The 115,343-nt window shown below is 59.5% G+C and carries 110 protein-coding genes, 1 tRNA gene and 1 pseudogene (2 of these 112 running past the window's edge); 53 read left to right on the forward strand and 59 right to left on the reverse strand.

The features are described 5' to 3' along the window. Nucleotides 1-1,373, forward strand: the 3' portion of a protein-coding gene (locus tag L901_RS14370) for an ABC-F family ATP-binding cassette domain-containing protein (protein ID WP_003519640.1). Its footprint begins 250 nt before the window's first position; the window shows 1,373 of its 1,623 coding nt (coding positions 251-1,623); its start codon lies off the left edge, out of view; it ends in the stop codon at nt 1,371-1,373. Nucleotides 1,374-1,433: 60 nt separating this feature from the next. Continuing rightward, nucleotides 1,434-2,441 (forward strand): 2-hydroxyacid dehydrogenase, encoded by a 1,008-nt coding sequence (locus tag L901_RS14375; protein ID WP_059757875.1) that lies wholly within the window; start codon nt 1,434-1,436, stop codon nt 2,439-2,441. Nucleotides 2,442-2,468: 27 nt separating this feature from the next. Here the strand turns inward: L901_RS14375 and pyk are convergent, their stop codons facing one another. Genes pyk through L901_RS14395 form a run of 4 tightly spaced genes read right to left on the reverse strand, consistent with a single transcriptional unit; the run spans nt 2,469 to nt 7,594 of the window. Continuing rightward, nucleotides 2,469-3,878 carry a pyruvate kinase gene (gene pyk / locus L901_RS14380; protein ID WP_031233357.1) on the reverse strand — a complete coding sequence of 470 codons (1,410 nt, stop codon included), beginning with the start codon at nt 3,876-3,878 and terminating at the stop codon, nt 2,469-2,471. A gap of 27 nt (nt 3,879-3,905) precedes the next feature. After that, entirely contained in the window at nt 3,906-5,174 is a 1,269-nt protein-coding gene (locus L901_RS14385) for a glycerate kinase (protein ID WP_059757878.1), read from the reverse strand. 11 nt (nt 5,175-5,185) lie between these two features. Continuing rightward, nucleotides 5,186-6,259, reverse strand: coding sequence for a tartrate dehydrogenase (locus L901_RS14390; protein WP_020808594.1), 1,074 nt, complete (start codon nt 6,257-6,259; stop codon nt 5,186-5,188). A gap of 27 nt (nt 6,260-6,286) precedes the next feature. Then, nucleotides 6,287-7,594, reverse strand: coding sequence for an MFS transporter (locus L901_RS14395; protein WP_031233358.1), 1,308 nt, complete (start codon nt 7,592-7,594; stop codon nt 6,287-6,289). Between the two features lie 128 nt (nt 7,595-7,722). Between L901_RS14395 and L901_RS14400 the strand changes: the two genes are divergently transcribed. Together L901_RS14400 and L901_RS14405 are read left to right on the forward strand one after the other, a co-directional pair. Beyond that, nucleotides 7,723-8,637 carry a LysR family transcriptional regulator gene (locus L901_RS14400; RefSeq protein WP_020808596.1) on the forward strand — a complete coding sequence of 305 codons (915 nt, stop codon included), beginning with the start codon at nt 7,723-7,725 and terminating at the stop codon, nt 8,635-8,637. 88 nt (nt 8,638-8,725) lie between these two features. Continuing rightward, nucleotides 8,726-9,478 (forward strand): FadR/GntR family transcriptional regulator, encoded by a 753-nt coding sequence (locus tag L901_RS14405; RefSeq protein ID WP_020808597.1) that lies wholly within the window; start codon nt 8,726-8,728, stop codon nt 9,476-9,478. Nucleotides 9,479-9,533: 55 nt separating this feature from the next. Here L901_RS14405 and L901_RS14410 read toward each other — a convergent pair whose 3' ends face one another. Both L901_RS14410 and L901_RS14415 read right to left on the reverse strand, forming a co-directional pair. Next, a complete protein-coding gene (locus L901_RS14410) occupies nt 9,534-10,331 on the reverse strand; it encodes a hypothetical protein (RefSeq protein WP_059757881.1) in 798 nt (265 codons plus the stop codon). Nucleotides 10,332-10,341: 10 nt separating this feature from the next. Next, nucleotides 10,342-12,129 carry a heparinase II/III family protein gene (locus tag L901_RS14415; RefSeq protein WP_059757884.1) on the reverse strand — a complete coding sequence of 596 codons (1,788 nt, stop codon included), beginning with the start codon at nt 12,127-12,129 and terminating at the stop codon, nt 10,342-10,344. Nucleotides 12,130-12,370: 241 nt separating this feature from the next. On the opposite strand from L901_RS14415, the gene L901_RS14420 reads away from it, so the two are divergent. The 9 genes and pseudogenes from L901_RS14420 to L901_RS14460 all read left to right on the forward strand — a co-directional run bounded on the left by L901_RS14420 (nt 12,371) and on the right by L901_RS14460 (nt 23,295). After that, nucleotides 12,371-13,300 (forward strand): carbohydrate ABC transporter permease, encoded by a 930-nt coding sequence (locus L901_RS14420; protein ID WP_059758130.1) that lies wholly within the window; start codon nt 12,371-12,373, stop codon nt 13,298-13,300. A 3-nt stretch (nt 13,301-13,303) separates the two neighbouring features. Continuing rightward, nucleotides 13,304-14,140: a carbohydrate ABC transporter permease gene (locus tag L901_RS14425; protein WP_003519646.1), complete on the forward strand. Its 837-nt coding sequence runs from the start codon at nt 13,304-13,306 to the stop codon at nt 14,138-14,140. Nucleotides 14,141-14,144: 4 nt separating this feature from the next. Next, entirely contained in the window at nt 14,145-15,317 is a 1,173-nt protein-coding gene (locus L901_RS14430; protein WP_059757886.1) for a glycoside hydrolase family 88 protein, read from the forward strand. 13 nt (nt 15,318-15,330) lie between these two features. Beyond that, nucleotides 15,331-16,439: pseudogene (locus tag L901_RS14435) on the forward strand (ABC transporter ATP-binding protein). Between the two features lie 19 nt (nt 16,440-16,458). After that, nucleotides 16,459-17,163 (forward strand): DUF624 domain-containing protein, encoded by a 705-nt coding sequence (locus tag L901_RS14440; protein ID WP_059757890.1) that lies wholly within the window; start codon nt 16,459-16,461, stop codon nt 17,161-17,163. 47 nt (nt 17,164-17,210) lie between these two features. Then, entirely contained in the window at nt 17,211-18,491 is a 1,281-nt protein-coding gene (locus L901_RS14445; RefSeq protein ID WP_059757893.1) for an ABC transporter substrate-binding protein, read from the forward strand. A 69-nt stretch (nt 18,492-18,560) separates the two neighbouring features. Next, on the forward strand, nt 18,561-20,426 hold the full coding sequence (locus tag L901_RS14450; protein ID WP_059757895.1) for a DUF2264 domain-containing protein: 1,866 nt from the start codon (nt 18,561-18,563) through the stop codon (nt 20,424-20,426). Nucleotides 20,427-20,431: 5 nt separating this feature from the next. Continuing rightward, nucleotides 20,432-22,099, forward strand: a complete 1,668-nt coding sequence (locus L901_RS14455) for an acyltransferase (protein ID WP_059757897.1) — start codon at nt 20,432-20,434, stop codon at nt 22,097-22,099. Between the two features lie 50 nt (nt 22,100-22,149). Continuing rightward, nucleotides 22,150-23,295, forward strand: a complete 1,146-nt coding sequence (locus L901_RS14460) for an alpha-hydroxy acid oxidase (protein ID WP_003519654.1) — start codon at nt 22,150-22,152, stop codon at nt 23,293-23,295. A gap of 40 nt (nt 23,296-23,335) precedes the next feature. On the opposite strand, the gene L901_RS14465 is transcribed toward L901_RS14460, so the two are convergent. After that, nucleotides 23,336-23,680 carry a hypothetical protein gene (locus tag L901_RS14465; protein WP_059757900.1) on the reverse strand — a complete coding sequence of 115 codons (345 nt, stop codon included), beginning with the start codon at nt 23,678-23,680 and terminating at the stop codon, nt 23,336-23,338. Nucleotides 23,681-23,915: 235 nt separating this feature from the next. On the opposite strand from L901_RS14465, the gene L901_RS14470 reads away from it, so the two are divergent. Beyond that, on the forward strand, nt 23,916-24,857 hold the full coding sequence (locus tag L901_RS14470; RefSeq protein WP_183044097.1) for a bifunctional helix-turn-helix transcriptional regulator/GNAT family N-acetyltransferase: 942 nt from the start codon (nt 23,916-23,918) through the stop codon (nt 24,855-24,857). Between the two features lie 73 nt (nt 24,858-24,930). On the opposite strand, the gene L901_RS14475 is transcribed toward L901_RS14470, so the two are convergent. The 15 genes from L901_RS14475 to L901_RS14545 all read right to left on the reverse strand — a co-directional run bounded on the left by L901_RS14475 (nt 24,931) and on the right by L901_RS14545 (nt 38,315). After that, the gene (locus L901_RS14475; protein ID WP_059757905.1) at nt 24,931-25,962 is read right to left on the reverse strand and encodes an L-idonate 5-dehydrogenase; all 1,032 of its coding nucleotides are present in this window, start codon (nt 25,960-25,962) and stop codon (nt 24,931-24,933) included. 65 nt (nt 25,963-26,027) lie between these two features. Then, on the reverse strand, nt 26,028-26,702 hold the full coding sequence (locus tag L901_RS14480) for a 4-carboxy-4-hydroxy-2-oxoadipate aldolase/oxaloacetate decarboxylase (RefSeq protein WP_003519667.1): 675 nt from the start codon (nt 26,700-26,702) through the stop codon (nt 26,028-26,030). A 90-nt stretch (nt 26,703-26,792) separates the two neighbouring features. Then, a complete protein-coding gene (locus tag L901_RS14485) occupies nt 26,793-27,629 on the reverse strand; it encodes an ABC transporter substrate-binding protein (RefSeq protein WP_026363393.1) in 837 nt (278 codons plus the stop codon). Nucleotides 27,630-27,660: 31 nt separating this feature from the next. Further along, a complete protein-coding gene (locus L901_RS14490; protein WP_059757907.1) occupies nt 27,661-28,425 on the reverse strand; it encodes an amino acid ABC transporter ATP-binding protein in 765 nt (254 codons plus the stop codon). Beyond that, complete coding sequence (locus L901_RS14495; RefSeq protein WP_059757910.1) at nt 28,422-29,183, reverse strand: amino acid ABC transporter permease; 762 nt, start codon at nt 29,181-29,183, stop codon at nt 28,422-28,424. Before L901_RS14495 ends, L901_RS14490 begins: the two co-directional genes overlap by 4 nt. After that, nucleotides 29,180-29,887 carry an amino acid ABC transporter permease gene (locus tag L901_RS14500; RefSeq protein WP_059757913.1) on the reverse strand — a complete coding sequence of 236 codons (708 nt, stop codon included), beginning with the start codon at nt 29,885-29,887 and terminating at the stop codon, nt 29,180-29,182. Before L901_RS14500 ends, L901_RS14495 begins: the two co-directional genes overlap by 4 nt. Further along, nucleotides 29,884-30,684, reverse strand: a complete 801-nt coding sequence (locus L901_RS14505; RefSeq protein ID WP_059757916.1) for an SDR family oxidoreductase — start codon at nt 30,682-30,684, stop codon at nt 29,884-29,886. The genes L901_RS14500 and L901_RS14505 overlap by 4 nt, the downstream gene beginning before the upstream one ends. A 169-nt stretch (nt 30,685-30,853) precedes the next feature. Continuing rightward, complete coding sequence (locus tag L901_RS14510) at nt 30,854-31,789, reverse strand: 2-hydroxyacid dehydrogenase (protein WP_059757919.1); 936 nt, start codon at nt 31,787-31,789, stop codon at nt 30,854-30,856. Nucleotides 31,790-31,798: 9 nt separating this feature from the next. Beyond that, nucleotides 31,799-32,554 carry an SDR family oxidoreductase gene (locus L901_RS14515; protein WP_059757922.1) on the reverse strand — a complete coding sequence of 252 codons (756 nt, stop codon included), beginning with the start codon at nt 32,552-32,554 and terminating at the stop codon, nt 31,799-31,801. Beyond that, nucleotides 32,551-33,537 carry a D-erythronate dehydrogenase gene (denD, locus tag L901_RS14520; RefSeq protein ID WP_059757925.1) on the reverse strand — a complete coding sequence of 329 codons (987 nt, stop codon included), beginning with the start codon at nt 33,535-33,537 and terminating at the stop codon, nt 32,551-32,553. Before denD ends, L901_RS14515 begins: the two co-directional genes overlap by 4 nt. 42 nt (nt 33,538-33,579) lie before the next feature. Beyond that, nucleotides 33,580-35,091: a tripartite tricarboxylate transporter permease gene (locus L901_RS14525; protein ID WP_059757928.1), complete on the reverse strand. Its 1,512-nt coding sequence runs from the start codon at nt 35,089-35,091 to the stop codon at nt 33,580-33,582. Next, a complete protein-coding gene (locus L901_RS14530; protein WP_003519679.1) occupies nt 35,088-35,540 on the reverse strand; it encodes a tripartite tricarboxylate transporter TctB family protein in 453 nt (150 codons plus the stop codon). Before L901_RS14530 ends, L901_RS14525 begins: the two co-directional genes overlap by 4 nt. A 73-nt stretch (nt 35,541-35,613) precedes the next feature. After that, a complete protein-coding gene (locus L901_RS14535) occupies nt 35,614-36,282 on the reverse strand; it encodes a 4-carboxy-4-hydroxy-2-oxoadipate aldolase/oxaloacetate decarboxylase (RefSeq protein ID WP_059757931.1) in 669 nt (222 codons plus the stop codon). 97 nt (nt 36,283-36,379) lie between these two features. Continuing rightward, on the reverse strand, nt 36,380-37,333 hold the full coding sequence (locus L901_RS14540; protein ID WP_059757942.1) for a tripartite tricarboxylate transporter substrate binding protein: 954 nt from the start codon (nt 37,331-37,333) through the stop codon (nt 36,380-36,382). Nucleotides 37,334-37,427: 94 nt separating this feature from the next. Continuing rightward, nucleotides 37,428-38,315, reverse strand: a complete 888-nt coding sequence (locus L901_RS14545) for a LysR family transcriptional regulator (protein ID WP_059757945.1) — start codon at nt 38,313-38,315, stop codon at nt 37,428-37,430. 198 nt (nt 38,316-38,513) lie between these two features. Here L901_RS14545 and L901_RS14550 point away from each other — a divergent pair, with 198 nt between their 5' ends. Further along, on the forward strand, nt 38,514-39,443 hold the full coding sequence (locus L901_RS14550) for a DMT family transporter (protein ID WP_059757948.1): 930 nt from the start codon (nt 38,514-38,516) through the stop codon (nt 39,441-39,443). On the opposite strand, the gene L901_RS14555 is transcribed toward L901_RS14550, so the two are convergent. Then, nucleotides 39,412-40,338, reverse strand: a complete 927-nt coding sequence (locus L901_RS14555) for a DMT family transporter (RefSeq protein ID WP_059757951.1) — start codon at nt 40,336-40,338, stop codon at nt 39,412-39,414. The two genes, L901_RS14550 and L901_RS14555, sit on opposite strands and share 32 nt — an antisense overlap. Nucleotides 40,339-40,531: 193 nt before the next feature. Here L901_RS14555 and accB point away from each other — a divergent pair, with 193 nt between their 5' ends. From accB to L901_RS14585, 6 genes are read left to right on the forward strand one after another with little or no spacing between them, the layout of a single operon-like run. After that, nucleotides 40,532-40,996, forward strand: a complete 465-nt coding sequence (gene accB / locus L901_RS14560; RefSeq protein ID WP_059757953.1) for an acetyl-CoA carboxylase biotin carboxyl carrier protein — start codon at nt 40,532-40,534, stop codon at nt 40,994-40,996. Beyond that, nucleotides 40,993-42,384, forward strand: coding sequence for an acetyl-CoA carboxylase biotin carboxylase subunit (gene accC / locus L901_RS14565; protein ID WP_059757954.1), 1,392 nt, complete (start codon nt 40,993-40,995; stop codon nt 42,382-42,384). The genes accB and accC overlap by 4 nt, the downstream gene beginning before the upstream one ends. After that, a complete protein-coding gene (locus tag L901_RS14570; RefSeq protein ID WP_059757956.1) occupies nt 42,381-42,821 on the forward strand; it encodes a biotin/lipoyl-containing protein in 441 nt (146 codons plus the stop codon). The genes accC and L901_RS14570 overlap by 4 nt, the downstream gene beginning before the upstream one ends. Further along, nucleotides 42,818-43,531, forward strand: a complete 714-nt coding sequence (gene pxpB, locus L901_RS14575) for a 5-oxoprolinase subunit PxpB (RefSeq protein ID WP_035264918.1) — start codon at nt 42,818-42,820, stop codon at nt 43,529-43,531. Before L901_RS14570 ends, pxpB begins: the two co-directional genes overlap by 4 nt. Then, on the forward strand, nt 43,528-44,526 hold the full coding sequence (locus L901_RS14580; protein ID WP_059757959.1) for a biotin-dependent carboxyltransferase family protein: 999 nt from the start codon (nt 43,528-43,530) through the stop codon (nt 44,524-44,526). Before pxpB ends, L901_RS14580 begins: the two co-directional genes overlap by 4 nt. 25 nt (nt 44,527-44,551) lie before the next feature. Beyond that, a complete protein-coding gene (locus L901_RS14585; protein ID WP_059757962.1) occupies nt 44,552-45,319 on the forward strand; it encodes a 5-oxoprolinase subunit PxpA in 768 nt (255 codons plus the stop codon). Nucleotides 45,320-45,471: 152 nt separating this feature from the next. Here L901_RS14585 and L901_RS14590 read toward each other — a convergent pair whose 3' ends face one another. From L901_RS14590 to L901_RS14605, 4 genes are read right to left on the reverse strand one after another with little or no spacing between them, the layout of a single operon-like run. Further along, the gene (locus L901_RS14590) at nt 45,472-46,575 is read right to left on the reverse strand and encodes an ABC transporter ATP-binding protein (RefSeq protein WP_035225084.1); all 1,104 of its coding nucleotides are present in this window, start codon (nt 46,573-46,575) and stop codon (nt 45,472-45,474) included. Between the two features lie 9 nt (nt 46,576-46,584). Continuing rightward, nucleotides 46,585-47,661, reverse strand: coding sequence for an ABC transporter substrate-binding protein (locus L901_RS14595; RefSeq protein ID WP_059757965.1), 1,077 nt, complete (start codon nt 47,659-47,661; stop codon nt 46,585-46,587). A 25-nt stretch (nt 47,662-47,686) separates the two neighbouring features. Next, on the reverse strand, nt 47,687-48,433 hold the full coding sequence (locus tag L901_RS14600) for an ABC transporter permease (protein WP_245289650.1): 747 nt from the start codon (nt 48,431-48,433) through the stop codon (nt 47,687-47,689). Nucleotides 48,434-48,485: 52 nt separating this feature from the next. Then, nucleotides 48,486-49,400, reverse strand: a complete 915-nt coding sequence (locus L901_RS14605; protein ID WP_245289651.1) for an ABC transporter permease — start codon at nt 49,398-49,400, stop codon at nt 48,486-48,488. A 448-nt stretch (nt 49,401-49,848) separates the two neighbouring features. Here L901_RS14605 and L901_RS14610 point away from each other — a divergent pair, with 448 nt between their 5' ends. Next, complete coding sequence (locus L901_RS14610) at nt 49,849-51,051, forward strand: pyridoxal phosphate-dependent aminotransferase (protein ID WP_035225097.1); 1,203 nt, start codon at nt 49,849-49,851, stop codon at nt 51,049-51,051. A gap of 10 nt (nt 51,052-51,061) precedes the next feature. After that, nucleotides 51,062-51,754: an SDR family NAD(P)-dependent oxidoreductase gene (locus L901_RS14615; protein WP_059757970.1), complete on the forward strand. Its 693-nt coding sequence runs from the start codon at nt 51,062-51,064 to the stop codon at nt 51,752-51,754. A gap of 63 nt (nt 51,755-51,817) precedes the next feature. On the opposite strand, the gene L901_RS14620 is transcribed toward L901_RS14615, so the two are convergent. From L901_RS14620 to L901_RS14675, 12 genes are all read right to left on the reverse strand, one after another. After that, a complete protein-coding gene (locus L901_RS14620; protein WP_059757973.1) occupies nt 51,818-52,723 on the reverse strand; it encodes a LysR substrate-binding domain-containing protein in 906 nt (301 codons plus the stop codon). 125 nt (nt 52,724-52,848) lie between these two features. Continuing rightward, nucleotides 52,849-55,053 carry a methyl-accepting chemotaxis protein gene (locus L901_RS14625; protein ID WP_059757975.1) on the reverse strand — a complete coding sequence of 735 codons (2,205 nt, stop codon included), beginning with the start codon at nt 55,051-55,053 and terminating at the stop codon, nt 52,849-52,851. A gap of 284 nt (nt 55,054-55,337) precedes the next feature. Continuing rightward, on the reverse strand, nt 55,338-56,837 hold the full coding sequence (locus tag L901_RS14630) for an FGGY-family carbohydrate kinase (RefSeq protein ID WP_059757980.1): 1,500 nt from the start codon (nt 56,835-56,837) through the stop codon (nt 55,338-55,340). Beyond that, nucleotides 56,830-57,672 (reverse strand): class I fructose-bisphosphate aldolase, encoded by an 843-nt coding sequence (locus L901_RS14635; protein WP_059758132.1) that lies wholly within the window; start codon nt 57,670-57,672, stop codon nt 56,830-56,832. The genes L901_RS14630 and L901_RS14635 overlap by 8 nt, the downstream gene beginning before the upstream one ends. A gap of 2 nt (nt 57,673-57,674) precedes the next feature. Then, nucleotides 57,675-59,399: a glycerol-3-phosphate dehydrogenase/oxidase gene (locus tag L901_RS14640; protein WP_059757983.1), complete on the reverse strand. Its 1,725-nt coding sequence runs from the start codon at nt 59,397-59,399 to the stop codon at nt 57,675-57,677. 120 nt (nt 59,400-59,519) lie between these two features. Beyond that, nucleotides 59,520-60,518 (reverse strand): aldo/keto reductase, encoded by a 999-nt coding sequence (locus L901_RS14645; protein ID WP_059757985.1) that lies wholly within the window; start codon nt 60,516-60,518, stop codon nt 59,520-59,522. Next, a complete protein-coding gene (locus L901_RS14650; protein ID WP_059757988.1) occupies nt 60,515-61,489 on the reverse strand; it encodes a sugar-binding transcriptional regulator in 975 nt (324 codons plus the stop codon). The genes L901_RS14645 and L901_RS14650 overlap by 4 nt, the downstream gene beginning before the upstream one ends. 41 nt (nt 61,490-61,530) lie before the next feature. Further along, a complete protein-coding gene (locus L901_RS14655; protein WP_059757991.1) occupies nt 61,531-62,532 on the reverse strand; it encodes an ABC transporter permease in 1,002 nt (333 codons plus the stop codon). Nucleotides 62,533-62,544: 12 nt separating this feature from the next. After that, nucleotides 62,545-64,065: a sugar ABC transporter ATP-binding protein gene (locus L901_RS14660; protein WP_059757994.1), complete on the reverse strand. Its 1,521-nt coding sequence runs from the start codon at nt 64,063-64,065 to the stop codon at nt 62,545-62,547. A 70-nt stretch (nt 64,066-64,135) separates the two neighbouring features. Then, nucleotides 64,136-65,152, reverse strand: a complete 1,017-nt coding sequence (locus tag L901_RS14665; RefSeq protein ID WP_035264955.1) for a substrate-binding domain-containing protein — start codon at nt 65,150-65,152, stop codon at nt 64,136-64,138. A 349-nt stretch (nt 65,153-65,501) separates the two neighbouring features. Continuing rightward, nucleotides 65,502-65,738, reverse strand: a complete 237-nt coding sequence (locus L901_RS14670; protein WP_059758134.1) for an acyl carrier protein — start codon at nt 65,736-65,738, stop codon at nt 65,502-65,504. 451 nt (nt 65,739-66,189) lie between these two features. Beyond that, on the reverse strand, nt 66,190-67,101 hold the full coding sequence (locus L901_RS14675; protein WP_059757996.1) for an HNH endonuclease: 912 nt from the start codon (nt 67,099-67,101) through the stop codon (nt 66,190-66,192). A gap of 359 nt (nt 67,102-67,460) precedes the next feature. Between L901_RS14675 and L901_RS14680 the strand changes: the two genes are divergently transcribed. From L901_RS14680 to L901_RS27425, 7 genes are all read left to right on the forward strand, one after another. Then, nucleotides 67,461-68,504, forward strand: coding sequence for a LacI family DNA-binding transcriptional regulator (locus tag L901_RS14680; protein ID WP_059757998.1), 1,044 nt, complete (start codon nt 67,461-67,463; stop codon nt 68,502-68,504). 16 nt (nt 68,505-68,520) lie between these two features. Beyond that, on the forward strand, nt 68,521-70,131 hold the full coding sequence (locus tag L901_RS14685) for an FAD-dependent oxidoreductase (protein WP_059758001.1): 1,611 nt from the start codon (nt 68,521-68,523) through the stop codon (nt 70,129-70,131). A 28-nt stretch (nt 70,132-70,159) separates the two neighbouring features. Next, complete coding sequence (locus L901_RS14690) at nt 70,160-71,419, forward strand: ABC transporter substrate-binding protein (RefSeq protein WP_059758003.1); 1,260 nt, start codon at nt 70,160-70,162, stop codon at nt 71,417-71,419. Between the two features lie 55 nt (nt 71,420-71,474). Next, nucleotides 71,475-72,401, forward strand: a complete 927-nt coding sequence (locus tag L901_RS14695) for a carbohydrate ABC transporter permease (protein WP_059758007.1) — start codon at nt 71,475-71,477, stop codon at nt 72,399-72,401. Then, nucleotides 72,391-73,233 carry a carbohydrate ABC transporter permease gene (locus L901_RS14700; protein ID WP_059758010.1) on the forward strand — a complete coding sequence of 281 codons (843 nt, stop codon included), beginning with the start codon at nt 72,391-72,393 and terminating at the stop codon, nt 73,231-73,233. The genes L901_RS14695 and L901_RS14700 overlap by 11 nt, the downstream gene beginning before the upstream one ends. A gap of 15 nt (nt 73,234-73,248) precedes the next feature. After that, a complete protein-coding gene (locus L901_RS14705) occupies nt 73,249-74,292 on the forward strand; it encodes an ABC transporter ATP-binding protein (protein WP_059758012.1) in 1,044 nt (347 codons plus the stop codon). A gap of 169 nt (nt 74,293-74,461) precedes the next feature. After that, nucleotides 74,462-75,964: a hypothetical protein gene (locus tag L901_RS27425; protein WP_059758015.1), complete on the forward strand. Its 1,503-nt coding sequence runs from the start codon at nt 74,462-74,464 to the stop codon at nt 75,962-75,964. Between the two features lie 81 nt (nt 75,965-76,045). Here L901_RS27425 and L901_RS14715 read toward each other — a convergent pair whose 3' ends face one another. Beyond that, nucleotides 76,046-76,966, reverse strand: coding sequence for a LysR family transcriptional regulator (locus tag L901_RS14715; RefSeq protein WP_059758137.1), 921 nt, complete (start codon nt 76,964-76,966; stop codon nt 76,046-76,048). A gap of 129 nt (nt 76,967-77,095) precedes the next feature. On the opposite strand from L901_RS14715, the gene L901_RS14720 reads away from it, so the two are divergent. From L901_RS14720 to L901_RS14755, 9 genes are read left to right on the forward strand one after another with little or no spacing between them, the layout of a single operon-like run. Beyond that, complete coding sequence (locus L901_RS14720) at nt 77,096-78,646, forward strand: ABC transporter substrate-binding protein (RefSeq protein WP_059758017.1); 1,551 nt, start codon at nt 77,096-77,098, stop codon at nt 78,644-78,646. A gap of 23 nt (nt 78,647-78,669) precedes the next feature. Further along, nucleotides 78,670-79,551, forward strand: coding sequence for a dihydrodipicolinate synthase family protein (locus tag L901_RS14725; protein WP_059758020.1), 882 nt, complete (start codon nt 78,670-78,672; stop codon nt 79,549-79,551). A gap of 33 nt (nt 79,552-79,584) precedes the next feature. Beyond that, nucleotides 79,585-80,544 (forward strand): nucleoside hydrolase, encoded by a 960-nt coding sequence (locus L901_RS14730; protein ID WP_059758023.1) that lies wholly within the window; start codon nt 79,585-79,587, stop codon nt 80,542-80,544. Next, complete coding sequence (locus L901_RS14735; protein ID WP_371259716.1) at nt 80,541-81,290, forward strand: nucleoside hydrolase; 750 nt, start codon at nt 80,541-80,543, stop codon at nt 81,288-81,290. Before L901_RS14730 ends, L901_RS14735 begins: the two co-directional genes overlap by 4 nt. Beyond that, nucleotides 81,260-81,520 (forward strand): nucleoside hydrolase, encoded by a 261-nt coding sequence (locus L901_RS27940; protein WP_371259719.1) that lies wholly within the window; start codon nt 81,260-81,262, stop codon nt 81,518-81,520. Before L901_RS14735 ends, L901_RS27940 begins: the two co-directional genes overlap by 31 nt. Next, a complete protein-coding gene (locus L901_RS14740; RefSeq protein ID WP_003519720.1) occupies nt 81,517-82,491 on the forward strand; it encodes an ABC transporter permease in 975 nt (324 codons plus the stop codon). The genes L901_RS27940 and L901_RS14740 overlap by 4 nt, the downstream gene beginning before the upstream one ends. Then, nucleotides 82,491-83,429: an ABC transporter permease gene (locus L901_RS14745; RefSeq protein ID WP_059758025.1), complete on the forward strand. Its 939-nt coding sequence runs from the start codon at nt 82,491-82,493 to the stop codon at nt 83,427-83,429. Before L901_RS14740 ends, L901_RS14745 begins: the two co-directional genes overlap by 1 nt. Nucleotides 83,430-83,433: 4 nt before the next feature. After that, nucleotides 83,434-85,239: an ABC transporter ATP-binding protein gene (locus L901_RS14750; protein ID WP_059758028.1), complete on the forward strand. Its 1,806-nt coding sequence runs from the start codon at nt 83,434-83,436 to the stop codon at nt 85,237-85,239. A gap of 12 nt (nt 85,240-85,251) precedes the next feature. After that, nucleotides 85,252-86,139 (forward strand): ribokinase, encoded by an 888-nt coding sequence (locus L901_RS14755; protein WP_059758030.1) that lies wholly within the window; start codon nt 85,252-85,254, stop codon nt 86,137-86,139. A 75-nt stretch (nt 86,140-86,214) separates the two neighbouring features. Here the strand turns inward: L901_RS14755 and L901_RS14760 are convergent, their stop codons facing one another. Genes L901_RS14760 through L901_RS14775 form a run of 4 tightly spaced genes read right to left on the reverse strand, consistent with a single transcriptional unit; the run spans nt 86,215 to nt 91,523 of the window. Further along, nucleotides 86,215-87,825, reverse strand: a complete 1,611-nt coding sequence (locus L901_RS14760; RefSeq protein WP_059758033.1) for an ABC transporter ATP-binding protein — start codon at nt 87,823-87,825, stop codon at nt 86,215-86,217. A gap of 1 nt (nt 87,826) precedes the next feature. Then, the gene (locus L901_RS14765) at nt 87,827-88,957 is read right to left on the reverse strand and encodes an ABC transporter permease (RefSeq protein ID WP_059758035.1); all 1,131 of its coding nucleotides are present in this window, start codon (nt 88,955-88,957) and stop codon (nt 87,827-87,829) included. Next, on the reverse strand, nt 88,950-89,873 hold the full coding sequence (gene oppB / locus L901_RS14770; protein ID WP_035265000.1) for an oligopeptide ABC transporter permease OppB: 924 nt from the start codon (nt 89,871-89,873) through the stop codon (nt 88,950-88,952). Before oppB ends, L901_RS14765 begins: the two co-directional genes overlap by 8 nt. Before the next feature lie 54 nt (nt 89,874-89,927). Continuing rightward, the gene (locus tag L901_RS14775) at nt 89,928-91,523 is read right to left on the reverse strand and encodes a peptide ABC transporter substrate-binding protein (protein ID WP_059758037.1); all 1,596 of its coding nucleotides are present in this window, start codon (nt 91,521-91,523) and stop codon (nt 89,928-89,930) included. Nucleotides 91,524-92,244: 721 nt separating this feature from the next. Between L901_RS14775 and L901_RS14780 the strand changes: the two genes are divergently transcribed. The 3 genes from L901_RS14780 (at nt 92,245) to L901_RS14790 (ending at nt 94,936) form a co-directional block, all read left to right on the forward strand. Beyond that, nucleotides 92,245-92,754, forward strand: coding sequence for a hypothetical protein (locus L901_RS14780; RefSeq protein ID WP_147401513.1), 510 nt, complete (start codon nt 92,245-92,247; stop codon nt 92,752-92,754). A gap of 512 nt (nt 92,755-93,266) precedes the next feature. Next, nucleotides 93,267-93,824 (forward strand): DUF488 family protein, encoded by a 558-nt coding sequence (locus L901_RS26325; RefSeq protein ID WP_082710643.1) that lies wholly within the window; start codon nt 93,267-93,269, stop codon nt 93,822-93,824. Then, nucleotides 93,821-94,936 carry a site-specific integrase gene (locus L901_RS14790; RefSeq protein WP_245289652.1) on the forward strand — a complete coding sequence of 372 codons (1,116 nt, stop codon included), beginning with the start codon at nt 93,821-93,823 and terminating at the stop codon, nt 94,934-94,936. The genes L901_RS26325 and L901_RS14790 overlap by 4 nt, the downstream gene beginning before the upstream one ends. Nucleotides 94,937-94,941: 5 nt before the next feature. Here L901_RS14790 and L901_RS14795 read toward each other — a convergent pair whose 3' ends face one another. Next, nucleotides 94,942-95,277: a helix-turn-helix domain-containing protein gene (locus tag L901_RS14795; protein ID WP_059758043.1), complete on the reverse strand. Its 336-nt coding sequence runs from the start codon at nt 95,275-95,277 to the stop codon at nt 94,942-94,944. Nucleotides 95,278-95,400: 123 nt separating this feature from the next. Between L901_RS14795 and L901_RS14800 the strand changes: the two genes are divergently transcribed. Then, nucleotides 95,401-96,069, forward strand: a complete 669-nt coding sequence (locus L901_RS14800; protein WP_147401511.1) for a hypothetical protein — start codon at nt 95,401-95,403, stop codon at nt 96,067-96,069. Nucleotides 96,070-96,272: 203 nt separating this feature from the next. Here the strand turns inward: L901_RS14800 and L901_RS14805 are convergent, their stop codons facing one another. Genes L901_RS14805 through L901_RS14815 form a run of 3 tightly spaced genes read right to left on the reverse strand, consistent with a single transcriptional unit; the run spans nt 96,273 to nt 100,999 of the window. Next, on the reverse strand, nt 96,273-96,872 hold the full coding sequence (locus L901_RS14805) for a hypothetical protein (RefSeq protein WP_059758048.1): 600 nt from the start codon (nt 96,870-96,872) through the stop codon (nt 96,273-96,275). Between the two features lie 21 nt (nt 96,873-96,893). Next, complete coding sequence (locus L901_RS14810) at nt 96,894-99,533, reverse strand: DEAD/DEAH box helicase (RefSeq protein WP_059758051.1); 2,640 nt, start codon at nt 99,531-99,533, stop codon at nt 96,894-96,896. Beyond that, nucleotides 99,533-100,999, reverse strand: coding sequence for a site-specific DNA-methyltransferase (locus tag L901_RS14815; RefSeq protein WP_245289653.1), 1,467 nt, complete (start codon nt 100,997-100,999; stop codon nt 99,533-99,535). Before L901_RS14815 ends, L901_RS14810 begins: the two co-directional genes overlap by 1 nt. A gap of 364 nt (nt 101,000-101,363) precedes the next feature. Here L901_RS14815 and L901_RS14820 point away from each other — a divergent pair, with 364 nt between their 5' ends. Continuing rightward, entirely contained in the window at nt 101,364-102,107 is a 744-nt protein-coding gene (locus tag L901_RS14820; RefSeq protein WP_059758056.1) for a hypothetical protein, read from the forward strand. Further along, entirely contained in the window at nt 102,104-102,661 is a 558-nt protein-coding gene (locus L901_RS14825) for a PIN domain-containing protein (RefSeq protein ID WP_059758058.1), read from the forward strand. Before L901_RS14820 ends, L901_RS14825 begins: the two co-directional genes overlap by 4 nt. 184 nt (nt 102,662-102,845) lie before the next feature. Here L901_RS14825 and L901_RS14830 read toward each other — a convergent pair whose 3' ends face one another. From L901_RS14830 to L901_RS14845, 4 genes are all read right to left on the reverse strand, one after another. Beyond that, nucleotides 102,846-103,058, reverse strand: a complete 213-nt coding sequence (locus L901_RS14830; protein WP_059758061.1) for a hypothetical protein — start codon at nt 103,056-103,058, stop codon at nt 102,846-102,848. A 188-nt stretch (nt 103,059-103,246) separates the two neighbouring features. Then, nucleotides 103,247-103,555 carry a hypothetical protein gene (locus L901_RS14835; protein WP_059758063.1) on the reverse strand — a complete coding sequence of 103 codons (309 nt, stop codon included), beginning with the start codon at nt 103,553-103,555 and terminating at the stop codon, nt 103,247-103,249. A gap of 58 nt (nt 103,556-103,613) precedes the next feature. Next, entirely contained in the window at nt 103,614-104,390 is a 777-nt protein-coding gene (locus L901_RS14840; protein WP_059758065.1) for a hypothetical protein, read from the reverse strand. 7 nt (nt 104,391-104,397) lie between these two features. Then, the gene (locus L901_RS14845) at nt 104,398-104,640 is read right to left on the reverse strand and encodes an Arc family DNA-binding protein (RefSeq protein WP_059758067.1); all 243 of its coding nucleotides are present in this window, start codon (nt 104,638-104,640) and stop codon (nt 104,398-104,400) included. A 100-nt stretch (nt 104,641-104,740) separates the two neighbouring features. Between L901_RS14845 and L901_RS26330 the strand changes: the two genes are divergently transcribed. From L901_RS26330 to L901_RS27945, 3 genes are all read left to right on the forward strand, one after another. Further along, nucleotides 104,741-104,965: an Arc family DNA-binding protein gene (locus tag L901_RS26330; protein ID WP_120356918.1), complete on the forward strand. Its 225-nt coding sequence runs from the start codon at nt 104,741-104,743 to the stop codon at nt 104,963-104,965. Next, nucleotides 104,958-105,374 carry a helix-turn-helix domain-containing protein gene (locus tag L901_RS14850; protein WP_059758069.1) on the forward strand — a complete coding sequence of 139 codons (417 nt, stop codon included), beginning with the start codon at nt 104,958-104,960 and terminating at the stop codon, nt 105,372-105,374. The genes L901_RS26330 and L901_RS14850 overlap by 8 nt, the downstream gene beginning before the upstream one ends. 334 nt (nt 105,375-105,708) lie before the next feature. Beyond that, a complete protein-coding gene (locus tag L901_RS27945; RefSeq protein ID WP_371259720.1) occupies nt 105,709-106,425 on the forward strand; it encodes a site-specific integrase in 717 nt (238 codons plus the stop codon). Here L901_RS27945 and L901_RS14855 read toward each other — a convergent pair. After that, a tRNA-Val gene (locus L901_RS14855) sits at nt 106,376-106,450 on the reverse strand. The genes L901_RS27945 and L901_RS14855 overlap by 50 nt on opposite strands. A gap of 81 nt (nt 106,451-106,531) precedes the next feature. After that, nucleotides 106,532-106,894 carry a cell cycle two-component system response regulator CpdR gene (cpdR, locus tag L901_RS14860; RefSeq protein WP_003497910.1) on the reverse strand — a complete coding sequence of 121 codons (363 nt, stop codon included), beginning with the start codon at nt 106,892-106,894 and terminating at the stop codon, nt 106,532-106,534. 182 nt (nt 106,895-107,076) lie between these two features. Here cpdR and L901_RS14865 point away from each other — a divergent pair, with 182 nt between their 5' ends. Both L901_RS14865 and hisN read left to right on the forward strand, forming a co-directional pair. Further along, on the forward strand, nt 107,077-107,961 hold the full coding sequence (locus L901_RS14865) for an N-formylglutamate amidohydrolase (protein WP_003519728.1): 885 nt from the start codon (nt 107,077-107,079) through the stop codon (nt 107,959-107,961). 318 nt (nt 107,962-108,279) lie between these two features. Next, nucleotides 108,280-109,056 carry a histidinol-phosphatase gene (gene hisN / locus L901_RS14870; protein WP_035265005.1) on the forward strand — a complete coding sequence of 259 codons (777 nt, stop codon included), beginning with the start codon at nt 108,280-108,282 and terminating at the stop codon, nt 109,054-109,056. 21 nt (nt 109,057-109,077) lie between these two features. Here the strand turns inward: hisN and L901_RS14875 are convergent, their stop codons facing one another. Next, nucleotides 109,078-110,019 carry an alpha/beta fold hydrolase gene (locus L901_RS14875; protein ID WP_059758071.1) on the reverse strand — a complete coding sequence of 314 codons (942 nt, stop codon included), beginning with the start codon at nt 110,017-110,019 and terminating at the stop codon, nt 109,078-109,080. Nucleotides 110,020-110,399: 380 nt separating this feature from the next. Between L901_RS14875 and hspL the strand changes: the two genes are divergently transcribed. Continuing rightward, nucleotides 110,400-110,882, forward strand: a complete 483-nt coding sequence (gene hspL / locus L901_RS14880; protein ID WP_003519731.1) for a heat shock protein HspL — start codon at nt 110,400-110,402, stop codon at nt 110,880-110,882. Between the two features lie 72 nt (nt 110,883-110,954). Here hspL and L901_RS14885 read toward each other — a convergent pair whose 3' ends face one another. Genes L901_RS14885 through L901_RS27725 form a run of 4 tightly spaced genes read right to left on the reverse strand, consistent with a single transcriptional unit; the run spans nt 110,955 to nt 114,140 of the window. Beyond that, nucleotides 110,955-111,797: a TIGR01459 family HAD-type hydrolase gene (locus L901_RS14885; protein WP_059758073.1), complete on the reverse strand. Its 843-nt coding sequence runs from the start codon at nt 111,795-111,797 to the stop codon at nt 110,955-110,957. Beyond that, nucleotides 111,794-113,056, reverse strand: coding sequence for an FGGY-family carbohydrate kinase (locus L901_RS14890; protein WP_371259717.1), 1,263 nt, complete (start codon nt 113,054-113,056; stop codon nt 111,794-111,796). Before L901_RS14890 ends, L901_RS14885 begins: the two co-directional genes overlap by 4 nt. Before the next feature lie 11 nt (nt 113,057-113,067). Next, nucleotides 113,068-113,964, reverse strand: a complete 897-nt coding sequence (locus L901_RS14895) for a class II aldolase/adducin family protein (protein ID WP_245289654.1) — start codon at nt 113,962-113,964, stop codon at nt 113,068-113,070. Then, a complete protein-coding gene (locus L901_RS27725) occupies nt 113,952-114,140 on the reverse strand; it encodes a hypothetical protein (protein WP_245289655.1) in 189 nt (62 codons plus the stop codon). Before L901_RS27725 ends, L901_RS14895 begins: the two co-directional genes overlap by 13 nt. Nucleotides 114,141-114,326: 186 nt before the next feature. Between L901_RS27725 and L901_RS14900 the strand changes: the two genes are divergently transcribed. Next, nucleotides 114,327-115,106: a DeoR/GlpR family DNA-binding transcription regulator gene (locus tag L901_RS14900; RefSeq protein ID WP_059758077.1), complete on the forward strand. Its 780-nt coding sequence runs from the start codon at nt 114,327-114,329 to the stop codon at nt 115,104-115,106. Then, nucleotides 115,103-115,343, forward strand: the start of a protein-coding gene (locus tag L901_RS14905; protein WP_059758079.1) for an FGGY-family carbohydrate kinase. Its footprint extends 1,169 nt past the window's final position; the window shows 241 of its 1,410 coding nt (coding positions 1-241); its start codon is at nt 115,103-115,105; its stop codon lies off the right edge, out of view. Before L901_RS14900 ends, L901_RS14905 begins: the two co-directional genes overlap by 4 nt.

Below are 115,343 nucleotides of genomic sequence, written 5' to 3' on the forward strand. Positions count from 1 at the left end.
AAGTCATGGAAGGGGCAGGCCCCGTCAGCGAAGTGGCAGCCGAACTTCGGGAACTGGAAGCCGCCATGTCCGATCCCGACCGGATGGACGAGATGGACACCATCATCGAACGTTACGGCGAAGTGCAGGCGCGTTATGAGGAACTGGACGGCTACGCGCTTGAAGGCCGTGCGCGCGAAGTGCTGGACGGGTTGAGCTTCAGCCAGGAGATGATGGACGGCGATGTTTCCAAGCTTTCCGGCGGCTGGAAGATGCGCGTGGCGCTTGCGCGCATCCTCTTGATGCGCCCGGACGTGATGCTCCTCGACGAACCGTCGAACCATCTCGATCTCGAAAGCTTGATCTGGCTCGAAGATTTCTTGAAGAATTATGACGGCGCTTTGCTGATGACGTCGCATGACCGCGAATTCATGAACCGCATCGTCACCAAGATCATCGAAATCGATGCCGGCAATCTCACCACCTATTCCGGTGACTACGGCTTTTACGAACAGCAGCGCGCGCAGAACGAAAAGCAGCAGCAGGCACAGTTCGAACGCCAGCAGGCCATGCTCGCCAAGGAAATCAAGTTCATCGAACGCTTCAAGGCCCGCGCTTCGCACGCCTCGCAGGTGCAGAGCCGCGTGAAGAAACTCGAGAAGATCGACCGCGTCGAGCCGCCAAAACGGCGTCAGACGGTGGCTTTTGAATTCGCGCCGGCGCCCCGGTCGGGCGAGGATGTCGTGGCGCTGAAGAAGGTCAATAAGGCCTATGGCAGCCGCACGATCTATGGCGAGCTCGATTTCATGGTGCGGCGCAAGGAACGCTGGTGCATCATGGGCGTCAACGGCGCTGGAAAATCGACGCTGCTGAAGCTGGTGACCGGCACGGCGGAACCGGATTCCGGCAATGTCACCCTCGGCGCCAGCGTCAAGCTCGGCTATTTCGCCCAGCACGCCATGGATGTTCTGGATGGCGACAGCACCATTCTCGAATGGCTGGAGGAGCGTTTTCCGAAAGCGGGGCAGGCGCCGTTGCGCGCCCTTGCCGGCTGTTTCGGCTTTTCCGGCGACGACGTGGAAAAACGCTGCCGTGTTCTTTCCGGCGGCGAAAAGGCCCGTCTCGTCATGGCGGCCATGCTGTTCGATCCGCCGAACTTCCTCGTGCTGGACGAGCCGACCAACCATCTCGATCTCGACACCAAGGAAATGCTGATCAAGGCCCTGTCGGATTATGAAGGCACGATGCTGTTCGTTTCGCACGACCGCCATTTCCTGGCCGCGCTTTCGAACCGGGTGCTGGAACTGACACCTGATGGTATCCACCAATATGGCGGCGGCTATACCGAATATGTCGAAAGCACGGGACAGGAAGCACCGGGTCTTCGCAGCTAAGCCACCTGCCGGACGCGTCGCCCTGTAACGGCAGCTTTCGTTTGGAGACTGGAGAAACAGATGCGGATCGTGGTCTACAGCGCCAAACCCTATGACAGGCAGTTCCTTGACGCTGCCGCCCACGCTGGCATGCGGATGCAATATTGCGAAGCACGCCTGTCTCTCGAGACAGTGGCGCTGGCGAAAGGAGCGGCGGCGATCTGCGCCTTCGTTAATGACGACCTGTCGCGGCCAGTACTCGAAAAGCTTGCGGAAATGGGTATCCGGCTCATCGCCCTGCGCTGCGCCGGTTTCAATCAGGTCGATCTCGCCGGTGCCGAAAAGCTCGGCCTGACCGTTGCGCGCGTGCCGGCCTATTCGCCCTATGCGGTCGCCGAACACACCATGGCGCTCATCCTGTCGCTCAACCGCAAGATCCATCGCGCCTATAACCGTGTCCGCGAAGGAAACTTCGCCCTCGATGGCCTTCTCGGCTTCGACCTTCACGGCAAGACGGTCGGCATTGTCGGCACGGGCAAGATCGGGGCGATTTTCGCGCGCATTGCGGCCGGCTTCGGCTGCCGTCTCGTCGGCCATGACGTCCGGCCAAATCCGGATTGCGAGGCACTGGGCATGGTCTACGTCACGCGCGAGGAACTGTTTCGAACATCGGACATTCTGGCGCTGATGTGCCCGCTCACACCGGAGACGCGTCACCTCATTCGCCGGGAGACGCTGCCGCTTCTGAAAAAGGGCGTGATGCTCGTCAATACCAGCCGCGGCGCCATCATCGACACGCAGGCGGCAATTGCGGGTCTGAAAGACGGCACCATCGGCAGTCTCGGCATCGATGTCTATGAAGAAGAGGCCGATCTCTTTTTTGAGGATCTTTCCAACGATGTGCTGCGCGACGATGTTTTCGCGCGACTGCTGACCTTCCCCAATGTTCTGGTCACCGGCCACCAGGGCTTCTTCACGCAGGAGGCCCTCAGGAACATCGCGGACACCACGATCGGCAATATCGAAAGCTTTTTCAGGACCGGCAGGGCGCTACATGCCGTTTCCACGGAGCAGCTAGCAGGCCCCTAAAAGTCGCGAACAATAAGGTCCGATATGTCACAACCGGGCCACGCGCAGATTGTTCGTCGTACCGGACTGACCGAACGGAATACCGCTGACGATGACGAGATTGTCACCGGAACGGGCCAGATCGACATGTTTCGCAAGCCGTGCCGCCTGTTCGAACCTGTCGTCAATGCCAAGGTCTTCGTCATAGAGGCTGATTGCACCCCACAAAAGGCAAAGCCTGCGGGCCACCGCCATATCCGCCGTGATCGCCACGATTGGCAAAGACGGGCGCTCCCGTGCTATGCGAGCCGCCGTCACGCCGCTCGATGTGAAGGCTACAATCGCCGGCGCACCGATCGCGGTGGCGACATCGGCCGCCGCGCCGGCCACCGCATGGGCGGGTGTTGGCTCCAGCGCCGGTTCCGTCGCCCGCAGGATCGAATTATAGAGCTTGTGGCCTTCGGTACTGCGAATGATACGGTCCATCATCTCAACGGTTTCGACGGGATATCTGCCGGTCGCGGTTTCAGCGGAGAGCATCACCGCATCGACGCCGTCATAGATCGCCATGGCAACATCCGACGCTTCGGCGCGTGTGGGTGATGCGGACGAAACCATCGAATCCAGCATCTGGGTGGCGACAATGACTGGCTTCACCGCCTGACGACAGGCGCGCACAAGCTCTTTCTGACGCCCCGGAACCTCCTCGGCAGGAATTTCGACGCCGAGATCGCCGCGCGCCACCATCAGGGCATCGGACAGGCTGATGATATCGTCGATCTTCTCGAGAGCGGACGGCTTCTCGATTTTTGCCACCAGCCCCGCACGTTCGACGATCAGGCCGCGCGCCTCGATGAGATCGCCGGGTTTCTGCACGAAAGAAAGCGCGACCCAGTCGACACCGAGATCGAGACCGAAGGCGAGATCGCTGCGGTCCTTCGTCGTGAGCGGCGAGATGTCCAGCACCGTTCCCGGAATATTGACGCCCTTGCGGTCGGAAATCGCACCGCCGAAGATCACCTCAGCCTCCAGCTCATCCGCCCCCACGCGCAAAAGACGGACACGTATGCGACCGTCATCGATCAGAAGATCGTCGCCGGGCTTTACGGCGGCGAATATTTCGGGGTGAGGCAGGGGAATCGCCGACGTTTCCCCACTCTCTGAACGGAGAACGAAACGAACGACATCCCCCGCCGACACGCTGGCCGACCCGCCCGCGATCCGTCCGAGCCTTATCTTGGGACCCTGCAAATCCTGCAAGATGCCGATGGGCATCGCCATTTCCCGCTCGATCGTCCGGATCGCGTGGAAAACCCGGGCATGATCCTCATGCGAGCCATGGCTGAAATTCAGGCGAAACGTATCGACGCCCGCCAGGAACAGGGCTTTCAGCATTTCAGGCGATGCGCTGGCAGGCCCGACCGTCGCAACAATTTTTGCTTGGCGTTTACGATGCATGATCAATCAATCGGCTTTCGCCGCCCTTTAAAATACGAGAATTGCGCGGAAATCATTCACATTGGTCAGGGTGGGACCTGTTTTCACCAGGTCACCGAGGTGCTCGAAAAAACGATAGCTGTCGTGAGAGGCGAGATAGGCCTTCGCGTCGAGGTTCAGGGCCGCCGCTCTTACAAGCGTGTCCGGCGCAACGATCGCACCCGCCGCATCTTCCGTCCCGTCGATACCGTCCGTATCGCAGGCGATGGCCCATAGTCCCGTCCGACCATTCAAGGTGGCCGCAAGGGCGAGAAGAAACTCCGTGTTGCGCCCGCCGCGACCGGCACCGCCCGAACCGATGGTGACAGTCGCCTCACCGCCGGAGAGGATAACCGCGGGGCCTTTCAGCGGATGCCCCCTGGTAACGGCGGAAAGCGCGATGCCGCCCAATACCGTGCCGAGTTCCCGCGCCTCACCCTCCAGCGCATCGCCCAGTATCAGCGTTCGCAGTCCGGCCGCCGCCGCCACCTCCGCCGCCGCCTCAAGAGCAAGCGAGGGTGTCGCGATCATCCGCACATCGCTTGCCATGTCGTGAGATTTGGGCGTCTCATGGCCGCTTTCGAGGACGGCTAGTGCCGATGGCGGCAAGGCTATGCCGCGCCGGCGAACGATTTCCCGGACCTCCGCGATGGTGCTGTCGTCGGCAACGGTCGGACCCGACGCAATGTCGGAAGGATCATCGCCCGGCACGTCGGAAATCACCATGGTCACAAGGCGGGCGGGCTCGGCCGCCTTGGCGAGCTGTCCACCCTTGATCATGGACAGATGCTTGCGGATCGCGTTCATCTCCCGGATGGTCGCCCCGCTTGCCAGCAGCGCCCTGTTCACCGCCTGCTTGTCCGCAAGCGACATATCGCCAGCGGGCGCAACGAGGAGGGCGGAACCGCCGCCGGAGATCATGGCTATGACCAGATCGCGTTCCGACAGTCCGGAAACCGCATCCAGCACGGCGCGCCCGGCCTCCAGGCTGCTCTCGTCGGGAACCGGATGAGACGCCTCGATGATGCGGATGCGGCCAGCCGGGACGGCGTGGCCGTATCGCGTGACGACAACGCCGGAAACGTCGACGTCGGGCCATGCCGCCTCGAGTGCCGCCGCCATCGCCGCCGAGGCTTTTCCGGCGCCGACCACGATACACCGCCCTTGCGGTTTCGGCGGCAGGTGCCGCATCACCGCTTCCTGCGGATTGGCGCTTGCCACGGCCGCGTCGAACATCCGGCGCAGCAGGTCTCTCGCGGTCTCATCCGTCCAGCGCATGGTCGATCCGGTCACACGTTGGAGGAATAAATGGCATCGACAACGGCGTCGGTCACGTCGTTTGTCGTTGCCGTGCCGCCGACATCCGGGGTCAGGATGCCCGAGCCCGTCACCCGTTCCACCGCCCGCATCAGCCGGGCGGATGCGTCGGCTTCGCCGAGATGATCCAGCATCTGCGCCGCCGTCCAGAACGTGGCGACCGGATTGGCGATGCCCTTGCCGGTAATATCGAAGGCGGAACCGTGGATCGGTTCGAACATCGACGGGAAACGCCGCTCGGGATCGATATTGCCGGTTGGCGCCACGCCAAGGCTGCCGGCCAGCGCGCCCGCAAGGTCAGACAGGATATCGGCATGAAGATTGGTGGCGACGATGGTGTCGAGGCTCTTCGGATTGAGCGTCATGCGAACCGTCATGGCGTCCACCAGCATCTTGTCCCAGGTCACATCTGGAAACTCTTCGGCGACTTCCGCCGCGATCTCGTCCCACATGACCATGCCGTGACGCTGCGCATTGGATTTGGTCACGACCGTCAGCAGCTTGCGCGGCCGCGACTGCGCCAGTTTGAACGCGTAACGCATGATGCGGGTGACGCCGACACGGGTAAAGATCGCGACCTCGGTGCCGACCTCTTCGGGCAGGCCGCGATGCGCGCGACCGCCATGTCCGGAATATTCACCTTCCGAATTTTCACGGACGATGACCCAGTCAAGGTCGCCGGGACCGCAATTGCGCAGCGGCGGCGTAATGCCCGGCAGAATCTTCGTGGGCCGGACATTGGCATATTGGTCAAAACCCTGGCAGATGGGCAGGCGAAGGCCCCACAGCGTGATGTGATCCGGCACATCCGGCGCGCCGACGGCGCCGAAATAGATCGCGTCGAACTTCTTCAGCTTCGACAGGCCGTCGGACGGCATCATCACACCGTTCTTCTTGTAATAGTCGGAACCCCAATCGAAATTCTCTAAATTGAACTTGATGCCGCCGTCCCGCTTTTCGATGGCCGCAAGCACCCGGGTGCCGGCGGCGATGACTTCAGGGCCGATGCCGTCGGCCGGGATGGTGGCTATGGAATATTCGCGCATGTCTGGTCTCCGTTACGATATTGCTGGTTAAGGGCGCTGGCTTGCCGCATTGGCGGCTTCGGCGCTTTTTTGGCTTGTCTTCGACAGGATGAGGGTAAGAACGGCCGACAGAAGCAGAAGGCCGGCGACGAAATAGAGGCCGCCGCTGAAACCTCCGGTCTGGTCCTTGACCCAGCCGATGACGGAGGGGCCGACGAAACCGCCGAGATTACCGATGGAATTGATGGTGGCGATGCCGGCGGCCGCAGCCGGCCCGGACAGGAACAGCGTGGGCATGCTCCAGAGAGGCGGCTTCGAGCAGCTGATGCCGATATTGACCAGCGTCAGCGCGATGAGGACGGCAAAGACCGAGGCGGCGCCGGTTGCAAAAGCAAGACCCACCGCCGCCAACAGGCATGCACCGACGACATGCCATGTGCGTTCGCCTGTCCTGTCGGAATGGCGTGCCCAGAGAACCATCGCCACTACGGCGAAAATGGCGGGAATGGCATTGATGAAGCCGACCTGAAGTGACGAAAGGCCGAATTGCTTGATGATCTGAGGCGCCCAGATGCCAAGCGTATAAAGCCCGGCGGACGTGCCGAAATAGACGAGCGAAAGCGCAAGGACACGCATGTCCGCAAGACCTGCCCAGATGCTATAGCTCGACTTGGCGGCCTTCGATGCCTGTTCCTCGTTCATGGTCTTGACGAGCCAGTCCCGCTCCTCCGTCGTCAGCCAATTGGCTTTTTCCGGGCGGTCCGTCAGATAAAACAGGACGACAACGCCGAGAATGACGGCGGGTGCGGCTTCGATCAGGAACATCCACTGCCAGCCGGCAAGACCCAGCAACCCGTGCATTTCCATCAGCGCACCGGAAATCGGCGAACCGAGCACCGTCGATAGCGGCGCGGCCGCCATGAAGATCGCGGTCACGGCGGCGCGGCGGCGGGCAGGAAACCAGAAGCTCAGATACAGAATGATGCCGGGGAAAAAGCCGGCTTCGGCAATTCCGAGCAGGAACCGCAGCGTATAGAAACTCGGAATGCCCTGGACGAAGGCCATGCCCCCCGAAATGAACCCCCAGGTGATCATTACCCGCGCGATCCAGATACGGGCGCCGACCTTGTTCAGGATCAGGTTGGAGGGAACCTCGAACAGAAAATAGCCGAGGAAAAAAATGCCGGCGCCGATGCCGAACACGGTGGATGAGAAACCAAGATCCTGATTCATGGTCAAGGCCGCAAAACCGATGTTCACGCGGTCCAGGAACGCGATGAAGTAGAGCAGCATGATGAAGGGTACGATGCGGAATGTAATTTTGCGCAAGACGCGCGTTTCCAGCTCGCTGGCCACGGCATTTTCCTCCCAGTTTGAAATCGATGAGCGCACCTCCTGCGCTGATCAACCCTTTTCCTCCTGGACGCCGTTGACCTCAATCGACAGAAAATTATATAATTTTTTGATATAATAAGGAGAACGCCATGGAACTCGGCCAGTTGCGATGCTTCGTCTGCGTTGCGGAAGAATTGCATTTCGGACGGGCCGCACAAAAGCTAGATATGTTGCCGGCCTCTCTCGGCCGGCACATCAGGCTGCTTGAGGACGCGCTCGGCACCAAGCTCGTCCTGCGAACCACGCGCAATGTTGGCTTGACCACGGATGGCGCGATGCTTTTGCCGGAAGCGCGGCAGCTCGTGGAAAAGGCCGATGCACTGGTGGCGCGCTTTCGCGCCTCCGGCGGCGAGGGTGAAAAAGTCGTCCGGATCGGAGCCATCGACAGCGCTGCCGCCGGGCTTCTGCCCATGCTGCTGCACGATCTGCGCGTTCTCCATCCCTCAATCGCCACCCAGCTGATCGAGGACAAGACGATACGCCTCATTCCGCGCCTGCTTTCCGGCAGGATAGACCTAGCCTTCATCCGTCCGCCTGATATCATCGACCGCCATATCAAGACGCAGAGGCTGTTTCACGAAACGGCGGTTGTCGCCGTCTCCGTCAATCATCGGCTGGCGAAACGGGAAAGCCTGTGCATCAGGGAACTTGCGGACGAACCGCTGATTGTCCCGGAACGCCGGTCGAGGCCGCACAGCCATGATCTGACGATCAAGCTTTTCACCGAAGCGGGGCTTCAGGCGCGTATCGCCCAGCTGGCGGATGAGAAACAGACCATCGTCAATCTGGTGGCGGCGGAAATAGGCATCGCGATCGTTCCCCAATGGACCTCGCGGCTGGCAGTCAGCGGCGTCTGCTTCATTCCCCTGACGGTCGAACCCGGAACCATGATCAGCAAATTGCCGCTTTCGGTCGCCTGGTTGAAGAATGCGCGCGATCCGGCACGAGACGCCATCATGGAGGTGCTCAACGCCAATCTTGCAAGATATGAAACATTTGCATGAAAGTGGGTAAAATTGGTATGATCATTGAGTTTTATTGAAATTCATCATACATATTTGACAGGCTTCACGCCTGCCTCGATTTCAATGCATGGTGACCGACGTGCCTGAACAGCAAAAACAGCGCAGCAAATCCTCCGGTTCTCTGGTCAGCAGAGTTAGCCTCAGCCTGAGAAATGCGATTGCCTCCGGGCAATATGGACCCGGTGACCGCCTGCCCAGCGAAATCGAGATGACGGAAACCCATGGCGTCAGCCGCACCGTGGTGCGCGAGGCGGTGACGGCGCTACGCTGCGACGGGCTGGTGGAGGTGCGTCAGGGGGCGGGCATTTTCGTGCTGAAGCGTGAAAAGGACGCGTCGCCCACACCCGGTATCGACCGCGCCCGGCTCTCTTCCGATCTGGAGGTGCTGGAAATCAGAACGCCGCTCGAAATCGAAGCGGCGGGGCTCGCCGCCCTTCGTCGTTCGCCATCGCAGGAGGAAGCGATTTTCGACTGTCACGCCCGGCTTCTGCAATGTATCGAGGAGAACCGCTCCATTCGCGAGGCGGATCTGGCGCTGCATCTGGCCATTGCGGCCGCCACCAACAATCCGCTTTTCACCCAGTTCCTCGAGCTGCACGGTCAGGCCGTGATTCCACAATCGCGCGTGGTTTCCGAAACCGGCGAGAACGACCAGACAGCTTACCGGCGATTGATCCACAAGGAACATGAAGCCATCGTCATCGCCATATCGGACCGGAACGAACAGGCCGCGAAGCTGGCGATGCAGGCGCATCTGCGCGGCAGCCAGCACCGCTACCGCGACATGATGCGCGATCTGCGCGGCATCGCGCACAGCTAAAGGGTTTTCAGTAAAACCGGGTCGTAGCTCTGTGCCCGAAAGGGGCGATCAGGAGCTACGGCGCTTCCCGCAGATCCGCTCCCCAGACCTCGATCTGCGTCAGCGCGGGAAAAGGCGAAGGATCGTCGGCTTTTTTTAGATCATGCAGACGAATCCATTCCACCTGGCGCGGTGCGACCGGGAAACTCTGGGCAGCTCCGGTTTTTTGCAGGGAAAAGCTTGCGCTTTCGCCGTCGGAAAAAGTGACGCTCGCTTTTTCCCACCAGGCATCATGGGGAAAGTCCGCCCGCAGGTAAAAAGTCAGCTGGTCGATGAGGACTGCGCGGCCGAATACGAGGGTCAGCGAAGCTTCGGGATCGCGGTTGATGCCCCAGCTTGTATAGGGCCAGAAGCCGTGGCCCGCGCTCGCCTTTTCACCATCGATGACATTGCGGGCTGCGAAAGCCGCCTCCCCGCGCGTTTCCGTGCTCGCATAAACGTGCGGAAACAGCGAGGTGTTTTCATGATCGTCAAACGGGTTGAGGGCCAGATTCCTGCGAACTCCGATTTCACCGGCAAGTGTGCGGCGCGCGGCGATCCGGTGAAGGTTACCGCTGAAAGCCTGCGGCGGATAGGATTTGCGTTTCGCCGCGGAAGGAATGGGCAGGATGAATTCGTTTCCGTGCAGGAAAACCAGCGTCGGCGGCATGCCGGCGTCGAGCGCAAGCCAGATATGACCGGGCTGCGAAACCTCAACGACAAGCCTGTCGCCCTCGCAATATTCCGCGCGATAGACGAGCAAAGCTTCGTCCTCCGCTCCGGCTTTCGCCAGAACATCACCCACCGCATTGACGACCTTGAGTATAAGTTTCATCGGCACTTCCTTAACTGATCGTCAGGCACAGACGCTGGGCTGCGATGGGGATGAGAATGCGATAGATCACCGGTGGCCAAGACTGGCGAAGGCGGGCATCATCGATTGTTATGGCTTCGATGGTTGGTTCTCCTGCACCTTCGCAGGCTATCTCTCCCAGCCCCGCAAAAATCAGGCCGCCCGGCGTGACGACGGGCTTTTCCGCAGCCATCAGCGACAGAACCGCCTCCTGCCCGCCCTGATAGTCGTCAAGGACTTCCACATGGCTGCCACGCAGCAGTCGGACGCGGCGGCGATAGTGCTCAACACGCGCCACGGCGGGATAGGCCCCGGCTATATCGAAAGAGACTTCCGCCTGATCTTCAGAAAATTCGGTCACAAAATCTCTTGCAGCAAACTCTGCCCCGGCGGCCTGCATGTCGCCGCCGAAAGTCGGCAGATTGTGAAAGGCCGATTGCATCGTCCAGATGTCGTAGCGCTGCGGCGAGAAGGTTTTTGCGGTGTAGGTTTCCACCCCGACATCGATGATGAACGGCCGGCCGTTCTTATAAAGCGTGAAACTGCCGACATCGTTGTGGTTATGGCTCTCGCCATTATTGCCCGCCTTCACGGCAAGATCGAAAACCCCATCGCGGGCAATCGCCAGACCGATGCCGGGATAGGCGATGTCGGTCTTTGCCGGTTCTGCAGGAACAGACGCGGATAATTCCGGGATGGCAAGCACCGCCTGGACCCGATACCAGAGGTTCCACTCCTTGCACATCAGCCGGTCCGGTGAGCGGTTCCAGCAGGTAGCAGCGAAAGCCTGGAGCGGCGGCGAAGAAACGGCCTTGCCGAAGAGATATTCCCGCACGCCGGATGTCTCGACCTTCGCCGGCGCATCGGCGAAGTTGAAAAACCGGTCTTCCGCCACGTGCATGTTGAGAATGAATTCGGCCATGCTGCGCAGCTTCGGCGCATGAAAGTGCGGCGCCATGAAACCGGGCGCGGAGACTTCGAGAATGCTCATCGCCCCGAACAGGCAAAGTGCCGCATGGCCATAATAAAGAACGCCCTCTTCGCAGGCGCCGTCTTCCGCATAATCCTTCTGAAACGCATCGAGACTCTTGAGCGCCTTTTCCACGACCGTACGCCTCGTCGACTGGTCGGTGGGCAATAGCAGGGTCGAGAGAAGGATGTTCTGGGTGATCCAGGCCGTCCAGTTGTTCATCCGCTCGCCGCCATTCCCCATCCACCAGAAATGCCGGGCGAGATAGGGCTTCGTAATGCGCCGGTCGATCTCGGCGCGGACGCGGGAAACGAGGTTTGCATTTGCCCTTTCCAGTTCCGGTGCCAACAAATGCAGGCACAAAGCGAGATTGGCGCCCGTTTCGGCGGCGAACAGGTCGATCACCGGGTTTCGCGGATCGGGCAGAGGATCTCGTGGGCCGCCGCGAATATGGGAATTATGGGCGGGCAATTGCCAGCCGCTCTCCTCGCATATCAACCAAAGACCATCAATGATGGCATCGAGAAAGCGGCCCTGCCCCTCGGCGCATTCCCCAAGAACCAGCGCGTTCAGCTTCAGCCGTCGGGAAAAATAAAGCGCCTCGAAACGATCGCGATTGCCGGTGCGGCTATATTCCTGGTAGTCGCCCGCCAGAATTGTGGGCCAAGGCTCGTCAAGCGTCTGTTCCGCCGCCTCGATGAGACTACGGGAAACCGCGCCCGGTGCTGAAGACCGTATTTTCTGCGCCGTCAGTTCCGCGCCGAAATCGGCGAACCGTTCGGGCAGAAGCCGCATCATTTCGACAAACACGCCCTCAAACCTCCCGCGCGTTCCGCAATCCGATATGGGCCTCCTATCATACGTATTTTTGAAAAACCAGAAAATTTGTCTGACTTTATGCAAAGTTGTTTGACCAATATCGATATTGTGTTATCCAGAGCGCGGGAGGCGGCAGGGCGAAGACCCGGACCGCAATGGAAAATGCAGGCAGCCGGCACCGATGAAACAGTGAAACGGCGGCAATGGGAGATATGCTGTGGCAACCGCGACCATGTCCGACAAGCAGGCGACTCCGTATCGCAGGAAAAAACTCCGCATCGTCTCCAAACGGCGGCGCGGAATAGAAAATGCGCTCGTCGCCTATTCCTTCATTGCGCCCAATTTTCTCGGCTTTGCGATTTTCACGCTCGGACCGATCCTCTTTGCCTTTGCGCTGGCCTTCATGCATTGGGACGGCTCCAATGCCATGCGTTTTGCCGGTCTCGATAATTTCTGGCGGCTTTTCGAGGACAGGGCCTTCATCGCGGCCTTCTGGAACACGGTCATCTACACCGTCGCGTCGGTGCCGGCCACGCTCGCCTGCGCACTCGGGCTTGCGATCCTCCTCAACCAGAAAATCCTCGGCCGCAACTTCTTCCGCACGGCCATGTTCTTTCCTTATGTCGCATCGCTGGTCGCCGTGGCCGTCGTCTGGAACATGATTTTCAATCCGGAGATGGGTCCGGTCAACATGCTGCTCTATACGCTCGGCCTCGATCCCGCCAACATGCCGGGATGGGCGGCGGACCGTCACTGGGCCATGGTCACGGTCATTCTCTTCGGCGTGTGGAAGAGCATGGGTTATTACATGGTCATCTATCTCGCCGGGCTGCAGGGCATCAATTCGGAGCTTTATGAAGCCGCGGGGCTGGATGGCGCCAATGCCTGGCAGAAATTCATCCACGTCACCCTGCCACAGCTTGCTCCAACGACCTTTTTCGTCACCGTAATGCTGACGATCCAGTCCTTCAAGGTTTTCGATCAGGTCTATATGATCACGCAGGGCGGTCCCGGCACTTCGACGCTGGTTCTCGTCTATCACATCTACAATGAGGCCTTCATCTCCTGGGATCTCGGCTATTCCAGCATGATCGCCCTTGTCCTGTTCTTCCTCGTCCTGATGGTCACCATCGTCCAGTTCAAACGGCAGCGGGAGGATTGATCCATGCGCATCATGGGCCGCAAAATCCCCGCCGCCACGATTGGCATCTATCTGACGGTGATCGTCGTCACCATCGTCATGCTTCTGCCCTTCGCATGGATGCTGTCGGCGTCGCTGAAACTCAGCCGCGATGTCTTCGCGTTTCCGATCGAATGGATCCCCTCGCAGCCGCGCTGGGAAAACTACGTGGAAATCTGGACTAAAATCCCGCTGGCGCTATTCATCTACAACACGTCGAAGCTGACGATCATCGTCACACTGCTGCAATTGCTGACCTCAAGCTTTGCGGCCTACGCCTTCGCCAAGCTGCATTTTCCCTACAAGAACACGCTGTTTCTCGGCTATATCGCCACCATCGCCATGCCCTGGCAGGTCTATATGGTGCCGCAGTTTCTGTTGATGCGCGAATTCGGGCTCAACAATACCCATCTCGCCCTGATTTTCCTGCAGGCCTTCACCGCCTTCGGCGTTTTCCTGATGCGGCAGTTTTACATGTCTATCCCGAACGAGCTTTGCGAGGCGGCGCGCATCGACGGTATGAACGAATACCAGATCTGGGCGAAGATCATGCTGCCGCTTTCCAAACCTGCGCTTTCCACCTTGACGATTTTCACCTTCGTCACGACCTGGAACGACTTCATGGGTCCGATGATCTATCTCACCAAGACCGAGCTGAAAACCATCCAGATCGGCCTGCGCATGTTCATTTCGCAATATTCGGCGGAATACGGATTGATCATGGCCGCCTCGGTCGTGGCGCTTGTCCCGGTTCTCGTCGTTTTCCTGGCGTTGCAGCGCTTCTTCGTCGAAGGCGTCGCCTCCACCGGCCTCAAGGGTTGATTTCATGCTCGATTTGACCACGTCCCTCCCAACCCCGATCACAGACACCGAAATCGATGCGGCGCTGGCCGTGGCCGTCGCACAGGTCAGGCGCAACCTGCCGCAATTTACCTATGCGGCGCAGAACCATTCGAGCGTGAAGAATTTTTACCCCGCAGTCGCCAACGACCAATGGACCGCCGGTTTCTGGCCGGGCCAGATATGGCTCGCCTTCGAACATACCGGCGATAAGACCTTTCAGCATGCGGCGCAAATTCAGGTGCAGAGCTTCCTATACCGTATCGAAAACCGCATCGAGACCGACCATCACGATATGGGCTTTCTCTATTCGCCCTCCTGCATCGCCGCATGGAAACTGGTGGGCGATGAGGATGGAAGACGCGCGGCGCTGATGGCGGCGGACCAGTTGATGGAGCGGTTCCAGCCGGTCGGGCAATTCATCCAGGCCTGGGGCCGCAGGAACAATCCCAACGAATATCGCTATATCATCGACTGCCTTTTGAACCTGCCGCTGCTCTATTGGGCAAGCCGCGAAACGGGCCGGGAAGACTACCGCACCGTGGCGCTTGCCCATGCCCGCACCACGCTTGCCCATTCCGTCCGGCCGGACGATTCCACCTATCATACATTTTACATGGACCCGGAGACCGGCGCGCCGGTGCGCGGCGTCACAAAACAGGGTTACAGCGATGAGAGCTACTGGGCCCGCGGACAGGCCTGGGGCATTGCCGGCATGGCCATTTCCTATCGATATGAGCGCCTGCCCGCCTATCGCGACACCTTCGAGCGGCTTCTCGCCTTCTATCTCAAACGCCTGCCCGACGATCTCGTACCCTATTGGGACCTGATTTTTGCGGATGGCGATGGCGAACCGCGCGACAGCTCGGCGGCGGCCATCGTCGCCTGTGGCCTCCTGGAAATGGCGGAGCTGGAGACGCCGGAAAAGGCCGCGGAATATCGCGATCTGGCAAGGCGCATGGTGAAAAGCCTCGCCGACATCTATTCGGTTCGCGATCCCGCGATCTCCAACGGGCAGCTTCTGCACGGCACCTATTCCAAGAAGACCCCCCATAATACCTGCCGGGGCGAAGGCGTCGACGAGTGCGTCTCCTGGGGCGATTATTATTATCTGGAAGCGCTGATCCGGCTTTCGCGCAACTGGTCTTCCTATTGGTGAGCGCGAGGAACAGATGGCTAGCATTTCCCTGAAAAAACTCAACAAGACCTTCGGCGCGCTCAAGGTCGTTCACGATATCGATCTGGATATTGCCGACAAGGAATTCATCATTCTGGTCGGCCCTTCCGGATGCGGAAAATCCACGACGCTCAGGATGATCGCCGGGCTGGAGGAAATCTCCGGCGGCGAATTGCGCATCGGCGAGGACGTGATGAACGATGTGCCCTCCAAGGATCGCGACATCGCCATGGTGTTCCAGAACTATGCGCTATACCCGCACATGACGGTTTACAAGAACATGGCCTTCGGTCTGGAACTCAGAAAGGCGCCGCGCGATCTCATCGACACCAAGGTCAAGGATGCGGCGAAAATTCTCGCATCACCCATCTCTTGAACCGCAAGCCGAAAGCGCTCTCCGGCGGCCAGCGCCAGCGTGTCGCGCTCGGCCGGGCCATGGTGCGCAACCCGGAAGTCTTCCTGCTCGATGAGCCGCTTTCCAATCTCGACGCCAAGCTGCGCGGCACGATGCGTTCGGAAATCTCCAAGCTCCACAAGCGGCTGGACGCCACCTTCATTTATGTCACCCACGATCAGGTGGAAGCCATGACCATGGCGGACCGCATCGTGGTGATGAAGGACGGGCATATCCAGCAGGTGGATACGCCGCAAAATCTTTACGACCGGCCGATCAACATGTTCGTCGCGGGTTTCATCGGCGCGCCGCAGATGAACATGCTGCCAGTCACGCTGCGCCGCGACGGCGACCGCTTCATCGCCCTGTTCGACGGCAATCCGCTGCCTCTGCCGGCAGGCATCGCTACCGCACGCCTGCTCCCCCATGAAGGAAAGGACATCGTTCTCGGCATCCGGCCGGAAAATTTCCACGAATTCGCCCCGGCGGATATCGATGCCACCAATGTCGCACCCTTCCGGGCGACGGTGGAACTGGCGGAGCCGATGGGATCGGAAGTGCATCTCAACCTCGTCTCCGGCGGCAGAAACCTCGTCGCACGCGTCTCACCGCGTTTCAGGGCGAAGATCGGCGATCCCGTCGAACTGGTGGCCGATCTGACGAATGCACAGCTTTTCGATCCCGCCACCGAGCGATCGATCCTTTATTGAGGCGACGGGGAGAAACGCGATGCAATGGCTGCAAGGGTTATGGACGAAGGAAGGGGCCGGGATCGACAAGAACGCCCCGCCGCTGACCGGTCTTGCCCTGTTCCTCGATATCATCAAGCGCGAATGGTGGGAGATGGTGAAGCTCAACCTCCTCTTCATCATCGCCAGCCTGCCGGTGGTGACGATGCCGGCGGCGATGCTGGCCATGGCCCGTGTCTCTATTTCCTTCGCAAATGACGAGAATACCTATCTGCTGCGCGACTTTCTCGAGGCCTTGCGAAAATTCGCCCTGCGCGGCACCGCGCTTGTGGTTTTAAGCGCCCTGCTGGTGAGCGCCGGTGTTTACGCGACTGTCAGCTATGCCGGGGCCACCCGGCTTCAACTCGCCTATAGCCTGCCTTTTGCGATCAGCCTTGCAGTAACAATATTCCTCATCCTCCTCAGTGCCTATGCCAGCGTTGTTCTGGCCAAGCGGGACCTGCCGCTTTCGGAAACCCTGCGGCAGGCGGCGTTTCTGGCGCTCACCAGGCCATTGCCGATGCTTGCTGCGCTCGGCTTCGTCGCAGCGCTCTGGCTCGCGCATATCCTATTTTATCCGGTGTCGGTGTTCATGCCGGCCACCATCAATTTTTCGCTCGGCATGTTCGCCCTCTGTTTCGCAGCGAGAAACGCCGCCGCAAAAACACGCGCGCGGATGCCTGAACCGGCGGGGAGCGGCGCCTAAGACAGACTAAAATCAAACGACATCAGTCAGGGAAGGAGAAACGGGCTATGGAGTTTAAGACAACCAGACGTGCATTCGCTCTCGCAACCGCCGGTCTCGGCATTGCCGTGGGCATGGGAGGAACGGCGTTCGCTGCGGGCGATGCGCCCGTCACGCTGAAATGGGCGCTGTGGGATCTGGACAAGGGCGCTTATTTCAAGCCCTTGATGGAGGCCTACAAGCAGAAGCATCCGAATGTGACGTTCGAGGTGGTCGACCTCGGCTCGCAGGATTATACGCAGATGATATCCACGCAGCTCACCGGCGGCTCCAAGGATATCGATGTCGTCACCATCAAGGATGTGCCCGGCTACGCCAATCTGGTACGCGCCGGCAACATCACCGATCTCAGCGGCTTCATCAAGGACCAGAAGATCGAGACGGCCCCCTATGGCGGCCTGATCGAGGAGCTGACCATCGACGGCAAGATTTACGCCCTGCCGTTCCGCTCGGATTTCTGGGTGGTCTATTACAACAAGGATATTTTCGACAAGGCCGGCGTGCCTTACCCCACCAACGACATGAGCTGGGCGCAGTTCGATGAGATCGCCGGCAAGCTGAAGGGCGGCATGGGCGCCAACCGCACCTATGGCGCGCTGCTGCACACCTGGCGTTCGACGGTGCAGCTGCCCGGTATTCAGGATGGCAAGCACACGCTGGTGGACGGCAATTATGAATTCCTGAAACCCTGGTATGAGCGTGCGCTTGCCCTGCAGAAGAGCGGCGCGATACCGTCCTACGCCTCGCTGAAAACCTCGAACACCCATTATTCCGCTCTGTTCTTCAACGGAACGATCGGCATGTTGCCCATGGGCACATGGTTTGTCGGCACCCAGATCGCCAAGGTGAAATCCGGCGAGTCGAAAAGCGTCAATTGGGGCATCGTGAAATTCCCCCATCCGGATGGTGTGGCGGCAGGCGCGACGGCCGCGCAGATTGCCGGATTGTCGGTCAACGCCAATTCCGGCCACAAGGAAGCGGCGCTGGACTTCATCCACTTCGTTACCGGACCTGAGGGTGCGGCGATCATCGCCTCCACCGGCACTTTCCCTGCACTCAGAACCGATGATGTGGCCGAGAAGATCGCAGCGCTGCCGGGCTTCCCGCAGGACCAGAACAGCAAGGACGCGCTGCAGGCGGGCAAGGCCTATCTGGAAATGGCGGTCAACCCGAATGCGGCCAAGATCGAAGTCGTCCTGAACCGCGTGCATGACGCGCTGATGACCGACAATATCTCCATCGATGACGGCATCAAGGACATGAATGACGGCGTCAAGGCCATCAAATAATTGCCACAGGGCCGCTGGCGATGAGCCTGCGGCCCTTTCCTAGATCATGAATTCCGGACATTCGTAACCGTGCCTCACGAGACCGCCACAGCCAATCCGCTCTTTCACAATCCGCTTCTCGGCAGGGACGATCTCGCAAAGGCGGTGATCGATCTCTTCAACCCGCTGCTTGCCTGTTTTTCACCGGGCGGCGCGCGGGTGCGGCTCGGAGCAACGGGGGCGATTTTCGATTTTCCTGCGGCGGAACTGGAAGGTTTTGCCCGGCCATTATGGGGCATCGTTCCACTTGCCGCCGGCGGTTATAACTTTCCCCACTGGGATCTCTACAGACGTGGACTGGCCAATGGCGCCAACCCCGCCCACCCCGAATATTGGGGCGACACGGCTGATCGGCACCAGCGGCTGGTCGAACTGGCGGCGATAGGATTTGCGCTCGCCATGGTTCCCGAACATATCTGGGAGCCGCTTGCCGAAACGGACAGGCAGGCTGTCGCCGCCTATCTTCTGGCTGCCCGCGAGCGGGAATTCGTCGACAATAACTGGAAATTCTTCCGCGTTCTGATCGATCTTGGGCTGGAGCGGGTCGGCTTGGAATTCGACCGGACCAAGACCCAAACCTATCTCGATGAACTCGAGGCTTTCGATATCGGCAACGGCTGGTATAGGGACGGGCCGGTGCGCCGGGTCGATCACTACATTCCCTTCGCCATGCATTTTTACGGCCTGATCTATACGGTGCTGGCGAAAGGTGATGACACGCGAAAAACACGCTTGCTCGAACGCTCCCGCATTTTCACCCGTGACATACGCCACTGGTTCGGGCCCGATGGGGCATCGCTCGCCTTCGGACGCAGCCAGACCTACCGTTTTGCGGCGGGCGGTTTCTGGGGCGCTCTTGCCTTTTCCGGTCTGGAAGCGCTGCCGTGGCCGGAGATCAAGGGCTATTACATGCGCCATATCCGCTGGTGGTCGAAGCAGCCGATCGCGGACCGCGACGGCGTCCTGTCGGTCGGATACGCCTATCCAAACCTTCTGATGAGCGAGAGCTACAATTCTCCCTGCTCGCCCTATTGGGCGCTCAAATTTTTCCTGCCGCTGGCGCTGCCCGCCGATCACCCGTTCTGGACTGCGGAGGAGGCCGAACCGCAGGACTTTACCCAACCGGTTCCCTTGGCGGAGCCTGGCATGGTGGCCTTTCATACGCCGGGCAATATCGTGGTCCTGTCCTCCGGTCAGCAGCACGACAGGATGCGCGGCGCGCAGGAAAAATATTCGAAATTCGTCTATTCCACCCGTTATGCCTTCAATGTCGAGGCGGATGACCGGCATTTCGCCGCCGCGAGTTTCGATGGCATGCTCGGCCTTTCCGACGACGGCGTGCACTTCCGCACCCGCGAGACGATGGGAGAGGCGTTGATCGCCAAAGACTGCCTCTATTCCCGCTGGCGACCATGGGCGGATGTCGAGATCGAGACCTGGCTCGTGCCGCAAAACCCTTGGCACATAAGGCTGCACCGCATCCGCGCCCCGCGCCCGCTGCAAACGTCGGAAGGCGGATTCGCCATAGAACGCGCCGATTTCAACCGCGACCGCACCGAGGCAGTAGAAGGTCGCGCCGTCTGTTACGGACAGACTGACACCAGCCTCATCGCCGATCTTTCGGCTGGCATTCAGCGCGAAGGCGTGTGCCATCAGGCAATCGCCAATACCAACCTCATTCACGCCAGAACCCTTGTTCCGCAATTGCGCGGCACCATCGCCTCCGGCGAAACGCTGCTGGTGACGGCGGCCATGGCACTGCCAACCGGCAAAGAAGCAGAGGCAGCATTGGCTGCCCTCCCCGAGAGTCCCGATCTCCCGAGGCTGGAAGAGATGTTCAAACGGGAGGGGCGGCGCGTTCCCGCCTATGCTCTCGATGAAAACCGCGCAGGCTGACGGAGATGACCGACGACGCACCGGGTGTTTCCCAGAGACCGGATCGGCTGAACATCCTGACCTGGGAGCGGAAGCAGGAGGATATCGACAGCCCCGACCATCAGGCGCGGTTACGCGGCCTTGAGCGCTCTGCCAACACCGTTTTCGGGCAGGGCGTCTACATCGCCGCCAGGGCCGAGGTGCATACGGATAGACTCCTTATGGGTGCGCAGTCCTGGATCGCCGGTTACGCAATCGTGCGCGGCGATATCGAACTCGGCGAAAATGTCTCGATCAACCCCTATGCCTGTCTGTCCGGCAGGGTGAAGATCGGCAATGGCGTTCGCATTGCCTCACATGTCAGCATCGTCGGCTTCAACCATGGCTTCGACGACATTGAAACTCCGATCTATCGCCAACCGCTGACCTCGCTCGGGATAGAGATCGGCGACGACGTCTGGATCGGCGCCAATGCGGTTGTGCTGGATGGCGTGAAGATAGGGTGCGGCGCAATTATTGCCGCAGGCGCGGTGGTGGCGAAGGACATTCCCGCCATGGCCATTGCAGGCGGCGTTCCCGCCCGGGTTCTGCGATATCGCGGAGAAAAAGCGGCCGCGCCGAAGCTGATGGAACCCGATGGCCTGCTGCAAGAACTCGGCAAGGAGATTGCCGACGACTGGCTTGCCGCCATCCGCTCCTATGGCGAGGATGGCATCTATCGTTCCGCCGATGCATCCGGACGTGAGGTCGAAAGCGTCAGGCATCTGTGCGATGCCATCGAGATCGCAGCAGCCTTCGGACAGGAAAAGATCGCTTTCGATGCCGGAAAAACCGTGGCCAACCTTCAGGCCCTGCAGGATCGGGAAACGGGGCTGTTTCTTAACCGTCACCACCGCCCCTCGACGCCTCTCGAGAAGGACCCTGCCGTCCTCTATAATATTCTGGCTGTCGGATATGGACTTGAATGTTTCGGTGCTACGCCGAAACAGCCGATCGCTTTCGTTGAGCGTCTGCGCACCGACGAACTCATCCTCCTGCTGGAAGAATTGCCATGGCAAAGCCGGGCATGGCATTGCGGCGCCACCATAGACGCCATTGCCACCGCGCTTTATTTCAACAGGCGCTATTTCACATCCGGCGACAACCTCACCGTTCTCTTCGGCTGGCTGGCGATGAATGTGGATAAAACCACCGGGCTTTGGGGTGAACCGACTTCCGCACAGGGCCTGCTGCAACCGGTCAACGGCTTTTACCGGCTTACCCGCGGCTCTTACGCACAGTTCGGCCTGCCCGTTCCCTATCCGGAAGCAGCAATAGACTCCGTTATCGCCAACTATCGTGCCTATGGCGGTTTCCATGGCGAGGATTTTAATGCCTGCAACCTGCTCGATACGATCCATCCGCTTCTTCTGTGCCTGAAACAGACGGATCACCGGCAGGACGAGGCGAAGGAAATCGCCCGCGAAATTCTGCGCCGAAATGAGGGACGCTGGCAAAGGAACAGGGGATTTGCCTTTGCCGAGGGGCATCCGGCCGGGCTGCAGGGCACGGAAATGTGGATGTCGGTTCTCTGGCTTTCAGCGAAGCTTCTCGGTGCGGAACATCTCCTGCCGTTCCGACCTCGCGGCATCCATCGCTTCGAGCCTGCGGAAATCGTCCGTGGCCTGATTGCCCGCTATAAATCTCCGGTATAGGTTTCCGACACTCTTTTGAAAGCTTTCAAACCGGACCGGTCGAGTAAAAGATGCAACTCAAAGACTGCTATAATTTCCACGATTTTCGCCGCATGGCCAAACAGCGTCTGCCCGGACCGATCTTCAATTATATAGATGGCGCTGCCGATGACGAGGTGACGTATCGGCGAAACACGGCCGCCTTCGAAAAATGCGATCTCGTTCCCGATGTGCTGCGGGGCGTGGCCGATGTGGATATGTCGGTCACCGTCATGGGGCAGAAGCTGTCCATGCCGGTCTATTGTTCGCCGACGGCGCTGCAACGCCTCTTCCACCATCAGGGGGAACGGGCGGTTGCGGCAGCGGCGGGGAAATACGGCACGATGTTCGGCGTCTCCTCGCTCGGCACCACGAGCCTTGAAGAAGCCCGCCGGATCAGCGGCGGCCCGCAGGTCTATCAGTTCTATTTCCATAAGGACCGCGGCCTCAACCGCGATATGATGGCGCGCGCCAAGAGCGCCGGCGTCGAGACGATGATGCTGACGGTGGACAGTATTACCGGCGGCAACCGCGAGCGCGACAAGCGCACCGGCTTTGCCATTCCGTTCAAGCTCAATCTTTCCGGCATCGCGCAATTCGCCATCAAGCCGGCCTGGGGCATCAATTACCTGACGCATGAGCGCTTCAGCCTGCCGCAGCTCGACGACCACATTAAAATGGACGGCGGCGCTCTTTCCATCAGCCGCTATTTCACCGACATGCTCGACCCTTCGATGAACTGGGACGACGTGGCGCAGATGGTGCGCGAATGGGGCGGGCCGTTCTGCCTAAAAGGCATCATGTCGGTGGACGACGCCAGACGCGCCGTGGAGATCGGCTGCAGCGGCATCGTGCTTTCCAATCACGGCGGGCGCCAGCTCGATGGCTCCCGCAGCGCCTTCGATCAGCTGGCCGAGATCGTCGATGCGGTCGGCGACCGGATCGATGTGATGATGGATGGCGGCGTGCAGCGCGGCACCCATGTTCTGAAAGCACTGTCCCTCGGTGCAAAAGCCGTGGGGCTCGGCCGCTATTACCTTTTCCCCCTGGCTGCTGCCGGGCAACCGGGCGTCGAACGGGCGCTTGAGCTGATGCGCATCGAAATCGAGCGCGGAATGAAGCTGATGGGCTGCACCTCCGTCGATCAGCTCACACGCCGGAACCTTCGGTTCCGTTGAACAAGCGGGACGATTGCGGAAGAACTAGGGCGGAGCGCGGTCACAACCGACTACTGAAACCGCACGCCATTTCAGCCGCGTTTCGCCGCTGCTCCTGAAGCGCCATGCCAATGTTCCAGACGAGCGCCAGGCAAACAAGTCCACAAAAGCAGGCTGAAATCAGCGAGCGATGGCGCTTGGCTCCGGAGAGAAACATCCAGCCGATAATTGCATAGGCCGCAAGCGCCGGCACGGCGGCAATCAGAACGGATATGGGGCCATCGCAATCGACGGCCTCGACGCCGATGGCGCGATATTCGTTCGGGGTTGCCACCAGGCCGAGGACGGCCACGGGAAACATGGCCGCTAAAACCGCGTAACGGAAAAATCGGGGCGTGTCGGGCATGCCTGCTCCATAGCCGGATAATCAACTGCCGCAAACGGCGCAGGTAAAGTCCCGCCGCGCGATCTCAGCGAATATCCATCTTGCCGATAATATCGGTTTAGCCGCCATTGTCGGCGACCGGAAGAGCAGATTGCCCGCTTTTGCTGAGAAAGCCAGCCTTTTACGTCGGGGGCGATCTTGGCAAGTCAGGCTGAATATGATTATGGTTGCACGATGCAACCATAATGGATTGAACGTGCCCCAACAGCCCTTCCCCATAAACGATATCCGTTCCACCTCCCGCCGGCTCGTCCGCGAACTCGGCTTCATGGGGGGAGACTTTGCCGGCACCGATCTGCCGCCCTCCGCCGTGCATGCCCTGATCGAGATTGAGGCGCGCCCCGACATCACGGCGCGGGATCTGGGAAAACTTCTGCGGCTTGAAAAATCGAGTGTCAGCCGCATGCTACGCAAGCTCGTCCTGTCGGGCGATGTTCGCGAAGAAACGGATGAAGGGGACAGCCGCATCAAGCGGCTGCGTCTTACGGGTCAGGGACAAGAACAGGTGGGCGCCATTCATGGCTTCGCGAACCGGCAGGTCTCCGACGCCCTGACGCAGCTTACGTCAGCGGATGCCCACACGATCCTCCAGGGGCTTCGTCTTTACGCCGATGCGCTGGGAGACAGGACCGATGCCGTTGCTCCCTCCATAGAGATCCTGGAGGGATATAGGCCGGGCATCATTGCCCGGATCACGCAGATGCATGCGCTCTATTACGCCCGGACATCCGGCTTCGGCCAGCGTTTCGAATCCGTCGTGGCCGAAGGCCTCGCGGCTTTTTGCAACCGGCTCGAAAGCCCGAAGAATGCGATCTGGGTCGCAATGCGCGGACAGGAGATCATCGGCTCCGTCGCTATCGATGGCGAAGATCTCGGCGCGGATATTGCGCATCTGCGCTGGTTCATCGTTGATGACGGCGTGCGCGGTGGCGGTGTCGGACGCAGGCTGCTGGAAACCGCACTGGCCTTCGTCGATGAAAAAGGCTTTGCCGAAACCCATCTCTGGACATTCAACGGCCTCTTGGCCGCACGGCACCTTTACGAAGCCCATGGCTTCAAATGCGTCGAGGAACATCCGGGCAGCCAGTGGGGAAGCGAGGTTCTGGAACAGCGCTTTGTCCGCTCACGGCCCGAATGATCTTTCAACCACATATAAACGGCCGCAATCGGAATCTTCCTGCGGCCGTTTCGAAATCAGGCACCGGCACCCGTTAAAAGGCGAGTTGAACCTTCATCGACCTGCTTCGGTCGCCGGCGGCTTCGAATGCCGCAACCGCCTCTTCCAGCGGAAAGGTTCCAGTCAGCAGGGGCTTCAGGTCGACACGGCGCTGGTTGATGAAATCGACGGCAAGTCCGAATTCCTCATGGAACCGGAAGGTGCCCTTCATCTCGATTTCCTTGGCAACCACCATATTCTGCGGAATGGACACATCGCCGCCCAGACCAAGCTGCACCACCGTGGAGCGCGGTTTCAGCGCTTCAAGACCCGAACGGACCGCTCTTTCATTGCCAGACGCCTCGAATTGCACATCGAAATAGCCCTTGTTTGCCGAATAGGCGGAGAGCGCATCCGGATCGCTGGCGACATTGATGACACGGTCGGCGCCGATGGCGAGCGCCTTTTGCAGAACCGCATCCATGACATCGGTTGCGACGATTTCCCGGGCGCCATGGGCGCGGGCGGCGATGATAGCAAGCGCACCGATCGGCCCACAGCCGGTGACCAGAACGCGCTTGTCGGTCAAGGCACCGGCGCGATTGACGCCATGCAGCGTTACCGCGAAGGGTTCGGCCATGGCCGCTTCATGAATGGAGATTCCATCCCGCACCTTGTGGCACTGATATGCCTCGGCGACGAGACGCTGACGAAACGCGCCCTGAATATGCGGCATGGGCATGGCGGAACCATAAAAGCGCATGTTCAGGCACTGGTTCTGCTGGCCCTTCAGGCAGAATTCGCAATGGTTGCAGGGCCGGCTCGGCGATACGGCAACGCGGTCGCCAACGGCGAGGCCGGAGACACCTTCTCCCAGCGCCTTGATGGTGCCGGCCACTTCATGGCCGAGGATCATCGGCTCCCGCACCCGCACAGTGCCGAAGCCGCCATGATTGTAATAATGCAGGTCGGAGCCGCAGATGCCACCCGCTTCGATGGCCACCTCGACCTGCCCCGGACCGGGCTGCTCTGTCTCCCGTTCCTCGATCCGCAGATCCTTCGCCGCGTGGATGACAACCGCTTTCATAGTCTCTCCTCCCATAAGGCTCACACGGCGGCAGTCGCCGCCGTTGCCCATTGTCCGGACTTGTCTCAGATATCGACCACGAGGCCCTTGGCTTTCAGAACCGGCTCGAGCTTGCTGACCTCGATCACCGACTTGCCCTGCTTGTAGGCTTCGATGTAGCCGGCCTCGGCATCTTCGCGGGCCTGCGAAAGCTTGGCCGCTTCCTGCGCTTCCTCGCGTCTGACGACGACGAGACCGTCGGCGTCGCCGACGATGATATCGCCCGGATTGATGATCTCGCCGCCGACGATCACCTGATCGTTGACCGCGGCAATGGTCTCCTTGACCGTGCCCTTGATGCAGACGCTGAGCGAGAAGACCGGGAAGCCGAGGTCCCGCAGCTGCAGCGTATCGCGCACGCCGGTATCCGTCACCAGGCCGCCGATGCCTTTTGCGAGGCAGGCATTGGCGAGCACGTCGCCGAAGGAACCGGCTTCTTCATATTCGCCGGCGGAAACGACGATGATATCGCCCGGCTTGGCATAGTTGATGGCCAGCTGCAGCATGATGTTGTCGCGCGGTGCGCATTTGACCGTGAAGGCCGGGCCGCAGAGCTTCATGCGATAATCGACCGGCTTCAGCCGCGAAGACAATGCGCCGCGGCGTCCCTGCGCCTCATGGATCGTGGCGGGAGAAAATTTGGCAAGGGCGTCGACATCCGCCTTGGCCGGACGCTGCGCGATATCTTTAATGTGGATCATGAAAACCTCCCACGTTGAAGCTGTCGGCGAGAGCGTCTCGCCGACCGATAGTGTTGAAGAGTTGAAAATTGGCCGAGGCTGAGCCGAAGCTCAGGGGATCGGGTCGAACTTCAGTTCGGACAGAGGCACGACCTTGTCGGTGCGCGTCATCTTGTATTCGGTGTTCGGGCCAAGCCACTTGTCCCAGATGCGGTTGATTTCGCCATCCGCATCGAGCTTACGCAGGATTTCGTTGATCTTCGCGGTGAGCGCCGGGTTGTCCTTGGCCATGCCGATGCCGATGGGCTGGAAGAGCATCGGCTCTTCGATCATGCGCATCTGCTTGCCCTTGGTCTTGGATTCATTGACGAACTTGGTCATCGTCATGGTGTTTCCGACGATGCCGCGCGCCTTGCCCTGCTGGACGGCGAGATAGGCGGATGCCGTATCCTGGAACGTCAGCGGCTCGGACTTGTTGAGCTTGACGGAGAGTTCCGATGTCGAGCCCTTGCTGGACGCGATGCGCTGGCCGACGAAATCGGACTTCTTGGTGCCGGGATCATCGACCGGAACGATCAGCATTTCCTTAGCCAGGTAATATGGGTCGCTGAACTGGATCTGTTCGGCGCGGCTCTGGGTGTAAGCGAGGTTGGCGACCGAAAGATCGACGCGGCCGAGCTTGACTTCGGGAACGCGCGCTTCGACCGACACCGGCTTGATCTCGGCCTTGACGCCGAGTTCCTTGGCGATGGCGCCGCACAGATCGACATCGAAGCCGGCCATTTCGCGCGTCTTCGGATCCGGCGAGGCGAAAGGCGGCACATCGGCGAATGTCGCGCAACGCAGCGTCTTGTTCGCAATGATCGTATCGAGCTGGTCGGCCTTGGCCGGAATGACCGCAGCCGAGGTTGCCAATATGGCGGTAAGAGTAATGCACTTCCAGTTCATTTCAGTTCTCCCGTTATTATAGAGGTTGGGTCTAGTGTCTCAAATCGGCAAGAAACCGCTGGGCACGCGGATGTTGCGGATTTTTGAAAAACTCGTCCGGTTTTGCGGTTTCGAGAATGCGCCCTGCATCGATGAACCAGATGCGGTCGGCCACTTCACGGGCAAAGCCCATTTCATGGGTGACGCAGAGCATGGTCATGCCTTCGGCGGCGAGGCTCTTCATGACCGCGAGCACTTCGCCGACCATTTCCGGATCGAGCGCTGAGGTCGGCTCGTCGAACAGCATGACCGGCGGTTCCATGGCGAGCGCCCGCGCGATGGCGACGCGCTGCTGCTGACCGCCGGAAAGCTGGGCGGGATAGGAACCTGCCTTGTCGGCAAGGCCGACGCGGTCGAGAAGCTTCAGCGCCTTGTCATGGGCGACGGCGGGAGCAATGCCCTTCACCCGGATCGGCGACATGGAGACATTTTCCACCACCGAAAGATGCGGGAAGAGGTTGAAGCTCTGGAAGACGAACCCGACCCGGCTGCGCAGCGCATTCAGCTCCTTTGCGCGCATCTGGGCATGGATGTTCCTGCCATCCAGCATGATCGACCCGCTGCTGATCTCTTCCAGACGGTTGATCGTGCGGATGAGGGTGGACTTGCCGGAGCCCGACGGCCCGCAGATGACCACGACCTCGCCACGGGTGACGTTTTCGTTGACATCCTTGAGCACCTGATAATCGCCATAGCTTTTGCAGACCTGCGAAAGCGTGATGGTGTAGTCCTGAGTGGCGGAAACTGGCGCGGTCATAGCTGCTCCGTAACGATATTGGCGGGGGCCGGTGCCGTGTCTGCGGCAAGCTTGCCGCGCGGACCGGCCCGGCGGCGGGCGATACGCCGCTCGAGAAGATTGGCGACATGGGTGAGCGACCAGCAGATGATGTAATAAACCAGCGCCAGAATGAGGAAGACCTGGAAGGGCTGGGTCAAAAGCTGGTTGTTCACCTGGTTTGCCGCGAAGGTCAGATCCGGCACATTGATGACGTAACCGAGCGTCGTATCCTTGATGGTGGATACGAAAGTCGAGATCAGGCTCGGGATCATGTTGTAGAGCGCCTGCGGCAGGATGACATAACGCATCGCACCGAAGTAACCGTGGCCAAGCGCCCGTGCTGCATCCATCTGCCCCGTGCCCAGCGATACGATGCCGGCGCGGACGACTTCGCTCATGAAAGCACCCTGATAGATGACGAGCGTGGTCAGCATCGTCACGAAGCTCGGCACATCGGCGCCGGTCCAGAGCGGAACGAGGAAGTAGCTCCAGAGAATGAGCATCAGCAGCGGCACGCCACGGGTGAAATACACCACGGCGGTCACCGGCCAGCGCAGGGCCCGCCATTTCGACAGCCGCGCCAGCGCCATCAGGATGCTGACGGGAAAGGCAAGCGCGATGCTGAGCGCCGACAGGATGAGCGTGTTGGCAAGGCCGCCGAGCGGACCGTTGGGATATTGGCCGATCAGGAGCAGCAGCCAGTAATCCTGAATGATTGCGATCATGTCGTGGATCATGCCCGCGCCCTCCGGAGAGGATCGGCACGCATGGAGATATAGGCTCCAAGACCCATGATCAGCAGCGAGAAGAACAGATAAAGCACGGTGGCGACCAGATAGACCTCAAACGTCCGGAAACTCAGATTTTCGACTTCCTTGACCGCATGGGTCAGTTCCGGTGCGCCGATCAGAACGCCGAGACTGCTGTTCTTGAAAAGCGAGGTACTGTGGTTGATGAGCGGCGGCAGCGCATTGCGAACGCCCTGCGGCATGATGACGAAGCGCATGGCCGAGACATAGCTATGCCCGAGCGCACGCGCCGCCTCCATCTGGCCGGGATTGATGGAGCGAACGCCCGAACGCAGATCTTCGCTGAAATAGGCGGCCTGACAGAGACCGAGGCCGACAATGGCGAAGATCGCTTCCGCATTATGGCTGGAAAGCCAGCTGGCCAGCCCGCTCGGCAGCAGCGTGAAGACGCCGAAATACCAGAGCATCAGCTGCACCAGCGTCGGCACGTTGCGGTGATAGGACACATAGGCCGCCACCAGCGGATCGCCGAAGCGGAAGGGCGAGAGGCGGATGGCGAGAAGCACGATGGCGAGCGACATGGCGAGCAGCCACGAGCCGGCATAGATGATGAACGTCATCTGGATGCCATGCAAAAGCATCGAGACATAGTCCGCATTGTTCAAGATTGCGCCGAGGTCAAAACCGCTCACGCGACTTTTCCTCCGGCTCCGCCCGCCGCGACCTTTTCAGCCGGCCGATTTTCAACCGTTTGGGGCTTGGCCGTCTGCAGCCCGCCCATGACCTGAAGCGTCGGGGTAATTTCCATGTGGCCGATATTCATGGCCACGGGTGCGGCGATGGCAAAGGCAATCGCATCGGCGATATCGGACGCCTGCGGCAGTTCGAAACCATCGATGAAACGTTCGCGAATGCTCGGATCGTCGCCGTGCACATGGTTGAAAATATCAGTCGCGACGCGGCCGGGGCAGATTTCCGTCACCCGCACGCGTTTACCGAAAGCATCGATACGCAGCTGGTTGGACAGCATCGCCACGCCGGCCTTGCTGGCATGATAGGTGGAATTGCCGCCGAAATTGTAATTGCCGGCAATGGAGGAGATGTTGATGACATGGCCGCGATCGCGCGCCACCATGCCCGGCACCACCATACGGCACAGATGCAGCACGGCGCGCAGGTTCACGTCGATCAGGAGATCGATATCGCTCTCATCCGCTTCCAGAAACTTCTTCGGGCGGTCGACGCCGGCATTGTTCACGAGGACATCGAACGCAACTTCGCTCGTCAGCTTTGCAAGCGCCGGCCGGTCCGTCACATCGATGGCATGTGCGAAGCAGCCCGTACGCTTCGCCAGCTTGTTGAGAGCGTCCGCGCTTCTGGCAACCGCATGCACTTCCAGCCCTTCGCGGCAAAGGCGCTCCACGACGGCGGCGCCAATTCCGGAAGATGCGCCGGTTACGAGTGCGGTCTTGTAGTCTGAGAATGGCATGTTTGTCCCCTATCGTTGAGCAAACATTAGTGAAGCTTTCATCGCTTGCCTAAGACCGATTTTTTTTGGAGTAATAAGCAACTTGTATGGATGGCGATTGCACCACTTTCAGCGATGCGGCAATCCGGCCGGCGGGGCATGCATCCCCCTTGCCGGCCACCGGTACATTCTAGACCACAGCCGTCGGCAGGTCCTGTCCTGCGAAATGCGCATCCAGATTGGCGAGAACCAGAGCGCCCATCTGAAGCCGCGTCTCATGGGTCGCAGCGCCGATATGCGGGGCGAGAACGACATTGCGCATGCCGATCAGCGCTTCGGGAACATGCGGCTCGTTCTCGAAGACATCGAGCGCCGCACCCTTCAGCCCGCCTGCCACAAGAATATCGACCAGCGCCTTTTCATCCACCAGCGATCCTCTGGCGACATTGACGAGCACGCCATCCGGCCCCAGCGCCGCCAGCACCTCGCGGTTGATCGCGTGCCGGGTCTCCGGCGTCGCCGCCGCCGCGACGATCAGGACATCGCAGGCGCTTGCGAGCGACACTGCCGTTGAATGATAACCATAGGCCACGTCCTGTTTCCGCCGGCTGAAATAGGAAATCTCCGCATCGAAGGCTTCCAGCCGCGCCGCGATGGCGCGGCCTATACGGCCAAGCCCGTAGATCCCGTAACGCCGCCGCGAGGCCTTGTTGCCAAGCGGCATCTCGGCTTTTTTCCACTCCCCCGAGCGGACATGGTGATCCGCGCTGACGAGCTGGCGCAACAGCATGATGGAAAGGCCGATGGCGAGATCGGCGACGTCCTCGGTCAGCACGTCCGGCGTGTTCGTGACCCTGAAGCCACGCGCGCGCGCCTGATCGAGGTCGACCTTATCGAAACCGACGCCGTTGATGGCGACGATTTCGAGAGCGGGCAGGCAGGCGGCGAGATCAGGGGCAAGGCCGATATGACCGCCGGTGACGACAGCCTTTATCGAAGCCGCCTCCGCCTGCAGAAACGCCTGTTTGTCGGATATTTCGTGCCAGCGATGGACCCGGAAGCGCTTTTGCAGCTCGGCTTCTATCTGTGGCTGAAGCGGGTAGGTTTGCAGAAGATCGGGCTTCATGCGCGCTCCTTAGCCGCGACCGACGAAAGGCATGCCGCTCGCCATCACCGTCATGGTCAGCACATTCGCCTCGAGCGGCAGCGAGGCCATATGCACCACGGCCCGGGCGACGATGCTGGCATCGATGGTCGGTTCGACGGCGGTGCTGCCATCCGCCTGCAGCACGCCGGTCGCCATGGCGCGCGTCATTTCGGTGCTGGCATTGCCGATATCGATCTGCCCGCAGGCGATGTTGAATGCCCTGCCATCCAGCGCGGCCGACTTGGTAAGGCCGGTAATCGCGTGTTTGGTCGCGGTATAGGGCGCCGAACGCGGCCGCGGCGTGGTGGCCGAAATCGAGCCGTTATTGATGATGCGCCCGCCCTGCGGCGATTGCGCCTTCATCTGGCGAAACGCCGCCTGCGTGCAGAGGAAGGCGCCAGTGAGGTTGGCCCCGACCACCGCGTTCCAGGTTTCGAACGGCACATCTTCGATATGGACGGCCGGTGCCGACATGCCGGCATTATTGACCAGAAGGTCGAGACGGCCGAAACGTCCGGTGACCTCCGCAAACAGCCGTTCGACATCGGCCAGAACGGAAATATCGGCCGCGACGGCCAGAACACGGTCTCGATGTTCGCGCCATTCGCCGACGGCGGCGTCCAGAACCTCACGCCGCCGCCCGGTGATCGAGACGCTGTAACCATCTTCCAGAAGGGCCTCGGCAATCGCCTTGCCGACTCCTGTTCCTCCGCCCGTGACGAGCGCGATCTTTCCATCACTCATGCTGCTTTCCCTTCCAGCTCATCTTCCACATGCGCCTGAATGATTTCGGCAAACGACGTTTCCGCCCGGAAGCCGAGCGACATAGCCAGTTGCGGATCGTAATCCTCGGCCCAGCCGTCGACGATCCGGATGATACGCTCGTCGGGGACGCGCTTGATGAGCGCCACAGCCTTTTCCCCGGCAAAGGCGCGCAGGGCCTCGATTTCATCGGCCACCGTGGCAGAAAGTCCCGGCATAATGAGATTGCGGCGAACGCCAAGCCCGGAGAGATCAACACTCGCGGCGCGCAGCAGGAAGGCGACGGCCGAGCGCGGGCTGGCGAACCAATGGCGCACGGTATCGGCAACGGGCAGCACCGCCTCCTGGCCCACCAGCGGTTCGCGCAGAATATTGGAGAAGAAGCCGGAGGCAGCCGCATTCGGCTTGCCGGGGCGGATGCAGATGGTGGGCAGGCGGATGCTGACGCCATCGAAGAAACCGCGACGGCTATAATCCGCAAGCAACAGTTCCACGATCGCCTTCTGCGTGCCGTAGCTGGTCAGCGGCGCCGGCAGGAACTGGTCGCCGATCACCTCGGGGAATGGCGACCCGAAAACCGCGAGCGACGAGCAGAAAACCACACGCGGCCGGTATCCATCCTTCTGATGCTCCAGACGAATGGCCTCGAACAGCGAACGCCCGCCATCGAGATTGATGCGATAGCCTTTCTCGAAATCGGCCTCCGCCTCGCCCGAAACCACAGCGGCGAGGTTGAAGATCACATCCGGTCGCCTGGCGATCAGCTTTTCGGCGACGCCGGCATTCGACAGATCGCTACGCTCGACGGTCAGTGTGCCGCCAAAGCCTTTCGGCGCGGCCGGTTCGAAAACATCCGTCAGGGTCATTTCGATGATCTTCGCACCGCCAAGCGCTCCGTCAGAAGCGAGACGTTGCGTCAATTTGCGGCCGATCATTCCTGCGGCACCGATTATCAGAATATGCATGTTTCACCTTTGTTTGGCCGGCTGCGCCGGCTCGATTGATCGTCAGTCGTCATCACCCTGAAACACCACCTCGCGACGGCGCATGATCGCCGGCATCGCCATCATGATAACGACCATGCCGGACAAGGCGAGCAGGGTGGCGCTGATCGGATGGGTGACGAATGTCGAGAAACTTCCCTGCGAAATCAGCAGCCCAAGACGCATGTTCTGCTCCAGAAGCGGACCGAGAACGAAGCCCAGCACCAGCGGTGCCGGCTCGCAGCCGATCTTGCGCAGGAAGAAGCCGACAATGCCGAAGACCGCGCAGAACAGAACGTCGACGACACTGTAGGACAGGCCATAGGCCCCGATGGCGCAGAACATCAAAATGGCGGGGCACAAGAAGCGATAGGGAATGCCGAGAAGGCGAACCCAGATGCCGATGAGCGGCAAGTTCAGCACCAGAAGCAGCAGATTGCCCACCCACATGCTGGCGATCAGCCCCCAGAAGAGATCGGGCCGCGATTGCATGACTTCCGGTCCCGGTGTGATGCCCTGGATCATCATCGCCCCGACCATCAGCGCCATCAGTCCATTGGCGGGAATACCGAGCGTCAGAAGCGGGATGAAGGAGGTCTGCGCGCCGGCATTATTGGCGCTTTCCGGCCCCGCCAGCCCTTCGATTGCGCCCTTGCCGAAACGGGATGGATCCTTGGCGATCTTGCGCTCCAGCGCATAACTCGCGAAAGAACTCATGATCGCACCACCGCCTGGCAGCACGCCGAGGAAAGAACCGAGCGCCGTGCCGCGCAGCACGGCCGGAAAGGCCTGTTTGAAATCCTGTCGGGTCGGCATCAGCGATCCGGTCTTTGCCGCACCCGCATCGCGCTCCACGCCCTGCTGCAGGTTGAAGAGAATTTCGCTGACGCCGAGAAGCCCGATGGCGAGAACGACGAAATCGATGCCGTCAAACAATTCCGCCATGCCGAAGGTGAAACGCTGCTCGCCCGATGTCGGATCGATGCCGACGAGGCTGAGCGCGATACCGAAGGCGACCATGCCGACCGCCTTGACCGGCGATCCGCTCGACAGGAACACGGCAAACAGCAGCCCGAAGATCACCAGACTGAAATAATCGGCCGGGCCGAAGGCAAGCGCAATGGCTGAAAGCGGCTTTGCGACAACGACGATCAGAACGGTCGCCACCGTGCCGGCAAAAAACGACCCAAGCGCCGCCGTGGCCAGCGCCACACCCGCCCTGCCCTGCCGGGCCATGGCATATCCATCGATGCAGGTGACGACGGATGAGGACTCGCCCGGCAGATTGACGAGGATCGCCGTGGTCGAGCCGCCATATTGCGCACCGTAGAAAATGCCCGCGAGCATGATCAGCGCCGCCGTATCCGGCATGGTGTAGGTAATGGGAAGAAGCAGCGCGACGGTGGCGGAAGGGCCGATGCCCGGCAGGATGCCGATCATCGTGCCGAGCGTGACACCCAGCAGGCAATAGAAAAGATTGACGGGTGTGACGGCCACGCCGAAACCGAGAACGATATTGGAAAGAAGATCGGTCATGGCAGCAACGGTATCCTCTGTCCGAGGCCCACAACGAAAATGAGGATGCAGGCGAGGATGAGCACGGCGGAAAGCAGCAGAACCTCAACCGGCCGGATCCTGCCATAAGCGATGCAGGCGAGCACGATCAGCACGAAGGCCGCCGCGATAAAGCCCAATGGCTCGATCAGCAGCGCAAAACCGGCAATGCCGGCCACCGCCAGAAACGGGCGCATTTTCGGCGCCACCCAGGCTTCGGACGGTGTCTTTCCCAGCAGATCCTGCAAAAGCAGCGCGATACCCAGTGCAAACATCAATGCCGCGATGACCGTCGGCATATAGCCGGGCCCGGGCTGGAAATTAGTGCCCATGCTCAGCGGCCGCGCGCCATAATAAAGCCCGGCGGCGGCCACCAGAAAGAAAGCCCCGGATAGAATATTCGCCGTCAGTTTCGAGCCGTGTTCGGCCATGATTATCTCCCCTCCACATTGAGAAATACGCCGCGCCTCCCGACACGGCGTATTCAGATGTCGAAACGCTGGCTCAATCGGCCCAGACACATCCTTTCGAGCGCATCATTTCATAGCGATCCTCGATATCCATCTTGCCCTGCCGGTGCAGTTCCATCATGTGGTTCTCGTGGTCGTCGCGCTCCCGGCAGGCCTTGACGAGTTTCGGGATATCGCTCTCGCGAACGACGACAACGCCGTCATCATCGCCGCAGACGATATCGCCGGGGCTGATCAGTTCACCGCCGACCACGACCGGATGGTTGATGGTGCCGAGCGTGTCCTTGGAGGTGCCCTTCATGCAAAGCCCGAGCGAGAACACCGGGAAACCGATCTCGCGCAGACCCTTGCCATCACGCACGGCGGCGCTGACCACGAAGCCGACAATGCCCTTGCCGATGCAGGCGGCAGCCAGCACATCACCAAAGCCGCCCTGATTGGGATTGTCGCCGCCATCGATGACCAGCACATCGCCGGGCTTTGCCAGATTGATGGCCTCGAAGATCATCAGATTATCGCCAATATGGCATTTCGCGGTGATTGCGGGGCCGCAGATTTTCAGGCCGGGCTTGATCGGCTTGATGCGATAATCGAGAGCGCCGAGCTTGCCCTGCGCCTCGTGAATGGTGGCGGGGCTGAATTTGCTGATCTCCTCGATATCGGCTCTGGAAGGGCGCTGGAAATTGCGGATGACATGGGCCATTGGCCGGATTCCTTTCAACAGTGGGTCATGCCTGGGCCAAACGCGGCCCAAGCGTCAATTTTCATTGGGGATGAGAGAAGCGGTCGGTACCGGCCGCTTATTTTGTCCAGGGCTTGCTTTTCCAAAGCTCCGCCAGACTGGCGTTGCCCTTCTTGAGCGCCTCGGCAAATTCGGCCTGTGTCAGTGGCAGCATCGTCAGTTCGCGCTTTTTGGCATCGGCAAGATAATCCGGATCCTTCAGCGCCTTCTGGAAAGCATCGACCAGCCTGGCCTCCACATCCGCGGGCAAGCCCTTCGGCGCACCGAAGCCCGCCAGCAGGCTGAACTGCACATTGTAGCCGGCTTCCTTGAAGGTCGGCACATCAGGCGAAAGCGGCGAACGCTCGGCACCGGAGGTCGCGAGCACACGCAGCGCGCCGGAACGATTGTCGGCAAAGACCTCGTTGAGGTTCATGAAACCGAGCGTGACGTGGTTGCCCAGCATGGCGAGCCGTGCCGGCCCGCCGCCATTGAAGGGCACGAAATTGAGCTTCACACCCGCCGCCTCTTCAAACAGCAGGGCGGTGATCTGGCTCGGATGACCGATGCCCGTCACGCCGACGACGACCGGGTTACCCTTGGCCGCCTCCACGAATTCCTTGGCGGTCTTGATCGGCGACACCTTGTTGACCGTCAGCGCCAGATCTCCGCCGATCTGGTTTGCGAGCGGCGTGAAGGCGTCTTCCTTGTAGCTGGCATTGCCCTGCACGATCGGCGAATACATTGACGGGAAATTCAGCGCACCGATGGTGTAACCGTCAGGTTTCGCATTGGCGATATAGGTCGCGCCGATCAACCCGCCGGCACCTTCGCGGTTTTCCACCACGACCGATGTGCCGAGATATTTTTCAAGATAGGGCACCAGCGCCCGCGACTGGATATCGGTGCCGCCACCGGCCGGATAACCGATGACGAGCGTTACCGGCCGCTCCGGATATTCCGCCGCCGCCCCTCCCGCAGCCAGCATTCCCGCCGCCGCCAGCATGCCAAACAGAGATGTCTTCAAACGCATATCTTTTCCTCCCCGATACGCTTTCACCGGGGAGGCTAGGAAGAAGCCATCAACAACACAAATACCGAGTTTTCAATTTACCCATACAGATCGTTTATGGGTTAAATGCCGGCTCGCGTCTTGCGACAGCCCGCAAAAGGTCGCGGAACAGCCTGAACGTTCGCTCATCCACCTCCCTGCCCTTCAGCAGGTGGATGGAGCGATAAATGACGGGCTCAGTAATATGGGCGGCCTGAAGCTGACCGGCTTCCTGTTCCTGCTGCACCGAATTCCATGACAGGATCGTCGCACCGATGCCGGCGCTGACGGCGCGTTTGATCGTATCCTGCCCGTCGATCTCCATGGTCACGTTCAGTGTTATTCCGGCACGGGCAGCGGCCTCGTCGATCGATATGCGCAGTGGATTGTCCTTCGGCGGCAGGATCAGGTTGAGCCCTGCCGCAGCCTCAAGCGGCATCGACCGGCCGATAGGCCTTGAAGAAACGGCAAACAGGCTCTCCTTGACGATAAGATCGTCGGCCTTGTCCTCCGCACCGACCAGCGCAACGGCCATATCCACCTTGCCGAGACGGATGAGCCGCAGGGATTCGTCATTGCGCGCCTCTATCAGCCGCAATGAGACCTTGGGCATCGAAGCGGCAACCTCGCTGATAATGCTCGGCGCAAAGGCGGTCGCCCAGGAGGGAATGAGGCTCAGCCGGATCACCCGCTCATCCAGATAGGCCATGGCCCGGATTTCCGCCTCCGCCTGCCGCACCTTCTCGGTAATCTCCCGCGCATGGGAAAGCAGGACTTCACCCTTTTCCGTCGCCTTCACCCCGCGCGCCAGCCGGTGCAGCACGGGAAAACCCACCAGCCGCTCCAGTTCCGTAATGTGATGGCTGAGCGCCGGCTGGGCGATCCCCAATTGCCGCGCCGCCGCCGACATGGAGCCGCAATCGGCAATCGCGACCAGATATCGCAGCCTGCGCAAATCCAACATGCCCGCTTAAACCTCCCGCCGGTTCGAGATGCGATCATGACACCAAATCACCGCAGGGGCCTAGGGGAAAAGCGCCGTCCGGTGGTCCTGCCTGTCTTCAAGAGAGTGATGGGGTAAGACAAGATTCTTATGACAGCCGGCTAAGGCTTTTCTCCGCTTCTTCCCCATGACACGGTTTGGGCTGTGATGGGGAGCGGGATGAATCCTAAGACCGGAATTTTGCTCAAGCTGACGGCCATGCTGGCATTCACAGTCATGTCCGCCTGCGTGAAGGGCCTGAACGGGGCGATCCCCGTCGGCGAAGTCGTCTTCTGCCGGGGATTTTTTGCCCTCATTCCCCTCTGTCTCTGGTTCATCGCCTCCTCGGAGCGGATAACCGTACCGGCCGCGAAGAACATCGGCAGCCTGCTTGCGGGCAGCTCGGCCGGGCTTGGCGGCATGTTCTTCGGCTTTCTCGCCCTCGCCTATCTGCCGCTGGTGAATGTGACGGTGCTGAGCTACACGACACCGCTTTTCACCATCATGCTGGCGGCGCTGCTGCTTGGCGAAAAAGTGCGGATATATCGCTGGTCCGCCGTGCTGACCGGTTTCATCGGCGTTTTCATCACGCTCTCGCCGAAACTGATCTTCGATGCCGCCTCAGGCCCCGCCCAAATCGACAGGGTCGCGATGATCGGAACCGCACTGGCGCTGACCGGTGCGCTTTGCGCGGCCTTTTCCTCCATCGCCGTCCGCCATCTGAACAGCATTGAAAAGCCGTCGCGCATCGTGCTCATCTATACGCTGACGGGTGTGGTGGCCGGCCTCGCCACGCTCGGATTTGGATGGAAGATGCCGGATTTTCACCAGTTCCTGCTGCTCGCTGGCGGCGGCCTTGCCGGCGGCATCGGCCAGATCGCCATGACGCTCAGCCTGCGCCACGCCCAGGCCTCGCTGCTTGCGCCGTTCGATTACACCACGATGATATGGGCAATCGCCCTCGGTTATCTCTTCATGGCCGAAGTGCCGACGGGTGCAACCATCGTTGGCGCCTTGACTGTCATCGCCGCCGGCCTTTTTGCGATGTGGCGCGAAAACCGGCTGGCGAAACAGGCCGTCAGGGAGCCGACAGCGTCAGCTGTTCCGTAACACGCTTTTTGTGCAGCCGCCTTTCCCGCCACAGCGTGAACAAACCGGCGGCAACCACGATAGAAGCCCCCAGAATGGTCGTCAGGGCCGGAACCTGATCCATGAAGGCATAACCGATCAACAGCGCCCAGATCATCGTCGTATAGTCGAACGGCGCCAGCAGCGAGGCCTCGGCATAACGCAGGCTGAGCGTCACCAGTATCTGCGCGGTTCCGCCAATGAGACCGGTGCCGATCAGCAGGGTCCATTGCCACGCCGTCGGCATTTTCCAGCCCATACCGATGCTGGCAAAGCCGATGACGGTGGTGAGCAGGGTGAAATAGAAGATGATTGCGCCGGTATTTTCCGTCTGCGTCAAATGCCGGATCTGGATCATCGATATGGCGGAGAAAAAAGCAGCCGCCAGACCGAACAGGCCGCCGAGCATGGCGACGCCGGAGCCGGAAGCGAAATCCGAAACATCGAAGGAAAAATGCGGCGACAGGATCAGCACGATGCCGCAGAGCCCGACGACCACCGCCGTCCAGCGGTAAATCCTGACGACTTCCTTCAAAAGCAACACCGCCAGAATGACGGTGAAGAGCGGTGTCGCATAACTGATGGCCGTTGCGTCGGCCAGCGGAATATAGGCGAGCGCCAGATAGCTGAAGACCATGCCGCCGGTGCCGGAAAAACTCCGCACCAGATGGCCGCCAATATGGCTGGTTGCCACCTGCCTTCGGAAACCGCCCTGCGCCGCCATCCACAGACAGAGCGGCAGCATGGCCACAGCCGATCTGAAGAAGACCACCTGCCCGATGGGTATCTCGCCCCTGAGGCTGCTGATGCAGGCGCCCATCAGCACCAGAGCGAGCGCTGCGGAGATTTTGAGGAGAATGCCTTTGCGGGAATCCATGGTTCGTTCCTTCGGAGTCTTTGAACCGTTTCACCACGCGGCGGCGGGATATCAAACCGGAAAGCAATGTCCATAGGAACTTCGTCTGACCCCATCAATCCCGCCCCCATGGTAGCTATTGCTGATGGACAGGGTGCGGATTCCGCTCCGCTCACCTGCCGCCGTGGGGACAAAAAAGACGTTGGAAACCAATATGGATCTGGAAAAGATCAAGAAACTGATCGAGTTCGTCGGCTCTTCGCGAGTATCCGAATTGACCGTGAGCCAGGAGGGAACCACGGTCCGGATCATCCGCGAAAACAATGCCGTTTCACCGCAGGCGTCATCGTCGCAGCCCCGGCCCGTTGCGGTAGCCGAAACGGCATCCGAGACACCCCGCGCCGAAGAGCAGGCGCCGGCATCCGCCGCAGCCGCACCGGCGTCATCCGGCATCGTCGTGGCACCGTCATTCGGCCTTTTCCATCGCGCCCCGAGCCCGGGTGCGGCGCCTTTCGCCGAAGCCGGCGACGAGGTGAAGGAAGGACAGGAACTCTTCATCATCGAGGCGATGAAAGTGTTCAACACCGTGAGGGCCGAACGAAGCGGCAGGATCGCCAGATTTATCGCCAATGACGGCGAAGACGTTGAACTTGGACAGCCGGTGCTGGAGTTCGAATGATGGATGCGACACTCCCAAAGGTGGCTGAGCCAAGAGCATTCGACAACGTCCTGATCGCCAATCGCGGCGAGATCGCATTGCGGGTGCAGCGCGCCTGCCGTGAACTCGGTCTGAAGACCGTCATGATCTATTCGGAAGCCGATAAGGATGCCGACTATCTGAAGGCGGCCGATACCGCCATCTGCATCGGCCCGGCCTCTCCCGCCCAGAGCTACCTCAACGCGCCGGCCATACTGCTTGCGATGGAGCTGACCGGCGCTGGCGCAGTTCACCCCGGCTATGGTTTTCTATCCGAAAGAGCATCCTTTTCGGAAGCCGTGGAAGCGGCGGGAGCGGTCTTCATTGGCCCGCGCGCCGACGCCATCCGCACCATGGGTGACAAGATCGCGGCGAAGCGGGCAATGATGGAGGCCGGTGTGCCCTGCGTTCCCGGACCCGATTCCGCCCTGCCGGATGACATGGCCGAAGTCTCGAAAATCGCCGCTGAAATCGGTTATCCCGTCATTGTCAAGGCGGCCGGCGGCGGCGGCGGGCGCGGCATGCGTGTCGTGCACGATGCCTCCGCCCTTCAGGATGCAGTTCTCGTCACGCGGGAGGAGGCAAGCCGGGCCTTCGGAACGCCGGAACTCTATATCGAAAAATTCCTCGAACATCCGCGCCATGTCGAAATTCAGGTTCTCTGCGATGGTCAGGGTAACGGAGTCTGGGTGGGCCTGCGCGATTGTTCCATGCAGCGCCGCCACCAGAAGGTCGTCGAAGAAGGCCCGGCCATCGGCATCCCACCCGATGTCGCGGCTTTCGTCGGCAATCGCTGCGTCGAAGCCTGCCGCCAGATCGGTTATCGCGGCGTCGGCACCTTCGAATTTCTTTACGAGAACGGCGAATTTTATTTCATCGAGATGAATACCCGCCTGCAGGTCGAACATCCGGTTACGGAAATGACCTCGGGCGTGGATCTGGTGCGCCAGCAGCTTCTCGTCGCTCTTGGCCATCCGCTCGAGATTTCGCAGGAGGATACCGTCTGCGAGGGCCATTCGATCGAATGCCGCATCAATGCCGAAGACCCCTATAGCTTCATTCCCTGCCCCGGCCTGATCACGGCTCTGCACCTGCCGGGCGGCCCCGGCGTCCGGGTCGATACCCATGTGACGGCGGGTTATCGGGTTTCGGCCCATTACGATTCGCTGATCGCCAAGCTCATCGTCCATGCGCCGACCCGCGAGCAGGCGATCCTGCGCATGCGGCGCGCACTTGGCGAAATGCGCATCGAAGGCGTTTCCACCAACCTACCGCTGCACCGGGAAATATTGCAGGACCCGGCCTTTTCCGAAGGCGGCACGGATATTCATTACCTCGAGCATTGGCTTGCAGCGCGGAGTGCAAAGTGAAGCGACAGCCTGTTTCCATATCCCGCTACAGCGAGCCCGGCACGATTGCCGATCTTGCCGCTCACCTCGAGCGCAATAACATCTCCGCCATTGAAATAGAGACGCCGGATGGATCATTGAAGATCGTCGCCATGGCAGGCGGTCAGGCCCCTGCCGCACAGCGGCCCATCGAAGCGGCCAAAGTGCCGGTAAAGGCGGGCGATATTCTTGCCCGTGCACCGATGGCCGGCATCTTCACGCCCGCGCATCCGCAGCGCCCCGACCGGGCGGTTCGGGCAGGACAATCCGTAGCGAAAGGCGAGATCGTCGCATTCGTCGCGGCCGGACCCGTGCTTGTTCCGGTCATCGCCGAAAAAGCCGGCACCGTCAGCGAAATCGTGACGGAAGCCGGCACGCTTGTCGGCTATGGCTCCACCCTTCTCAAGACCGAAACATGATGGTGACGTCGATGAGCAATCTCCCGCTAAAAACGCCCCACCTCACCCCCGCCCATCTGGGCCTGCCGAAAATCTCGATGATCGGCAACAAAACGTTTCTGATCGAAGCGCCCGGCGAGTTGGACCTGCCCGCCCAGCGGCGCATCTGGGCGCTGACGCGCGCATTGAAGGACCGCCCCGAGGTGCTGGAACTCATACCCGGCATGACCAACCTGCTGATCGTGCTACGCAGCACGCCTGAAGATGCCGGGCGTTTGCAGGACGAGCTTCTCGACATCTGGCAAAGGACGGCGGAACTCGACCTTCTCGGCAAGACCATCGAGGTGCCGACGACCTATGGCGGCGAGCACGCCATCGACCTTGCTGCGATCTGCGATTATTCCGGCCTGCCGGACAAAGAAGTCGTGCGCCTGCATTTCGAGCGGACCTATACGGTTTTCGCCGTCGGCAGCGCGCCGGGCTTCGGTTATCTCGGCGGCCTCGACCCACGCATTTTCATGCCACGAAAGAAAGTCCCGTCGCTTCGCATGTTGAAGGGCATGGTGACGATCGGCGGCATGCAATCCGGCATCTCGGTTCTGACCGGGCCGAATGGCTGGAACTCGCTGGGCTTCACCGAAATCACCATGTTCGACGCCACCGCCGAACAGCCGGCGGTGCTGGCGCCCGGTGACCGCGTTCGTTTCCTTCCTGAAAGGATCGAACTATGATCCATATTCTTGCCTGCGGTCCGCTGAACACCGTGCAGGACCTCGGCCGCGCGGGTTACCGCAATATCGGCATCACCGCCACGGGCGCGATGGATCCAATCGCGCTCAGGATCGGTAATATTCTCGTCGGCAACGGCGAGGGTGCCGCGGCGATTGAAATCCAGACCTTTCCTTTCCGCATTGAATTCGAAGAGGCACTGACCTTCTCCGTAACCGGTGCGGATTGCGCTGCCCGGCTCAATGGTGCCGATCTGCCGCCCTATTGGTGCGTTAGAGCCGAGAAGGGGCAAACCCTTGAGCTTTCGACGCCCATGAAAAATGCGCGCGCCTATCTCTGCCTTCAGGGCGGCATAGACGTCCCCGTGGTCATGGGATCACGAAGCACCTCGCTTCGCGGCTCCTTCGGCGGCCATGAGGGACGCCACCTCACCGCCGGCGACAGGCTGTCCGTTCTGCCATCCGCACCACTGGCGCTGCCGGCAAGCGGCCTCGGTGTCATGCCGCTTGCCGAGGCGATGCCGGACATGTTTCCGGTATCTGACAAGGGCGAATTGCTGCTGAGAGCCATTCCCGCCGCCGAACACGATCTTTTTGGCGAAGGTGCGGAACGTTTCTGGTCCGAAGCCTGGAAAATCACCTCGCAGAGCGACCGCACCGGCTACCGGCTTGCCGGCACGCCACTTATGCTTTCGGCTCCCGTCGAGTTGCGCTCCTATGGCGTCATTCCGGGCGTGGTTCAGGTGCCGCCGGGCGGCGAGCCGATCATCCAGATGAGCGACGCCAACACGGCCGGCGGTTATCCCAAGATGGCGGGCATTATCGACAGCGATCTGTGGCGGCTCGGACAGGCGCGCATCGGCAGTCGCATCCGCTTCGTGCAGGCAACGGTGCGCGAGGCGCTGGAAGTCGAACAGGCAATCGACGCCTATTTCGCGGGTATCCGCAAAACCCTGCCGCTGGTCACCGCCGCACTCGGCACGCTCACAAAACGATAATCCTGAAAAACACGGAGAGGGAACCATGAAGATCGATGTTAATTCCGATATGGGCGAAGGTTTCGGCGTCTATAAGGTCTGCGACGACGAGAAGCTTATGGAAGTCGTCTCTTCGGCGAATATCGCCTGCGGCTTCCATGCCGGCGATCCGGAAATGATGGCGCGCATGGTGCGTCTCGCCAAACGAAACGGCGTCGGCATCGGCGCCCATCCGGGCCTTGCCGACCGTCTCGGCTTCGGCCGCCGCGAAATTCCCGTCGATGCGGAAGAAATGGAACAGCAGGTTCTCTACCAGCTCGGCGCGCTCTCGGCGATTGCCAGGGCGCAGGAGGTTACGCTCTCCCATATCAGTTTCCATGCCGCCATGGGCAACATGATCAACCGCGATGCGGCGCTTGCGGAGCGGATCATGAAAAAGATCAAAGCGGTCGAACCCAATCTCATCGTCTTTTCGATGCCAGACATGCTGATCGAAAAGGCGGCTCTGGATTGCGGGCTGAAAGTACTCAACCTCTTTCTCGCCGACCGGGCCTATGATGTGAAGGGCCAGCTCGTGCCACGCAAGCTGCCCAATTCCGTCATCAAGGAAGAGGGAAAAGTTCGCGCACGCGTGCGCCAGTTTCTGGAAAAAGGCACGGTCACGACCATCGAGGGCGAGACCATCACCGTTCGCGCCAGATCGATCCTCGTTCATAGCGATACGCCCGGCTCGCTGGAGCTTGCGCGCACGGTGCGCAGCGAAGTGGAAGCCTGCGGCGGCAGCGTCGTGCCGGCTCGCGAAGTCGTCGCCTGAAGCGGCATACGCCTCATATCCTGAAGCACAAAAAGTACGACACCGCATTCCATGTCAGGAGCGCGGTGCCGTAATTTTGTCGGCTATGGAATACAGCGCGGATTTCGATCCGTCGACAGCCGGGTCGCCTAAGCGACCCGGCCGCGAAATCATCAATTCAGCTGGATCACGTGATTGCTATCGCTCGTCCAGCTCAGTCTCACCCGGTCGCCAGCGGCGCTGACGGCATTGGTGAAACCTTCCGTCTGGGTCTGCCGGTAGGCGATCATCGGTTCGCCATTGTCCAGACGCAGGTAATAATGCAGCATGAAACCGCGATAGACGACCTGCTCTACCCGCGCCGTGGTGGAATTGCTGGCGTTTTCACCTGCGTCCACCGCAAGCGGTGAGACCGAAATCGCTTCGGGGCGAACGGTGACGACGACCTTGTCGCCCTGAACCGCCCCCATATCCTCGACATCGAGCCGCACACCGGAACCGGTGACCAGCCTTGCGGAGCGACCATTGCGCTCCGCCACGCTTGCCTCGAAGAAGTTCGAGGCGCCGATGAAACCCGCGACAAAGCGGGTCAGCGGCTTCTGGTAGATTTCGCCGGCCGGTGCAATCTGCTCGAGATTGCCATCCCGCATCACGGCAATCTGGTCCGCCATGGTCAGGGCCTCGTCCTGATCGTGGGTCACCATGATGGTGGTGAGCCCTAGCCGCTGCTGCAGGCTGCGGATCTCGACCTGCATGCTTTCTCTCAGGCCCTTGTCGAGTGCGCCGAGCGGCTCGTCGAGAAGCAGCATCGACGGTTCGATCACCAGCGCGCGCGCCAGCGCCACACGCTGCTGCTGACCGCCGGAAAGCTGCACCGGCAGCCGGTCGCCGAAGGCGTGCAGCTGAACGAGATCGAGCGCCTGTTTCACGCGCCCTTCACGGTCGGCCTTCGAGATGCCCCGCATCTCCAGACCGAAGGCGACGTTTTCGGCAACGGTCATATGAGGAAACAGGGCGTAGTTCTGGAAAAGCATGCCAACATTGCGGCGGTGAACCGGGGTGCGCGTGGTCGGCTTGCCGCCGACCACGATTTCACCCGAGGTGGGATCGACAAGCCCCGCAATCATGCGCAGGCAAGTCGTTTTCCCGCAGCCGCTCGGGCCGAGAAGCGCCAGGATTTCCCCTGCCTTGACGGTAAGCGAAACATCATCGACGGCAACGACCTGACCGCTGTAATGCTTGGTCAGTCTTTCCAGGCGGACTTCTACGGATTTCATCAGCGTTCCTCAGCCGTTAAAGGTCTGGTTGTATTTTTCGAGCCACTGGGCGCGGCGCGGGATGATGTATTTCCAGTCCGGCGTGAAGAGGTTGAGCGATTCCATCTTCGCTTCCGGGTAGGCGAGGAACTTCGCCGTATCTGCGCCGAACTCGATGCCCTTGACGGAGGGGGCGCTCAGCGTCGCTTCCGAAAGCATCTTCTGCACACCGGGATCGAGGATGCGGTTGATATAGGCAAGCGCGAGATCGCGGTGCGGCCCGCCCTTTACCAGCGCGATGGAATTGATGCCGGTGAATGCGCCTTCCTTCGGGAAGGTCATATCCAGCGGCACACCCTTCTTGGTGTGCGGATAAACCGCCTTGGAATATTCGATGCCGCCGAAATCCGCCTGGCCCTGCGCCACCATCATCGTCTGCGCTTCCGCGTCGTATATCGAGAGCACGTTCGGCTTCAGCTCGGCGAGTTTCGCCCAGCCGGCATCGGTATCATATTGCGCTTCTTTCAGCGGCTTGCCGGTCGCAAGAGCGGCCGCTACCATCAGCATCAGAACGCTCTGGGTGTTCTTCGGTGTGTTGAGAAGCATGCGGCGGGCATATTTCTTGTCGAACATCTGTTCGTAGCTTTCGAACGGCTTGCCCGTCGTCGGATTGTAGAACAGGCCGGCAATCGAGATTGCAAAACCGACCCCGAAATTGTCTTCGAAAAGATAGCGCGAATAGACGTTCTTGAGGTTGGGGATTTCGTCCGCCGGCAATTGCTCGATCAGGCCTTCCTCCTTGGCCTGCGGAACGCCGACATCGTCCATCGACATCACGCTATATTGCGGATTTTCGCGGGTGGCGCGCAGCGTGGCGATGTTGGCGAGCGTTGCGCCTTCGGTCGTCAGCACCCGGCACTTATATTCCTTTTCGAAAGCCGGGATCACTTCCTTCTTAATCAGCCCGCCCTGCGCCGAATTATAGACGCCGACATACATGGTGCGGTCCTGTGCGGAAGCCGCGGTGTAGAAATAGGGTGTGGCGAGCGCGCCCGCGGTGACTGTCAGGAAACTGCGCCGTTTCATGATGATGGTCTTGTCTGTCATTTCCGGTACCCCTCTTGTTGTTGATTTACATAGCCATTGCCCGGCGCAGACCCACCAGCCTGTCGAGGACGAGCACGACGGTCACCGCCAGAAGAATGATGATGGTGGACATGGTCGCGACCGAAGGATCGAAGACCGTGCCGATCTGGCGATAGAGAACGATGGGCACGGGCAGGTTCGCGGAATCCGCCAGCCACATCGAAACGGGATAATTGTCGAAAGAAACCATGAAGCAGAATATCGAGCCGGAGGCGACGCCGGGCGCGATCTGCGGAAAGATCACCCGCGTGAAGGTTTTCCAGCGGGTGGCGCCAAGCGTGCGCGCCGCCTCCTCGAGGCTGACATTGACGAGCTGAAGGCTGGTCAGCACCGTGCGGATCACATAGGGCGACGTCACGACGGTGTGGGCGATCAGAAGCTTCAGCTTGGTATCCATCCAGCCATAACCGGAGAAAAGCTGCAGCAATGCCAGGCCGGTCACCAGCACGGGAAAGATCAGCGGCGACAGCAGCAGCCCTTTCATCAGCGAACGGCCGATGAATTTTCCACGGGAGAGTGCGAAGGCTGCCGGAACGCCGAGCGCCAGTGAAAGAATGGTGGTCGCCACCGCAAGTGCTGCACTGAAGGTGAGGCCGGCGGTAAATTCCTCATTCTGCATTACCGCCGCATACCAGCGGAACGTGAAACCCTGCGGTGGGAAGGTGACGAAATAACTGTCGGAAAACGAGATGGCGACAACGAGAACGATGGGGGCCAGGATAAAGACCATCATGGCGGCGGTGATCGCGTAGAGACGATGGCGGAAGTGCCGGTCAGCTTGTTGTTCATGACGCGCTTGCCTTGATACGACGCCCGCCGAGCAGCCTCATCGAGACGGCGTTGATCAGAATGACGATGAAAACGAGGATGGTGGCGATGGTGGCGCCGAACGGCCAGTCATAGACCGCGAGAACCTGCTGTTCGACCATGTTACCGAGCATCTGCGAGCCGGGACCGCCGATCAAAGCCGGAATGACGTAGGACGCCGAGGCCAGAGAGAAGACCAGCGTGAAACCCGCGACCAGACCGGGAAGGCTGAGCGGGAAGGTGATCCGCAGGAACACTTTCCATGTCGGCGCGCCCAAAGTTCTGGCGGCCTGTTGCAAATTCGGATCGATCTTTCCGAGAGCCGAGGACAGCGGCAGCACCATCATCGGGAAGAAAATGTGCAGGGAGCCGATAACCACGGCGGCATCCGAAAACAGCAGCGTCATCGGACTGTCTATGATGCCCAGATTCATCAGCACGTAGTTCAAAAGGCCGGTCGGACCGTTGCCGAGAATGAGCTGCCAGCCGTAAGCACGTACCACCACGCTAACGGCAAGCGGCGCAATCACGATCAACGTGATGATACGGGTCGTGACGATATTGCCGCGCACGAGAACGGTCGCGACCGGATAGGCCAGTATCGCCGCAAGAGCCGAGGTGATCAGGCTGATGCGGATCGTCGCCCAAAGCACCTTCTGGTAAAGATCGACCTCGAAAAACCTGACATAATGGGCAAGCGTGAAGGGGGAGCCGATCAGCCCCTGCGAATTCTGGGTCATGACGCTGAAGCTCATCAGCCGAACCGCCGGCCAGAAGAAAAAGATCAGCAGAAAGATCAGCAGCGGCAGGATGAGGATGCCGGGCGAAAACAGCCGACGCTCGAGGGCTTTCCAGCCGGAAACTCCACGGCGTGGCGGGGCATGTGGTTCCATGATCGCAATATCCGACATCTATACTCCCGTCGCGTTGAATACGGCACGAGGCATCGCTTTGAGTCGAACGAGATCGTCCAGACCCTATGACTAGAATTTGCTGGGTGTGCTCCCTGTCGAGGCATCCGGTCTTTTGCCGGCGCCTGTCGCATATTTCTGCATTTTCGCGCCGGTTACCTCTCTGGGTAACATTGCCCGACGCGTCGTTCCCTTGTTGTTACGCCAAGCTTAGGGGCTAAGCCGACGGGCTGCATAATATTTTATTCCTCTGAGGTCATCGCATACGCATATGGACTGCCCACCCCATTTTGACGGCGATGCATCAAAATCCCGTATGACCTCACATCGAAGTCGTATTGGGGAAACGGCGGAAAATTCCCGTAACCTCTTTGTCATGCACTGGCGTCGCGACGATGCCTGCCTTCACCGTTACAATCGGAAATAATCCATGCCCACCATCGCCCAACGCCTTAACAACGTCACCGTGTCAGCTTCGCTCGCCATGACCCAGAAAGCGCGCGATCTCGCCGCTCAGGGCATCAAGGTCATCAGCCTGTCATCCGGCGAGCCGGATTTCCCGACGCCTGCCCACGCGGTTGAGGCGGCGCATGCGGCGGCCCTTGCCGGCGACACGAAATATCCGCCAGCCGACGGAACGCCTGCGCTACGGGCCGCGATCCAGCGGAAGTTCAAACGCGACAATAATCTCGATTACGATCCGAGCCAGATCCTGGTGGCGGGCGGCGGCAAGCAGATCATCTTCAACGCCATCATGGCCACCTGCGACCCGGGCGATGAGGTCGTCATTCCCGCGCCGTCGTGGATCAGCTATGCCGATATCGTGAAGTTCGCGGGCGCCGTGCCCGTGCCGGTGGTTTGCCCGGAAAATAACGGTTTCCGTCTGCGCGCCGAAGATCTCGAAGCCGCCATTACCCCGAAGACCAAGTGGCTGCTTTTCAACTTCCCCAACAACCCCACGGGCGCCGCCTGCTCCCGCGCGGAAATGAAGGAAATCGCCGAGGTCATGCTGCGGCATCCGCATGTCTGGATCATGACCGACGACATGTATGAGCACCTGATCTATGACGACTTCGAATTCTGCACCATCGCCGAGGTCGAGCCACGCCTCTATGATCGTGTCCTGACCGTCAACGGCGCATCGAAAGCCTATGCCATGACCGGCTGGCGTCTCGGCTTCTGCGGCGGCCCGAAGGATCTCATCAAGGCCATCAGCAACGTCAATACCCAGAACAGCGGCGGTGTCGCAACCATCGTGCAGGCTGCCGCCGTCGCGGTTCTCGACGGCCCGCAGGATCTGCTGAAGGAGCGCGCCGATATCTACAAGACGCGCCGCGACTTCGTGCTCGGCAAGCTTTCGGAAATCGAGGGGCTCCGCTGCCACAAGCCCGAAGGCGCCTTCTATATCTTCCCGAACATTGCCGCGCTGATCGGCAAGACGACGAAGGGCGGCACGAAGATCGAAAACGATACCGATTTCGTCATGGCGCTTCTCGCCGAACATCACGTTGCGACAGTGCAGGGCGCGGCCTATGGCCTGAGCCCCTTCTTCCGGCTTTCCTATGCCACCAGCATGGAGAACCTTGCCGAAGGCTGCGCCCGCATCGCCGAATTCTGCAATGGAATGAAATAGGGAGAACAGCATGTTGGGAGGAAGTGGCCGTGTCATCATGGTTTCCGGCGCATCGCGGGGCCTTGGCCTTGCGATCGCCAAAAGGCTTCACGAAGCCGGTTTCACCGTCGCGGCGGGAGCGAGAAATCCGGCCGCCGTTGCGGTGAAGGATCGGCTTTCGGCCGATCGCTACGATGCGGAAGAGGCGGGTTCGGCGGAGGCCTGGGTTGAGGCCGTTGCCGCCAGATATGGCCGGATCGACGGGCTGGTGAATTGCGCCGGCATCAACCCCAAAGTCCGGGTCATGGATGCGGGTGAAGAAAGCCTCGACCAGATGTGGCGCATCAACGTCAAGGGTCCGCTGAGGGTAACCCGCGCCGCCATTCCTCATCTCGTAAAAACCGGACAGGGCAGGGTCATCAATGTCGCTTCGCTGGCGGGACGCCGTGTGGGGTCGAATGTGGGTTATGCCATGACGAAATTCGCCGTCGTCGCCCTCACCCACGGCATCCGGCAGGAATTGTGGGACAGCGGTGTGCGCGCCACCGCGCTTTGCCCCGGCTATATCGCAACCGATATGACCGTTGGCGAAACGGAAGTCAGCCGCGAGGACATGACCCAGCCGGAAGATCTCGCCGAAATGGTGGAAACCCTGCTCCGCCTGCCGAACAACCTTTCGGTGGCCGAATTGCTGGTGAACTGCCGCAAGGAAGCCATGCTTTGATCTTTTCCACGCCCGGCACCGGGAAAGGGTGCTGCGCGTGGCTTTAGAACCGGCCTGACCCTTTTATTTCAGGGTCTCCGCCAGTTGCAGCAATATTTCCTTCACGGCAAGCGCCGGCTCGGAGAGCGGTGTATTGTCCGATACGCAGAAGGACAGCGTTTCCTCAATCATCGGGCTGGCGATCTGCCTCACGACGATGTCCTCGTTGGATTCCGCGACGATACGGTCGGCGATGGCCTTGGGCGTTATGGTCGCGCCAAGCCCGGCATCCACGCCGCGCGCGATGGTCCTTACCGATTCCAGCTCCGCCATCACGATCAGATCCTTGCGGCTGCGGGTGAAGGCGAGATTGATGGCGCGGCGCACGAAATTATAGGTCGGCGGCAGAAGGAAGGGCAAAAACGCCAGATCGGCGACTGTGATCGGCGCATCGCCCGGTTCCACGCCGAAGCTGCGATGCACGACCAGAACGAATTCCTCACGCAACAGCGGCGTGAACTTGACACCCCGGATCGGCCCGACGCCGTGGATCAAACCCATTTCCAGACGGCCGTTCATGATCATCTGGCTATAGGGCTGGCTGACGCTTTCCGTGATGTGCAGCAGAATGCCGGGATGAAGCCGCTTGGTTTCCTCCATCAGACGCAGCGAAAGCGTGGCGGCGCTGCTGAAGGGCGCAAGGCCCACGGATACCTTGCCGGAAAGCACAGCGCCCGCTTCCAGAGCCTCCGCCTGCGCCTGCTCCATCTGCCGCAAAATGACCTGCGCATGCCTATAGACAACCTTGCCGGCATCGGTCATGACCACGCCCTGCTGGCTTCGGGTCAGCAGTTTCTGGCGGAAATGCTCCTCGATGCTTGCCAGTTGCTGGCTGAGCGCCGGCTGGGCAATATGCAGCACATCGGCCGCTCTGGTTATGCTACCCATGTCGACAATCGTGATAAACGATTTCAGGCGCCTGATATCCATCTGCTGTTGATCATCCCATTACTTGCTTGCAGGAAATAAGATGCTCAATTTGCAGACAAAGTCCATCTTCCATTTCCCCGCCGTGCCCATCGGCGCTGATGGACACGGCCGCTCAGGGCGTCCAGTCAGGCCGCCTTCAGAGACCCCCGATGGACACCTGTTCCCTGACCGAGTTCGAACTGGCCGAGCAGCCGGTTCAGTGCATCGACCTCCGTTGCCAGCGTGTGGCTTGCGGCGGTCATCTCCTCGACCATCGCGGCATTTTTCTGCGTGTCCTGATCCATCTGGTTGACGGCGACGTTGATCTGCTGGAGGCCGGATGACTGTTCCTGCGCGGATTCCACGATCGCGGCGACGTGCTGGTTGATCTCCTGCACTTCGGCAACGATGACATCGAGCGCCTTGCCGGTATCGCCGACAAGATGCACGCCCTCTTCGACCTGCTGGTTCGACTTGGTGATCAGCGACTTGATTTCCTTCGCCGCGGCGGCGGAGCGTTGGGCAAGCTCCCGCACTTCCTGCGCCACCACGGCAAAACCCTTGCCCGCCTCACCGGCACGCGCCGCTTCCACCCCGGCATTCAGCGCCAGCAAATTCGTCTGGAAGGCGATCTCATCGATCACGCCGATAATGTTGGAAATTTCGTTCGACGATTTCTCGATCCGCTCCATCGCCATCACGGCCTGACGCACGACCTCACCCGACCGTTCCGCGCCGATGCGCGTGCGGGAAACCAGCCGGCCCGCCTCATGCGCACGGTTCGCAGCATCTTTTACCGTTGTCGTAATCTCTTCAAGGGCGGCAGCGGTTTCTTCAACGGCCGCCGCCTGCTGCTCCGTTCGCCGCGCCAGATCATCGGACGCTGCCTTGATTTCATTGGCGCCGGCGTCGATGCCGGAGGCATTTTCCGATACCCGCAGAAGCGCGTCCTGCAATTTCCCGGCCGAGCCGTTGAAATCGCCACGCACCGCATCGAGCTGCTCGACAAAGGGATTGTCGATACGGCAGGACAGGTCGCCGTCAGCGAGCTTCGCCAGCGCATAAGCCAGGCTGTCGACGGCAAAGCGGATGCTGCCCGCCTCATCGACGGCCCTACGCTCCCGGGCCGCACGCTCTTCTTCGCCAAGCGTGCGGTTGCTCTCGGCCTCCTGTTCCAGTGAGGCCTTCTGCCGATTGTTTTCGCGCAGAACATCGAGAGAGCGGGCAAGATCGCCGATTTCGTCCCTTGTCCCGATATCCTTCAGTGTCAGATGAAGATTTCCCTGTGCAATCTGGGCGGTCTCATCGATGATGTTTGCGATGCGCCCGATGAACCGCCGCGCGATGAACCATCCCGCCAGGGCCAGCAACACGGTGGCCGTCACAATGGTCAAAGCGGCGTCACGCATCATGGCATGCAGCTGCGCAAACACCGTTTCTTCCGGCACCGAGATGATTGCGTACCATTTCATGTCCTGGGTAAGCATGACGGGCAAGGCGATGGCGAAGGACGCCGTTCCATCCTGCGCGGTGATCTCGCGCTCAGCACCGGGATTTGCAATCAGCTGGTCCCAGCCGTCGGTCTGCGCACCGCCATCCGCAAGGCTTTTTCCCATGATCGCCGCATCCGGATGACTGATGATCTTGCCGCCGCCGCTGACGAGACTGACGAAACCCGTTCCCATGGGCCGCACCGCCGAAAGCGCCTTGCTTGTTTCATCGAGCGACAGGTCGAGGCCGGCGACCCCCTGGGGCTTGCCATCGACCATAACCGGCTTGGCGATCGAGGTGATCAGGACTTCCTTGCCGTCGATTGCATAGGAATAGGGCTCGACGACGACCGTTTTCTTCAGGGTGAAGGGCAATTGATAATAATCACCCGGGCCTGCGGTGGCATAGTCAGTCAAAGCGGTATTGCTTATTTTGCCCCCGCTGCGCACCCAATAGGGTATGTACCGGCCGGTCGCATCATGCCCTTCCCTGTTGGCGAAATCCGCGTCCTTGCCGTCAAACGCATTTGGCTCCCATCCGGTCCAGAGACCGAGCACATCGGGGTTGTTTGCCAGCATGTGGTGAATGATCTGATCGGCCTTACCCCGGTCGGCATCGCCTGACTGTTTCATCGATTCCAGAACCGAGGCGAGGCTGTTGACGATATGGATCGTGCCGCCGATATTCTTTTCGGTCGCCAGGGCTTCGCTATGGGCGATCTGCCGCATACGCTCGAGATTGTTGGCCCTGGTATCCTCAATGGACCGATAAAACAGCATGGCCGAGGCCGCGATCGTCGCAAAGACGCCGCATGCGGCGACCGCAAAAATATTCCGACCCGTTGTCGATTTAAAAAGCATGTCCCATCCCCCAAAACTATGCTGCAACGGTGGCGAGAGTTACGGGTGCGTGCGCAACTGTTGGCGACCGGGCTGGAGGGTGAGCTTAAGAAGTTATGTTTAAAATTTACTTTCAATTCTATTTTTCAAGCGTCATAAACAAACATCAATACTTTATAAAGTTGAAATATTAAAGTATATACAAACTATTGCGCGATATCCTTGCCCCCTGCACAGATACTTTCTCTCTGCGCAGGGGCTCTGATTGATGCGGGCGCGCGATTGCGCCCTGCAGAAACCGGAGACTATTGCGGTAGCCGCAAAGCGCTCCAGAAGCCACGCAACTGTGCGGTCAATTCTGCATAGAGACCGTAGCGCCGCCCATAGTGCGAGACTTGCGCAGCATCGGGCCGGTAAGCATTCGCAACCCGTGTCATCGCCGCAACCGCCTCCTCATAATCAGGATAAAGCCCAATCGCCACGGCCGCGCCAATGGCCGCGCCGAGCGCGCCCGTCTCGCGGGCTTCCGCGACACGCAGAGGAATTTCCAGAACATCCGCCATGATCTGCGGCCAATGCTGGCTACGGGAACCGCCGCCGGACATCACGGCGCTTTCCACCGGCAGTCCCGCTTCACGCAGGACGCCGATATGGCGGCGATGTTCGAAACACACCCCTTCGAACAGGGCCCGCAACATATGGCCTTCGCCGTGCCATCCCGCGAGGCCGTAAAAGCCACCGCGAAACTCCGCACCCAGCCGCGAGCCGAAAATGAACGGATGGAAGAACGGATCGTCGGCGCGCGGTGAGACGGAGCCGACCAATTCGTTGCAGCGCTCGAAGGCGTGGTCGCCATGGTCGCCGCGAACACGGTGCACGTACCATTCGAGGTTGGCGGCGGAGGTGGCGCTGGATTCGATATTGACATAGCGGTCACGGCCGAAGGTGGTGACCATGAAGACATCGGCGCTGATGACCGGCTTCTCCGCGAAAACCTGATTGATGCTCCAGGTGCCGGCGATGATGGAAGCTTCCCCGGCATTGATGACCCCCGACCCCATGGCGCTGGAGACCACATCGAAGAAACCGCCGATGACGGGTGTGCCTTCGGACAGCCCCGTCATAGCCGCAGCCTCGCCCGTCACCTGGCCGACGATGTCAGCCGATTCCACGCGACGGGGGAAAAACGCGAACGCGTCCTCAAGATCGTAAAGTGATAGAAGCTCCCGGTCGAGCCGCGCTTCCGGCAAGGCAAGCAGCCCCGCGCCGCTGAGATCGGAAATATCATTGGCAAGGCGCCCCGTCAGGCGGAAATTGACGAAATCCTTGCAGAACAGGACCGTACCGGTCCGGGCATAGAGATCGGGTGCATGTCGCTTCACCCAAGCGAGAAGGCTGGGTGTTTGCGCAGGCCATGGCCGCTGCAGGCAACGGGCCTGCAATTGCGCTCCGCTTTTCCGGTCAAGCTCAGCCGCCACATCGGCAGCGCGGCTGTCGAGCGACTGAATGCCGATCAGGGGCTGCCGGTCCTTGTCCAGAAGATAAAGGCCATTGCCGTGGCCGGCGCAGCCCACGGCCAGAATGCTGCGGGGATCAACGGACGATTTCACCAGAAGCTGGCGGATCGCCTCGCAGCCGTTCCGCCATAATTCTTCGAGATCGCGCTCGACGTAGCCAGGCTGCGGAAATGTCGACTGTCCGTCGATTGCGTGTTGCGCAACCTGCCGGCCTTCCGTGTCGAACAGCACGGCCTTGATGACCGTGTTGCCAACATCGAGACCCAATATGTAATTTTTGTCAGCCACGATTATAGATATCCCATGCTTCCTCGCCACCCGCACCCTGATGGATGATGGCCATCAACGCCGCAACGACGGCCTTGGGATTGTCGTGCTGGTAAATATTGCGCCCGTAAACCATCCCGTTCGCACCTTCGGCCACCAGAGCCGCCGATTTCGTAAGCACGTTACGCAAGTCCTCACGCCCCCCGCCCCGCACCAGCACCGGGCACCGCGCGGCCTCGATTACCTTGTGAAAATCGCGCGGATCGCTGGTTGGATCGGCCTTGATGATATCGGCTCCCATTTCCGAGGCAAGACGCACCAGCGTGACGATCTTTTCGGCGTCGCCATCCACCTGATAACCGCCGCGCACATCATTCGGCAGCATCACCAGCGGCTCGATCATCAGCGGCATACCGAAACGATGGCAATCTGCCCGCACACGGCTGATGTTTTCGACGCATTGACGAAACAGCTCCGGCTCATCCGGCAGCATGAACAGGTTCACGACGACGCAGGCGGCGTCCATTTCCAGCGCACCGATGATCGGGTCCTGATGGTTCTGGAGCTGCGACCACATGGTTCTGTGGCGCGTGGAATTGTAAGGGTTACCCATGTCGATACGCATGACGAGGGCCGGCTTGTCGCGCTCCGGCCTCTGCTGCAGCAGATCCGCCTGCCCATAGGCCATCTGGATGGCATCGGGACCGGCCTCGACCAGCCTGTCCACGGTCTGCGCCATATCCTCCAGCCCGATGAGGAAGCTCGGCTCGTTGCAAACCCCGTGATCGATGGCCACATCCAGGCAGCCGCCATTGCGGAACAGCCGGTTCATGCGCGCCTTTTTCGAAATCCGCATCATCATGCATTCTCCTTGCATCTGTGTTGAAGCATTGCCGGCGTGACCCCATAAAAAGTCTCCAGCTCATGGATAAGCCGCTGGCGTTCCGCCGCCGCCTGGGTGGCCGGCCAGCCAAGCTCGCGGGCCGCAACGGCGAGGATCGCGTCGATCAGATCGGCATCGATGACGCCGGTGATGGCGAACGTCGTGCGCCGCAGGGCGAGATCGGTCAGGTGGCGCACGTGTTCGAAGCGGATCAGCCAGACCACCTCCGCGGCCGTGATCCGCGATTTTTCTGAAAGCCGCACATCATCCGCACGATCCCGGCAAAAGCCCATCAGATCGAAGGCACGGGAGCCGTAAGCCAGAGCCAGATGCTCCGCACGGTCTCCGGCAATCGAAAATTCCTCCACCAGCAAGGCGGGCAAGCTGCTGGCACCGGTGGGAAAATTCCTGCCGCCGCCGATCGGGCGGTCCATGGTGCCGGTCAGCCGCCGGCGTCCAAGAAAGGCCAGAACCTCGTCGGTCACCTGCTCGCCAAAAGCCCTGAAAGTGGTCCACTTGCCGCCGATCATGCAGAGCTGCGGCGGATCGCCCGCAACGCGATGGATGAAATGGCTGCGGGAAATTCTTCCGGTAAAGGCGGCGTCGCTGCGCGGCAGCGGGCGTATGCCGCTGAAACTGAAAACGATGTCGGAATGGGTAATGGCAATCTGCGGAAAGACCTGCCGGATCGCGTCCAGAATATAATCCCGCTCCTCGGGCTCACATCGCACCCGCTCGGGGCGATCCACCTTGATATCGGTCGAGCCTGCGAGAACCCGGCCGAGATAGGGAAAGAGGATACAGACGCGATTGTCGTCATTCTCGAAGAAGATCATATGGCCATTCAGGGCCTTCAAAAGCGCCTCGTTAGCGATGATCAGATGCGATCCCTTGGTTCCGGAGACGGTCGGTTTTACCGTGTCCGCCGCCGGGGCCGCAGCCAGCGCGCCAATCGTCTCGTCGATCCAGGCGCCGGTCGCATTGACGACGATCCTTGGACGGATGGGCAGGGCTTCATCCATGCCCTCCAGCCGAATACGATACGCGTCGCCAATACGGACAAGCTCCGCATAGTTGAGCGCAATGCTTTGCGGCGCATCGGCACGGGTGTCGATCAGAAGCTCCAGAGCCAGCCGTTCGGGCTGGCTGATCCACGCATCGTAATAGGTGGCCGAATATCTGATCTCCGGCGTCAAATCCGGCCAATGCTGCAAAGTTCCGGACGCACCGCGAAACGCATGACGGGGCAGGATACGGTTTTTGCGGGTGACGAAATCATAGAGCATCAGACCCGCCTTGATGGCGAGAGCGCCCCGGCTTGCGGGTTTTCCGCCGGAGCCGGCAAAGGTTGCCGCCGCGTTGAACAGGCCGCTGAAAGTCGAAAAGATCGGGATCGTGGTCGGCAGCGGATGAACCATATGCGGTGCGAGCTTGAGAAGCGCATCCCGCTCGCGCAACGATTCTGCCACGAGGCCGAATTCACCGTTTTCGAGATAACGCAGGCCACCATGAATCATGCGCGAGGGTGCGGCGCTGCAACCGGAGGAGAAATCGTTGCGCTCCACCAGCAGCACCCGCAGCCCCTGCAAGGCGAGATCGCGATAGGCGGCAATTCCGTTGATGCCGCCGCCGATAACGACGGCATCGAAATCACCATCGAGCCGGATACGGCGCAGAGCGTCCTCGCGAAAACTGGGCATAGAAATACCGTTCGCCGGCTGATGACCAGCGTCCCAATGTTGTTGACCGTTTAAAGCGACGTGAGAGACGGGACGAAAATGATGCGCTGTTCGCCTGAAGTCCCGTCTCAGCCTACATAATCAGGTATCGAGCCCCACAAGATGCTCCGCGACACCGGCGCTGATGAGCGCCAGCTCACTCGCAGTGAGGCGAAGACGTGCCGCGGCAGCGTTTTCAACCGCCTGAGCCGGATCGCGCGCGCCGCACAGCGAGAATGTTATGCCCGGTTGCGCAATCGTCCAGGCAATCACCACCTGCGCGACCGAAGCCCTGTGGGCAGCCGCCACCGGTTCCAGCACGCCCATCAACCGCGCAATCTTCTGACGGTTCGCCTGGCTGAAGCGCGGGTTGCCGTGGCGCTGGTCGTCTTCCGCAAAGACTCGTTCAGGCCCAACCTTGCCCGAGAGGAGACCGAGCGCCAGCGACGAATAGCTGAGGACAGAGACATCATTCTTTCGGCAAAGCGGCAGCAGCGTCGTCTCGATATCGCGCTTCACCATGGAATATTCTTCCTGAATGGCATCCAGCGCGCCGGTGGCGATATAAGCCTCCAGATCGCCGGGCGAGACGTTGCTTGCCCCGATGGAGCGGATCTTCCCCTCCTCTTTCAGCCGCACCAAAGCCCCGACCGTTTCGGCAATCGGCGTCGTGGCGTCCTGCCAATGGGTCACGTAGTGATCGATATAGTCGGTTCCGAGCCGTTTCAGGCTCTCTTCGACCTCATGCCGGATGGAAGCGGCACCGAGGTAACGGTAAACGGGCTTGCCATCCTGATGGAAGAAATAGGCACCCTCATTCACATGCCAGACCAGCCCGCATTTGGTAACCAGCACCACCTTCTCGCGCCTGCCGGCAATTGCCTTGCCAACGATGGTTTCCGCAAGCCCCATGCCATAGGCCGGTGCGGTGTCGATGAGTGAAATACCCGCATCGATGGAGGCCTGGATGGCGGCGATGGATTGCCGCTCGTCGGTGCCACCCCACATCCAGCCGCCGATGGCCCAGGTGCCGAGCCCCACGGCGGATGCGCCGATGCCGCTTCTGCCGATCGTCCGGGTCAATATTGCATTGTCCGTCACGCGGTTTCCCCTCCTTCATGATCCAGTAAATAGCCGGCTATCGCCTCGTCCACGACGAGCGAGGTCAGATAGCGGCCGGCAAGCGTGGCCGCTACCGGTCCGGCCTTGATGGCGCCTGCCGCCACACCGATGATATTCGGGCACCGGGCAAGCTGCCCGGGGTCCAGCGCCACCACGCGCGAGTTGAGATCGATGCGCGCCAGCTGTCCGTCCGCCATGGTGAGATGGGCGAGAAACTCGCCGGCAATGCCCGCATCCACCAGCGCCTGCCCGCCACGGGCCGCATCCGGCAGAAGATCGTAATAGCCGGAGCCGGGAGCCTCCACGGAGCCGATGCCGACCAGCGCCACCTGCGCCTGCCGGGCCAGATCGAAGACCTCGCGGATCGATGCGACATTCATCAGAAGGTCGCGCTGTTCCTCATCCTCGGCAAACAGCGGCGCATGAACGAGCGATGCGCTGCCGCCGAGCTTCTCCGCCAGTTGCGTGGCGAGATGATTGACATCCGTATAGTGCTTGCCCTGCACGCCGCCGGTCAGCGGCACCACCCGCACATCGAAACGGCGCTCCGCCTCCAGATTGTCGACAACAGCACTCACCGCCTTGCCGCCGGTAATCGCAATCACGTCACCGTCACGAATGGTCTCCAGCAAATGGTTGGCGGCCACCCGACCCACCATCTGCAAGGCGGTTTCCGGATTATCGGAGACCGTCGGCGTTACCACCGACTGCCTGAGGCCGAAACGGCGGGTGATCTCGTTTTCGAGGTCCACCAGCCTCTGATAGGGACTGGCGATGGTGATCTTCACCATGCCCGCCTTGCGGCCGGCCGCAATCATGCGGTTCACCTTGGTATGGGAAAGATTGAGCCGCTCGGCGATTTCCGACTGCTTCACACCCTCGATGAAATGCAGCACCAGGACGGAATACATCTGTCTCTGTTGATCGAAATCGTCCTTGATATCCAGCATGGTCGTCTTTCTCCAGTTACCCTCGGGCGAGCGAAGGGCGCTCAACGGCGGCGCCTGACCAGATAGTGGTCGAACAGGACCGCAGTCAGCAATATGCTGCCCCTGATGATGTCCTGCCAGTAGACAGACACATTGAGCAAGGCAAGCGAACTGGAAACCACCGAAAGAAGGATCGCCCCAAGGATCGCGCCGAGAATCGTGCCCGAGCCGCCCGAAAGGCTTGCGCCGCCGATGACCGCCGCCGCAATCACGTTGAGTTCCATACCGACGCCGAAGCTTGGCTGGGCAGAGCCGAAACGAGCCATATAGATAACGCCTGCAACACCGCACAACATCGAACAAAGCGTGGTGGTGGCAAACACCACCCGGCCGACGCGGATACCGGAATAGGCCGCGGCCTTCGGATTGCTGCCGGTATAGAACACCTTGCGGAAGGCGGTCGTGCGCCGCAGCAGCAGATCGAAAGCAACAACCACCACCGCGAAGATGATCAGCACCAGCGGAATACCACCAAGCGCGCCCTGACCGATGAACTTGAATTCCGGCGGCAGGGAATAGAGCCCAAGCGGCCGCCCGCCCGTCGCCAGCAGGCACACACCGCGCGCAATCACCATGACGCCCAGCGACACGATGAAATGATGCAGACCGATCACCGTCGTCAGGAATCCCATGGCCATGCCGATCAAGGTCGTAAGGCAGATCGCCAGCCCCGCCGCCGCCCATGGGTCGACGCCATTGAGGAAGAGCCAGCCAGCCGCCACCATCGCAAGTGCGGTGACGGAGCCGACCGAAAGGTCGATACCGCCAGAGATCAGCAGGATCGTCATGCCCACCACGACGATGCTTTCGATGGCGAAGACCATGGCCATGGCCCGCAGATTGTCCACGGTCAGGAAATACGGAGATATGAAGGACATTACCGCAAAAAGCGCGAGGATGATGACGATCAGCCCGGTTTCCCGCGCCTTGAGCGCCGGCTCCCACCAGGCGGTGCGGCGAACCGCCGTCTCAGCTATGCCCGAAGGTGTTTCCGATGTTGCCATTTTCCCGCTCCCTCAGGCCCTTTCCGGGCTATGCACAATATTGATCGATGCGAGCTGCATGATCTTTTCCTCCGTCATATCGTCGCCCTCGACCTCACCCGTGATCCGCCCCTCGCGCACGACCAGCACGCGGTCGCTGACGCCGATAAGTTCCGGCAGTTCCGAGGATATGACGACCACACCGACCCCCTCGCGCGCCAGTTCCCGGATCTGGCGGTGGATTTCGGCCTTCGCCCCCACATCCACCCCGCGTGTCGGCTCGTCCAGAAAGATGACCTCCGGCTCCACCGAGAGCATCTTCGCCAGCGCCACCTTCTGCTGGTTACCGCCGCTCAGAGTCGATACCGCATCGCCGATGCTGTTCGCCCGCAATTTCAGCCGGCGTCCCAGCTCATCGGCACGCTTCATTTCCTTGCGCCGTTCGATGAAGCCCATGCCGTTCGATACCCTGCCGATATCGAGCGCAGAGACATTCGAGGCGATGGACATATTGAGGAAAAGCCCATCCCCCTTGCGATCCTCGGACAGATAGACCAGCCCCTCGCGGATGCTGTCACGATAATCCTTGAGCCTCAGCGACCGGCCGCGCAGCGTAACCTCGCCTCTCGGCTTCCCCTCCAGCCGGCAAACCGCCCGGGCGATCTCGCTTCTTCCCGCACCGATCAGCCCGGCAAGTCCCAGGATTTCGCCGCGACGCAGATCGAAATCGACATCGAAAACCCGCTTTCCTTCGTTCAGGCCCCGAACCGAGAGAATGACGTCGTCCGATTTTTCATCCTCCGAAAGCTTTGGCGGGTAGAGCTTGTCGAGCACCCGTCCCACCATGCTGTTGACGACTTCCTCGGGGGAAATATCGGCAATATTCTCCGTCCTGATATGACAGCCGTCGCGCATGACCGTGATGCGGTCGCAATGTTCGAAAATCTCGGCCATACGATGCGAGATATAAATGATGGCAATGCCCCGTTCCGCCAGCCGGTGCATGATCCTGAAAAGCGTCTGGGCTTCGGTTTCGGTCAAAGCCGCCGTCGGCTCGTCGAGGATCAGGATACGGCAATCGAGTGTCAGCGCCTTGGCGATTTCGACGATCTGCTGTTGCGAAATCGACAGGTCGCCGGCGCGGCGGGCGGGATCGATATCACCGATTTCCCGCAGCACAATTGCCGCCCGCTTTTCGAGATCGCGATAATTCATGAACCAGGAGCGGCTCTGGCCCGTCTGCGACATAAACATGTTCTCGGCGACCGAAATCTCCGGGCAGAGCGCGATCTCCTGATGCACGAAACCGATGCCGAGCCGGTTCGCCGAATTGGGCGAGGATATCTTGACCGGTTTGCCATCCAGCACGATTTCCCCGCCATCCGGCTGCAGAATGCCGTCGATGATATGCATCAGCGTCGACTTGCCGGCGCCGTTTTCACCGGCCAGCGCATGGATTTCGCCGCGCCGCAACTCGAGTGCCGCATTGCGCAGCGCCCGCACGGGGCCGAACGCCTTGTGAATATTCGTCATGCTGAGGATGACCTCACCCATAACGCCCTCCCGAACCTGCTTCCCCTTGTGGCCGGCGAGGCGCAAACCTCGCCGGGTCCAGAGCGACGCGTCAGCGCCCCTTCATATAGTCGTTGAGATCGAAGGAAGCGGCGTTCGCCTTGGTGATGACAGCGAAACCATTGTCCATCGAAGGAACCTGCATCGGGTTGAAGCCGGAAACCTTGTAGTCGTTGAACGGATCGATCAGATCCGAATGGGCGCCCAGAAACGTGTTCATGAAACCCATGAAGCCCTGCACGCCCTGATTGGGATTGATGGACATGTAGATATTGCCCTGCTTGATATGTTCCAGCGTGGCCGGGGTGATATCCGCATGCAGGATCAGGACCTTCTTCTTCGCCTCAAGAACGGCGGCCGTCGCGCCTTCGGCCGAACCGGCTTCGGGAATCCACAGAGCACCCAGATTGGGATTGGCCTGCAACAATGCGCCGACAGCCTGATAGGCAAGGTTCGAATCCTGATTGGTCGCCTGGCGGCCGACCAGCTTCATCTGCGGATAGGTGCGCCCCATATAGTCGATGAGAGCGGTGACGCGCAGATCGTGATTGCTCTGCCCCGGATTTTCCAGAACGGCATATTCACCTTTTTCGCCGAGTTTCTTGACGATTTCATCGGCCGCGAATTTCGCCTCGGCGACATTGTCCGAGGTGATATAGGCGGTGCGCTTCGACTTCGGCGAATCCGCCGCAAAAGTCGTCACCGAAACGCCGGAGCCGATTGCCTTGTTGATCGGTTCGATAAAGGGATCGGCCTGCATCGGGTGCAGCAGGATGCCCTTCGGCTTCTTCACCAGTTCCTGCTCGAAAGATGCGATCTGCTTGGTGATGTCATATTCCGGGGTGCCGGTGAAAACGGCCTCGCAGCCGAGCGCCTTTGCGGCCTGCTTGAACCCCTCGAAGACCGGCACCCAATAGGGGTGGCTGGAAACCATGACGTTCATCACATAGGTCTCACCCGGCTCGCAGGCAAATTTGCCCGCAGCAGCGGTGGCCTGCGAACCGGCACCAGCGGCAATCGCCACGGCTAAAACACCCGCGGCAGCGGTCGATTTCAGAAAAGCCAACATATTCCCCTCCCAAGGACAATGACTTAGTCCGCAATAAATTTTATTCGATGTAATTTATTGCATGCGAACTGGGATAGCCGGAAACCGAGCGGCCGTCAATGCTGTTTGAATTTTATTTTATGGCGTGAAATTTATTTCAGCTCATGCGGTAGGATGGAGAATACGGCTTCTCGTCGGGGAGCTTCAAGGCAAACCGGGGCCGCAAGGCACGGAAGCGATGGCCGGCGCCTAATCGGCGCCGAGCAAATAGAGGATGAATTTATAGAGGACATAGGCGCCGACAACGGCGGGAAGAAAGTATATGAAGGGATGGATTATCGCCATATCGAACGCGCCCTTTCCAGATCGACTACGTCGTTGCCAACTGAATGAAGCGAATGGCATCACCGACAGTGGAAAGACTGTCTGCGGCAGCATCGGGAATTTCGATGCCAAATTCCTCTTCGATCTCCATGACGATCTGAACGACCTCAAGCGAATCGGCATTCAGATCTTCGGAAAAATCGGCTGTATCGACTATTTTATCATCAGCTATTCCGAGCTGCTCGCCGATGATTTTCGCCACCCGTTTTCTTATCTCGGACACTGCGGTGTCTGTCGGGACCGAAAAACTCACCATCTCGATTCCGACTTCCTGTTTTCCCTGCCGATGCCATCCGACATCCATCGATAGAAGGCGAAAATGCCTATCGCGAAGACAAAAAGGGATATGAGGCTACCCAGGTTCGACATTGCTCTCTCATTTCTCCCCCCGATAAAATCTAAGCTTCGGAATGAGTGACCTGCAATGAAGATTTTGTAATTTATTGTTGCCCGTAACCGGCTTTTAGACCCCCTCTGTCTCGGAACTTTTCCGGCTTTCATGAATTGTATCCGGCTCGCAGGCGCACTCCGGTGACATAGACAATAAAATGGATGCCGGTCCGGCACCACCTAGCGTAGACCGCTTTGGTCTGAACCAAATAGGTCTACGATATCTGACCTAGCCCTGCCGAACGGGCAATGGACAGTAACCTCCAGATTGCACGCACCGAGCCCTAGGCCTTAAAACAGTTCTCCCGATGCCATTGCAAGAAATGTGGATGAGGCCTCTCGAATGGCCGAGCTGGCACGATTGCCCGGCCAGACCTGTTAATCAGATGAAAAATGCTTTCCGGATCATTGGCCTGGCGGGAAACGATAATTTCGAGGCTATCGGACAGGCCGATCAGCCCGCGGTCAAACATCCAGTGAGCCGTGCCTGAAAGGGCGATACCGTTGCTTATGATGTCGGGACCATTTGCCTCGACAGGACGTATGTGCGCAGCGTCAACTTCTGCCCGCCCGCCGCCATTGATAAGCTTCAGGCCTGTAATTGCGCATCTCTTGTCATAGGCCTGCAAAACCAGCCGGCGAAACAGGCGGTTTCGAACAAGGCGCGAGGAGAGCATCGTGACACGCTCCCTCTCTTCCTCCAAGACGAAGGGCGTCTGAGGTTCGTCTTCGAACGCCAGTAGGCCTCCCGTTTCCTCCGGCTCACCAAGCCGCGGTAATTCCACTTCAAGCTCCGCCAATCCAATAGAGACGATGCGATTAAAATCTGCCGATGATATCGAGCGCGCGGCCGCCTGCGCACGGCCGGAAATCCGGCCCTCATCATTCAGCAACCCGCGCTCGACAATTCCATCCTGCCCACCGAACGCAACAGGATTGACAAAGTCGAGGTAGCTTCCTGGCTCGATCAAAGCCAGATACATCCCGGAAGCCTTGGGGTCGGCAATGACTTCGGCTACTTTGGCGACAGCAAAATAACCACGCGTCGCTACAACCTTGCGCGGCTCGTAATAAATGATCCAATCGCCGACGCAGGCTTGCACACGTCCGAGATATTGGCTCGGAAACTGATATTGCTCCGCCGGACTGTCGTCGTAGATTGAATCTGACCGATGAATGAAAACCCCGAATCCCATGTGCGAATATTAGCATCAACGCGACGGGTAAGTGCAACCTGGTTTTGTATTATCAATCAAGATCAGCTGTGATCTCCAGATCGCATCACTCGTTCCTGAGCGTATCCGGGATAGAGTGTGGCAATAGATCGAGGCCCGGCGGCGTTTGCCAAAAGCAGCGAAAATTTTCTTCACATCTCTCACGGGAGTCATTCAGCAAGCATCTTGCAATTTCGCGTGCCGCCTATAGCGGCACCATTCTCCGTGCCGGAACCAACACATCCTCGCGGAATACCCCACTCTTGACATCCCCTCGCAAACCTTGTTTATACGCATAAGCAGCTAATACGAATTAGCAGCCGGCAGGAAACGAGGTTTCGATGGTTAGGCGCTTGACGCAACGGGACATTGCGATCTTCGCGGGGGTCAGCCAGGCGACGGTTTCGCTCGTGCTCAACGAGGCGAAATCCGCTGAGGGCCGTATCCCGCCTGAAACGCGAGAGCGTGTGCTGAAGGCCATTCGGGACACGGGTTATGTGGCGGACCCCATTGCGCGTAGCATGGTCAAGGGCGCCAATCGGATTCTGGGTGTTTTTACCTATCAGCCGGCTTTCCCGATTGCGCAGGCGGATTTCTACACGCCCTTTCTGATGGGGATAGAGGAGGAAGCGGAGAGGTTGGGCTACGACCTTCTGCTGATGACGGCTGCGGCACGCGACGATAACGGCCGCAAGCGTATCTTCGGGGAAACGGGGCGGCTTCGACTTGCTGACGGATGCCTCATTCTGGGCAGTCAGTTCGACCGCGATGAGCTGGCCCAACTGGTCGCCGGTGACTATCCCTATGTTGCAGTCGGTCGTCGTGACGACGCCGGCGGGCCGGTGCGTTATGTTGGCGCGGATTACGTGACAGCCACGCATGCTCTTGTCCGAGAGGCGCTTGCCGCCGGCCATCACCGCTTCGCCTTTATCGGCGCGACGGGTCCGGCGGAATCCATCAGCGACCGCTGGCGTGGTTTTCTGGCCGCAATCGAGGGCGCAGCGGAGCTGGTCTATTCCCACGAAAGCGAAAATGGCGATCCGGGCGAACAGCTGGCCGCAGTTCGCGCCAGCGGAGCGAGCGTCGTTTTTTTTGCCGAAGTGGCCGAAGCGGTGGTCTTCGACAATCAGGCCCGCGCCCAGGGGGTGAGCGTCCCCGGCGATCTTTCCATCGTGGTGCTGGGCAGCGGCACACGCACGTATACGCTCCGGTCGCAACGCGTCTTCACCTCCTATGCCATCCCCCGCGAAGAGATGGGCCGGCAGGCGACCTCCATGCTGGTCGAAACCCTCACCAGCCCCCCCGGCCCCGTACGGCAGATACTGCTGGGTTGCGACATCGTGGCGGGCGAAACGCTCGGCTCCCCAAATCAAGGCCCAACTTAAGGAAAGAGAACCTGACGTGAGAGAATACAATGCAGATATTCTTGTGGTTGGCGGCGGACTTGGCGGCGTGGCCGCGGCGCTTGGGGCCCTGCGAAACGGCCGCAGCGTTATCCTGACAGAAGCGTTCGACTGGATTGGCGGCCAGCTGACAAGCCAGGCCGTGCCGCCCGACGAGCACAGCTGGGTCGAGCAGTTCGGGATCACGGCCAGCTATCGCGCCCTGCGCACGGGCGTGCGGCAATATTACCGCGACCACTATCCGCTGACGGACGCCGCCCGGGCGGATCTGACGCTCAACCCCGGTGACGGCAATGTATCTCGCCTCTGCCACGAACCACGCGTTTCGCTGGCGGTGATGGAGGCAATGCTTGCCCCTTACGCGGCCGGCGGCAAGCTGACCATCCTCAAGGCCTATGAGCCTATCGCCGCAGACGTCGACGGCGACACCGTGCGGACCGTGACGCTGCGCCATTGCAATACGGGCGATCTCATCTCCTGCTCGGCCCGCTACATTATCGACGCCACTGAATTGGGCGATCTGCTACCGCTGACCGCAACCGATTATGTCACGGGTTTCGAGGCCCAATCCGAAACCGGCGAGCCGAGCGCGCCGGCCGAAGCGCAACCCCACAATCAGCAGGCCGTCTCGATCTGCTTCGCCGTCGATCAGGTTGACGGCAATCATGTCATCGACAAACCCGCCCGGTACGACCACTGGCGTCAGGTTGCCCCCGAATTCTGGGGTGGCCCGTTGTTGAGCTGGGACTCGCCCAATCCCCGCACACTGGAGCGCAGCCGCCGGTTCTTCGATCCCAACCCGGTCGACAACGCAACACGCGACGTTGCCGACCAGCGTCACAGCGCCGGCGATATGAGCCTTTGGATATTCCGCCGTATTGCTGCCCGCCATACATTTCGGCCCGGCGCCTATGCCAGCGATATCTGCCTCGTGAACTGGCCGATGATCGATTATTTCGAGGCGCCGATCATCGACGTTACCCCCGAACAATATGCCGAGCGGCTGGCCGATGCGGCAAGCCTGTCCTATTCCATGTTCTACTGGATGCAGACCGAGGCGCCCCGCCCGGATGGTGGCCAGGGCTTTCCGGGCCTGCGCCTGCGCGGCGACATTACCGGCACGGAGCATGGCCTGGCTATGGCGCCCTATATACGCGAAAGCCGTCGCATTCGCGCCCTGACCACGGTGGTCGAGCAGGATCTGTCGCTTGCGGTGCGCGGCGATCGCGGCGCGGTGCATTACCCGGACAGCATCGGTATCGGCATGTACCGCATCGACCTGCACCCCTCGACGGGCGGCGATAATTATATCGATGTCGGCGCCTGCCCATTCGAAATTCCGTTGGGTGCTCTTATTCCCCGCCATAAAACGAACCTGCTGGCCGCTTCCAAGAATATCGGCACCACGCATATCACCAATGGTTGTTACAGGCTGCATCCGGTCGAGTGGAACATCGGCGAAGTGGCCGGCATGCTGGCCGCCTATTGCCTCGACAAGGGCGAGACCCCGCATGGCGTGCATGCCGACGAAAAACGGCTGGCGAAATTCCACATCTATATCGAACGCCAAGGGGTGGAGCGCCATTGGCCTGATATTCGCGGCTACTAGCTAATACGTATAATCTGGGAGGATTATTATGCGCAGGAGTATAGTGAAAATTGCAGTGGCCGGTTTTCTGGTCACATCCGGGCTGGTTTCGCCAGCTTTGTCGCAGGAATTGCGGATGGCCATCTGGAGCGCCAACGAAGCTCATCTGGCCCTGTTCAACGAGATCGCCGATGAGTTCGAGGCGAGCCATCCCGGCGTCAAGATCACCTACGATTCGCTTGCCTACGAAGGCTATGCCACCACTCTGACCACCCAGATCGCCGGCGGCAACCCGCCCGATCTGGCCTGGCTGTTCGACACGACCGCGCCCGACTTCATGGCGGCCGGAGCGCTTTATCCCCTCACCGAAACCTTTGCCAATACCGAAGGTTACGACATGGGCGACTTCCCCCCGGCAACGCTCACCGCCTGGTCGTATGAAGGGGTACAATATCTCTATCCGTTCTCGACATCGCCCTTCGGCGTCTTCGTCAACAACGACATGATCCGGGCGGCAGGCGCAAAGACGCCCGCCGAGATGATCGCCGCCGGCGAATGGAACTGGGACAATGCCATTGCGACGGCGGCAAAAGTCGCAGCCACCGGCAAACAGGGATTGATCATTCGTGATTTTGAATACAAGGCGTGGGAGAATCTTGCCGAAGTCTATACCGGCTGGAATGCCTATCCCTGGTCGAAAGACACCAAGTCCTGCGCTTTTGCCAGCCCGGAGATGGTTGACGCCATGCGCTTCATCCACGATGCGATCTTCGTGAAGAAAGCCATGCCGGGACCTGGTGTTTCGGCCGATTTCTTTGCCGGCGATGCGGCGATGACGACCACCCAGATCAGCCGAGCATCGCTGCTGCCGAAAGGCGACAAGGCCTTCGACTGGGATCTCGTGCCGTTGCCCACGGGGCCTGCCGGCGACTATGCCGTTACAGGTCGCGCAGGCATTGGCGTCATGGCCAGCGGCAGAAATCCCAAGCTCGCGGCGGAATTCCTGGCGTTTTTCTCCTCCAAGCCTAATGTAGCCAAGCTCGCGCGCTTTTTCCCGCCGGCACGGCAAAGTCTGCTCACCGCCGATGTGCTCGCAGCCGCCAACCCATTGCTGTCGCGTAAACAGATAGAGGCCGTAGTCATTCGCGGCGTCGCCACCGGTCAATCGACGCAGCAGGTTCTCAATTTTGCCCGGCTGCAACAGACCGTTCGCGCTGGCCTCGACGGTCTCTGGCGGCCCGATGCCGATGTCGCGGCTGTCCTGCAAGCGCTTTGCGGCCGTCTTGACCCGTTGCTGGCGGCCAATTGACGCTTCGCAGTCATCCGGTTTTCCGTGGATGCGAAAGGCAAAAGGAAGAAAAGCCATGACGCTTGCCCTCCAAACAGCGCAAACACAGGCCCGGCGCGGTTTCTGGACCATGGCGCGGCGTGACGCCGCGATCGGATATCTGTTCATCGCGCCGCAACTCGTCGGTATCGTCGTTTTCGTGCTCGTTCCGCTGGTACTGGTCTTCTGGTATTCGCTGCACGAGTGGAACGTGCTGGCGGGATCTTTCCGGTTCACCGGCCTTGCCAACTACCAGAAGCTGCTCAGCGACCCGGCCATAGGCGAGGTGATGGCCGTGACCGCCGTGTTCTCCGCCGGGCTTGCCCTGCTCAATATGAGCCTGGCGTTGGGGCTTGCGTTGCTGTTGAACCAGAAACTCGCCTTCATGACACTGTTCCGCACACTGTTCTTTTCTCCTGTCGTGGTGTCGCTGGTCGCCTGGACAATCGTCTGGAGTTTCCTGCTGCAGAATAATGGCGGCATCAACGGCCTCCTGCAAACGGTCGGTGTCGAGGGTCCCAACTGGCTACGCCATCCCACGACAGCGATGATCTCGGTCATCGTCGTGCAGGCGCTCAAGAATCTCGGCCTCAACATGATCCTGTTTCTTGCCGCATTACAGGGCGTGCCGCGGGAACTGTTCGAAGCCGCGCGCGTCGACGGTGTGCCGCGCTTCAAGCAGTTCTATCGCATCACCCTGCCGATGATCAGCCCGACGATCCTGCTCGCCTCCATCGTCACCATCGTGGGCGCGCTGCAGGTCTTTGCGCAGATCATGATCCTCACGCAGGGCGGGCCGGGGTTTTCCACGACGGTTCTCGTTTATTACCTCTATCAGCAGGCCTTCCAGTTCTACCTCTTCGGTTACGGTTCGACACTCTCCATCATTCTGCTGGTCATTGTCGGCGCTCTCACCTTCATCCAATGGCACTTGCGCAGAAAGTTCGTATTCTATGAAAACTGAACTCAGCCCACGCGCGCAGGCGCTGATCTATTTCATACTCTGCGTGCTGCTTGTCCCCTTTGTCTTTCCGACCTGGTGGATGGTGACGTCGTCGGTCAAACCCGTCAGCCAGATATTTGCCTTTCCGCCGGACATCTGGCCGCGCGCCTTCGATTTTTCCTCCTATTCCGACGTTTTCAGAATACAGCCCTTCGCGCTGCAATACTGGAACTCCGCCTATATCGCCGCAATCGTCACCATCGGCACCATGGCTGTAGCGTCGATGGCCGGATATGCCTTTGCGCGCATCAGGTTCCCCTTCGCCAACGCCATCTTCATGGTGGTGCTGGTGGGGTTGCTGATCCCGTCCGAAGTGACGCTGGTTCCGCTGTTTCGAATGTTTCTCAAATGGGGCATGATCAACACGCACTGGCCGCTGATCCTGGTGCCGATCTTCGGTGCGCCGGCGGTCTTCGCCACCTTCATCATGCGCCAGTTCTTCATCTCCCTGCCCGTGGAACTGGAAGAAGCCGCGCGGGTCGATGGCCTCGGCCGGTTGAAGATATTCTGGACCATCGCCCTGCCGCTTGCCCGTCCGGCGCTCGCCGCCGTTGCGATCTTTACATTTCTCGGCAGCTGGAACCTCTATCTCGAACCCATCGTCTTTCTTTCCAGCCCTGACAGGTTCACCCTGCCCCAGGCACTGACACAATTTACCGACGCCTATGGCGGACCGATGTGGAACATCCAGCTTGCCGCCGCAACAATGACCGCCATCCCCGTACTCGTCGTCTTCATCGTCGCGCAGAAACAATTCGTCGAAGGCCTCGCCCATACCGGGCTCAAAGGCTAATCGAAAGGCTGACCCATGGCACCCGTTACCCTTAGATCCGTCAAGAAAAGCTATGGCGCACTCGCCACCATCCACGGTGTCGATATCGATATTGCCGATGGCGAATTCGTTGTGCTCGTCGGCCCTTCGGGCTGCGGCAAATCCACCCTGCTGCGAATGATCGCAGGCCTTGAAACCGTGACCAGCGGCGATATCTCGATCAGCAGCCGTGTCGTCAACGAGATCGAACCGAAAGACCGCGACATCGCCATGGTCTTCCAGAACTACGCGCTTTATCCGCACATGAGCGTAGCGAAAAACATGGCATTTTCGCTCGAGCATCGCGGCGGCAGCAAGGCCGAGATCACTGAGCGGGTAAACTGGGCGGCTGACATATTGGGGCTGACGCCATTGCTCGAACGGTTCCCCCGCCAGCTTTCCGGCGGGCAACGGCAGCGTGTCGCCATGGGCCGCGCAATCGTCCGCAATCCTCAGGTTTTTCTGTTCGACGAACCGCTCAGCAATCTCGATGCCAAGCTGCGTGTGGTGATGCGCGGTGAAATCAAGGCGTTGCACCAGCGTCTGGGGGTCACGACCGTTTATGTCACGCATGATCAGGTGGAAGCCATGACCATGGCCGACAAGATCGTGGTGATGAATGCCGGACGGGTCGAGCAATGCGGAGCGCCGCTCGAGCTTTATGACCGGCCCGCCAATCCCTTCGTCGCCGGCTTCATCGGTTCCCCGGCGATGAATTTCATCAAGGGACGACTTACCGCCGATGGCTTCGAGGCTGACGGCGTCGTCCTGCCCCTCCCGCCCGGCCCTGCCACAGGCGAAGCGATCTACGGCATCCGCCCGGAACATTTCGAACTGGTCAACCATGGCCTCACAGCAACCGTTTTATTGGTGGAGCCGATGGGGTCGGAAACGCAGGTCACGATGATGATCGGCGATCACCAGGTCATCGGTGTCTTCCGCGAGCGCGTCCAAGCGCAGCCGGGCGCAACCATCCAGGTTCAGCCGGATCTGGCATCGATCCACCTGTTCGATGCCAGAACCAGTCAACGGCTCAACTAGCGAACCGCGCGCCGTGACATCGCCTGATGTGCAATGATCGCGGAATCGCAGCGCAAGACAGGATTCAATGACTAAAAATCACTGCTTGTGGGAGGCGTTTGGCGTTGAACCTGGGATAGACAGTATGAAATCGACGTGTCAGGTGTTGGAAAACCGTAATCGGAGGGAGATGCAAATTCGCACGAACGCAACGCGCCGTAATATCGGTCTGGTCCCTTCCCTCTTTCTCGCCGCCGGGCTGATATTCCAGACAACGATGGCAGCCAGCCCGACCCAGGCGGCGGAGAGCGTGACCGTTCCACCTTACGAACCTGCCGTCGGGACTGAGCTTCATTATCGGGTTCAAAAGACGACCGAGACCGACATGTCGCTTTGGTTCGACAGGCCGGAAGCATCGTCCGTTGTCATGCGGGGCGATTTCCGTCAATCGGCAACGGTCCTGTCGCGGAACGACGAGGGGATGCGGATGAAATGGAGACTTTCCACAAACATTCCCCCGGACGCGACGGGCGCTGCGGATTCCTATGCGATGAACGCCATGTTCCGCAATTCGCTCGCCGCTTACGGTGTCGAGGAGCTGGAATTCGATGCGGATCCGAGCGGTGCTCCGACGGCGCTTGTCGGCGCCGATCAGATCATTGCCAATATGGAAATGCTCCTGTCCACGTCCTCGTCGGATAACACGGCCTCCCGCATGCTCCAGACCGTTAAAGGTAATCCTCTTGTCGTTATCAACGTGCTTGCGCCGGAAAGCATGATCCTTGCGCTCGGGCAGTCCTCCGAAGCTTTCACGACGGATATCGGGCAGGAATGGACGGTTGCGGGAAGCGAAGAGCTGAAGGGGGTGCTCGTTCCGACAAGCACCGTCTGGAAACTCGAAGCCGCCGACAAGGCCCGGCAAACAGCCACATTCAGCGCGACGGTCACCTACGATCCGGCTGCCCTGCTGCAATCCCAGCAATCTTCGATTGATGGCATGATCGCAAGCTTCGCAGACCGGGCGAAACAACTGACCGATGCGCAACTGGCGCAGGCCAGAAGCGCCGGCAAGTCGCGGACTGTGACCTATGTGAATTCAACACGCGACGGCTCGACAATCGAAGTGCTGGAAAACACGGTCGCAAGTGTTGGCGGCATGAAGGTCACCGTGGGTGTGCATATCTGGCGAGAGGATCAGCCACCGGTCCTGCCCGCGCCGCATGCCTGGACCGCCGAGACCCTGTCTGGCCAACGCGTTGAGCCGCTACCCAAAAACAATACGCAGGCTTCGATCGATCTGGACCAGTACCGCCCGAAGGCCGACGCCGATACCGCTTCCTCTCCCAACCAGAATGAGGGTGGCAAAACCCCCGCCGACAGCGGCGGGGACATTGCACCGATTTCGCTCAAGGTCGCAAAGGTGAAAACCTCGATCAATCCCGCTGCCGGACCTGCGGTGGAAATTGCCTTGACACCGGAAAGCGCCAAGGCCTTCGAGGATTTCACACGCGCGGCTCTCGGGCAGAAGACCCAGTTGCTGGTTGATGGAGACGTCATCTTCGAACCGGTCGTGAGAGAGCCGATTATGGGCGGCAACGTCACCATCAGTGGCCTTGATTCAGCGCAAGCTCTGGCCGTCGAACGGAAATTGTCGTCTTCGGAGGCCACGATCATTGTGCGGTTGGTGCCATAATCCTGCAAAAGGGAAATGGCGATCGCTGCTGGTCGCCAAAGGACGCGAGCAAGGCAATAACCGGGAACGATCCGTATCTCCTCAAGACTCTCGTAATGTTAGATACGAACCGAGGTCTCCTGCGGCGCTCATCATTTGGCGGATGCGCTCAATCAACTCATCAAGAACGGCAATTCTCTGCGCACCGATTGGCCGTATCGCGTAGTAGGACACTTCGATCTTCGGTTCGAATGGTATCGCCACCACTTCGGCACCGGCAGAGCGCAGGCTGGTATGATCCACGATGCCAACGCCCATGCCCGCCGATGCAAAGTGGCAGCAGTTCAGCATCGACGTTTCCATCGTGCTTATCGGTTGGTGATCTTCAATTGAGAAGGCGCGGTCGAGTGCCAGCCTGAGCGGAGAATTGCGGCCGGGAATGAGCACTCGTTCATCGAGAAGGTCATTTGGCGTGACGACCCGGCGGGACGCCAGTCGATGATCTGCCGTCATTGCGGCAACGGCATAGGAACTGTGCAGAGGCGTGGCGTTCTTGTCCGCCATTCTGGGAGAGCCGAAAACCAGCCCGAGATCATAGCGGTTCTGGTCGACCATATCCCATATATGCCGGCTGTTTTCGACGTCGATCACCAGCGGAATATCCAGCCGGTCGCCAATGGTTTCGACAATCGCCTGATGCAGGTAGGGGCGAACCAGCGACGTCACGCTGCCAATGCGCAGAACGGTGTTCTTGTGCGCTCGTATGTCATCGGCGGCCTGAGCAATCTGGTCGAGGCCGAGATAAAGCCGCTCGACCTCCCGATAAAACTGTGTGGCTTCGGCGGTTGGCACCAATCTGGCGCCCACGCGTTCGAACAGCCGCATTTGAACGATCTCTTCGAGATCGCGGATAAGGCGACTGACGGCCGGCTGGGTGACGTTCATGGCTTCGGCCGCGGCAGTAATGCCACCGGTCATCATCACGGCTCGAAACGCTTCGACCTGCCTTGGTTTCAGTCTCACCTGGTTTCCTTTCATAACATTGCGGCATGGCTTAAGTACAAAATGCAATTTTTCTTTTGCCAGGTAAAACGTTAATTCGTCTTTTACCCGCAGGGAGCGCGGGCCGGACAACCTGGAGGAGTCCCCGTTATGAAGTTTTCTGTTTTCGCAGCCGCATTGGCAGCGTCTGTTTTCGCCATGCCGTTCGCGAGCGAGGCCCGGGATCTGACCGTTGGTCTGTCCGCCTCCACGACGTCCATGGACCCGCAATTTTATGTCGTCGGCCCGAACAGCGCGATGGCGCGCAACATTTTCGATGGCCTCGTCAATCAGGACGACAAGCAGCAGATCCAGCCGGCGCTCGCTGTTTCCTGGAAAATCGTCGATGACAAGACCTGGGAATTCAAGCTGCGCGAAGGCGTGAAATTCCACGACGGCAGCGATTTCACCGCTGAAGACGTGGTCGCCAGCATCAAGCGCATTCCACTTGCCTCGACCAACAGCCCAAGCTCGTTTGCCGCTTACGTGAAGGCTATAACCGAGGTCGAAGCCGTCGATCCGCTGACGGTCCGTATCAAGACTGCCGGCCCAACGCCGCTTCTGCTCAACAATCTCAGTCGTATCGCGATGCTTCCGGCCGAAATGGAAAAGGTTACGACGGGCGAAATGAACACCGGCAAGGGCGTTATCGGCACCGGCCCGTTCAAATTCGTTTCCTGGTCGCCGGACGACAATGTCGTTGTTGCGCGCAATGATGCTTACTGGGGAGAAAAAGCTGCCTGGGACAAGGTGACCTTCCGGGTCTTCAAGAACCCGAGCGCGCGCGTTGCCGCCATGCTTTCGGGCGATGTCGACATGATCGAAAGCATCCCGACGGCCGATACCCGCCGGCTTGAAGCATCCGACAAGCTGAAGGTCGTCAACATTGCCGGCAACCGCATCATGTATCTGCACATGGACCAAGCCCGCGAAGAATCGCCTTTCGCCAAGGGCCCGGACGGCAAGAACCCGCTCCTGAAACCGGAAGTGCGCCGCGCTCTATCCCTGTCGATCAACCGCGAAGCGCTGGTCGACCGCATCATGGACGGGCAGGGCGTGCCGGCCGGCCAGGTCGTGCCGGAAGGTTATTTCGGTTATGATCCCGCCATCAAGGTCGACGCCTATGACCCGACCAAGGCCAAGGAACTGTTGGCGAAGGCCGGTTATCCCGACGGTTTCCAGTTGACCTTCCATGCATCGAATGACCGCTATCCGAACGATAGCAAGGTTGCGCAGGCCATCGGCCAGTTCTTCAGCCGCGTCGGCGTGAAGACCGAAGTCGCCACCCTGCCGGGCAGCGTCTATTTCACCCGTGCCTCGAACCTCGAGTTTTCGTTCATCATGGGCGGCGCCGCCGTCGAAACCGGTGAGGCTTCGGGCGTTCTTGGACCGATCCTCGAGACCTACGGCGAAAAGGCCGGTCAGGGCAATCGCGGTCGTTATTCCAACCCGGAATTCGACAAGGCCCTGAACGAAGCCCGCTCGACGCTCGACGACGCCAAGCGTGAGGAACTTCTGAAGAAGGCCACGGAAATCGCGATGACGGATCTCGGTGTCATTCCGGTTTTCTATCTCGCCAACACCTGGGCGGTGAAGAGCGATATCAACTATGCGGGTCGTTCCGACGGTTACACGCTTCCCTATTACGTGAAGCCGAACTGATCGAAGAAAAGGAGCGGTCCACCATGTCTTTCAGCGGTGTATTTCCCTATCTCGTTTCCCCGGTCGATAGCGCCGGCGAGGTGATGCCAGGTGTGCTGACGGATCTGGTGGACCACCTGGTCGACGCGGGCGTGCATGGTCTGACGCCGCTCGGCAGCACGGGTGAATTTGCCTATCTCTCCCAGGAGCAAAGACGCCGCGTCGTCGATACCGTGATCTCTGCCAATCGCGGCCGGGTTCCCGTTGTCGCCGGCGTGGCGTCGACTTCCACTGCCGACGCCGTTGCCCAGACGGAATATATGGTCGCGGCCGGTGCGGATGGCATTCTGGCGATCCTCGAAGCTTATTTTCCGGTCAGCGACGAGGGTGTGGAAGCCTATTTCACTGCGATCGCCAGGGCGGCCAAAGGCCGTCCGGTGGTGCTCTATACCAATCCGCAGTTTCAGCGTTCCGATCTTTCGTTGCCCGTTATCGAGCGACTGAGCCGGGTCGATAATATCCGCTACATCAAGGACGCCTCGACCAATACGGGGCGCCTACTTTCCATCATCGAGCGGACTCGCGGCCGGATGGAGGTATTTGCAGCCTCCGCGCACATCCCGGTCTGCGTGATGATGATTGGCGGCGTGGGCTGGATGGCCGGCCCGGCTTGCATCGTGCCCAAGCAGAGCATTGCGCTCTATGAGGCGGCCAAGGCCGGTGACTGGACGCGTGCGATGGACCTTCAGCGGCCGATGTGGAAGGTCAACGAGATTTTTGCGAAATATTCGATCGCCGCCTGCATCAAGACGGCGCTCGATCTGCAGGGTTTTGCCGTCGGTGCGCCGATGCATCCGCAAATGCCGCTTGGCGAAGCCGCGCGAGCGGAAATCGCCAGTGTGCTGCGCGATGTCGGCGCGCTCTGAGTTTTCTGATCCCACACATTGAAGGCATTGAGAATGAAGCCGATTTCGATCATCGTCGATTGTGATCCCGGTATCGATGACACGATTGCCCTGTTGACCGCATTCGTGTCGCCGGAACTTAGGATTCTGGGCATCACGCCGGTCTGTGGCAACCAGCCGCTGGAGCGCACGGTGCGCAATGCGCTGCAGGTCTGCGAACTCGGCAATCGTGCCGACATCCCGGTCTATGCCGGCTGCTTTCGGCCGATGCTACGCGAGCCGATCCATGGCCAGTTTCATGGCAAGACAGGTCTCGGCAACACCGTATTGCCGGAACCGGTGAAGAAGGCGGAAGAGACGTCCGCCGTCGATTTCCTGATCGACGCGCTGGGCAAGGCCGCCGAACAGGGCGAGCGTATCACGCTCTGCTGCCTGGGACCGCTCACCAATGTCGCGGTTGCCTTGCGCATGAAGCCACAGATCGCCGAAGGCATCGAACACATCGTCATGATGGGCGGCGCTTATCGCGAACCGGGCAACCGCACCATGACCTCGGAATTCAACGTTCTGGCCGACCCACATGCCGCACATGTGGTGTTTTCGAGCGGCATTCCGCTTGTTGCCCTGTCGCTGGATGCCACGCATCAGGTCATGTTGAAGCCGGAGCATGTCGCCGAGTTTTCGCGTGTCAGCGGCCGTATTTCCGAAACATTGGCCGAGTTGATGGCGTTTTGGGATCGCAACGATGTGCGCCGTTATGGTTCGCGAGGCGGCCCGCTGCACGATCCCCTGGTCATGGCTTATATTCTTGCGCCACATCTGTTCGAAACCCAGAGGGCACGTGTTTTCGTCGAGTATGAAAGCGAGCTTTGCATGGGCCAGACGATTGCCGACTGGTACGGCAAGAGCGGCCTGGAGCCGAATGCCGACATCGTCACCAAGGTCGATGCGGAAGGCGTGATCGCTTTCTTCCTCGAACGCCTGTCGCGTTATGCCGAAAAGGTCGTCGCATGAAACCTCACAAGGTCATCATCGATGCGGATCCGGGCGTGGACGATGCCGCCGCCATTCTGATGGCGCTTGCCTCGCCGGAAATCGAGGTTCTGGGACTGTCCATTGTCGCCGGCAATGTGCCGCTTCGCGATACGGTCGCCAATGCCTGCAAGCTGGTCAGCGTGAGCGGACGGCGTGATGTGCCGGTTTATGCCGGTGCCAGTGGTCCGCTGGTGCGTGAACAGGTCTATGGGAAATATGCCCGCATCGGTGCTTTCGACGATACGCTGGTCAAGGCCGGCGATGTCGTTGCTGCGGAAGAAAACGCGGTGCGGTTCATCGTCCGAACGGCGCGGGCGGCGGCAGCGGCAGGCGAGCCGGTCACCATCTGCGCTATCGGGCCGATGACCAATGTGGCGCTGGCGTTGATCCAGCATCCGGACGTTGCCCGCGGCATCCGCCGGATCGTTTCGATGGGGGGAGCTTTCACCGCACTCGGCCATCGCACGCCATGGGCCGAATTCAACGTCTATGCCGATCCGCACGCCGCCGAAATCGTCTTCCAGTCCGGCGTTCCGATTGTGTTGATGCCGCTCGACATGACCTTCCAGGCGCTGTTTACGGCCAAACATTTTGAACGGTTCCGTGCCGGCGGCGAAGCGGGCGATGCCCTTTTCAATCTTTTCTCGCCTTCGACCGCAGCGATGTCAAACGCTTCGGTCGACCGGGCGGACCGATCCACGATGCGACGACGATCGCGTGGCTGATCCGACCCGAATTGTTCACCAGCCGCGAGGCTTTTGTCGGCGTTGAGGTCACCGGCCTCACGATGGGTTACACCTACGCCGATTTCTACAAGAAGATGGACCGGGCGGCGAACACCACCGTCGTCACCGATGTCGACGAGGCCGGTTTCATCGAATTGCTGATCGAGCGCATCGCCCGCCATGGCGGTGCGGCGCTCGGCAGAAAAACCCTGGGAGGCTCAAGCTCATGAGCGGATATCTTCTAAGCCGGTCGCTACAAACCGTGCTCACGCTTTTTGTCATGTCGGTTCTGGTCTTTGTCGGCCTCTATCTCGTCGGCAATCCGGTTGACGTTCTGCTGAGCCCGACTGCGACACCGGCGGAACGCCTGCAGGTCATCCAGTCCTTCGGCCTCGACAAGTCGGTTTGGGAACAATACTGGCTGTTCCTCACGCGAGCGCTTTCCGGCGATCTCGGCAATTCCTTTGTGTTCAACCAGCCGGCGCTGACCCTGATTTTGAACCGCATGCCGGCAACGCTGGAGCTTGCCTTCGTCGCGCTGTTCATGGCGCTTGTTATCGGCATTCCGCTCGGCGTTTATGCCGGCCTCAAGCCGAAGGGCTTTATCTCCAAGTCGATCATGACCTTCTCGATCCTCGGTTTCAGTCTGCCGACGTTCTGGATCGGGCTCGTCATGATCATGCTGTTCAGCGTCTATTTGGGCTGGTTGCCCGCATCGGGTCGCGGTGAGACTGTCAACGTCCTTGGCGTGCCGCTCAGCCTCTTCACGTTCGATGGTTTGACGCATCTGCTGCTGCCGGCCTTCAATCTGGCGCTGTTCAAGATTTCGCTGGTCATCCGTCTTACACGCGCCGGCGTGATGGAAACCATGCAGCTCGATTTCGTTCGTTTCGCCCGCGCCAAGGGTCTGCCGGAACGCCGTATCGTCACCGTGCATGTGCTGAAGAACACGCTGATCCCCTTGATCACCGTCATCGGTCTGGAACTTGGCTCGCTGATCGCTTTCGCTGTCGTCACGGAAACGATCTTTGCCTGGCCGGGCATGGGCAAGCTGATCATCGACGCCATCGGCGTTCTCGACCGTCCCGTCATCCTCGCCTACCTGATGATCACCGTAGTGATGTTCAGCATCATCAATCTTCTGGTCGACATTCTGTACTCCATCGTCGACCCCCGCGTTCGCCTTGAGGGGAATTCGTGATGACCGACAATAACAGCTCGACCGTTTCGGTTCATGCCGCCGCAAACAGCGGCGGGAAATCCACCTCGCGTTCCCCCGCACGGGAGGTTGTCCATGCGCTGCTGCACGACAAGCTCGCGCTCGTCGGCATCATACTGGTGACGATCTTTATCGTGGCTGCCATCTTCGCACCGGTAATCGCACCGCAAAATCCGTATGATCTGGCTCAGCTCGACATTCTCGACGGTCGCCTGCCACCGGGGTCGGAAAGCATGTCGGGCATGACCTATCTGATCGGCACCGACACGCAGGGTCGCGACCTGTTCAGCGCCATTCTTTATGGCCTGCGCACCAGTATCCTCGTCGGCCTCTCCAGTGCGGCAATCGCGCTCGTCATCGGCGCATCGATCGGCCTCACCAGCGCCTATGTCGGTGGCCGGCTGGACTCGGTGCTGATGCGTATCGTCGATATCCAGCTCAGCTTCCCCGCGATCCTGATTGCGCTGATTTTCCTCGCCATTCTCGGCCAGGGCGTCGACAAGATCATTCTGGCGCTGGTGGTGACGCAATGGGCTTATTATGCCCGCACGATCCGCGGTTCGGCGCTGGTCGAGCGCAAACGCGCCTATGTCGATGCCGCCCGCTCGATGGCGCTGCCGGACCGCAACATCCTTTTCCGGCACATCCTGCCGAACTGCCTGCCGCCGCTGATCGTCGTCGCCACCATGCGCGTCGCTTATGCCATCATGCTGGAAGCAACGCTTTCCTTCCTCGGCATCGGCCTGCCGGTGACGGAACCGTCCCTTGGTCTGCTGATCTCGAACGGCTTCGAATACATGCTTTCCGGTGACTACTGGATCAGCTTGTTCCCGGGCATCGCCCTTCTGTTGCTCATCGTCGCGATCAACCTGATCGGCGATTCCCTGCGCGACATCCTCAATCCGCGTCGTGAGGGCTAAGATCATGACCAATCCAATTCTTTCGATTTCCAATCTCAACACGGCCTTCCGCGTCGGTGGCGAGTGGCGCAATGTCGTGCACGATGTCAGCTTCGATATCGCGCCGAAGGAAACCGTCGCCGTTGTCGGTGAATCCGGTTCGGGCAAGAGCGTCACGGCGATGTCGATCATGCGGCTTCTGTCGCCGGGCAATTCGCGCGTGGCCGGAAAGATCGAGTTCGAGGGCAAGGATCTTCTGTCGATCCCGCTTGAAGACATGCAGAAAATCCGCGGCAATCGCATTGGCATGATCTTTCAGGAGCCGATGACCTCGCTCAATCCGGTGCTGAAGATCGGTGCGCAGATCACCGAGGTCCTGCGCCAGCATCGCGGCATGACGGAAACCGAAGCGCAGGCGGAAGCCGTGCGGCTTCTGGAGAAGGTCCGCATTCCTTCGGCAAAGTCGCGCCTTAACGAATACCCAATGAACTTTTCGGGCGGCATGCGCCAGCGTGTCGTTATCGCGATTGCGCTTGCCTGTGATCCCAAGCTGCTGATCGCCGACGAACCGACGACGGCGCTCGATGTGACCATCCAGGCGCAGATCCTCGAACTCATCAAGACATTGCAGGAAGAGGAAGGCATGTCCGTTCTCTTCATCACCCACGACATGGGCGTTGTTGCGGAAATATCCGACCGTACGGTGGTGATGTATCGTGGAGAACAGGTTGAGACCGGCACGACGCATGATCTCTTTGCCGGCGCCAAACATCCCTATACCCGCGCGCTGTTGTCGGCAGTACCGCAGCTTGGCTCGATGACCGGCAAGGATCGTCCGTTGCGGTTTCCGCAGGTGGACATGGCAACCGGAGAGATCCAACCGGTCAAGCCGACCGAAGATACGGTCAAGCGCAATCACCCACCGATCCTCAAGGTCGACAACCTGATTACGCGCTTTCCGATCCGGAAGGGCTTCCTGCGCAAGACCGTCGGCTGCATCCACGCGGTGGAAGGCGTATCGCTGGAACTGCGTCAGGGAGAAACCCTGTCGCTGGTCGGCGAATCCGGTTGCGGTAAATCTACCACCGGCCGCTCGATCATTCGGCTGACCGATGCGGTATCCGGTGAAGTGCAGATCGGCGGCAAGAATGTACTCACGGCCGGCAAGAGCGACCTTGCCGATATTCGCCGCGAAGCGCAGATGATCTTCCAGGACCCGTTCGAAAGCCTCAATCCGCGCATCCGCGTCGGCCAGGCGATCGCCGAGCCGATCATCACCCATGGTCTGGCGCCAGCTTCGCAAGCGCGTCAGCGCGTTGGTGACCTTCTGGAACGTGTCGGCCTTTCCGCTTCGATGGCGGACCGCTTCCCGCACGAATTTTCCGGCGGCCAGCGTCAACGCGTCTGTATCGCTCGCGCCCTGGCGCTGGAGCCGAAGCTCCTGATTGCCGACGAGTCGGTGTCCGCGCTCGATGTCTCGGTCAAGGCGCAGGTCATCAATCTGATGCTGGACCTGCAGGAAAAATACGGCCTCGGTTACCTCTTCATCAGCCATGACATGGCGGTTGTCGAGCGCATCAGCCACCGCGTCGCCGTGATGTATCTCGGAGAGATCGTCGAAATTGGCCCGCGTCAGGCCGTCTTCGAAAACCCGCAGCATGAATATACCAAGCGGCTGATGGCGGCGGTCCCGATTGCCGATCCCTCGCGCCGACAGACACGCCGTATCTCCAATGACGAGATCAAAAGCCCGTTCCGCGCTGCCGATTATGTGCCGCCGAAGCGGACCTACGAGGAAGCCGGCGAAGGCCACTTCGTTCAGATCGCTTAAGGAAACCGCGTCATGATCATCACCTTCGGCTCAATCAATGTCGACTTCGTTTATGAGGTCGAGGACATGCCGCAGCCGGGCCAGACACTGCTTGCCAAACGTTTCCGCACGGAAGCCGGTGGCAAAGGCGCCAATCAGGCGCTTGCAGCGGCCCGGGACGGTGCCGAGGTGGTGATGGTGGGCGCGGTCGGGCAGGATGGTCTGGCCGAGATCGGCTTGCAGAACCTGAAGACGGCAACGGATATCAGCCGCGTCGCCTCTCTCGGCGAACCGACCGGCAATGCCTCGATCCATATCGACGCCAAGGGTCGGAATATGATTGTGGTGGCGGCTGGCGCCAACCTCGCGGTTTCTTCGAATTGCGTGGAGGAGGATTTGTTACAGCGGGCCAATGTCGTGCTCATGCAAATGGAAAACGATGTGGGCGAAGTGGAAAAGCTCATCCGCCGCACGCATGCCTCAAAGGCCATCTCGATCCTCAACCTCGCACCGGCATTTCCTTTGTCGGAAGAAGTTCTGTCTTTGTGCGATCTGATTGTCGTCAATGAAGACGAAGCCGAGGCTTTGGCGGGTTGGCTCGGTTGCGATGCATCGGCAGAGGCGTTGTCTGTGCGTCTTGGCACCGGCGTTCTGCGCACACTCGGCGGTGAAGGCGCGGAAGCTTGCGCGTTTGGCGAACATGTTCGTATCGCGGCCATGCCCGTTGACGTACAGGACACAACGGCAGCCGGCGATTGTTTCGTCGGTGTGCTTGCCTCAGGACTGGACTGCGGCTTGCCGCTGAAGGCGGCGATGCGGCGGGCGTCGATCGCTGCGGCGCTGACATGCTCGCGAAAAGGCAGTCAGAGCAGTATTCCCGAGCGGCGGGTTACGGATTCCGTCGAAAATAGGTGCAACTAACCCGGCCGCATGACGTTGCCGCTCTTTTTCAAGTGGTTCAGGGCCAGAGAAGGCCTGCCACGGCCGTGCTATAATCTATGGTGCCGCTTCCACTGAAAAAGCAGATTTGATGAGTGTTTCGGTATATTCGGCCGTCGGACTGTTGAATATGGCATCCGTTTCTCCTTCCTCCACAATCTTCCCGTTTCTCATGACGATGACGTAATCCGAAATCGCCTTGATGACAGAAAGGTCGTGGCTGATGAAGATGTAAGAAAGGCCATGCGTCTTCTGCAAATCACGCAGTAGATCGATAACTTGTCCCTGAACGGATCGGTCCAGTGCGGATGTCGGTTCGTCGAGAATGACGACATCCGGTTTGAGGATGATCGCGCGGGCGATTGCGATACGCTGACGTTGTCCGCCCGAGAACTCGTGAGGGTAACGGTTGCGAGCGGCGGGATCGAGACCGACTTCTTTCAGTGCTTCTATTGCCCGCTTGTCCCGTTCCGCTCGGCTCAGCCGTTGCTCATGCACAAACAGGCCTTCCGTGATGATCTCTCCGACCGTCTGTCTTGGCGAAAGCGAGCCATAGGGGTCCTGGAACACAAGCTGCAGACGCCGCCGCAATGGCCGCATTGCCTTCCGATCAAGTCCGGTAATTTCCCTCCCGCCGAAGAAAATGCGGCCATCTGCCACAATTAGACGCAGAAGCGCACGACCGAGCGTGGACTTGCCTGATCCGGACTCACCGACGATGCCTATGGTCTGTCCCTGGTGAAGGTTGACATTGACGCCATCGACGGCTCGGAACCTGCGAGACTTCGACAAGAAGCCACCAGGAATTGTATAGTCGATCGTCACGCCCTGGCCGGAGAGCACGACCGGCGCCTCTGTACTAATTGCCGGCTTGTGCCCGCTGGGCTCGGCATCGAGAAGCATCCTGGTGTAGTCCGCCTGCGGGCGATCGAAGATATCTTCCGTCGTACCGGCCTCAACAATCTCCCCACGGCGCATGACAGCCACACGATTGGCAAAATGGCGGACCACGCCAAGATCATGCGTGATCAGGACGATGGCCATGCCGAAGCGTTGTTGCAACGACTTCAGAAGGTCGAGGATTTGCGCCTGGATCGTCACGTCAAGCGCAGTGGTCGGCTCATCCGCAATCAGAATATCCGGTTCATTCGCGAGAGCCATGGCGATCATGACGCGCTGGCGCTGGCCACCGGAAAGTTCGTGGGGATAGCTGTCTATGCGCCGCTCCGGATCGGGAATTCCCACGAGCTTCAGGAGTTCGAGAACGCGGGCGCGCGCCTCTTTTTTGCTGCCGCCCCTGTGGTGGAGGATCGGTTCGGCGATTTGCGCGCCGATCCTGTAGAGAGGATCGAGCGAGGTCATCGGCTCCTGGAAAATCATGGTGATTTTCGCACCCCGGATGTTGTTCAGCTCGCCGACCGGCAGACCGATCAGCTCTCGTCCGCGATATTTTGCCGAGCCTTCAATAACGCCGTTGGATGCAAGCAGCCCCATGATGCCCATCATGGTCTGGCTTTTGCCGGAACCGGATTCTCCGACGACGGCAAGCGTTTCACCCTGCTTGACGTCAAGATCGATGCCCTTGACGGCTTTCACCGTGCCGTCCGGCGTCGTGAAATCGACCTTGAGATTACGGACGGTGAGGATGGTTTCAGATGTCGTATTCATGTCAACGATCCTTGGGATCGAGTGCATCACGCAACCCGTCACCCACAAAATTGAGCGAAAACAGGGTCAGCACGAAAAAGATCGCCGGAAATATCAGTAGCCAGGGGGCCGATTGGATATTGTTGGCGCCTTCGGAAATCAGCGCACCCCAGCTCGTAAGTGGCGCCTGCACGCCAAGACCGAGGAAAGAGAGGAAGCTTTCCAGAAGAATGACTTTGGGTACGACGACCGTGACGAACACGACGACGGGCCCGATTGTATTCGGGATGATGTGACGGCGGATGATCTGCCAGTCGCTCAAACCCAAAGCCTGTGCGGCGCCCACAAATTCCCGCCGTTTCAAGGCAAGCGTCTGGCCGCGGACGATACGCGCCATATCCAGCCATTCCACCGCACCGATGACCAGGAAGATCAGGATGAAGCTACGGCCGAAAAAGACCACCAGAACGACCACCAGAAAGACGAAGGGCAGCGAATAGAGAATTTCGACGAAACGCATCATCACATTGTCGACACGCCCACCGATATACCCCGCGGTTGCGCCGTAAAGAACGCCAATTCCGAGCGAAACGAGGCTGGCGAGAACGCCAACGGCGATTGAGATTTGCCCACCCAGCATCACGCGCGCCAGCATGTCGCGACCGTTCGAATCCGTACCGAAGAAGAAGTATTCGCGGTTGACGTCGCCTTCCAGCTTCAGTGTTCGCCCCTCATCTTCGGTGGCAACGACTTTTGTGTTTTCGAATTCGTTGGCGCGGTCGAAATAGCGTGTCGTGCGCGGGTCAATCGGGCTGCTGGAGGTGACGGTTGCCGTGAAGGTCTGCCCTTCGACGGAGAATTCCTTCAACTCCACGCGCGCCCGGCTGGCAACACCCTCCATCACGCCCTGAAGGTTGTTCACATCCGGGCGCGGCTCAAGGCTCGGCGGGACGGAGACATAGGACGAAAACACCTGATCGTAGGTATGCGTGAGGAAATGCGGACCGATGAACGAGAAAAGCGTGATCAGCAGCAGCATGACGGAACCTGCCATGGCGGCTTTGTTTCGTTTGAAACGCAGGGCTGCCAGCTGGAACAGGCTTCGGCTTTTTACCAATGGTTGAGGGGCAATATTGCCGGGGATATCAGTCATGTCTGACCCTCGGATCGAGCAGGCCGTAGAGAATATCGACCACGAGATTGAACAGGATGACGAAAATGGCGACGAGAACGACGGTTCCCATCACCAATGTATAGTCACGATTGATCGCACCAAGAACGAAGTAGCGGCCGACACCCGGAATAGTGAAGATCGTCTCGATGACTGCCGAACCCGTCAACAGTGCTGCGGCGCAGGGAGCCAGATAGGAAACGACCGGAAGCATCGCCGCACGCATGGCGTGGAATACCACCACGTTGCGCGCTGGAAGGCCATAAGCCTTGGCGGTGCGGATGTGGTCCATCCGCAAAGCCTCGATCATTGCGCCGCGTGTCAGGCGCGCGATAACCGCAAGCTGCGGCAAAGCGAGCGCGATCATCGGAAGGATGAGATATCGCAGCGATCCGTCGCCCCAGCTGCCGGCGGGCAGAAGCCCGAGTATGACGGCAAAGACAAGCGTGAGAACCGGTGCGACAACGAAGTTCGGCACGGTAACGCCAACCGTCGAAATCGACATGATCGAGAAATCGAAGGCACTATTCTGCCTGAGCGCGGCCAGAGTCCCGGCAAGAACGCCGCCGACCAGCGCCAGCAAAAGAGCATAGCTGCCAAGTTCCAGCGAATAAGGCAGACCCTTGCCGATCAACTGCGCGACGGTATTGTCCTTGTAGACGTAGCTCGGACCGAAATCGCCGGTGACGGCATTGCCGAGATAGATGAGATACTGGCGCCATAATGGTTCATCCAGATGATAGGTTCTCATCAGGTTTTCCATCGTTTGCGGCGGCAGGGGACGTTCAAGATTGAACGGACCGCCCGGTGCGAAACGCATCAGGAAAAACGAAATCGTGACGACGATAAACAAAGTCGGCACCGCACTCGCCAAACGGCGCAGGATAAACGAGATCATGCTTTTTCGGGCTCCGGCATGGCACGGTGGTGTGAGCCACCGTGCCGGCGCTGCTTATTCGGAAACGCTCAGGAAGCGGCTGAGGTGTGCGTTGGCAGCATTGTCGACCCAACCCTTGACGCGGTTGGAAACCAGCCAGAGATCGGCCTGCGTCAGAAGCGGAACAACCGGCTGTTCCTTCATGAGGATGGTTTCTGCCTCATGCAGCAGCTTGGAGCGAGCGGCAGGATCCTTCTCGTCGTAGGACTTCTGCATCAGCGCGTCGTATTCGGCGTTGTTGAACTTGGAATAGTTGAAGGTCTTGTTGGAAGATACCGAAAGCGCGAGGAAGTTTTCGGCATCCGCATAGTCGGCAACCCAACCGGCACGCGCCACGTTGAATTTGCCGCCTTCCTGAAGGTAGCCATAGTGCGAGGCGACGTCGAGGTTCACCAGCGACACCTTCGCGCCGAAGGTGTTCTTCCACATATCAGCGATAGCCGTCGCGACGCGTTCATGGTTCGGGTTGGTGTTGTAACGGATTTCGATGGAAAGCGGCTTGCCACCCTCACCGTAACCAGCATCCTTCATGAGCTTGAGGGCTTCGTCTTCACGATCAAGCTGAGACAGCGTGGCAAAGTCGGCCTTTGCCGGCTCTTTGTAGGAATCCATGCCCGGAGGAACCATGGAATAGGCCGGAATCTGAGAACCGCTATAGATTTCCTTGGCGAGGAAATCGCGGTCCACCGCCATGGAGAGCGCCTGGCGGACACGGACGTCATTATACGGCGCTTCGCGCGTATCGAAGGTGTAGTAATAGGTGGCAAGCGTCGGCGAAACGTGAACCTGTTCGCCATAGGCCTTGCGCAGACGGTCTATCTGATCTGCGGAAAAGTTGTAGGCGAGGTCCATTTCCTTTGCTTCGAAACGACGAACGGATGCGGCCTGATCATCGATCGGGTAGAAGATGACCTTGTCGATCTTGGTGTTGGATGCATCCCAGAAACTGGTGTTCTTGACGACCGTCAAACTGTCATTGGGAACATGCGCTTCGAGTTTATAGGCGCCGTTCGAGACCATGACGCCGGGCTTTACGAAGTCGGTGCCATTCTTTTCGTAGCTTGCCTTGGAGATTGGCAGAGCCGCCTGGTGAGAAAGGAGTTCAAGGAAGAAAGGTGTCGGGCGCTCGAGTGTGACCTCAAGGGTCTTGTCATCCACCGCCTTGACGCCAAGCTGGTCAACCGGAACATCGCCCTTGTTGATCTTTTCGGCGTTCTTGATCGGGTAAAGAATATTTGCATATTTTGCGGCGGTCTTCGGATCTTCGACGCGCTGGTAGGAGAACACAAAATCTCCGGCCGTTACCGGCGTGCCATCCGACCACTTCGCATCCGCACGCAGTTTGAACGTGTAGACCGTACCATCCTCAGACAGTGTCCAGCTTTCCGCCGTACCGGGAACGATCTTGCCGGCGGCATCGTAAATGGTGAGACCTTCATAAAGGTCTTTCAGGATAAAGGCTTCGATGTTGATGGAGGTCTGTGCCTGATCGAGCGTCTGCGGTTCCCCGGCATTGCCGCGGTGTAGAACTGTTTCTGCAAGTGCAGAACTCGCCCCAATCAGAAGCGATCCTACCAGCAGAGTGGCGCGAGTTGTTGTTTTTATGGACATCGTTTCTCTCCCCGTGAAGATTTTGAGTCTACAAACAAGGCGATATTGCTCCGAAGCGCAACAACAATAAATTGTGAGTTGATGGGAAGCCGTGACCTCAGCAGACAAAGAAAACCGCCTAAATGGGACCTGTGATCGCTACAGATCGCGGTAAGCCGTCCCCGGTGTTGATGACCTAAAGCCGGTTCGAACGCCTGACTGGAAAGCGCCGTAACCTCGTCGATGCTCTTTCAATGCCCGGACTGTCGACAACTGATCTGAATACCCCAGAGCAGAAATCGGAACCCGGGGGGTAATACCTGCGCGATACGAACGTTATCTCCGAACCGCGTGGCGTCGAAGACGGTAAGGCAGATGCAAGTGTCACTCGCTGGGGCCACTATGTAAAAAGGCCCTGCGATCTCTCGCAAGGCCTTGATACTCAAGAATTCGGATGGTGGGCGTGACAGGGATTGAACCTGTGACCCCTACGATGTCAAGGCCCTCGAACAGAAAGAAATCTATGGCCGGGGGTTAGCACGTGTTACCAACATTCGCCTCCCCAAACAATGTATTTTCAGCGGAAAATCAACAGTCACGTGTCAGTAACGTGTCACCGCAAGATGCTGGGAAAGCTTTACGGGAGCAGGAGCGCGTAGAGGTGACTGCACACCCCTACGCTATTCATTAGTGAACAAGCTGCTTGGTCCACGTCAGACATGTCACTGACGGGAATTTAACATTGTTCACCCATTTTTCAATTCATGCGACTTATCGGGTCCAAAAAATGAACAAGTCGAAGTCTATAGAACAGAAGACAGGCGGCTGGACAGCGCCGGGCGAAGTGGCATTGTGCCGCAAAGTGAGTGGAGGCGATATGGCGGCAGGCATACTGCTTCACCGCATTGCCGTATTGTGGAAACTCCGCAAGAAGAAGCTCGAACGGTTCGGTAGGGAGTGGCTGGCAATGTCCCGCGCCGACTGGGCGCGATCTGCGGGATTGTCTGAAGCCGAGATGAAGGACAGGGCGCTGCCCCGGTTGAAGAAGGCATGTGCTGGTTTCCTCGAAGTGCGTCCTATGCGATTGACGCAAGACAGCCCAAACATTCTCTGGATTAGCCTTGATCCCGAGGGCATGGCGAACGCCGTCATGGGGGATAGCTCCCTGCCGTGGGACATGTATGAGATGGCTCTGAACGGATTGGGCATCTATCCGAAAGCGGTGAAGTATCCATACAAGGCTGCCATATAGACGACACTCTCTCGCGGGTGCGAGGTAGTCGGCAAATGAAGACGCTTTTTGGACGTGTCTGAATTTGCTTCAGAGAAGACCCTCCTAGAGCGTCGTCAAATTGAGACGCTTTAGGCATAGTGTCCAATTATAGAAACGATCATTTATATTCATAACTCATTTCATTCGTTATGAATACAGCGGCGCACTCGTTGACACTCGTGTCCCGCCGATCTGGGAGACACTCGCATGCTCCGAGGAAAGTGGGTCGCTTCGCTCCCATACCTCCCTCTGGTCGGTAGGGAACGATACTCGCTTCGCTCGTCTCTTTCCCGATAGAGCCCCACCCCTAGCCCCCGCCCCGTTCGTGAACCGCCCCTGCACGAGCTTTCAGAGCGCATGGAGATTTGCGCAAGCAGGCTGTTGCCACCTCTCAAGAATGGAAAATCGAGTTATCCAATTGTTTTATTTGTTTTATTTGTGTTATTCTTGAAATCTACGTGCAAAGATACCTCACATAAGGAGGTAACTGCTTGAAGAACGCGATTTTCAGTGTGGGGCATTCCAATCTTGCGTGGGAACATTTCCGGTCGTTGATCGAGGCCCCCGACATCGGCATCGTACTCGATGTTCGATCCAATCCTCGCTCGCGACTGCCTCATTTCCAAAAGCACGAGCTGCGCTATCGGCTGAACGCCGTGGGCATCAGTTATCTGCACCTGGGTGACCAGTTGGGAGGCCGCCCTACGAGTGGAACTGCCGATTACGAGACCATGGCAGCGATGGCTCCTTTCCGGGACGGTATTGCCAAGGTGCTGGAGATCGCTGGCCGCTGCCAACCGGCCCTCATGTGCGCGGAGCACGAACCTCTCGAATGCCATCGCTGCCTCCTCGTTGCCCGCCATCTGGTCGAGTGTCATGGCGCAGACGTCGCCCATATCCGACGAGACGGCAGGATCGAGCCTCACGAGGATACAGAAGATAGATTGTTGGCGAAGTGGGGGGGCGGTGGTGATCTTTTCCGAACCCGTGCCGAACGCCTCGGTGCCGCGTATCGTTTGCAAGCACGAAAGCTAGGAGTGGGCAAATGAAATTCGACCACTTCACACCAGCCTTCTCAAAAAATGATGTCGCAGCCCCAGCAGATACTTACGGCGACGGCAGCCACGTGGGATGTCACGACGGGGAAGCCAGTCGGAGCGGCGAAATCTACCGTTCCGTAAAATCCGAAATGATGGGTTCATCCGATGGAAAGGCAGGCGGCGATAAAATTGCAATTAATTGCAATTTCGTGGACCAGCCTCTTCAAGGGCTTTCCACGCCTGTTCGTGATCTCCTCTCCTATTCTATCGCCCCAGCCACAAAACGCGCCTATGCTGCCGATTTGGCAGTCTATGCGGCGTCCGGGCGACAAATCCCTTCCTCCCCGCAGGATGTTGCCGAATACCTCGCCGAGAAGGCCGGTGTCTACGCGGTCGCCACATTGCGGCGGCATCTCGCTGCGATCACCAAGGCTCACCGTGCAATCGGCGCTCATGACCCGGTTAAGTCCGAGCTGATCGCATCCACGATGCGCGGCATCCGCCGGACATTCGGTGCCGCACAGCGGCAAGCAAAGGCGCTGCTGCGCGACGATCTGTTCGCGGCACTCGACAAGCTCGGCGGCCGACCAAAGGATGTCCGGGACAGGGCACTGCTGCTTCTTGGCTTCACCACCGCCATGCGCCGATCTGAGCTTGCTGCTCTTGATGTCGCTGATGTCGAGTTCGTCGCTAAAGGGATGCTCGTCACCGTCCGCCGCTCGAAAACGGATCAGGAAGCGCAAGGACGCACCATCGCGGTTCCGTTCGGTCGAACTCGTCATTGCCCGGTGGCTGCCTTGAAGGTGTGGCTGGAGCTGGCCGAGCGCCGGGAGGGGCCGATCTTCATCTACATCGACAAGCATGGAAATCTCAGTAGCTGGCGAATTTCCGGCGGGGGCGTGAGCCATGTCGTCAAGACCCGTATCGCGGCGGCAGGATATGATCCCACCTTGTTCTCAGGCCATTCGTTACGAGCGGGCTTTGCGACCTCGGCGGCGCAAGCTGGGGCATCGACCCACAAAATCCGACAGGTGACGGGCCACCGATCCGAGGCCAGTCTTGCGCGTTACATCAGAGACGCGGACCTGTTCGCCGACAATGCTGCCGCCCGAGTACTTTAGTACATTCACTTGCCACGCCGACTGAGTGCCCTGATCTGCTCAATCGCCAGTTCCAGATCAGCATCGGACAGGCCCCGAGCAATTGACTGGAGCTCTTCGAGAAGCTGCGCTTTTCGTCTGGGCAGGGTGGTTTCCTCAAAATCGAACAGACTTTTGAGAGGGATGTCGAGCGCCTGACATAGCACTTCGATAGTGGTGAAGTTCGGCAGGCTTCTGCCGCGCTCAAGGTTGGACAAGGCATCGACCGAACGCCCCATCCGTGCTGCCAGTTCGTCCTGGGTCAGCTTCTTCTCTTTACGGATTGCCTTGAGCCGGCGGCCCAACCTCGTCTTGGTGTCCATGACCCGTAGTGAAATACGGATCGATAGCTGCAAACCGACCTTAATACGAAAGCAAATATAAACCCGTATAGTTATACGATTTTCTGCGGGGAATCCGACTAAACGACGTGCGAGGTGACTACGATGAAAACATTGGCCGTGACCCTACTGGCGACAGTCGCAACGATTGGCGCGGCGCAGGCCGACGACATGGACGTCTATCAGACCTGCTGGGCAGAGGCATCGACCGCTGTGCTGAACAGCAAGGGCGTCACGGAAGAGACCTTGAAGGAAGCGGTGCTTAACGCGGACGGCATGTGCGAGTACCAGAGGATCAGCGTCATGGCGTCGGGGCAGTCGCCCAAGGAGATGCGGTCCTACATGGAGGTCCAGCTCTACAACGCGAACCCGGTGCAGGAGACCCAGGTGGCGGCGGTCAGCCCGTCCATGAAACCATACGAGGCTCCCCGCTACACCCCGAAGCGGGAGTTCAACTTGTTCAATGTCGCGACCGGCTTCCTTTGTACGTTTCCGACCGACGTGGATAATGCACGCCAGTTGGTGGAGAGCGGGCGCTCGGAACTGGTCGCTCAGATCGGGGGCTGTGTCGCCTTCGACAAGACGATTGAGGTCGAAGAGGTAGACAGGTTCGGTTGGACCCGCAAAGTTCGGTACATCAGCCCCGAGGGCAAGTTGATCACCGCCTTCACGAGCGAGCGCACATTCAAGACGAGAAGCGAATGGACGCTGCGAGCCTGCCAGCGCGCGGGCAACGAATGGTCCGGCTGCCTCGACGCGGTGTACAAGAATTGATTTCCGCTACGGGAATTCCCATTTATCGGGTGCCAACGGAGCCGTAAAAAGGTCCTTGCTGCGGGTTCAGCGGATCGTCAAATGAACGAAGAAGTTGCAGGGACGAATGTCGGGCTGGATTTTCCGAACGCCGCCAGTCTGTGTGCTGCCACGCTCATGCGATAGGTGCCAGTAGGGCAGGTGTCCCTGACCATAGTTCATGCCTAAGCCGAGATCACGGGGGGTGCAGTAAGCGACGGAGTAGAACAAGCACGGTCATTTTGTGCGGCGTGAAATGCAGCCTGCCGCTCCACGGCTGCCCGTTGCGCTGGGATGAAACCTAGTTCGTCAAGCATCGCGTCCACCATTTTCCTCGGCTCTGGGAGCGGATCAAAGGCGCGTTTGCTCCCCCACGCGAACATTCCGTCCGGAGCAATGGCCTGAACAGCAAGTTCAAGTCGGGAAAGATCGCTCCAGAAAGCCGGCGGCACGATCACATAGGATGCGCGGCAATACCGTCTCACGAACGCCGTGCGTAGGTGTTTCGCCGCTACAGCATCGGGGCTATTGTCCCGCTTTTCCCGCCACATACGCCCCGTATTGTAGGCGTGGGAGAATTTGTGACTTCGACCTTCTGACCCGCTCACATGCCGACTGTAAATGCGCCCGTAGAAGCCGTTCCTATCACCCTTAGTGATGCCGATATAACGGATGTCCCCATGATGATCGTGCAACGCATAGATGCCGTGGTCGCGGGGCAGCGCACCTAGGAGCGATGGCTGACCACTGAGCAGTTGTTCTAACACTTCACCCGCGTTCAACATGTTACCCCCAAATCCGACAGATCAGCGAACCTTCGCCAACATCTGCCCCCGCACGTCCTTCCCGTCCACCTGCCTTTCGGCCATGAGGAACAGACCCTTGCCGCCGCTGGCTTTCTCCCACAGTGCCCCGATGGCACGCTTCTCGTCCGTGTCGGCGGCATCGGTCAGATGCGCACCCTTGTATTCGACCACGAAGATGCGGCCATCGGTCAGCTCGGCCACGAAGTCCGGGTAGAACTTGCCCGATGCGGTGGGGAGCCAGAAAGCGGCGGGGTGTTTCGGCACGTTCCTGATCCAGTGCTTCACTTCGGGCAAACTGTCGAGCAGCTTGGCGCAGTTCAGTTCTTCGCCATCGTCGGCACCGTCGAAGGCTGCGACCTGATCCCAGCCGGTGAAGTGTTTCGAGAAGCGATAGGAGCCGCGATAGGTGCGGACGCCTGCGAACATGTCGTCGGCGAATACGAAGCCGCTGTCGAAGGAGATTTCGGGCTTGGCCTCCGGCGCGAACAGCGAGCGTTGATAGACGCCCTCGCGCTCCTTGGCGCGGATGTCGGCGATGCGCTCCTTGACCTTACGGGCGAGCGGATACTTGCACTGCATCAGCGCCGACAACGGGATGTTGCGCGGCCCGGTCAGGTAGTTCACCAACTCGGTCAACCAGCGGACCAGTTCCCCCTGACCGATGAACTTGTCTCGCACCTGCCGGTCAAGGAACAGCACAAGCGTCTGTTCGCTCCAGCCTTCGACGGGAATGTCGAGCAGAAGCTGGGCGCTCTGGTCGGCGTGCTTCACGAACAGCCGCTGCTGGTCGATGTCGATCTCGAATGTGTCCGCCGTCGCCTGAATGGCGAAGTCCTTGGCCTCCAGCTTCGGCGAATGGTCGGCGAGCGACCAGTCGTGATACTCCATGAGGATGTCGGTGTCAGCGAGCTCAAGCTCGCCCTGTACCCATGCCATCAGCGCCGGGACGGTGAAGGTCTCGCCCCGCTCGGCAGGCGAGGCTTGATGCAGGTGCTCCGCCTCGTAATTGGCAATCTGTTCGGAGAAGCCTCCCGCTTCCGCCTTGGGCAATGCCGCGATCAACTTCTGTTTCTCGGCAGGGCTGAGGAAGCCGGTGATTTTCACTACGGCCTTGCCATCCTCCCCGGCAGTGACGCGAACTTTGGACGGCGCGGCAGCTTCCAGTTCCTTCACGGCGGCGGGATGGGCGTCGAGTGATACGGCAACGCTCGGCTGCGGACGGCGAGCATGGCCGAACAGACCTTCATTGAGGTCAAGCTGCTCCGGCAGAATGTTGTCCTCGGCCTCGCCTTCCTCGAAACCCATTGCGACGAGCCTGTCGCGCAGGGCATAAGCGGCCTCCGAGAACGATTTCGAGGTCAGATTGGCATAGGCACGGTTGAGCGACGGGACCGACCGCCGCTTGGCGTAGGGCATACGGAGCACGCGCCCCAGTAGTTGCTCGGCGTCGGTGGCGCTGTGGATGTTGGCGACCGAGCAGAACACGTAGGCGAAGGAGCAGTCCCAGCCCTCTTTCAGCGCCTCGACCGTGATGATGAAGTCTATCTCACAGTCTGGATCGAACAGGTTGATGCCATCAAGGTCACGCTGATCGCCGGTAGCAACAGCGATACGGTGCTCCTCGATACCCTCCACATCGATCAGATGCTGCCTGAGCACGGCGACGGTAACTTCCTCATCCTTATTCTGGGCCTGAAACAGGACGATGGGACGAATATAGTCGCGCTCCCGGCTGGCATCCTCTGCAAGTTCGGCCCGCTTCGAGATTGCGCCAGTGACGGCAGCCTGCCATGTCTGATGCTCGGCGAGCATGACCGGCAGCTTGATCATGTCCTCGTCTTTGAGTTCCTGGGCCGAGACTGAATGCAGGATGTTGGAGTTGGTGCGCGGGGTCGCGGTGAACTCGATGATGGCGGTCGGGTTCACGCGGCTCTGCATTTCCCGCGACAGTCCGGTGACAGCCTTGTGGGCCTCGTCAACGATCATCAGCGGTTGGTGCAGGTGCATCAGATTGGCGAAGGAGAACTTGATCGTACCCGCGCCCCTGCCATCTTCGATCAACTCCAGCCCCGGCATCCTGTCGGGTACGCCGGTGAAATGCGGTTCCAGCATTTCGTGGTGGGCGTAGACCTTACGGCCCTCGGTGTCCTTGACGCGCAGCGTCTGGATCGTGGCGACGACGACGCAGCAGTTTGAGCGCAGGTCATGCGGTAGGAGCTGTGTGAAATCGCCGATGTCGAACACGCGGACGCGACCGGCGAAGGCATCGTCCAGCGCAGCGCGGTATGGGTGGCGGGGATTTTTGAGCGCATCCACCGTCTGCTTGCGGATGGTGGTCGTGGGCACCAACCACAGTACCAGCGGGAAGTCGCGCTCGATCCACGTCTCCTTGGCGATGTTGACGGCGTGAGCGGCGAGCACGGTCTTGCCGCCGCCGGTGGGCAGCCGTAGGCAGACGTAGGGGGTTTCGCCCAAGCCGTTCAGAGCCTTGTATGAGCCTGCGAAGCCTTTCAGCCGCTTCGCCATTTCGGGCTCTGCGACGATGGCCTCGTAAGCCGCTCCGGGGCCTACGACGCGGGCCTGTTCAAGGAACTTGCGCAAAGTTGCGAGCGTCTGGGTCTGATAGGTCTTGAGTTCCATCACGCACGAGCCTTCACGTCATAAGGGGTTTGCTTGAAGGTGATCTGCTCGCTCGCCAGCGTGGTGTCGGACAGCGCGGATCGTTCGCCATAGACGGTTACGGGGCTGACGAAGCCCTCTGGCAGCGCGGCGCGGATCACAGCCAGCGTCTTGCGGGTCAGCACATTGCCGCCGCTCACCGACTTGTCGCCCAGGATGCCGTTATAGAGCAAGGCATAGGCGTGGCCATCATGGATGCCGAGAACGGGCGACAGCGGATCGGGCCGAGACCACGGCGACCGAACTTCCGAGAACCACACATGCGCCGCGAGTACGGGAAACTCGATGTCGGGGCGTATCTGACCGGTCTCGTCGAACACCGACGCGCCGAGCCGGAAATAGCGAAAGCCGCCGCCGCCCTTCCAGTTCACAGTCTCGGAGATACCGCCCCGTTCACCGTCTACGACCGCTCGCAAGCGGGGCTGGCAATAGGTTGCAGCGTGTGCACCCATCTCGACACCGATATAGCGGCGACCCATTTTTTGAGCTACGGCAGCAGTTGTTCCCGAACCAAGGAATATGTCGAGTACAAGGTCTTTGGGGTTGGTTGCTATCATTATGATCTTTTCAAGCAAGCCCTCTGGCTTGGGCGTGTCGAACGCATCTTCATCTTCGAAGAGCGCAAGAATTTCTTTTTTCGCGGCTTGGTTATCGCTAAACTCAGATGCAGGCCACCATGTCATCGGTGCGAGACCATCTTCCTCAGTTGCGAACTTTTTTACGCGAGGCTTGCCATTGCCATTTTTGGGGAAATAGACGCGATCTTCCACATAACGCAGCCGCTCGAACTCAGGTTCTGTCGCGCCCCAGCAGCGTCCTTTCGGAGGATCGTGTCGCACGCCCGTTGGCGTAGTAATTTTATACATTTGGTTTGGTCGAAAACCTTGTGCACTGAATGGGATTGATCGCCATGGGCCGCGCTTGTCCCCATCTGGGTTAGCGTATCCCTTGGTGTGATCAGGAAGAAGATTGCGGTGCTTCTTCCATTCAGGTGCTTCTTTCCGTGCATACACAAGCACATGGTCGTGCGCAGAACCGATCGCTTTGCGGTTTTCCCGCGATGTCCGTTTCTGCCAGACAATGTTCGCAATAAAGTTTGTTCTGCCAAAAATCTCATCCAGCATCACTTTGAGATAGTGACCTTCTCGATCATCTATGGTGACCCAGATCGAACCAGTTTCATGCAAAAGCTCGCGCAAGAGTTCGAGGCGAGGCCACATCATAGCAAGCCATTGCGAATGTTCCAGATTGTCGTCGTAGTGCTCAAATGCTGATTTGGTATTGTAGGGTGGGTCGATGAAGATACACTTCACTTGTCCGGCATAGAACGGCAGAAGCGCCTTCAGGGCGTCCAGATTATCGCCCTGAATAAGCATGTTGCCGGTGTCGCGGTCGCCGTGACCGAGTTCGGGGACTTCCTCCAGCAACCTGTAGGGCACGCTCCCGGCAGCCCTGATGTCATCGTCCCTCGTTAACCATCGTAGTGTCGGCATTCGATAAGCACAGCCCCCATTCGTTGAACGATGCCTACCTGATTTGACCTGGCGTTTAAAGTTTTATCCAGATCATGGTAGTATGGAAGTGAAGGAGTACCGCGAAGCGCAGGGGCCGTGTCGCGGAGATTCTCGAAACGCTGGTGGACCGGAGCGGTACACACAGGCGAGATCGACGGCCAGCACCGCTATTTCTTGCCATGATTGAAAATGTACCGTTTGGTTTCAGAGGCGATCAATGGTAATCGTCTGGCAAGGTGGTCGGAATTTGCGCCGATCAGCGTGAGGCGTGATTAGAATGAGTGAATATAGGTTTCATATAGAAAACAGCTACACGCCGGAAACGCTGCCGATGGATCGGCTTGCGGAGTACATGACGGCGTATGCTCGTTTGCTCGGTGAAACCGCTAATGTTCATTTCCAGGGTGTCGAAACAGGTTCTGCGATCCTTGTCGCCGCAGTGGATGAACCGGCGCAGCCGAAGGTGCAGGACAGGGTGCGTAGTCTTCAGCGGGGGAGTGCGCCCAAGGATGCCCTCAAGGCGTTTGATGAACTCGATGAGATGCTGCGCAAGGACAATGCGACCGGCGAACTGAGCGGGAACGATGGCGTTGTCATTCTGCCGTTTCCCGGTCGTACCCGACCTGAGCCTCTGGTCTTTGGCCCGATACGGCAGGAAGGCAGCCTTGAGGGGCAGGTCATCCGCGTCGGTGGTAAGGATGACACCATTCCTGTTCACCTGCGCGATGGTGCCGTGATCCATAGCGGCCTCAATGCCACGACCGACCTCGCTCGGAAGATCGCACAGCATCTTCTCGGCCCGACCTTGCGCGTTTATGGTAGCGGGACATGGTATCGGGAGGCAGACGGCAGTTGGGTTTTGAGGAGCTTCAAGATTACCGATTTTGAAGTTCTAGGCGACGAGCCGCTGGAAGATGTGGTTGCTTCCCTGCGAAAGATCAAAGGAAGTACCTGGAACGAGGTTCCCGATCCTGTTCGCGCACTCCTTGAAGATCGTCATGGTGGCGGAGACGCGAATTGATTGTTGCCTTCGACGCCAACATACTTGTCTACCTCTTCGATGAGAGTGCCAACGCGCCTACCAGCAAAACCACTGGCCAGCCAGTCGAGGGTTGCCGTGAACGGGTAGAGTATCTGATTGCGACCCTCCAGCGGGAAAAGACGAAGATCATCATCCCCACGCCGTCGCTGGCCGAAAGCCTTGTAAGGGCGCAGGATGGAGCGCCGGAACGCCTCTCGATCATCAAGAGAAGCAAGCACTTCCGCATCTCGCCTTTCGATGAACGTGCGGCAGTCGAATACGCCGCGGTGCAGGTTGAGCGTCGCCGGAGCGGGACGAAATCCGAAACGGTGTCAAAAGCGAAAGCCAAGTTCGATGACCAGATCGTAGCCATCGCCTCTATCGAGGGTGCGACAGTTATCTATTCTGACGACGGGGACATCAAGAAGCTGGCAGGCTCGAAATTCGAGGTCTTGGGCATCGAAGACCTGCAACTTCCGCCCGAAGATGACCAGACATCATTCAGTTTTGATCCACCCGTAACCGATGAAAATGGCACGGAAGACAGCGAGTAATCGTCGGGCGATCTGCATTCATCAGTTGCTGGGAATGCCTTCGGATAAATTCTGTCGATCCGAAGGCCAAGGGCTCTCCCAACTTGCTACCGACCTTCGCTGAGCTGGGGGCCGGACAGCCGACCTTGTGCAATTAATTGCAAATTTAATCGAATCTTACGGACCGAGGCCAGCACGACGGCGATCATTTCGCTTCGAGCTTGGCGAGGCGAGCTTCAAGGTCGTCTAGCCGAGAATCCACCGAGATTATTATCTGGCGAGCAGTGGAGAATTCACCCGGGAACGCCAAGGCCACCAAGAATAACCGCGCGTTGCTCGAAGCCATCAATAGCGGAAAAGCCTCGGTCTTCGCCACGGGCGAGCTTGCCAGCTGGAACACCTTCAGCAATTCCAGCACCTAGGCGCCTCCCGTGGCGATCAGCATGCAGCGCTATTACGGTAACCCGAAACAAGACGCCCGGTCAGCCCAACATGTCGGAACCGCAGTGGAGCCGTTCTTCGGCGACCGGACGGCCTCAGGCGCACGGAAGGCCAGAAGCGCACCAAACTGGCTGGAGACCTTTGCGGGGCGTGGGGCCGAAATAGCTAAGGGCGTCTCGTCAGACTGTCTAGGGCCTGACTCACCATCAACACGATGCCAGAAACCATTTCGTCCGTTTTTTGGCGGACGACTTCCTGAACCTCGAAATCGTCGGAAACCCTCTCCGGCATCGCCTCGAATTTTTCCGATATCAACCGCGTCACCATGTCCATGGCGTCTTCCAAGTATTCAGGGCGAATGTACACCTTGTTGAACCGGGAGGGCTTCGGCGGCTCTTCGCCCCGAAATGTTGCCACCATCATCTCGGAGACGAAAGCCATAGTTTCTTCTCGCGTCATTACATCGTCAGCCATAACGATTGCCCCCTTTGATTTTCTTGGTATTTGGGGACGTGTGCAATTAATTGCAATTTTATGTCGCACATTTTCCGTTGGGTAACACCTTCAGTAAATGCTCTCCTATCTCCACGACCGTCGCCGTGTCGCAAATCATCTGGGCGTGGACCGTTACCGGGCGGGCATTCTCACCGTAAGAGTGCATCATCACAGGCTTAAAGGTGCCGAGCACCCGCTGCTTCGCCATCAATTCGCCCCAGAGTTCAAAATCGCGTTCCCGTATGGCTTTGCCAATTTCATCCTCGATGCGACGATACTCTTCAGCATCCTTGTCATTCAGCGCGGCAGGGGGAATATAAACGGGGATGCGATGCGCCACCGCGTGTCTGTAGTTTTCGAGATACCCGAACCACGGGTCACATTTCACCAGATAGTCACGCAGATCGTCCGGTACGCTTTCCCGCACCCGAACGTTCTTCGGCCCAAATCCGATCATGCCATCCGCAATCGGAACACCCTTCGCATTCCGCAGGTCCGTTTCCACGCACCAAATCCGCGCCATGTTGTCTATCGCGCCGTAGACGTTGACGAGGAACGATTGAACGAAGGCTTCGGCATCATGGCGGACTTCCTTCGACGGCGATTTTTGCGAGTTCGGCGGGATGATCGAAAAGACGCGATCAGTCAGATGCACCAATGCTTGAACACGCCGAGAAAACCCATGCCGTGCATACTCTGACGCCGCATCGGTCTTGTACTTGCGATCTATGAACCGGAGGAAAAGATCGTTCGCAGCCGATGACCATTTCCGCTTGTTCTGGGCCATCTCTTTCAGCGTATCGTCAGAATACATCGCTCCCCTACGGCCTCTTCTCAAGCGCCACAACGCGAGCCTTGAGGGCGATTATTTCCTCCCGTAGCTCGCCAATCTCCCAACCGGCTGGCTTGGTGAAATCAGGCACCAATGACGCCTCCAGACGAGCAACCATCTCCGCATTGGTGGACCGATTGTTCAGCTTCGCTTGTTCCGCGATTTGCGCTTTCAGCATCTTCGGGAGGCGAAGCGCGAACTTATCGTCCAGCGTTCGATTTTCTTCAGTCATGAAAGCTCCTTGCGTCCATCTGAAATTATTTGGACGCCATGGCGTTGACAATAGATCCCAAGTGATATCATTTGGACGCGATAACCAAGGAGTACATCCCATGACGAAGAGACCTAGCGCCTACCCTGTCCGTCTACCCGCCGACCTGAAGGAATGGTTGGAAACCCGCAGCATCCGCAATCACCGCAGCATGAACAAGGAATTGGTCGCCGTTCTATCAGCCGTCCGCGAGGGCGAGAAAACCGGCAGCGGCTTTGAAAAGTTTGCCAATCCGTCCGGCATTCCCGGTGACACGCCGTTGTTTGAAGGGGCTAGCCGTGTCTGAAGGCGCTCTTTCTAAGTTACCGCCTCAGAAGCATCGCAAGGGGCTTCGGTTCGCCAAGAAAGCCCAGCAGTTGGCAGACCCGCCCTACAAGCCCGGATCGACGCACATGCGCACCGAGAAGGAAGCGGCCGCTTGGCTGGGCGTCTCCATCTTCACTATCCGCCGAAGGCGTAAGGAAGGGAAAATCGGGGCCTACCCTATCGGCGGCAAGTTTTTCTACAGCATCGAACACCTTGAAACCTACCTGAAGAGTATTGAGTTATGCCCGAAAAGCGCTTCCAAATCGGAGAATACTTTCTCACCCTCCACAGCAGTTCCCCAGTCTACAAAGCCGGATGGTTTGACGCTGAAACTGGACAAACACGCCGCGCATCTCTACGCACTAAAGACCTTGAAGAAGCAAAAATAGCTCTCTACGAGTTTGTTCAGGCTCGCATGAAGCCGAAGGACTTCGACACGGCGGACATGCCGCTGGGCACGGTCCTGACCCGGTATTACGAACAGCACGCAACAACCTGCCGTCTGAAGAGGCGGCACGTCATGCCCTTGTGCATTGGCTTGAGTTCTGGGGGCCGACTACGGTTTCCGAACTTGGCATCGAACGGCAGGAGGAGTTCGTTGCCGCCCTTAAGGCCAAGGGCTTCAAGAACAGCTACGTGAGCCGCACCTTGTCCGTGGGCCGCGCTGCCGTGAACCGGGCGTGGAAGCGTGGCGAGATCAAATCCGCCCCCTTCATCACGGACGTGTCCGACCGCAGCGACCGGAAGGAACCCTACCGGCTCGACAAGAGCGAGATGCGCCGGTTCCTAACGACCGTTCAGCAGTGGCCGCACCTCTTCACGTTCTGCATGATCATGCTGAACACGCTGTCCCGCCCGGAAGCCGTGCTTGAGCTTACTCCGGCCCAGATCAATATCGAGGACAGGCTTGTGCGGCTGAACCCGAAGGGCCGGAAACAGACGAAGAAGTATCGCCCGACCGTGCCGCTTACAGACACGCTCTTGCCATTCGTCCGTACAACCGAAGTCCCGGCGTTCGTTATGTGGAACGGCAGGCAAGTGAAGAGCGTGAAGAAGACCTTCGCGCTTGCCGTAAAGCAGGCAGGGCTGTCATCCGAGATCACGCCTTATAGCCTACGACACACCATGGCAAAGGAGCTTCGCAAGAGGGCTGTCCCCGTATGGGAGGTAAAGGGAATGCTGGGCCACCGCGTTCCGGGCGTGACGGAAGAGTATGCCGAATATGCCCCGGACTATCTGAGTAAGGGCAGGGAGGCCATCGACGCCTATTTCAAGGAATTGAACCTGTCTTACACGGTCCCGAAGCTCGCCAGCGTGTCAGTAGCGTGTCAGTTCCCTAAAACGGAAAAATCCGCCGAAGCGGATTTCTCAACATTATCAGGGGTTCGGATGGTGGGCGTGACAGGGATTGAACCTGTGACCCCTACGATGTCAACGTAGTGCTCTCCCGCTGAGCTACACGCCCTCCGTGGCGGCGGATAGACCACAAAACCGGTTCATGCGTCAACTGCTTTTTTTCGGTTTTGTGAAGGTTTTTTGAGAGGCCTTACGCCACAAGGAGTTTGTTGACCTCATCCACCAGATCGCGCAGATGGAACGGCTTGGAAAGCACCTTGGCGTCCTTCGGAGCCTTCGAATCGGCATTCAGCGCAACGGCTGCAAAGCCGGTAATGAACATGACTTTCAGGTCCGGGTCGAGTTCGGTCGCGCGCCGCGCAAGCTCGATGCCGTCCATTTCCGGCATGACGATATCGGTCAGCAGAAGCGAAAAGGGCTCTTCGCGAAGCCGGTCATAGGCGCTGGCGCCATTGTCGAAGGAAGAAACCTTGTAACCGGCTTTTTCCAGCGCCTTGACGAGGAAGCGGCGCATATCGTTGTCGTCTTCAGCGAGAAGAATTTTCTGATTCATCATAAGTGACCGTAACTACTCAATGTTTGGAATACCCTAGCCCGATTATAGGATTTTCACGGTAAATATCCTGTGAACGCGTGAATCGGTATAGCGCTGATTGGGCGATAGTATGGACTTGCCGCGCCGTAACTGGCAACATGAACATCCTGATAGTTTTGCGACATGGTAAATGACCCTGAATGGACTGGATAACGGGTGAATATGAGCTGTTCGAAGTAACGGAACCTGCCGTTCAAACCCTGCCATTCGTCTATAATTCGCCCCATAGCGGCCGCTGCTACCCGATTTCCTTCCTGGAATCGGCAAGGCTCGATTCGCACGAGATCCGCCGCTCCGAAGATCACTTCGTCGACGAGTTGTTCGCGGCAGCACCGGAGATCGGCGCGCCGCTTCTCAAAGCGAATTTCCCGCGCGCCTATCTGGACGTCAATCGCGAGCCCTACGAGCTCGATCCCCGCATGTTCGAAGGCACGCTTCCGCCTTATGCCAATATCGGCTCCATGCGGGTCGCCGGCGGTCTGGGAACGGTGCCGCGCATCGTCGCCGAGAATATGGATATCTATGCCCACCGCCTGCCGGTCGACGAGGCGCTTTCGCGGATCGAGACGATCTACAAGCCCTATCATGCCTGCCTGCGCCGCCTGCTGTCTCGCACCCACGCCAATTTCGGAATGGCGGTGCTGATCGACTGCCATTCCATGCCGGGCAATATCCGCGTTGCCGGCTCGAATCTCAGACCGGATGTGATCATCGGCGATCGCTACGGCACCAGCGCATCCCAGGAAGTCTCCCGCGCCGCGCTGCATTTCCTTGAGGAACTGGGTTTCGTCGCGGTCTGCAACAAACCCTATGCCGGCGGCTTCATCACCGAACATTATGGCCGACCCATCCGCTCTCTCCATGCGCTGCAGATCGAGGTCAACCGGGCGCTTTACGTGGACGAAAAGACGCTTTTGAAAAAAGCCGATTTTCCCGCCATTCAGGCGTCGCTTGAAATCTTCATGCGACAGCTCGGCGCCTTCGTTTCCGAATACGCGATAGAAACGTCGCTCGCTGCCGAATAGCAGCTCGAATTATCCGCTATTTCGATCTTTTATCCCGGATCGTCTGGCGGCCCGCCGGACAAAAAAAACCGCGCCTTGGCGCGGTCAAGTCTAGGGAGGAAACACCCAAGGAGGGTATTTACAGTCAAAGACTGTAGGATCACGCTACGCAGTAATTGCACAATTGTCAATCATTTTATTTTATGCATATTTTTTAGGCTTATGCTGAAAATATGGAAACACCGGCGCCGTCATTCGTATGAGTGGACGGCGGATGCGATTCCGGTCTATGCATTGCCCCATAGAATTCAGACCCAATATTCAGGCAATGAGGTTCGCATGCTGCCCGACCGGGATTTCTTCTTCAAACTTGCCGATGCCGCCAGCGCCGAAACGCTTCCCCGCTTCCGCACGGGCATTGCCGTCGCCAACAAACAGGATGGCGGCTACGATCCGGTGACGGAAGGCGATCAGGCAGCGGAAACAGCCATTCGCGCCCTGATCGAGGCCCGTTTTCCGCAGCATGGCATTCTGGGCGAAGAACACGGCAATATCGGTCTCGACCGCGAGCATATCTGGGTCATCGACCCGATCGATGGCACCCGCGCCTTCATTTCCGGCGTGCCGGTCTGGGGCACGCTGATCGGCTTCCAGTCGGCCGGCCGCGCCACCATGGGCATCATGGAACAGCCCTTCACCAAAGAGCGTTATTTCGCCGATGGCGAGGCGGCGTGGTATTTCGGGCCGGATGGCGAGCGGAAAATCCGCACGCGCGACTGTGCTTCGCTGTCAGACGCCGTGCTGTTCACCACGAGCCCCCACATCTTCACCGCGGAGGAAAAGACCCTGTACGAAAAAGTGCAGGATCAGGTCCGCCTTTTCCGCTACGGCGTGGATTGTTACGCCTATTGCCTGCTTGCGGCCGGCCACGTCGATCTGGTGATCGAATCCGGCCTGAAGCCCTATGATGTCGGCGCGTTGATCCCGGTCATCGAACAGGCCGGCGGCATCATGACGACCTGGGATGGCGGGCGTCCGGAAAATGGCGGCCGCATTCTCGCAGCCGGCTCAAAGGCGGTGCACGAACAGGCGCTCGCCATTCTCTCAAAACTCTGAGGCAGCCCGCTTAAGCGGCCATCACTCCGGCGCGAAAAAGGCGTCGATGGCCGCCAGCGCCTGTTTGCGGAAAACATCGCGCTCATGCAGCAATTCGTGGCGCGCACCGGTGATCGGAAGAAGCTGCGCTGCCCGGAAATTGCGTGAGAGTTCTTCCTGCGCCTTATAGGGCGTGATGGTATCCAGCATCGGCGCCAGAATAAGGGTCGGAATGGTGATATTCGTCAGATGGTCCTGACGGACCACCCGCCCCATGGTCTTCAGCGCCTCATAGACCCAGCGCGCCGTCGGCGCACCGATGAAAAGTTCCGGAAACTGCCTGTGCAGCGAGAGATTTCTTGTAAAACGTCTGGCGTCCGAGGTGAGCGGATTGCCGTCGAAATCCCGCTCCCGCTGATCCTTGCCGAGCTGAACCCGTCCAAGGCCAACGAGACTTAGAGCCGTCGCCACCGCCCGAATGACGGATGATGGGACGGATTGCTGGCTGTCCAGCTCGATGAAGGGCGAACAAAGCGCCAGACGGTCGATCCGGTTCGACAGGCCGGGTGCGGCGGCAAGCGCTGCAAGCGCGCCGGTGGAGTGCGCGATCATGAAGAATGGCAGCCGCGTATCCGGCAACACCACCTGTTCGAGAAAAAGGCTGATATCACGCTGATAGTCGGAGAACCGCCGTACATGCCCGGCACCCGGTTTTTTCAGCAATCTTTCGGAACCGCCCTGCCCGCGCGTATCGAAAGTCGCGACCCAGAAACCCATGGCGGTGAGATCGCCAACCGTTTCGAAATATTTCTCGATACATTCGTTCCTGCCATGCAGCAGAACCACGGTTCCGCGAGCCACCTGGCGGCTGGCGCGAAAGATCGCATAGCGAAGCTGTTTGCCGCGATCGCCGGTAAAATATCCGACGGTATGGTTGCCGGGAACCGGGTTGTCTTCGCTCTCGCGCAATGTGGCTTCGATCATCGGTCTTTTCCGGCTTTTCTGCCTTTTCGGGATAGGTCGGCGGCGCGGGAAGGTCAAAGAAAAAATTGCCGGAACCGTCGGTTAAAGCAGTCGCGGTTCCGGCGAATAAGACAGAAGAAGAAGGGACGTTATTGCTTCTGTCCACGGAGAATGTCTCCGATGACCGATGTTTTATGGCTCTCAAACTGAACGATGCCGGAACCTGACGTTCAGCCATGGTTCATGTTGCTTTCGCCTTTTCACGCCCCCCTTGACGCAGCCGCAGGCCATTCCCATCTCATTCATGCGGTCGCCAGAACGGGATCGTGCCACATGTCCGGCCGTCGCCAGAACGGGACGCCGGGCTTAACCGCAAACAGTCGCTTCTTAAGGAGGACACCATGCGTCACGTTGATTTTTCCCCTCTCTATCGTTCCACCGTCGGCTTCGACCGTCTTTTCTCGATGCTTGACGGCCTCGGCCAGCCCGAGCAGGCCCAGTCCTATCCGCCCTACAATATCGAGCGGACCGGCGAAAACACCTATCGCATCACCATGGCCGTTGCCGGTTTCGATGAGAACGAACTCAGCATCGAATCCCGCGCCAATGCGCTGACCGTGAAAGCCGAGAAATCCGCGGATGAGAAATCCACGGAAGGCGAGTTTCTCTATCGCGGTATCGCCACGCGCGCTTTCGAACGCCGCTTCCAGCTCGCCGACCATGTCGAGGTCCAGACCGCTTCCCTGAAGAACGGCCTGCTCCACATCGATCTCGTCCGCAATATTCCGGAAGCCATGAAACCGCGCCGCATTGCGATCTCGTCCGACAGCGCCGATGCGCCGAAGACCATCGAAGCCCAGATTTCGCCGGCTCAGGTCAACTAAAGGCCACCCGGAAAAATACCGGATCACGGCCCGCAGCATGGATTTTCCCTGCTGCGGGCTTTGCTTTTCTGCTCAGATCTTGAACCGGTCCATCAGGAAATCGGGGCGGGCACCATATCCATCGGCAATTTCAGCCAGTTCGGCATCGGAATTTTTCGCAAGAATGCCGGTTCTGACGAGACAGGAAGCAAGGCTGGCGCGGACGGCTCCCGCTATGTCATGTTCGAGACTGTCACCGATACAGATGATGCGGTCTGAAGCCGGGCTGCTCAAAAGCGACTGCGCATGCTCATATATGGCAGGGTAAGGCTTGCCGAACCAGCGAACGGGGCCGCCGAGCTCCTGATAGGCAAGCGCGATGCTACCCGCACCCGGTGCGACGCGCCCGCCGGTCGTGAGCTTGTGGCGGTCGGGATTGGTGCAATAGCATGGCACACCGCGCTGTGCGGCCGGTTCCAGCATCAAGCGGTAGATGGAGAGCGGAACCTTCTCCGCTTCGCTTCCCGAAACGATCACGATATCCGCAATCCTTGCATCCTTGACACTTTCAAAGCCAAGACGGTCGGCAAGATTGCGGTCTCCGCCGCTGGAGATGGTCAGGCAGCGTGTGCGTTCGGTTCCGCCAGCCGTTTTCCGGGCAAGGATATCATGGGCGACATCCCCGGATGTCAGGAAATGATCGAAACCCGCGCGATCAAAGCCGAGTTTGACCAGCCGCTCCGCATTATAATCGCCGCTGCGGCCGGAGTTCGAAAGAATGACGACGGTCTTTCCCCGCTTCTTCAAATAAAGCAGCGCATCATTGGCGCCCGGATAGGCATGCTCGTCATCCCGCAATACGCCGAACTGGTCGATGAGGAAAACATCGTAACGGGCCGCAAGAGCGGCAAGGTTCGTATGGGGGGCGATACTCATGACCAGCAGGCCTTTCCGGCAAGAACGAGCGAGGCGGTGCCGACGGCCGCCTCCGCCGAACGGGCAGGGAGAAAGGGGACGCCCAGCGCCTTTTCCCGCATGCAGGTCCAGGCCGGGTTTGCCACGCCGCCTCCGACCGAACGCACGGATCGTACAAGAGGGCCGCCGAGCGCGGCCAGCCGGTCGTAACCCGATTTCTCGATGGCTGTGATGCCTTCCAGAATTGCCTGAAAGAAAACGAGATCGTCGGTCGGGCGCGGCTCCATCTTGGGCGGATGCGCCGCATCATTGATGGGGAAGCGCTCGCCAGGCTTGATGAGCGGATAATAATCGAGACCCGTCGGCTCACCCGGACGAAGATGCGGCGTCATGGCCTTCAGCTGCCCGTTATCGAAAAAGCTGCTTATGACGGCTCCACCGGAATTGGAGGCCCCGCCGGCAAGCCAGAAATCGAGAACGCGATGCGAATAGATGCCGTAGCCCGCCGCATCGATGGGCCGGGCGGAGGCAAGTTTGACGACCAGCGTGGAGCCGAGTGCCGTAACGCCGTCGCCGATGGCAGCGGCGCCGGTCGCGAGAAAAGAAGCGCAGCCATCCGTCGTACCCGCATGGTAACGGCACCCGGAAGGCAAACCGAAGGACCTGCCGGCCGTACCGACCTCCGACAGGACAGCGCCCGCACGCCGGACCTTCGGCAGAAGCTCGATGTCCATGCCGCAGTTTTCCAGCCATTGAGGCCAGGTCTCGGAAGCAAGATCGTAACCGGTCTTGAGCGCATTGTTCTCGTCGCTCAAGGGCACATCGAGGCCAAGCTGCATGAGAATCCAGTCGGCCTGATGCACAATTGCCCTCACGCCGGGCTGGCGTGACAGGTGAATGGCGCAAGCGAGCGCCGACGTCGCACCGCGCGCCGGACTGTTGGCCGGCGCATGCCGCGCGATGTTGTCGATAATCGCGGCATCGGGGCAGGCGTCGTTATACATCAGGACATTGCCGACGACCGCACCCTCGGCGTCGATGGCAAGCACCGTACCCGAGGTACCATCGATCGCGACCCCCTCCACGGCGGCGAGGGAAAGGCGCGAGGCGAGTTCGCTGAGGCAGACCTTCACACTGTGCCACCAGACGACCGGCGAGCGGGCCGCCACCGCATCAGGAAAAGGGAAGGCCGCCATGTCCAAAGGCGTTCCATCGGCGGCGAGCGCCGCCACCCGCACCCCCGACGTGCCAAGATCGATCCCAAGAGCCGCGGCTGGCATCGGCGCGCCTGTCATGCCTGCCGGCTCGCCTTACGGTCGAGCGCCTGACGATACTGCTCGGCCTCCCAGTGGGTCAGCTCATACTCCTGCGCCTCATCGAGATAGACAACCGGCGCACCCGCCGGGATTCGGGAAACCACCTCGGCCAGACACCGCGCCATCACGCGACCGCCATCCGTCAGTTCGTTGGCCAGCAGCACTCCCTGACCCGGCACGAGCAGCATCTTGGGAACATTGAGACCCCTTGAACGACGTTCATCGGCATAGGTTACGGCTGTCTCGCCATCGGCGAGAACGCCGATTTCCGTGCCCAGGAAAATGACGTGGTCCGGATAGAGCGAGCCGTGGGTTGCAACAGCCACGCTCGCTGCACCGAGCGCCGTCTTGTGGCTCCCGGCATCCCGCGCCGCGTGGAAATCCGACCCCGCCGCCAATGTTTCAAGCCCCACCGGATCGGCTGGCGTTACCCGACGCTCTTCCATACGTAGCGCGGCGCTGACCCTTTCGATGCGCTCCCGCACTTCCTCCACCGTCTCCCCGGTGATGATGATGCCATGGTTAAACAGGATCAGCACATCCGGCCTGCTGCTGGCGACACGGTCGATCTCATGCGCCAGCGGCGTGCCCGGACGGCGATAGGGGATGGTGACGCAGGCAAGATCCGGCACTGCCGCCATTCGCGCCGCGATAAGCCGTTCGCGATCCGCAAGCACGGAAAGTGCGATCGTGTCGACGCAGTGATAATGGGCGACGACCGCCTGCGGCAGCACCGCGTGAAAACTCGTCTCTATCGACGGGCGAAGGCCTGAGCTATTCCGTTCCGCAACGACAAAATCCGTCGCCTTTTCGGCACCGGGATCACCCGAGCGAAGCGCCTGCACCAGCGGTGCGACCTTTACCGGCACCATGATGTCGGCTCCCCGGCATAGGCAAGCCAGGTGCCGGAAGCCTTCACCCACATCACGCCATCACGCTTGAAGGAGATATTGCCGCCGGCTCCCTGCGTTTTCAGGATGTCGCTGCCGATCGCCTTGGAAAGAGCGAGAAACGCGGCAAAATCTTCCGCCGGAATATCTGAAACCATGCCGCCATCCTCCAACTACCTCAACAGCCTGCGCATCTGACAAGTGATTGAGTGAACTTTCTCCAATAACCATAAATAAATGACGCAAGTACGTCAATAATGAGAATTTTCATCAATCATGTTGACTAACATCAGCCATTATGATCATTCTTCTTCATCGGCAAGGGAGATGCCGGAGGAGCAGCCATGAATGATACAGAGCGCCACAAGGCCATCATCGAGCTTTTGCGCGAGACGCCATTTGCATCCGTCCGCGACCTTCAGCAGCGCCTGAAAGCTTCGCCCGCCACCATTCGCCGCGACATCGACAAGCTGCATGAGCTTGGTCTCGCCAGAAAAGTCTATGGCGGTATTTCCGCCAGCGATGCCGGAGACAGCGCACGTCTTTCCGCGCGCCCCTATGACGAGAACCGTGACATCGCCGTCGAAGCCAAGCGGGCGATTGCCGCAAAGGCCGCAGAGATGGTGCGCGATGGAGACGCCATCATCGTGCATGCCGGCTCCACCTGCTACCAACTCGGCACATTGCTTGCACGGCGCAATGTGCGCCTGTGGACCAACTCGATGCCGCTTGCCGCACATCTTGGCGAACACGGCACCTGCCAGCTTTCGCTCTCCGGCGGCGCGCTTTATCGCGAACCCGGCATTATCCACGATACGGCCGCCGGTTCGCCGGGGTTCTTCGCATCGCGATTTTTCGTCGGCACGCAGGGTATCAGCAGCAAGGGGCTGCTCGAATCCCATCCGCTGCTCGTGAAGGTCATCGGCGAACTCGCGGCCTGCGCCGATGAAATCGTGCTTTTGGCCGATAGCCGGAAATTTTCCATCCAGCCCCGCAACGTCGCCCTGCCGCTCTCCCGTGTCGGCACGATCATCACGGATGATGGCCTCACGGATGCAAACGCGAAGATGCTGGAAGAGGCAGGCGTCACCATCACCATCGCGACCATGGGAGGGGAGAATTGAACCCGTCCCCCATCGCCGTCTTCGATCTCGGCAAGACCAATTCGAAACTCTTCGTCCTCTCTCCTGAAGGCAAGCTTGTCGACGAGGCGCGCACAAGGCCCGTCTGGCGGCGAAATGGTGACATCAACATTCTCGATGACGAGGCCCTTTTTACATGGATGAAGAATGAACTGGCGCGCGTGGTTTCAGCGCACGGCGTCGACCGGGTCATCTTCTCGGGGCATGGCTGCACCTTTG

The sequence above is a fragment of the Agrobacterium sp. D14 genome, from assembly GCF_001526505.1.
Lineage (GTDB): Bacteria > Pseudomonadota > Alphaproteobacteria > Rhizobiales > Rhizobiaceae > Agrobacterium > Agrobacterium leguminum.

Coding starts and splice junctions, on each gene's coding strand:
- L901_RS14885 (WP_059758073.1), bottom strand. CDS start 111,797: ATGAGTATCGCCCCCCATACGAACCTTGCCGCTCTTGCGGCCCGTTAC.
- denD (WP_059757925.1), bottom strand. CDS start 33,537: ATGCATATTCTGATAATCGGTGCCGCAGGAATGATCGGCCGCAAATTG.
- L901_RS14485 (WP_026363393.1), bottom strand. CDS start 27,629: ATGAACTGGAAGTGCATTACTCTTACCGCCATATTGGCAACCTCGGCT.
- L901_RS14625 (WP_059757975.1), bottom strand. CDS start 55,053: ATGCTTTTTAAATCGACAACGGGTCGGAATATTTTTGCGGTCGCCGCA.
- L901_RS14730 (WP_059758023.1), top strand. CDS start 79,585: ATGAAGCCGATTTCGATCATCGTCGATTGTGATCCCGGTATCGATGAC.
- L901_RS14805 (WP_059758048.1), bottom strand. CDS start 96,872: ATGTTGAACGCGGGTGAAGTGTTAGAACAACTGCTCAGTGGTCAGCCA.
- oppB (WP_035265000.1), bottom strand. CDS start 89,873: ATGATCTCGTTTATCCTGCGCCGTTTGGCGAGTGCGGTGCCGACTTTG.
- L901_RS14725 (WP_059758020.1), top strand. CDS start 78,670: ATGTCTTTCAGCGGTGTATTTCCCTATCTCGTTTCCCCGGTCGATAGC.
- L901_RS14420 (WP_059758130.1), top strand. CDS start 12,371: ATGTCCGACAAGCAGGCGACTCCGTATCGCAGGAAAAAACTCCGCATC.
- L901_RS14800 (WP_147401511.1), top strand. CDS start 95,401: ATGAAAACATTGGCCGTGACCCTACTGGCGACAGTCGCAACGATTGGC.
- L901_RS14655 (WP_059757991.1), bottom strand. CDS start 62,532: ATGGCAACATCGGAAACACCTTCGGGCATAGCTGAGACGGCGGTTCGC.
- L901_RS14555 (WP_059757951.1), bottom strand. CDS start 40,338: ATGGATTCCCGCAAAGGCATTCTCCTCAAAATCTCCGCAGCGCTCGCT.
- pyk (WP_031233357.1), bottom strand. CDS start 3,878: ATGCATCGTAAACGCCAAGCAAAAATTGTTGCGACGGTCGGGCCTGCC.
- L901_RS14795 (WP_059758043.1), bottom strand. CDS start 95,277: ATGGACACCAAGACGAGGTTGGGCCGCCGGCTCAAGGCAATCCGTAAA.
- L901_RS27425 (WP_059758015.1), top strand. CDS start 74,462: ATGCAAATTCGCACGAACGCAACGCGCCGTAATATCGGTCTGGTCCCT.
- L901_RS14475 (WP_059757905.1), bottom strand. CDS start 25,962: ATGAAAGCGGTTGTCATCCACGCGGCGAAGGATCTGCGGATCGAGGAA.
- L901_RS14375 (WP_059757875.1), top strand. CDS start 1,434: ATGCGGATCGTGGTCTACAGCGCCAAACCCTATGACAGGCAGTTCCTT.
- L901_RS14495 (WP_059757910.1), bottom strand. CDS start 29,183: ATGATCCACGACATGATCGCAATCATTCAGGATTACTGGCTGCTGCTC.
- L901_RS14700 (WP_059758010.1), top strand. CDS start 72,391: ATGAAAACTGAACTCAGCCCACGCGCGCAGGCGCTGATCTATTTCATA.
- L901_RS14510 (WP_059757919.1), bottom strand. CDS start 31,789: ATGAAGCCCGATCTTCTGCAAACCTACCCGCTTCAGCCACAGATAGAA.
- L901_RS14600 (WP_245289650.1), bottom strand. CDS start 48,433: ATGATGGTCTTTATCCTGGCCCCCATCGTTCTCGTTGTCGCCATCTCG.
- L901_RS14530 (WP_003519679.1), bottom strand. CDS start 35,540: ATGGCCGAACACGGCTCGAAACTGACGGCGAATATTCTATCCGGGGCT.
- L901_RS14595 (WP_059757965.1), bottom strand. CDS start 47,661: ATGACAGACAAGACCATCATCATGAAACGGCGCAGTTTCCTGACAGTC.
- accC (WP_059757954.1), top strand. CDS start 40,993: ATGATGGATGCGACACTCCCAAAGGTGGCTGAGCCAAGAGCATTCGAC.
- cpdR (WP_003497910.1), bottom strand. CDS start 106,894: ATGAATCAGAAAATTCTTCTCGCTGAAGACGACAACGATATGCGCCGC.
- L901_RS14875 (WP_059758071.1), bottom strand. CDS start 110,019: ATGATCGAAGCCACATTGCGCGAGAGCGAAGACAACCCGGTTCCCGGC.
- L901_RS14445 (WP_059757893.1), top strand. CDS start 17,211: ATGGAGTTTAAGACAACCAGACGTGCATTCGCTCTCGCAACCGCCGGT.
- L901_RS14385 (WP_059757878.1), bottom strand. CDS start 5,174: ATGCGCTGGACGGATGAGACCGCGAGAGACCTGCTGCGCCGGATGTTC.
- L901_RS14865 (WP_003519728.1), top strand. CDS start 107,077: ATGGACTGGATAACGGGTGAATATGAGCTGTTCGAAGTAACGGAACCT.
- L901_RS14640 (WP_059757983.1), bottom strand. CDS start 59,399: ATGCCCAGTTTTCGCGAGGACGCTCTGCGCCGTATCCGGCTCGATGGT.
- L901_RS14775 (WP_059758037.1), bottom strand. CDS start 91,523: ATGTCCATAAAAACAACAACTCGCGCCACTCTGCTGGTAGGATCGCTT.
- L901_RS14845 (WP_059758067.1), bottom strand. CDS start 104,640: ATGACTGAAGAAAATCGAACGCTGGACGATAAGTTCGCGCTTCGCCTC.
- L901_RS14760 (WP_059758033.1), bottom strand. CDS start 87,825: ATGAATACGACATCTGAAACCATCCTCACCGTCCGTAATCTCAAGGTC.
- L901_RS14405 (WP_020808597.1), top strand. CDS start 8,726: ATGGTGACCGACGTGCCTGAACAGCAAAAACAGCGCAGCAAATCCTCC.
- accB (WP_059757953.1), top strand. CDS start 40,532: ATGGATCTGGAAAAGATCAAGAAACTGATCGAGTTCGTCGGCTCTTCG.
- hspL (WP_003519731.1), top strand. CDS start 110,400: ATGCGTCACGTTGATTTTTCCCCTCTCTATCGTTCCACCGTCGGCTTC.
- L901_RS14650 (WP_059757988.1), bottom strand. CDS start 61,489: ATGCTGGATATCAAGGACGATTTCGATCAACAGAGACAGATGTATTCC.
- L901_RS14515 (WP_059757922.1), bottom strand. CDS start 32,554: ATGAGTGATGGAAAGATCGCGCTCGTCACGGGCGGAGGAACAGGAGTC.
- L901_RS14840 (WP_059758065.1), bottom strand. CDS start 104,390: ATGTATTCTGACGATACGCTGAAAGAGATGGCCCAGAACAAGCGGAAA.
- L901_RS14695 (WP_059758007.1), top strand. CDS start 71,475: ATGACGCTTGCCCTCCAAACAGCGCAAACACAGGCCCGGCGCGGTTTC.
- hisN (WP_035265005.1), top strand. CDS start 108,280: ATGCTGCCCGACCGGGATTTCTTCTTCAAACTTGCCGATGCCGCCAGC.
- L901_RS14895 (WP_245289654.1), bottom strand. CDS start 113,964: ATGGTGCCGGTAAAGGTCGCACCGCTGGTGCAGGCGCTTCGCTCGGGT.
- L901_RS14585 (WP_059757962.1), top strand. CDS start 44,552: ATGAAGATCGATGTTAATTCCGATATGGGCGAAGGTTTCGGCGTCTAT.
- L901_RS14705 (WP_059758012.1), top strand. CDS start 73,249: ATGGCACCCGTTACCCTTAGATCCGTCAAGAAAAGCTATGGCGCACTC.
- L901_RS14765 (WP_059758035.1), bottom strand. CDS start 88,957: ATGACTGATATCCCCGGCAATATTGCCCCTCAACCATTGGTAAAAAGC.
- L901_RS14790 (WP_245289652.1), top strand. CDS start 93,821: ATGAAATTCGACCACTTCACACCAGCCTTCTCAAAAAATGATGTCGCA.
- L901_RS14525 (WP_059757928.1), bottom strand. CDS start 35,091: ATGACCGATCTTCTTTCCAATATCGTTCTCGGTTTCGGCGTGGCCGTC.
- L901_RS14615 (WP_059757970.1), top strand. CDS start 51,062: ATGTTGGGAGGAAGTGGCCGTGTCATCATGGTTTCCGGCGCATCGCGG.
- L901_RS14550 (WP_059757948.1), top strand. CDS start 38,514: ATGAATCCTAAGACCGGAATTTTGCTCAAGCTGACGGCCATGCTGGCA.
- L901_RS14390 (WP_020808594.1), bottom strand. CDS start 6,259: ATGCGCGAATATTCCATAGCCACCATCCCGGCCGACGGCATCGGCCCT.
- L901_RS14540 (WP_059757942.1), bottom strand. CDS start 37,333: ATGCGTTTGAAGACATCTCTGTTTGGCATGCTGGCGGCGGCGGGAATG.
- L901_RS14820 (WP_059758056.1), top strand. CDS start 101,364: ATGAGTGAATATAGGTTTCATATAGAAAACAGCTACACGCCGGAAACG.
- L901_RS14590 (WP_035225084.1), bottom strand. CDS start 46,575: ATGAAATCCGTAGAAGTCCGCCTGGAAAGACTGACCAAGCATTACAGC.
- L901_RS14400 (WP_020808596.1), top strand. CDS start 7,723: ATGGAACTCGGCCAGTTGCGATGCTTCGTCTGCGTTGCGGAAGAATTG.
- L901_RS14605 (WP_245289651.1), bottom strand. CDS start 49,400: ATGGAACCACATGCCCCGCCACGCCGTGGAGTTTCCGGCTGGAAAGCC.
- L901_RS14610 (WP_035225097.1), top strand. CDS start 49,849: ATGCCCACCATCGCCCAACGCCTTAACAACGTCACCGTGTCAGCTTCG.
- L901_RS14745 (WP_059758025.1), top strand. CDS start 82,491: ATGACCGACAATAACAGCTCGACCGTTTCGGTTCATGCCGCCGCAAAC.
- L901_RS14620 (WP_059757973.1), bottom strand. CDS start 52,723: ATGGATATCAGGCGCCTGAAATCGTTTATCACGATTGTCGACATGGGT.
- L901_RS14735 (WP_371259716.1), top strand. CDS start 80,541: ATGAAACCTCACAAGGTCATCATCGATGCGGATCCGGGCGTGGACGAT.
- L901_RS14660 (WP_059757994.1), bottom strand. CDS start 64,065: ATGGGTGAGGTCATCCTCAGCATGACGAATATTCACAAGGCGTTCGGC.
- L901_RS14455 (WP_059757897.1), top strand. CDS start 20,432: ATGACCGACGACGCACCGGGTGTTTCCCAGAGACCGGATCGGCTGAAC.
- L901_RS14810 (WP_059758051.1), bottom strand. CDS start 99,533: ATGGAACTCAAGACCTATCAGACCCAGACGCTCGCAACTTTGCGCAAG.
- L901_RS14835 (WP_059758063.1), bottom strand. CDS start 103,555: ATGGCTGACGATGTAATGACGCGAGAAGAAACTATGGCTTTCGTCTCC.
- L901_RS14505 (WP_059757916.1), bottom strand. CDS start 30,684: ATGCCATTCTCAGACTACAAGACCGCACTCGTAACCGGCGCATCTTCC.
- L901_RS14490 (WP_059757907.1), bottom strand. CDS start 28,425: ATGACCGCGCCAGTTTCCGCCACTCAGGACTACACCATCACGCTTTCG.
- L901_RS14890 (WP_371259717.1), bottom strand. CDS start 113,056: ATGCCAGCCGCGGCTCTTGGGATCGATCTTGGCACGTCGGGGGTGCGG.
- L901_RS14720 (WP_059758017.1), top strand. CDS start 77,096: ATGAAGTTTTCTGTTTTCGCAGCCGCATTGGCAGCGTCTGTTTTCGCC.
- L901_RS14580 (WP_059757959.1), top strand. CDS start 43,528: ATGATCCATATTCTTGCCTGCGGTCCGCTGAACACCGTGCAGGACCTC.
- L901_RS14900 (WP_059758077.1), top strand. CDS start 114,327: ATGAATGATACAGAGCGCCACAAGGCCATCATCGAGCTTTTGCGCGAG.
- L901_RS14410 (WP_059757881.1), bottom strand. CDS start 10,331: ATGAAACTTATACTCAAGGTCGTCAATGCGGTGGGTGATGTTCTGGCG.
- L901_RS14535 (WP_059757931.1), bottom strand. CDS start 36,282: ATGGCCCATGTCATCCGCAATTTCCAGCGCCCTTCCAGAGCCGATATC.
- L901_RS14750 (WP_059758028.1), top strand. CDS start 83,434: ATGACCAATCCAATTCTTTCGATTTCCAATCTCAACACGGCCTTCCGC.
- L901_RS14465 (WP_059757900.1), bottom strand. CDS start 23,680: ATGCCCGACACGCCCCGATTTTTCCGTTACGCGGTTTTAGCGGCCATG.
- pxpB (WP_035264918.1), top strand. CDS start 42,818: ATGATGGTGACGTCGATGAGCAATCTCCCGCTAAAAACGCCCCACCTC.
- L901_RS14665 (WP_035264955.1), bottom strand. CDS start 65,152: ATGTTGGCTTTTCTGAAATCGACCGCTGCCGCGGGTGTTTTAGCCGTG.
- L901_RS27725 (WP_245289655.1), bottom strand. CDS start 114,140: ATGGTTTCAGATATTCCGGCGGAAGATTTTGCCGCGTTTCTCGCTCTT.
- L901_RS14425 (WP_003519646.1), top strand. CDS start 13,304: ATGCGCATCATGGGCCGCAAAATCCCCGCCGCCACGATTGGCATCTAT.
- L901_RS14690 (WP_059758003.1), top strand. CDS start 70,160: ATGCGCAGGAGTATAGTGAAAATTGCAGTGGCCGGTTTTCTGGTCACA.
- L901_RS14635 (WP_059758132.1), bottom strand. CDS start 57,672: ATGCGGATTTCGAAAAAGGCGCGCATGAACCGGCTGTTCCGCAATGGC.
- L901_RS14680 (WP_059757998.1), top strand. CDS start 67,461: ATGGTTAGGCGCTTGACGCAACGGGACATTGCGATCTTCGCGGGGGTC.
- L901_RS14545 (WP_059757945.1), bottom strand. CDS start 38,315: ATGTTGGATTTGCGCAGGCTGCGATATCTGGTCGCGATTGCCGATTGC.
- L901_RS14460 (WP_003519654.1), top strand. CDS start 22,150: ATGCAACTCAAAGACTGCTATAATTTCCACGATTTTCGCCGCATGGCC.
- L901_RS26330 (WP_120356918.1), top strand. CDS start 104,741: ATGACGAAGAGACCTAGCGCCTACCCTGTCCGTCTACCCGCCGACCTG.
- L901_RS14755 (WP_059758030.1), top strand. CDS start 85,252: ATGATCATCACCTTCGGCTCAATCAATGTCGACTTCGTTTATGAGGTC.
- L901_RS14675 (WP_059757996.1), bottom strand. CDS start 67,101: ATGGGATTCGGGGTTTTCATTCATCGGTCAGATTCAATCTACGACGAC.
- L901_RS14440 (WP_059757890.1), top strand. CDS start 16,459: ATGCAATGGCTGCAAGGGTTATGGACGAAGGAAGGGGCCGGGATCGAC.
- L901_RS14430 (WP_059757886.1), top strand. CDS start 14,145: ATGCTCGATTTGACCACGTCCCTCCCAACCCCGATCACAGACACCGAA.
- L901_RS14740 (WP_003519720.1), top strand. CDS start 81,517: ATGAGCGGATATCTTCTAAGCCGGTCGCTACAAACCGTGCTCACGCTT.
- L901_RS14480 (WP_003519667.1), bottom strand. CDS start 26,702: ATGATCCACATTAAAGATATCGCGCAGCGTCCGGCCAAGGCGGATGTC.